Origin of the sequence: Flammeovirga sp. SubArs3 (assembly GCF_947387565.1) — a bacterium.
Lineage (GTDB): Bacteria > Bacteroidota > Bacteroidia > Cytophagales > Flammeovirgaceae > Flammeovirga > Flammeovirga agarivorans.
In genome coordinates, this window is record NZ_CANDOA010000001.1 from 1,095,759 (window position 1) to 1,211,101 (window position 115,343).

Annotated in this window: 91 protein-coding genes and 1 riboswitch (1 of these 92 only partly in view); of the genes, 49 read left to right on the forward strand and 42 right to left on the reverse strand. The window is 33.4% G+C overall.

Annotation, left to right across the window (positions count from 1 at the left end; translation table 11 throughout):
- The 8 genes from QL232_RS03875 to QL232_RS03910 form a co-directional block, all read left to right on the forward strand.
- On the forward strand, window positions 1-22 hold the 3' end of the coding sequence (locus QL232_RS03875) for an AAA family ATPase (RefSeq protein WP_281613173.1). The gene continues 938 nt to the left of window position 1, outside the view; the window shows 22 of its 960 coding nt (coding positions 939-960); the start codon falls outside the window, past its left edge; its stop codon occupies window positions 20-22.
- Between the two features lie 3 nt (window positions 23-25).
- Window positions 26-943, forward strand: a complete 918-nt coding sequence (locus QL232_RS03880) for a DUF58 domain-containing protein (protein ID WP_281613174.1) — start codon at window positions 26-28, stop codon at window positions 941-943.
- Complete coding sequence (locus QL232_RS03885) at window positions 924-1,394, forward strand: DUF4381 domain-containing protein (RefSeq protein WP_281613175.1); 471 nt, start codon at window positions 924-926, stop codon at window positions 1,392-1,394. Before QL232_RS03880 ends, QL232_RS03885 begins: the two co-directional genes overlap by 20 nt.
- Complete coding sequence (locus QL232_RS03890; protein WP_281613176.1) at window positions 1,360-2,367, forward strand: VWA domain-containing protein; 1,008 nt, start codon at window positions 1,360-1,362, stop codon at window positions 2,365-2,367. The genes QL232_RS03885 and QL232_RS03890 overlap by 35 nt, the downstream gene beginning before the upstream one ends.
- Entirely contained in the window at window positions 2,360-4,087 is a 1,728-nt protein-coding gene (locus QL232_RS03895; RefSeq protein WP_281613177.1) for a VWA domain-containing protein, read from the forward strand. The genes QL232_RS03890 and QL232_RS03895 overlap by 8 nt, the downstream gene beginning before the upstream one ends.
- Window positions 4,081-5,418, forward strand: a complete 1,338-nt coding sequence (locus QL232_RS03900) for a BatD family protein (protein WP_281613178.1) — start codon at window positions 4,081-4,083, stop codon at window positions 5,416-5,418. The genes QL232_RS03895 and QL232_RS03900 overlap by 7 nt, the downstream gene beginning before the upstream one ends.
- Before the next feature lie 277 nt (window positions 5,419-5,695).
- The gene (locus QL232_RS03905; protein ID WP_281613179.1) at window positions 5,696-6,958 is read left to right on the forward strand and encodes a T9SS type A sorting domain-containing protein; all 1,263 of its coding nucleotides are present in this window, start codon (window positions 5,696-5,698) and stop codon (window positions 6,956-6,958) included.
- A gap of 343 nt (window positions 6,959-7,301) precedes the next feature.
- Complete coding sequence (locus QL232_RS03910; protein ID WP_281613180.1) at window positions 7,302-8,789, forward strand: T9SS type A sorting domain-containing protein; 1,488 nt, start codon at window positions 7,302-7,304, stop codon at window positions 8,787-8,789.
- 63 nt (window positions 8,790-8,852) lie between these two features.
- On the opposite strand, the gene QL232_RS03915 is transcribed toward QL232_RS03910, so the two are convergent.
- The gene (locus tag QL232_RS03915; protein WP_281613181.1) at window positions 8,853-10,352 is read right to left on the reverse strand and encodes an NAD(P)H-hydrate dehydratase; all 1,500 of its coding nucleotides are present in this window, start codon (window positions 10,350-10,352) and stop codon (window positions 8,853-8,855) included.
- Window positions 10,353-10,604: 252 nt separating this feature from the next.
- On the opposite strand from QL232_RS03915, the gene QL232_RS03920 reads away from it, so the two are divergent.
- On the forward strand, window positions 10,605-11,300 hold the full coding sequence (locus QL232_RS03920; protein ID WP_281613182.1) for an HAD family hydrolase: 696 nt from the start codon (window positions 10,605-10,607) through the stop codon (window positions 11,298-11,300).
- A 40-nt stretch (window positions 11,301-11,340) separates the two neighbouring features.
- Here QL232_RS03920 and QL232_RS03925 read toward each other — a convergent pair whose 3' ends face one another.
- The 3 genes from QL232_RS03925 to QL232_RS03935 all read right to left on the reverse strand — a co-directional run bounded on the left by QL232_RS03925 (window position 11,341) and on the right by QL232_RS03935 (window position 15,255).
- Entirely contained in the window at window positions 11,341-12,588 is a 1,248-nt protein-coding gene (locus tag QL232_RS03925; protein WP_281613183.1) for an MFS transporter, read from the reverse strand.
- Between the two features lie 107 nt (window positions 12,589-12,695).
- A complete protein-coding gene (locus QL232_RS03930; protein WP_281613184.1) occupies window positions 12,696-14,240 on the reverse strand; it encodes a DUF1254 domain-containing protein in 1,545 nt (514 codons plus the stop codon).
- Between the two features lie 61 nt (window positions 14,241-14,301).
- Window positions 14,302-15,255 (reverse strand): DUF561 domain-containing protein, encoded by a 954-nt coding sequence (locus QL232_RS03935; protein ID WP_281613185.1) that lies wholly within the window; start codon window positions 15,253-15,255, stop codon window positions 14,302-14,304.
- 504 nt (window positions 15,256-15,759) lie between these two features.
- Between QL232_RS03935 and QL232_RS03940 the strand changes: the two genes are divergently transcribed.
- Together QL232_RS03940 and QL232_RS03945 are read left to right on the forward strand one after the other, a co-directional pair.
- On the forward strand, window positions 15,760-20,115 hold the full coding sequence (locus QL232_RS03940) for a di-heme oxidoredictase family protein (protein WP_281613186.1): 4,356 nt from the start codon (window positions 15,760-15,762) through the stop codon (window positions 20,113-20,115).
- Between the two features lie 10 nt (window positions 20,116-20,125).
- Window positions 20,126-20,587 carry a T9SS type A sorting domain-containing protein gene (locus QL232_RS03945; RefSeq protein ID WP_281613187.1) on the forward strand — a complete coding sequence of 154 codons (462 nt, stop codon included), beginning with the start codon at window positions 20,126-20,128 and terminating at the stop codon, window positions 20,585-20,587.
- Between the two features lie 119 nt (window positions 20,588-20,706).
- Here QL232_RS03945 and QL232_RS03950 read toward each other — a convergent pair whose 3' ends face one another.
- The 4 genes from QL232_RS03950 to QL232_RS03965 all read right to left on the reverse strand — a co-directional run bounded on the left by QL232_RS03950 (window position 20,707) and on the right by QL232_RS03965 (window position 26,002).
- On the reverse strand, window positions 20,707-21,792 hold the full coding sequence (locus QL232_RS03950; RefSeq protein ID WP_281613188.1) for a hypothetical protein: 1,086 nt from the start codon (window positions 21,790-21,792) through the stop codon (window positions 20,707-20,709).
- Between the two features lie 7 nt (window positions 21,793-21,799).
- On the reverse strand, window positions 21,800-23,668 hold the full coding sequence (locus tag QL232_RS03955) for a TonB-dependent receptor (RefSeq protein WP_281613189.1): 1,869 nt from the start codon (window positions 23,666-23,668) through the stop codon (window positions 21,800-21,802).
- A 2-nt stretch (window positions 23,669-23,670) separates the two neighbouring features.
- Window positions 23,671-24,831: an ABC transporter substrate-binding protein gene (locus QL232_RS03960; RefSeq protein ID WP_281613190.1), complete on the reverse strand. Its 1,161-nt coding sequence runs from the start codon at window positions 24,829-24,831 to the stop codon at window positions 23,671-23,673.
- A gap of 18 nt (window positions 24,832-24,849) precedes the next feature.
- Window positions 24,850-25,025: riboswitch (cobalamin riboswitch) on the reverse strand.
- Between the two features lie 110 nt (window positions 25,026-25,135).
- On the reverse strand, window positions 25,136-26,002 hold the full coding sequence (locus QL232_RS03965) for an N-acetylmuramoyl-L-alanine amidase-like domain-containing protein (RefSeq protein WP_281613191.1): 867 nt from the start codon (window positions 26,000-26,002) through the stop codon (window positions 25,136-25,138).
- 92 nt (window positions 26,003-26,094) lie between these two features.
- On the opposite strand from QL232_RS03965, the gene QL232_RS03970 reads away from it, so the two are divergent.
- The 8 genes from QL232_RS03970 (at window position 26,095) to QL232_RS04005 (ending at window position 37,600) form a co-directional block, all read left to right on the forward strand.
- A complete protein-coding gene (locus QL232_RS03970) occupies window positions 26,095-27,306 on the forward strand; it encodes a hypothetical protein (RefSeq protein WP_281613192.1) in 1,212 nt (403 codons plus the stop codon).
- Between the two features lie 96 nt (window positions 27,307-27,402).
- Window positions 27,403-27,777: a PH domain-containing protein gene (locus QL232_RS03975; RefSeq protein WP_281613193.1), complete on the forward strand. Its 375-nt coding sequence runs from the start codon at window positions 27,403-27,405 to the stop codon at window positions 27,775-27,777.
- Window positions 27,778-27,925: 148 nt separating this feature from the next.
- A complete protein-coding gene (locus QL232_RS03980; RefSeq protein WP_281613194.1) occupies window positions 27,926-28,516 on the forward strand; it encodes a GNAT family protein in 591 nt (196 codons plus the stop codon).
- Between the two features lie 186 nt (window positions 28,517-28,702).
- Complete coding sequence (locus tag QL232_RS03985) at window positions 28,703-30,868, forward strand: ABC transporter ATP-binding protein (RefSeq protein WP_168882675.1); 2,166 nt, start codon at window positions 28,703-28,705, stop codon at window positions 30,866-30,868.
- 11 nt (window positions 30,869-30,879) lie between these two features.
- A complete protein-coding gene (locus QL232_RS03990) occupies window positions 30,880-32,241 on the forward strand; it encodes an HlyD family efflux transporter periplasmic adaptor subunit (protein ID WP_168882676.1) in 1,362 nt (453 codons plus the stop codon).
- 1 nt (window position 32,242) lies between these two features.
- Window positions 32,243-33,637 (forward strand): TolC family protein, encoded by a 1,395-nt coding sequence (locus tag QL232_RS03995; RefSeq protein WP_168882677.1) that lies wholly within the window; start codon window positions 32,243-32,245, stop codon window positions 33,635-33,637.
- Between the two features lie 282 nt (window positions 33,638-33,919).
- Complete coding sequence (locus QL232_RS04000) at window positions 33,920-35,806, forward strand: transglutaminase domain-containing protein (RefSeq protein ID WP_281613195.1); 1,887 nt, start codon at window positions 33,920-33,922, stop codon at window positions 35,804-35,806.
- A gap of 192 nt (window positions 35,807-35,998) precedes the next feature.
- A complete protein-coding gene (locus tag QL232_RS04005) occupies window positions 35,999-37,600 on the forward strand; it encodes a kelch repeat-containing protein (protein ID WP_281613196.1) in 1,602 nt (533 codons plus the stop codon).
- A 68-nt stretch (window positions 37,601-37,668) separates the two neighbouring features.
- On the opposite strand, the gene QL232_RS04010 is transcribed toward QL232_RS04005, so the two are convergent.
- On the reverse strand, window positions 37,669-39,660 hold the full coding sequence (locus tag QL232_RS04010) for a beta-galactosidase (protein ID WP_281613197.1): 1,992 nt from the start codon (window positions 39,658-39,660) through the stop codon (window positions 37,669-37,671).
- A 561-nt stretch (window positions 39,661-40,221) separates the two neighbouring features.
- Between QL232_RS04010 and QL232_RS04015 the strand changes: the two genes are divergently transcribed.
- Complete coding sequence (locus tag QL232_RS04015) at window positions 40,222-43,860, forward strand: glycosyl hydrolase (protein WP_281613198.1); 3,639 nt, start codon at window positions 40,222-40,224, stop codon at window positions 43,858-43,860.
- 110 nt (window positions 43,861-43,970) lie between these two features.
- A complete protein-coding gene (locus QL232_RS04020; protein ID WP_281613199.1) occupies window positions 43,971-46,865 on the forward strand; it encodes a triple tyrosine motif-containing protein in 2,895 nt (964 codons plus the stop codon).
- Here QL232_RS04020 and QL232_RS04025 read toward each other — a convergent pair.
- Window positions 46,860-48,164 carry a hypothetical protein gene (locus QL232_RS04025; protein WP_281613200.1) on the reverse strand — a complete coding sequence of 435 codons (1,305 nt, stop codon included), beginning with the start codon at window positions 48,162-48,164 and terminating at the stop codon, window positions 46,860-46,862. The two genes, QL232_RS04020 and QL232_RS04025, sit on opposite strands and share 6 nt — an antisense overlap.
- Window positions 48,165-48,459: 295 nt before the next feature.
- On the opposite strand from QL232_RS04025, the gene QL232_RS04030 reads away from it, so the two are divergent.
- The 3 genes from QL232_RS04030 to QL232_RS04040 all read left to right on the forward strand — a co-directional run bounded on the left by QL232_RS04030 (window position 48,460) and on the right by QL232_RS04040 (window position 50,934).
- Window positions 48,460-49,413 carry a hypothetical protein gene (locus QL232_RS04030; RefSeq protein ID WP_281613201.1) on the forward strand — a complete coding sequence of 318 codons (954 nt, stop codon included), beginning with the start codon at window positions 48,460-48,462 and terminating at the stop codon, window positions 49,411-49,413.
- A gap of 227 nt (window positions 49,414-49,640) precedes the next feature.
- Window positions 49,641-50,222, forward strand: a complete 582-nt coding sequence (locus QL232_RS04035) for a Crp/Fnr family transcriptional regulator (RefSeq protein WP_281613202.1) — start codon at window positions 49,641-49,643, stop codon at window positions 50,220-50,222.
- 79 nt (window positions 50,223-50,301) lie between these two features.
- Window positions 50,302-50,934 (forward strand): NAD(P)H-dependent oxidoreductase, encoded by a 633-nt coding sequence (locus QL232_RS04040; RefSeq protein WP_281613203.1) that lies wholly within the window; start codon window positions 50,302-50,304, stop codon window positions 50,932-50,934.
- Window positions 50,935-51,031: 97 nt separating this feature from the next.
- Here the strand turns inward: QL232_RS04040 and QL232_RS04045 are convergent, their stop codons facing one another.
- Both QL232_RS04045 and QL232_RS04050 read right to left on the reverse strand, forming a co-directional pair.
- The gene (locus QL232_RS04045) at window positions 51,032-52,177 is read right to left on the reverse strand and encodes an MBL fold metallo-hydrolase (RefSeq protein ID WP_281613204.1); all 1,146 of its coding nucleotides are present in this window, start codon (window positions 52,175-52,177) and stop codon (window positions 51,032-51,034) included.
- An 83-nt stretch (window positions 52,178-52,260) separates the two neighbouring features.
- Complete coding sequence (locus QL232_RS04050) at window positions 52,261-53,229, reverse strand: helix-turn-helix domain-containing protein (protein ID WP_281613205.1); 969 nt, start codon at window positions 53,227-53,229, stop codon at window positions 52,261-52,263.
- 334 nt (window positions 53,230-53,563) lie between these two features.
- On the opposite strand from QL232_RS04050, the gene QL232_RS04055 reads away from it, so the two are divergent.
- Window positions 53,564-53,734 carry a hypothetical protein gene (locus QL232_RS04055; RefSeq protein WP_168882689.1) on the forward strand — a complete coding sequence of 57 codons (171 nt, stop codon included), beginning with the start codon at window positions 53,564-53,566 and terminating at the stop codon, window positions 53,732-53,734.
- A 37-nt stretch (window positions 53,735-53,771) separates the two neighbouring features.
- On the opposite strand, the gene QL232_RS04060 is transcribed toward QL232_RS04055, so the two are convergent.
- The 4 genes from QL232_RS04060 to pdxY form a co-directional block, all read right to left on the reverse strand.
- A complete protein-coding gene (locus tag QL232_RS04060) occupies window positions 53,772-58,187 on the reverse strand; it encodes an efflux RND transporter permease subunit (RefSeq protein ID WP_281613206.1) in 4,416 nt (1,471 codons plus the stop codon).
- Window positions 58,188-58,196: 9 nt separating this feature from the next.
- Window positions 58,197-59,222, reverse strand: coding sequence for an efflux RND transporter periplasmic adaptor subunit (locus QL232_RS04065; RefSeq protein WP_281613207.1), 1,026 nt, complete (start codon window positions 59,220-59,222; stop codon window positions 58,197-58,199).
- Window positions 59,223-59,633: 411 nt separating this feature from the next.
- Complete coding sequence (locus QL232_RS04070) at window positions 59,634-60,692, reverse strand: NAD-dependent epimerase/dehydratase family protein (protein WP_281613208.1); 1,059 nt, start codon at window positions 60,690-60,692, stop codon at window positions 59,634-59,636.
- Between the two features lie 8 nt (window positions 60,693-60,700).
- Window positions 60,701-61,555 carry a pyridoxal kinase PdxY gene (gene pdxY, locus QL232_RS04075; RefSeq protein WP_281613209.1) on the reverse strand — a complete coding sequence of 285 codons (855 nt, stop codon included), beginning with the start codon at window positions 61,553-61,555 and terminating at the stop codon, window positions 60,701-60,703.
- Window positions 61,556-61,673: 118 nt separating this feature from the next.
- On the opposite strand from pdxY, the gene QL232_RS04080 reads away from it, so the two are divergent.
- Window positions 61,674-62,237, forward strand: coding sequence for a sigma-70 family RNA polymerase sigma factor (locus tag QL232_RS04080; protein ID WP_168882694.1), 564 nt, complete (start codon window positions 61,674-61,676; stop codon window positions 62,235-62,237).
- Window positions 62,238-62,751: 514 nt separating this feature from the next.
- On the opposite strand, the gene QL232_RS04085 is transcribed toward QL232_RS04080, so the two are convergent.
- Together QL232_RS04085 and QL232_RS04090 are read right to left on the reverse strand one after the other, a co-directional pair.
- Window positions 62,752-62,934: a hypothetical protein gene (locus QL232_RS04085; RefSeq protein WP_281613210.1), complete on the reverse strand. Its 183-nt coding sequence runs from the start codon at window positions 62,932-62,934 to the stop codon at window positions 62,752-62,754.
- Window positions 62,935-62,955: 21 nt separating this feature from the next.
- Window positions 62,956-67,083: a T9SS type A sorting domain-containing protein gene (locus QL232_RS04090; protein ID WP_281613211.1), complete on the reverse strand. Its 4,128-nt coding sequence runs from the start codon at window positions 67,081-67,083 to the stop codon at window positions 62,956-62,958.
- A 229-nt stretch (window positions 67,084-67,312) separates the two neighbouring features.
- Here QL232_RS04090 and nrfH point away from each other — a divergent pair, with 229 nt between their 5' ends.
- The 5 genes from nrfH to QL232_RS04115 all read left to right on the forward strand — a co-directional run bounded on the left by nrfH (window position 67,313) and on the right by QL232_RS04115 (window position 74,048).
- Window positions 67,313-67,906 (forward strand): cytochrome c nitrite reductase small subunit, encoded by a 594-nt coding sequence (nrfH, locus tag QL232_RS04095; protein ID WP_168882868.1) that lies wholly within the window; start codon window positions 67,313-67,315, stop codon window positions 67,904-67,906.
- Between the two features lie 5 nt (window positions 67,907-67,911).
- On the forward strand, window positions 67,912-69,414 hold the full coding sequence (gene nrfA, locus QL232_RS04100) for an ammonia-forming cytochrome c nitrite reductase (RefSeq protein ID WP_168882697.1): 1,503 nt from the start codon (window positions 67,912-67,914) through the stop codon (window positions 69,412-69,414).
- A 151-nt stretch (window positions 69,415-69,565) separates the two neighbouring features.
- Window positions 69,566-72,718, forward strand: a complete 3,153-nt coding sequence (ccsA, locus tag QL232_RS04105; protein WP_281613212.1) for a cytochrome c biogenesis protein CcsA — start codon at window positions 69,566-69,568, stop codon at window positions 72,716-72,718.
- Window positions 72,719-72,843: 125 nt separating this feature from the next.
- A complete protein-coding gene (locus QL232_RS04110; protein ID WP_281613213.1) occupies window positions 72,844-73,449 on the forward strand; it encodes a hypothetical protein in 606 nt (201 codons plus the stop codon).
- 122 nt (window positions 73,450-73,571) lie between these two features.
- A complete protein-coding gene (locus QL232_RS04115) occupies window positions 73,572-74,048 on the forward strand; it encodes a thioredoxin family protein (RefSeq protein ID WP_281613214.1) in 477 nt (158 codons plus the stop codon).
- 39 nt (window positions 74,049-74,087) lie between these two features.
- Here QL232_RS04115 and QL232_RS04120 read toward each other — a convergent pair whose 3' ends face one another.
- The 4 genes from QL232_RS04120 to QL232_RS04135 form a co-directional block, all read right to left on the reverse strand.
- A complete protein-coding gene (locus tag QL232_RS04120) occupies window positions 74,088-74,927 on the reverse strand; it encodes an HAEPLYID family protein (RefSeq protein ID WP_281613215.1) in 840 nt (279 codons plus the stop codon).
- Window positions 74,928-75,083: 156 nt separating this feature from the next.
- Window positions 75,084-78,197 (reverse strand): efflux RND transporter permease subunit, encoded by a 3,114-nt coding sequence (locus QL232_RS04125; protein WP_281613216.1) that lies wholly within the window; start codon window positions 78,195-78,197, stop codon window positions 75,084-75,086.
- Between the two features lie 9 nt (window positions 78,198-78,206).
- Window positions 78,207-79,310: an efflux RND transporter periplasmic adaptor subunit gene (locus QL232_RS04130; protein WP_281613217.1), complete on the reverse strand. Its 1,104-nt coding sequence runs from the start codon at window positions 79,308-79,310 to the stop codon at window positions 78,207-78,209.
- Window positions 79,311-79,331: 21 nt separating this feature from the next.
- Window positions 79,332-81,737, reverse strand: coding sequence for a TolC family protein (locus QL232_RS04135; RefSeq protein WP_281613218.1), 2,406 nt, complete (start codon window positions 81,735-81,737; stop codon window positions 79,332-79,334).
- Window positions 81,738-82,702: 965 nt separating this feature from the next.
- On the opposite strand from QL232_RS04135, the gene QL232_RS04140 reads away from it, so the two are divergent.
- From QL232_RS04140 to QL232_RS04165, 6 genes are all read left to right on the forward strand, one after another.
- The gene (locus QL232_RS04140; RefSeq protein ID WP_168882705.1) at window positions 82,703-83,590 is read left to right on the forward strand and encodes a protoglobin domain-containing protein; all 888 of its coding nucleotides are present in this window, start codon (window positions 82,703-82,705) and stop codon (window positions 83,588-83,590) included.
- 1 nt (window position 83,591) lies between these two features.
- Window positions 83,592-83,975, forward strand: coding sequence for an STAS domain-containing protein (locus tag QL232_RS04145; protein WP_281613219.1), 384 nt, complete (start codon window positions 83,592-83,594; stop codon window positions 83,973-83,975).
- Window positions 83,972-84,364: an ATP-binding protein gene (locus QL232_RS04150; RefSeq protein ID WP_168882707.1), complete on the forward strand. Its 393-nt coding sequence runs from the start codon at window positions 83,972-83,974 to the stop codon at window positions 84,362-84,364. Before QL232_RS04145 ends, QL232_RS04150 begins: the two co-directional genes overlap by 4 nt.
- Window positions 84,349-84,936 (forward strand): SpoIIE family protein phosphatase, encoded by a 588-nt coding sequence (locus tag QL232_RS04155; protein WP_281613220.1) that lies wholly within the window; start codon window positions 84,349-84,351, stop codon window positions 84,934-84,936. The genes QL232_RS04150 and QL232_RS04155 overlap by 16 nt, the downstream gene beginning before the upstream one ends.
- A gap of 76 nt (window positions 84,937-85,012) precedes the next feature.
- Window positions 85,013-86,566 carry a SpoIIE family protein phosphatase gene (locus tag QL232_RS04160; RefSeq protein WP_281613221.1) on the forward strand — a complete coding sequence of 518 codons (1,554 nt, stop codon included), beginning with the start codon at window positions 85,013-85,015 and terminating at the stop codon, window positions 86,564-86,566.
- The gene (locus QL232_RS04165) at window positions 86,566-86,898 is read left to right on the forward strand and encodes an STAS domain-containing protein (protein WP_168882710.1); all 333 of its coding nucleotides are present in this window, start codon (window positions 86,566-86,568) and stop codon (window positions 86,896-86,898) included. The genes QL232_RS04160 and QL232_RS04165 overlap by 1 nt, the downstream gene beginning before the upstream one ends.
- Window positions 86,899-86,971: 73 nt before the next feature.
- Here the strand turns inward: QL232_RS04165 and QL232_RS04170 are convergent, their stop codons facing one another.
- The 14 genes from QL232_RS04170 to QL232_RS04235 all read right to left on the reverse strand — a co-directional run bounded on the left by QL232_RS04170 (window position 86,972) and on the right by QL232_RS04235 (window position 97,705).
- On the reverse strand, window positions 86,972-87,202 hold the full coding sequence (locus QL232_RS04170) for a hypothetical protein (RefSeq protein ID WP_281613222.1): 231 nt from the start codon (window positions 87,200-87,202) through the stop codon (window positions 86,972-86,974).
- A gap of 69 nt (window positions 87,203-87,271) precedes the next feature.
- Window positions 87,272-87,850: a 3'-5' exonuclease gene (locus QL232_RS04175; protein WP_168882712.1), complete on the reverse strand. Its 579-nt coding sequence runs from the start codon at window positions 87,848-87,850 to the stop codon at window positions 87,272-87,274.
- A 73-nt stretch (window positions 87,851-87,923) separates the two neighbouring features.
- Window positions 87,924-88,058 carry a hypothetical protein gene (locus QL232_RS04180; RefSeq protein ID WP_281613223.1) on the reverse strand — a complete coding sequence of 45 codons (135 nt, stop codon included), beginning with the start codon at window positions 88,056-88,058 and terminating at the stop codon, window positions 87,924-87,926.
- A gap of 1,203 nt (window positions 88,059-89,261) precedes the next feature.
- The gene (locus tag QL232_RS04185) at window positions 89,262-89,879 is read right to left on the reverse strand and encodes a hypothetical protein (RefSeq protein ID WP_281613224.1); all 618 of its coding nucleotides are present in this window, start codon (window positions 89,877-89,879) and stop codon (window positions 89,262-89,264) included.
- Complete coding sequence (locus QL232_RS04190) at window positions 89,872-90,450, reverse strand: hypothetical protein (RefSeq protein WP_281613225.1); 579 nt, start codon at window positions 90,448-90,450, stop codon at window positions 89,872-89,874. Before QL232_RS04190 ends, QL232_RS04185 begins: the two co-directional genes overlap by 8 nt.
- Before the next feature lie 128 nt (window positions 90,451-90,578).
- Window positions 90,579-91,058 carry a hypothetical protein gene (locus QL232_RS04195; RefSeq protein WP_281613226.1) on the reverse strand — a complete coding sequence of 160 codons (480 nt, stop codon included), beginning with the start codon at window positions 91,056-91,058 and terminating at the stop codon, window positions 90,579-90,581.
- A gap of 280 nt (window positions 91,059-91,338) precedes the next feature.
- Window positions 91,339-91,758, reverse strand: coding sequence for a hypothetical protein (locus QL232_RS04200; protein ID WP_281613227.1), 420 nt, complete (start codon window positions 91,756-91,758; stop codon window positions 91,339-91,341).
- Window positions 91,755-92,042, reverse strand: a complete 288-nt coding sequence (locus tag QL232_RS04205; RefSeq protein ID WP_281613228.1) for a hypothetical protein — start codon at window positions 92,040-92,042, stop codon at window positions 91,755-91,757. The genes QL232_RS04200 and QL232_RS04205 overlap by 4 nt, the downstream gene beginning before the upstream one ends.
- Before the next feature lie 227 nt (window positions 92,043-92,269).
- A complete protein-coding gene (locus QL232_RS04210) occupies window positions 92,270-92,779 on the reverse strand; it encodes a hypothetical protein (RefSeq protein ID WP_281613229.1) in 510 nt (169 codons plus the stop codon).
- A gap of 67 nt (window positions 92,780-92,846) precedes the next feature.
- Window positions 92,847-93,692 carry an RHS repeat-associated core domain-containing protein gene (locus QL232_RS04215; RefSeq protein WP_281613230.1) on the reverse strand — a complete coding sequence of 282 codons (846 nt, stop codon included), beginning with the start codon at window positions 93,690-93,692 and terminating at the stop codon, window positions 92,847-92,849.
- A gap of 121 nt (window positions 93,693-93,813) precedes the next feature.
- The gene (gene arsA, locus QL232_RS04220; RefSeq protein WP_281613231.1) at window positions 93,814-95,580 is read right to left on the reverse strand and encodes an arsenical pump-driving ATPase; all 1,767 of its coding nucleotides are present in this window, start codon (window positions 95,578-95,580) and stop codon (window positions 93,814-93,816) included.
- Between the two features lie 61 nt (window positions 95,581-95,641).
- Window positions 95,642-96,724, reverse strand: coding sequence for an ACR3 family arsenite efflux transporter (gene arsB / locus QL232_RS04225; protein WP_168882722.1), 1,083 nt, complete (start codon window positions 96,722-96,724; stop codon window positions 95,642-95,644).
- Between the two features lie 26 nt (window positions 96,725-96,750).
- Entirely contained in the window at window positions 96,751-97,356 is a 606-nt protein-coding gene (locus QL232_RS04230) for a protein-tyrosine-phosphatase (protein WP_281613232.1), read from the reverse strand.
- Between the two features lie 22 nt (window positions 97,357-97,378).
- Complete coding sequence (locus tag QL232_RS04235) at window positions 97,379-97,705, reverse strand: metalloregulator ArsR/SmtB family transcription factor (RefSeq protein ID WP_168882724.1); 327 nt, start codon at window positions 97,703-97,705, stop codon at window positions 97,379-97,381.
- Window positions 97,706-97,913: 208 nt separating this feature from the next.
- Here QL232_RS04235 and QL232_RS04240 point away from each other — a divergent pair, with 208 nt between their 5' ends.
- Window positions 97,914-98,915: a hypothetical protein gene (locus QL232_RS04240; protein WP_281613233.1), complete on the forward strand. Its 1,002-nt coding sequence runs from the start codon at window positions 97,914-97,916 to the stop codon at window positions 98,913-98,915.
- A 77-nt stretch (window positions 98,916-98,992) separates the two neighbouring features.
- Here QL232_RS04240 and QL232_RS04245 read toward each other — a convergent pair whose 3' ends face one another.
- Window positions 98,993-100,693, reverse strand: a complete 1,701-nt coding sequence (locus QL232_RS04245) for a fasciclin domain-containing protein (RefSeq protein ID WP_281613234.1) — start codon at window positions 100,691-100,693, stop codon at window positions 98,993-98,995.
- A 320-nt stretch (window positions 100,694-101,013) separates the two neighbouring features.
- Between QL232_RS04245 and QL232_RS04250 the strand changes: the two genes are divergently transcribed.
- The 3 genes from QL232_RS04250 (at window position 101,014) to QL232_RS04260 (ending at window position 102,766) form a co-directional block, all read left to right on the forward strand.
- Window positions 101,014-101,415: a DUF4625 domain-containing protein gene (locus QL232_RS04250; RefSeq protein WP_281613235.1), complete on the forward strand. Its 402-nt coding sequence runs from the start codon at window positions 101,014-101,016 to the stop codon at window positions 101,413-101,415.
- Between the two features lie 100 nt (window positions 101,416-101,515).
- Window positions 101,516-102,028: an adenine phosphoribosyltransferase gene (locus QL232_RS04255; protein WP_281613236.1), complete on the forward strand. Its 513-nt coding sequence runs from the start codon at window positions 101,516-101,518 to the stop codon at window positions 102,026-102,028.
- A 54-nt stretch (window positions 102,029-102,082) separates the two neighbouring features.
- The gene (locus tag QL232_RS04260) at window positions 102,083-102,766 is read left to right on the forward strand and encodes a hypothetical protein (RefSeq protein WP_281613237.1); all 684 of its coding nucleotides are present in this window, start codon (window positions 102,083-102,085) and stop codon (window positions 102,764-102,766) included.
- Here QL232_RS04260 and QL232_RS04265 read toward each other — a convergent pair.
- The 3 genes from QL232_RS04265 to QL232_RS04275 all read right to left on the reverse strand — a co-directional run bounded on the left by QL232_RS04265 (window position 102,756) and on the right by QL232_RS04275 (window position 105,351).
- Window positions 102,756-102,926 (reverse strand): hypothetical protein, encoded by a 171-nt coding sequence (locus QL232_RS04265; protein ID WP_281613238.1) that lies wholly within the window; start codon window positions 102,924-102,926, stop codon window positions 102,756-102,758. The two genes, QL232_RS04260 and QL232_RS04265, sit on opposite strands and share 11 nt — an antisense overlap.
- Before the next feature lie 336 nt (window positions 102,927-103,262).
- A complete protein-coding gene (locus tag QL232_RS04270; protein WP_281613239.1) occupies window positions 103,263-103,874 on the reverse strand; it encodes an RIO1 family regulatory kinase/ATPase in 612 nt (203 codons plus the stop codon).
- Between the two features lie 346 nt (window positions 103,875-104,220).
- Complete coding sequence (locus QL232_RS04275) at window positions 104,221-105,351, reverse strand: hypothetical protein (RefSeq protein ID WP_281613240.1); 1,131 nt, start codon at window positions 105,349-105,351, stop codon at window positions 104,221-104,223.
- Between the two features lie 316 nt (window positions 105,352-105,667).
- On the opposite strand from QL232_RS04275, the gene QL232_RS04280 reads away from it, so the two are divergent.
- The 3 genes from QL232_RS04280 (at window position 105,668) to QL232_RS04290 (ending at window position 107,746) form a co-directional block, all read left to right on the forward strand.
- Window positions 105,668-106,162 carry an NUDIX hydrolase gene (locus QL232_RS04280; protein ID WP_168882733.1) on the forward strand — a complete coding sequence of 165 codons (495 nt, stop codon included), beginning with the start codon at window positions 105,668-105,670 and terminating at the stop codon, window positions 106,160-106,162.
- Window positions 106,163-106,218: 56 nt separating this feature from the next.
- Window positions 106,219-106,758 (forward strand): bifunctional pyr operon transcriptional regulator/uracil phosphoribosyltransferase PyrR, encoded by a 540-nt coding sequence (gene pyrR, locus QL232_RS04285; RefSeq protein WP_168882734.1) that lies wholly within the window; start codon window positions 106,219-106,221, stop codon window positions 106,756-106,758.
- A 70-nt stretch (window positions 106,759-106,828) separates the two neighbouring features.
- Window positions 106,829-107,746, forward strand: coding sequence for an aspartate carbamoyltransferase catalytic subunit (locus QL232_RS04290; protein ID WP_168882735.1), 918 nt, complete (start codon window positions 106,829-106,831; stop codon window positions 107,744-107,746).
- A 20-nt stretch (window positions 107,747-107,766) separates the two neighbouring features.
- On the opposite strand, the gene QL232_RS04295 is transcribed toward QL232_RS04290, so the two are convergent.
- Entirely contained in the window at window positions 107,767-107,997 is a 231-nt protein-coding gene (locus tag QL232_RS04295; RefSeq protein ID WP_281613241.1) for a hypothetical protein, read from the reverse strand.
- On the opposite strand from QL232_RS04295, the gene QL232_RS04300 reads away from it, so the two are divergent.
- The 5 genes from QL232_RS04300 to QL232_RS04320 all read left to right on the forward strand — a co-directional run bounded on the left by QL232_RS04300 (window position 107,996) and on the right by QL232_RS04320 (window position 112,316).
- Window positions 107,996-108,724: a LytTR family DNA-binding domain-containing protein gene (locus QL232_RS04300; RefSeq protein ID WP_168882736.1), complete on the forward strand. Its 729-nt coding sequence runs from the start codon at window positions 107,996-107,998 to the stop codon at window positions 108,722-108,724. The two genes, QL232_RS04295 and QL232_RS04300, sit on opposite strands and share 2 nt — an antisense overlap.
- A 152-nt stretch (window positions 108,725-108,876) precedes the next feature.
- The gene (locus QL232_RS04305; RefSeq protein WP_281613242.1) at window positions 108,877-109,305 is read left to right on the forward strand and encodes a hypothetical protein; all 429 of its coding nucleotides are present in this window, start codon (window positions 108,877-108,879) and stop codon (window positions 109,303-109,305) included.
- 50 nt (window positions 109,306-109,355) lie between these two features.
- Window positions 109,356-110,378 carry a histidine kinase gene (locus QL232_RS04310; RefSeq protein ID WP_168882738.1) on the forward strand — a complete coding sequence of 341 codons (1,023 nt, stop codon included), beginning with the start codon at window positions 109,356-109,358 and terminating at the stop codon, window positions 110,376-110,378.
- Window positions 110,359-111,078, forward strand: a complete 720-nt coding sequence (locus tag QL232_RS04315; RefSeq protein ID WP_168882739.1) for a LytTR family DNA-binding domain-containing protein — start codon at window positions 110,359-110,361, stop codon at window positions 111,076-111,078. Before QL232_RS04310 ends, QL232_RS04315 begins: the two co-directional genes overlap by 20 nt.
- Before the next feature lie 23 nt (window positions 111,079-111,101).
- A complete protein-coding gene (locus QL232_RS04320) occupies window positions 111,102-112,316 on the forward strand; it encodes a hypothetical protein (RefSeq protein ID WP_281613243.1) in 1,215 nt (404 codons plus the stop codon).
- An 87-nt stretch (window positions 112,317-112,403) separates the two neighbouring features.
- Here the strand turns inward: QL232_RS04320 and QL232_RS04325 are convergent, their stop codons facing one another.
- Window positions 112,404-115,247, reverse strand: coding sequence for a carbohydrate-binding module family 20 domain-containing protein (locus QL232_RS04325; RefSeq protein WP_281613244.1), 2,844 nt, complete (start codon window positions 115,245-115,247; stop codon window positions 112,404-112,406).
- Window positions 115,248-115,343: the final 96 nt, after the last annotated feature.

Here is a 115,343-nt window from a genome sequence, read left to right on the forward strand (position 1 = left end):
ACTAAAAGCAGTACCTGTTTAAGCTTTGACAAAAATCAAATTAAACATACAAGATCTCTTAGAATTAGAAGGAATTACTGAGGGGACCGAATTTTTTAAAAATCAAAGAGTTACAGGATTACTCTCGGGTCGTCATGCTTCTATGTTAAGAGGACGAGGATTGGATTTTTCTGAAGTACGAAAATATGTTCTTGGAGATGATATTAGAAACATTGATTGGAAAGTAACTGCAAGAACAAGGGAAACACATACTAAGGTTTTTAGCGAAGAAAAAGAGAGGCCTCAGATGACTATCCTAGATCAAAGTTTATCCATGTTATTTGGAAGTACTGGCGATTTAAAAGCGAATATAGGTATTCAGCTAATGGCTATTCATGGGTTTCGAGCTTTGAAAATGGGTGATCGTTTCGGTGGAATTGTCTATAACGATCAGCAAAATCTTATTTTTAGACCTTCTCGAAGTAAAAACCTATTTCAAGCATTATTGGAACATGCTTTACAACTCAATCATAATTTAATAGAACAGAAAATCTCTAAAAATACATCATTTCATAAACTAGAAGAAGCATTATTTCAGATGCTGCAGATTGCCCATCATGACTTCATTATCAATGTTGTTACCGATATCACTTTGTTAACCGATCTTGGATTGGAGAGGCTAGGTACATTGGCACAAAGTAATAATGTGATAGTAACACACATCTATGATCCATTAGATGAGTTTTTGCCTGCTCAACGTATCCCGATGACAGACACGGCAGTACAGATTGATTGGGATATCACAAAAATGAAGCAGAAAGAGTTTTCCGAAAAGTATAAAGTAATGTATCATCAATTAGAAGAAAGATTGATGGATTATAGAATACCACTCATCAAATTTGATACAGTAAAGCCATTAAAAGTTCAAGTAAAAGAAGTTTTGAATGATCAATATCAAGGATAATATAGGAATAGTAATTCCACCTCCTTCCGTTCAATTTTCTTTTGATACGTTGGGGTGGAAAGTTGTAGGAGGAATAATATTGCTTTTGATAATACTTCTAATATGGAAGTTATGGAAACATCATACTAAGAATTTATATCGAAAAGAGGCCCTTCAACTTTTACATCAAATTGATCAAAATCAGGCGTCGCCAAATAATGTGTATGAGATCGACAAGTTATTAAGAATTACAGCCTATACAGCTTATAATGAAAATAGAATAAAGCAATTAGAAGGGAAAGAATGGAAACTTTTTTTAGACCAGAAAATAAAAAGAGATGTATTGAAAGATGATAAATTTTTGATGCTACAGCAATTCATCTTCTCAGAAAAACTTAATCCAGAAACGAAAGAAAATTTTAAAGACTATTATCAATATGCCGAATTTTGGATACGAAAACATGCACTTTGAATGGACTTATCCTTGGGTATTTACCTTTGTGATTATAGTTCCATTAGTGTATTGGATTTTACCTCCAATGCGGAAGAAAACTGCTGCTTTAGTTTTTCCGTCTTTCTCTAGAGCAGTTCAAGTTTCGGGTATTAACCCTAGAAAGAAATCGAAGGTCTCGAAAAAGAGTGTCTTCCAATGGTTTACTTTATTTCTTATCTATATCGGAATTTTAGTAGGTGCAGCTGGACCTAAGTTAGTCGGTCAACCTGAGAAGAAAATTAAGACTGCCAGAAGTTTTTTAATTACTGCTGACATGTCATTTAGTATGGACAATAAGGATTGGGTAGTAGAGAAACAACGACTTACCCGATGGCATGCCGTACAAAAACTGATGACTGAGTTTATTAAAGGTCGTAAATCTGATAGAATGGGATTAGTCCTTTTTGCAACTCATCCCTACTTACAAGCACCACTTACAGAAGATTTACACTCAGTCATGTTTATGCTCAATGATGCAGAAGTGGGAATGGCAGGACAAATGACTGGTATTGGTGATGCTATTGGATACAGTATGAAAGTTTTTGAGCAGGATACCACCAAAGAAAAAGTGATTTTATTACTGACCGATGGTGTTGATAGTGGAAGAGGCACAAACCCTTTAGATGCAGCTGCCGTAGCAAAAAATGATAGTATTAAGATATATACCCTAGGTATTGGTGATCCTACTGGAAGAGATAAAATAGACGAGAAGACGATGACTTATATTGCAGAGTCTACCGGAGGGCAATACTTTAGAGCGATGGATGAAAAAGAATTGAAAAAAGCCTACAAAGCTTTAGATGATCTTGAACCCATTAAGTACGAGACCTCTACTTTAAAACCCGAAGTATTACTTTATTTTTATCCAATAGCAGTATCAATTGCACTTTCTTTTCTTTTGATATTCTATCTAAACGTTGTCTCATTATTAAAATCGAATACTAATGGATAACGAACAACTCATTACATATATCAATGATTTCCATTTTTTAAGGCCAAAATTCTTATGGTGTTTTGCTCCCTTGCTTTTTGTTTTTGTCTTGTATCTGATCAACTATAAAAGATCACTTTCATGGCAAAAATTAATTCGAGAAGATTTGAGAAAAGTAATCATACTCGATCAACAATTGAGTAAGATCAACTTACCTGCATTTTTAATGTTCTTTAGCCTTTCATTACTTATTATTAGTGTTTCAGGACCAACTTTTAAAAAGAAAAAGCTACCTACAGTAATCAATAAAGCCGTTGTATGGGTTACTTTGGATTTGTCTCAAAGTATGATGACAAAAGATATTTCGCCAAATAGATTAGAGCGGGCAAAATTAAAAATCCGAGATTTATTTGCTGAAAAAATGAATACAAAAGTGGGATTAGTGGCCTACGCTGGTACGCCTCATGTCATTTTTCCACCTAGTTTGGATAAGGAAATTATGGTCCCCTATATGACGACAATTAAACCTCGAATTATGCCGGTGAAGGGAACAAACTATGAGTTGTTATTGTCATATATGGATACTTTAATTCAGAAGGAAATTGCTCCTCCAACGATAATTATTGTAACAGATGAAATCGATCAAAAGGTAAGTCGAGAAGTGGTCAAATTTGCTAATAAGACAAATTCTTGGGTACAAATATGGTTGGCGAGTTCATTTAATGGTGGTTTTGTACCTAATCCATACAATTCGAAAAAGCATTTAATTCATAATGGAAAAGAAGTTTTCTCAAAAGCTGATAGGAGTTTATTATCACAATTAGAGAAGAATGAAAGGATTTCAGTAGTTCCCATAACACTAGATAATAGTGATGTGGAAGTGCTAAAAAACCATATTGTGCAGCATCAAGTCATAAAAACTGAAGATGATAAGAAAGAGAGTGATTGGAGAGATGATGGGAAGTTATTGATTTATCCATTATTAATAATTACTCTTTTCTGGTTTAGGAAAGGATGGATGGTCAATTGGGGATTAATGCTACTCATTTTTTTAGGTGGTTGTAGTGAAAAATATGATGATTTATGGTATTCGAAAGATTATCAAGCCCAACAAAAAGAAAAAGAAGGTGACTATGAGAGTGCAGCAAAATTATATCAAGATCCTTCGCACAAAGCTTTTGCTTACTATAAAAGTGGAAACTATGAAACCGCAGCAGAAAATTATGAATTAGATTCTACAGCAATATCTCAATATAATCTAGGGTTAATGTATGTGGAATTGGGTAATTATGAAATGGCACAGGCCGCTTTTAGGATTGCTTTAAAGAAAGATTCTACTCTGGCGGTAGCTACTGTGTCTTTAAATAAAGTCGTTAAAATAATTGAAAGTAATGTTGCCGATAAATCGGCTTTTAAGAATACTCAAAAAGATGTTCAACAGGCAGTGAAAGCCCTAACAGAAAAGGAACGAAAGCTTTCAGATCATGACTACAATAAGAAGAAGGATAAAGATGCAGATAGAGAAAAAGAAAAAGTAGTAGATCCTAAAAAGAGAAAATACAAAGAACAAGACTGGCCGAATCAGAATAAGAAAAAAGAGAAGGACATGAACCAAGTGAGTGCCGCAAGTATGGTGATGGAAAAAACAAATGCGGACCCTTCAGAATTTTTAAGAAAGAAGTTTATTCTTCAAAAAAGAAAGTATTACCCACACATAAAGAATCCAGAAAAAAAATGGTGAAGAAAATCTTAGTTATAGCATTTTGGTTTTTGTTCATCCAAGAAGGATTTTGCCAGAAACCATTTGCAAAAGTATATTTAAATAAAAAATATGTTTTTGTTCAACAACCTATACAAGTAACTATCAAAGTGTATTCACCGACATGGTTTACTCAAGGTGTTGAATTTGGTGACCTAAAGGTCAAAGATGCTTTTATTATACCTTTTACTAATTCTGTTTCGGGTAACGAAGCTGTAGGAGGAAAGAACTATGCAGTGATCTCTCATTATTTCTTATTATTTCCATATAAAACAGGAACATTAGAATTCCCTTCATTAACCATGACCGCATATGTTCCTCCTCCGGGAGATTATGAAGGAAAACCAACTCCAGTGAAAACTAGGTCGATACAATTTAAAGCGAAAGCATTACCAAAATCAAAATATCCATCTTTTCTTGCGTCAAGGGTTTACTTACAAGATTATTGGAATAAAGACTTTAAAAAGCTAAAAGTAGGAGATGTTGTGGAAAGAACGGTAAAGGTAACCGCGGTAAAAACAATTGCTAATTTTATTCCTAATGTTACTATCGATTCTGTTACTTATGCTAAAAAGTATGCAAACAATAACCTAACGGATCAAAACATCAATTCTAAGAAGGAAACATTAATAAGCACACGTACAGAAACGTTCTCGTATCTATTTACAAAAGCAGGAGATTTTGAAATGCCGGGTGCAAGTATCTCCTACTTTAGTCCATATACAGGAGAGTATAAAACCATCAAGTCAGAACCCACCAAAATACATGTAGATACGACTTCAGATCTCGGAATAGTTGCTTCTATTGCCGATAGCCTTTCTATGTTAAATCAACCTTTGGAAATCAATAATGAACCTAAGAAGTCATTAAAAGAACAGGTGATTGAGTTCATTGTAACTTATAAATATCAATTAGGTATAGTTTTCCTTTTATTCATCACCTTTAGAAGAATCATTAAAGGTTTGCAAAATGTATTTAACTACTACAGAAAAAGAAGAGAACAATACCTGCTTTCTGAAAAATATGCTTTTAAATTAGCTTTAAAAGAAGGAGGGAAAGAGGATATACCATCAAAATTAGATGGAACATATAAATGGTTATTACATCCAAAGTTGAATAAGATTTCGATAACTCAAACAAGTAAAGAAATTAATGATGAGGTGTCGCACTCTTTTTTTATTCAATTATTTCATGATTTAAGTATTATTAATGGAAAATTGAAAATAACGAATTACAAAAAAAATATCCTTGAACTAAGAAAGAAATTGATGAGAAGAAGTAAGTCTAAACCTTCGCATTTGAAAAAATGGTAGACATTCTTATTAGATTGAAAAACAGTCAAATATATGAATGATTCAAGAGTGAAAATTGAACAGATTTTTTTTGTATAAAAGTTTCAAATATTTAGAATTAATTTCTATTTTTAGTGATAATTACGTATTGATATGCTTTTAAACTGTTGTATCTCATTAAAGCACTCCAAATTGTTACCTTTTAGAGCCACTAAATATTTTACTACTTAACTACATTATTTCTATTCATTCTAAAAGTGAAAACTATTTGAGGGCTTAATGACCAGAAATTGCCCAAATGAAAAATTTATTAGCGACTTTATTTCTTACCTGTTACTGTGTATTCAATAATTCTTATGCCCGATTTGTTGAACAAGACACAGTAATTAATAACATTGATAAGACGATTACCATTGTAAGGGATGTAACCTTTAATGCAAATCAAGATGAAGATGGAAATACAATTCCCAATAACACTGAAAACTATATTATTTTTAATGTACCTGATGGTTACACTCTTGTTGTAGGAGAAAATGTTGAATTTGACATCCAAAAAACAGATACTGAAAAGCAATATGTTGAAATTATAGGAGACATGAAATTGTTGTCGGGTGCATCATTTATTGTTCGGAGAGAAGCATATTTCACTTTATATGGGTCTTTAACTGTTGAAGGTACGGGTAGTACTATTAAGGTGGAAGATCCCGGGCATATTTCTAAATCGTCTTACTTTTTAGTAACAGGAGACTTTAATAATAACACAAGTCCTGGCGGTAACACAACGATAGATATTGATCATAAAGGATCATTATTTATTATGGGTGATGCAACGGGAGGCAACTCTACTCTTACTTTAGCGATCAGAAATGGGGATGAAACAGGCATAGGAGGAATACATGTTGATGGTGATGAAAATATTGATGACTTTCATGATTATAATAAAAAATCAGACGGTACTTTCCCTTCTGCACTAAACTCCAAAATCCAATCAGTCAATGATCTTCCTGTTGAGCTTATTGACTTTACAGCAAGTGTTATAGGCGATCAAGTGATTGTTTCTTGGTCTACAGCCACTGAGTTAAATGCAGATTATTTTGATTTACAAAAGTCAAATGATAAAGTGAATTGGGAATCACTAGAAAGAATATCCGCACAAGGTAATTCTACTCATGTGACTAATTATGAATATATAGATACCGACCCACTAAATGGAGATTTTTATTATCGTTTAATTCAATATGATTTTGATGGTAAAAACGAAACGTTTGGACCAATTCATATTAATAATAGAATAAATGCTGAACGTTTTAATGTTTCTGTTTATCCTAACCCTTCTACTTCAATCACTAGGCTGGATGTAAATAGGGTTGACCTAAATGCTATTATAAAGGTTAGCATCTATGATAGTAATGGTAAATTAGTTGGCGAGAAAGAACTTTCTGTTGGACAGTACAATTTTACTTTCAACCTCGATACAATGATAAAGTTGAACAAAGGAGTCTATTACCTTACTTTTCAACAAGGCAAATTTATCGAAAAGAAGAAAGTCATCAGATATTAAAGTTTTGATTATAACATAATGCAGTAAGGGTAATATTCTTGATAGAAGTATTACCCTTTTTCTTGTTTTCAAGAATATGATTTATATAACATTGTGTTGTTAAAATTGAATATTTTAAATATTTCTGAACCAATACTACAATTAACTCAGCCAATTAATTTTTTGTTAATCTATATTTAATGCCCGTTTTATAGTTTCGATGATAAAGTATGGTATAGGAATATATCAAGAATGTCATATCAGAATATTATGAAAGGGGAACTTTTAAATTGTTTTTTAACCAAGATCATAACATTATTTTACTTCTTGATTTAACCTCAAAAATTCTAAACACTACTTAACTATGATTGCTACTATATTGACAAGACTACTGACTTTGTGTATCATTTTGCTATCCTCAAACATTTTCGCTGCTAATATCTCATGGGATGGTGATGCCGGAGATGGATTATGGTCAACAGCTTCCAATTGGAGTGGAGATGCATTACCAGATAATGGTGATAATGTGACATTAGATTGTAATTGTACAATTACAGTAAATGGAGACATTGAATATAAAGAATTAGAACTCGAAGCAGGCACAACATTACATTTTACAGCAAATTCTACAATTGATAAAGCGAACAAGACAGAAATAGACGGTACAATGATTATTGATGCAGTTGTTACCTTTCCACAAGGAATTAAGGTAGAACTGACTGATGACGTTGCCATATTACGAGTCAATTCATCTGGAGAAATCACAGACACAGGATTAGGTTTAGCCGAAGATTCACGTATTGAAATAAAAGCTGAAGGATCTAATACAGGTGTAGATGCAGGTCCTTATGTATATAATTACGGTGAGATGACTCTGAAAAAGTTAGATATTGGCAAAGATGGAAATGGGGAGTTGTATAATTATTCTGATGGAATTATTAATATCAGTGACGAATTACACATAGATGGAGAAATGTGTAATCAAGGAACTTTTAATATTCATAATACAGATGGGGATGCTAAATTTAAAGTACATGGAGCAACTATCTCTTGTGGGGGCTTAGTTAATGTAGACCTTGTTGAATTAGATGATAAAGGTGACTCTCCAACTAGACAAGCAGTTCTATCAGATATTGTAATTAGTGATGGAAATGGTTGTGAAGGTGGCGATAGTAGTACACCTCAATATAAAGTAAAAGATGTAGATGGTATTCACACTTTTAATGAAGTTATTTTACTTGATGCAGGTAATAATACTTTCCAAGTAGATGAAGAAAACGTATATTCTTGTAATAGGAATGCTGCTAATGAAGATTTACCGGTAGAGTTAATTTATTTTGAAGTCTATGAATATGAAAGTGCAGTTGAATTAATTTGGGAAACAGCTGCTGAAATTAATAACTCACACTTTGTGTTAGAAAAATCACAAGATAAAGTAAACTGGTATGAGGTCACTCAGATTCAGGGAATGGGTAATTCTAATATTGCAATGAACTATAGTTTTATGGATGAAAATCCTTATCCTGGAGTATCCTATTATCGTTTAACGCAAGTTGATTTTGATGGAACATATGAAATGTTTGAACCAATTATGTACAAGAATGGTGAAGAAGTGATTACTAATATTCTTGCGTTTCCAATTCCATCAGAAAAAATTGTAACCATTACATCCACACAAGATATTTTAAAAGAAAGAATTCAAATCTTTAATTCTATAGGGGTATCAGTTCAGCATTTGGTTAATATTGAATCAATGGAAACAAAGCATATTCAGTTAAATATAGAAGAACTGAAGCAAGGGGTTTATTATTTTAAAACTCAAGAACAGATTATCCGATTTGTAAAAAATTAGACTTAATGTCGATAACAGAAAAGGAGTATAGACTTTATTGTTTATACTCCTTTTCTGTTTCTTTTATATACCTAGAAATACTTTTCCGATATTATCAATCAAATCTGAAGTGGTCATGGCTTCAACACTTTTATCTATTGCAGTATAATCTCCAGCTTTACCATGTATGTAAACACCGAGAATAGCAGCTTCTTGAGGAGTGTAAGGTTGTGCCAACAACCCGCTGATGATACCCAATAATGCGTCTCCACTACCACCTTTTGCCATACCTGGATTACCTGTAGAATTAAAGTGAATATGTCCATTAGGTAAGCATATAGCAGTATTCGCACCTTTCAATACGATAATTACTTTTCTTTCTTGTGCCATTTTTGAAGCAGCTTCCAAACGATCAAAAGAATTGATAAAATGTATATCAGTAAGCCTTTCAAACTCTCCCACATGAGGGGTTAAAATGGAATTTTCTGGTAAGAAATCCCACCATTCTTCGTTTTCAGCAAGCATATTTAAAGCATCTGCATCAATAACAACAGGCACTTTTGCATCTTCTAAAATCGAACGGATGGCTTTGGCAGTTTGTTCATGTTTTCCAATACCAGGACCAATTCCGATTGCACTAAATGGAGACAATAAGGTTGAGGCAACAATATGGTTTCTTGACGGATCAGCGATACACATAGCTTCCGGACAAGTTGCTTGCATTATTTCGTACCCACAGGCAGGGACAATCACAGTCGTTTTTCCGCTTCCTGATCGTAAGGCTGCTTTAGTGGAAAGCTGAACAGCACCAATCATTCCTTTAGATCCTCCAATAAGTAAAAGATGACCATATTTTCCTTTATGATCAAATCGTTTTCTTGGTTTGTATATCCCTTGAACGGTCTGAGAAGTGGTAAAGAAATAGGGAGTAGTGGTCGTACTATGATAACCTTTATGTAAACCAATAGGAACAATATGTAGCTCACCCACATTCTTTTCGTTCTCAGGGAAAAGCATTGATAGTTTAGGAATTTCAATACTTAACGTTATGTCAGCATTAATGATACTCTGGAAATGAGTAGAGTAATGATCTGTATATAGACCGGATGCTATATCAACAGAAATCACTGGATTATGAGAGGCATTGATCCGTTCAATTACTTGTAATGTAGTACCTTTTGGAGGCCTTGAAATACCGGAACCAAAGATACAATCAATAATGACTGTTTCGTCTGAAAAGTGGGGGATATCCTCAATTTCTCGTATGTCTTCACAAGAAATTTTCTTTGGTAATCGTTCTAGGTTTTCTTTGAAATCATCGGATGGGTGATCACCAAAATGTACAATATAACATTTCAAATTGTAGCCTTGTTGATGAAGAAGTCGGGCCATTACTAAACCGTCTCCACCATTATTTCCAATACCACAAACGATAGTAATATCTCTATAGCGATCTAGGTTTTCTTCGTACCATTCTGTGAGAGCAGTTGCGGCGCGTTCCATCAGGTCGATTCCTGCAATTGGCTCATTTTCAATAGTATATTTATCCCAATCTCTAATCTGCTGTGCCGTATATAGTTTCATGTGTTATTGCTTAATTTATTATTAAATAAGTTAACAAAATATCTATATAAAATCACTTAAATAGAAAGAGAAAATATATTTAAAATTGTATTTTTATCCATAGAATGATTTTATACTTACCCATTACTTATTATCCCAATGTTTGATATCAAAATGACCTTTTTTAGGTAGTTATTGGTCTTTTTGGGAAAATAAATATCACGTTGTGTGCGTATAAAAGATTATATATAAAATTTACTTACTAATCTTCTTATGAAACGAATTGCAGTATTACTATTATTATTTGTATCACAGTTTACATTTGCACAAGATAAAGTAGCCGTTTTTGATATGGATGGTACATTAATATCAGAAGAGCCTGCTTATGCTATGGCAATATTTGCTAAAGAATACGGACAAAACCAAATAGAAACAGTCAACGATTTAGTGAATGAACTAAAAGCATTGACGAAAAATCCAAGGTATGATAAAATGCTAAAAAGCTTTATGAAAACTGACCCGATTAAAGTTTATCCTCAAATGATGGATGTAGTGGACAGTTTAAAAGCTGAAGGATATAAATTAGTAATTTGTACTGGTTCCGAAGTTCGTTTCGCCAAAGCGGTTAATAAGAAATATTTTAACAATAAGTTTGATGTTGTTATTGGTTCTGAATTTAGAGCAGAGAAATTAAAACCTACAAATAGCAGTATCAATGATAAAGAAGGTAAAATAGATAACCTGAAGTCAAATGGAATAACACCAACAATCGTATATGGTAATTCTCATGGTGATTTCCCTATGATGAAATGGGTAGGAAATGGCGTCTTAGTTATTCATGATGATAAAGCTTCAGGAGAATATGATAAGCCTGAACAATACATTAAAGAATGTAATGAGCTAGGTTTTAAGACCATCAAAATTAGTGATTGGAATTTATCTGAAAATCCATCATGGAAGACTAAATAATATCAATATATATATTATGTAGCTAGAGAGCTATCACCAACTATTTTGCAGTTTGTGATAGCTCTTCTCTTTTTTTACTGAATTGAAAAAGTTGGAGGAGAACGATACATAGAAGTAAACCTGCAATCATAAACGTCCAAGTATAATTGTATCCAAATATATTTACGGATTGCATACCCAAATTATGTCCCACTAAATGTGAAATAGAGAAAGCAATGGTGTATAACGCCATATAATCTCCTTGGTATTTACCCGATGCTCTACTCATTGCCTCAGCATTTGAAAGAGGGAACATCAGCATTTCCCCTAATGTGAGTAACATCATACCAATGAATAATACCCACAAATCATGTCCAACGATCAATAAGATATAACTTAAAAGCACTAATACAATAGAGCTCATCATGATCTGCATCGTTGAGTATTTCTTCTGTTTTTCTACCCAATGTATTAGAGGCATCTCCAATAAGAAAATTACAAAACCATTACTCGATAGTAGTAATCCAATTACGGCTTCGTTCAGCTCATGGACCTCTTTGTAAAATAAAGGTACAGTACTGAAATATTGCATAAAGATTACCCCAAAAAATACCATTGAAAGGATAAATAGTAAGTAAGGAAAATCTCTGTAAGGTGACTGACTTTTCTTATTTTCCTCAAGTGAGTCATCATTCTCTTCAACCATCTTTTTCTTTGGTTGTATGGCTAAAACGAAAATAAGTAAAGCTAAGATACAGCTTACGCCATCAACCCAGAATAATGATGTATATCCCCAAGTCGCTATCAATAATCCTCCAGTGGCAGGACCAGCCGAAAAACCAAGATTAATGGCCAATCGGATCAATGTGATAGATTTAGTTCTATTCTTTTCGCTACTATATTGTCTTATAGCTACAAAAATTGGAGGCCTAAGAATATCAGTAAACAAAGTCACTAAAAAGAATCCTCCACATATCTCGTAAAAGGTATCTAATTCTTTTAGAAGGATTAACCCAATACCCGAAGTGAATAAACTGAAAATAATAATAGGGTAGAAACCAAATTTGTCAGTGAGTTTACCACCTAGCCATGAGCCAATTAATGACCCTACACCAAAAGAAGACATGACCCATCCAATTTCAGCCAGTGTAAATCCTTTTGCATCAGCTAAATAAATAGATAAAAAAGGGATCACCATGGCTCCAATTCTATTTATTAAAGAGACAACGGAAAGTACCCATATTTCTCGGCTTAAGCCTTGGTATATACTAATGAAGTTATTGAAAGCTAATCTGATGGAAGTGTTCATTTAGAAGTAAAGTTAGGTTTATGGAAGTGTTGCAAGTTAGTTATTAAATAATAAAAAAAGGTAACCTTTTGATGAAGTTACCTTTAATTTTGTATTATCTATTACATTTAATTTACTAGTTCAGCGTCAGAAGGATACCACTTGTTATCAAACCATGGTTCTAAAGGTCCATATAGTCTGAAAATAGTATTCCAGCCTTTAGAAGGATTAGTTTGAATCCAATTGTTCTCCATTCCTTTAGGTGCTTTTGGACCAATGAAAATATCCCAAGAGCCATCTTTATTTTGTACTAGACCTTTTTGGTTACTATCAATTCCAGGAAACTGTTGGTCTGTTTGTAACATAGATCTGGTCTGATTATCATAGATTGTGAATGACCAGAAATCTTTCATTGGAGGATTGGCAGGTACATGGAATTTATAGGTCTTACTTCCATCAAATACATTTCCATTTTTATCGCTGTAAGCAATAGAGTATTGAGAGCCTTTTCCAATAATTTTCATCGACATTGCAGGGGTTATACCTGTAGCATAAAAATGGAAAGCACTTCTGGCATCCAAAAGTCTTGCTCCATTATGTTCAAACAAATAACTTTTATAAGCCAAAGGATTTAACCATTGAGTATTTGGAAATTTATATAAGTATTCACTTCGAGGTTTTGCCATTTCAGTTCTTACAATAGCACTACCAATTTTAGAAGCTTCCTCTAAAATCTTTTTCATTCTTACATCAGGAGCAAATGTCTTCCCTTTTTCAATCCCGATTGCGGCAAGTGAACCTAAAAGTTCTGGATTTTCTGCAGCAGTAGGTTCAGATTGAACGACAGCGTTAATCTCTTCATAAATTTTTTCATCCATTCTATGAATGGTATTAAAGCTTTTTCCTGAAACATTCACAAAATTCATTTTAGGAGGATTTTTCTTTTGTGATAGTGGATAAACTTTATAGATTTCCTTTGTTGTATTTACGGCCGGCAATGGACTTCCATCTTTTTGAAAACCTCTCCATATTACCCAATGCCCATAAGTATTTGTCTTTACGACATGATAGCCTCTAGGTACTTTACCATTATAATTAGGAGGAAGTATTAAGAATTTACCTCCTTTTGATCTATCAGGACCTAAACGACCAAAGTCCGCTACATATTTAAAATAATGATCATCAATAATACCCAAAACGTCGGGTGGAGTTTCAATGACCATAGGTTCATCGCCTAATTCTAACCATGACATCATATACACTGATGTAGTGTTGGCTGTCAAGAACAAAGCTTTTGAATCCATTAATCCTTCGAACAAAAGAACAGTTTCATTGGCAGGGCCAAAAGATAAAATTCCTTGTTTCATGGCTTCCATAGAGGCGATTTGAATCCCTTTAGTGTAAGCATCAACTGCATTATGTAAGTCGATATAATCGTAAACTTTATCAACAGTTTCTGGTAAAGGAACGCCATCAAAGAATTTTAAGTCTCCAAGTTGTGATGAGTGAATGACGTTGGGGCTTTCAATTCCTTCAGGAATTGGTGTTGTCATTTTCATAGAAACGACTTCTTTTGCCTTAACTTCTTTTTCTTTTTCGGGTGATGTAGAAGTTTGGCAGGCACCGAATAAAGTGCCTGCTAAGAGTACTGTGAGTAATCTTTTAGCTTGCATGTAAAAATGATATAGATTGTTCAGTATATCTATACAATTTAAACAGAAATGCAGGAATAATCTAATTAAAAAGTTGGCTTATTCTATTCTTCTCTAATAAAAATGAAGACCACATATCATCTACCACTTCTTTTGCTGTTATAATATTATGTATCTGTGCTGAGATCTGTCCTATTTCTATCTCACCTTCTACTAAATCTCCCTCGAAAATACCTCTTTTTGATCTTCTTTTACCCAATATTTCAGATAGTTCCTCTTTATTTGCACCTCTTGCTTCAGCATCGGCTACTTTCTGATAGAATTCATTTTTTATTAATCGAACAGCAACTAAATCTTTTAAAGTAAGGATGGTATCTCCTTCTTGTGCGTCTACTATCTTATTCTTGAAATTATCATGAGCGGAAGATTCCTTTGTAATTGCAAAGCGAGAGCCTACTTGAACACCCTCGGCACCTAAAGCAAATGCGGCCAACATCGATTTACCAGAACCTATACCACCTGCGGCGATGACTGGGATGGATAATTTTTCAGCAATCGGAGGGATGAGGCAAAGCGTAGTTGTTTCTTCCTTACCATTATGTCCACCTGCTTCAAAGCCTTCCGCTACAATAGCATCAACACCCGCTTCCTGAGACTTCAATGCAAATTTTAAGGAGGAGACCACTTGAGCTACTTTAATTCCATTTTCCTTTAAAAATGCGGTATACTTCTTAGGGCTACCTGCTGAAGTAAAAACAATGGGAACTTTCTCATCAATAATAATTTCCATTAACCTGTCCACTTCAGGGTAAAATAAAGGGATATTGACACCAAAAGGTTTATCAGTTGCTGTTTTACATTTCTGAACATGTTCTAAAAAAGTTTCAGGGTGCATCGAACCTGCGCCAATAAGACCTAAGCCTCCAGCATTACTAACTGCTGATGCAAGTTTCCAACCACTGCACCATACCATTCCACCTGAGATAATAGGATATTTAATATCGAATAGTTGGCAAATTCTATTGTCTGTTGTCATAACTTTATGTGTTTATACGAGTAGTGAAGTTACTTATTACCTACTAAAAAACTATGAGCGACTGAAAAAAATGAAGTATAGTTTTTTAAGTATTTCTCAAAGACGAATGTTGAAATAGTATTTAAAATAACAAAGAATAATTATCAATAAATATGATGATTCCTAATTGTTTGGTGAGGGTTCATATGGCAGTAAAAACACTGATTATATCCATTTTCATCACTTTTAGCCACTATAAATGATGAAATTAAGTCTATTATCAAGTGAAAAAATAAACTACGCATCAACTTTTTATTTATGCGTCAGGATGTTAAAAAGAGTGAATTTATACTACTACTTTAATTGACGTCTATTAAAAGTGTGTGATTAATTTTGAAGTATATAAAAAGTAGAAAACAATGAGTAATTGCAGTAGATAATTCTTAGTAATCAGTCTAGGTTGATAATAAATTTCAAAAACAAGCCGATGAACGGTATAAATATTTTTTAAGACTGTAAAGTAAAATGAAAGAATTATCTACTATGAAAGAACGTAGCTCAAAAGAAAGAGGGTACCTGATATCCTATTGGGCAAACTTTCTGAAAAACAATCTAACTAACCTCTTTATTATGTGTTTATTGATGTATTCTCAAAACATCATAGCACAGAATTATGGTATTGAGGTTGATAATGGAAATGCAACGATCTATTTTGAAGATCAACCTGGTTGGACAGGGGGATGGAATTATATCTGTCTTGGAGCGAACTGTACTTCAGGAGAAAAAGTGGGGAATAGATGGGAGAGGCCAGTTACTGGAATTACTGTTGGTAATACTTACTCTATTCAAATAAAAATTGCTACCTCAAATGGACAATATATCTCTGATCTTCATGATGTAGTAGCAACATTAAAAGGAGATTCTCCTCAACCAGATCCAGACCCTGATCCATTGCCTACTTGTTCTGATGGAATCCAAAATGGAGAGGAAACAGGTATCGATTGTGGTGGCACTTGTGAACCATGTGAAGTGGTTTCTCCTCCACCAACCTCATCAAGATTTATTGAGGCTGAAGGTGGAGAATTAATTGGAAGTGCATCAAGATATACAGACGGTTCAGCGTCAAATGGCCAAGGAGTAGCCTATATTTCTGCTCAAGGAGCTGGTTTTAGATTACCCAATGTGCCATCAGCTTCAAGTGTTGAAATTATTTATGCTTCAGAACTTAGTGGTGAAATATCAATTTTCATCAATAATGAAGATGCAGGAAATATCGTCTTTAATTCAACAGGTGCTTGGGTGGGTACGTACCAATCTGTAAGCAAAACTATTGATATTCAAGAAGGTGATACTTTTGAAGTGAAGTTTCAATCGGGTGATGCCGCTTTAAATATTGATCAAGTTAAATTTATTGGGGAGCCATCACCTTGTAGTGGCTTAAACAACCCATTAAATGTTTATACAGGCGTTTCTACTATCAATGAAACGTCAAGTGGAGCATTGGATGGGTCGGTAACTTTCACTTTCAATAACGTCGAGAATGATTATGACTCACTTATGATCTTGTTTGATAATGACTCTTTTAGTGTTGCATTAACGGATCAATCTTTTACAATCAATAATAAAGCTGAAGGGAGTTATCCAGTAGCTCTAAAATGGTCCAATGGTGATTGTATTGAAGAAATAGGTACAGTGACAATAGGTTCTTGTGAAAATAACATCAAAGATGGAAATGAAATAGAAACAGATTGTGGCGGAGTTTGTCCTGCCTGCCCAGATCAACCAGTTCCAACATTTGAAGATTTGGTCATCTCAGTATCATCTTCTCCAACTGTTGGAGAATATTTAGTGGCAAAATATGGAGATCAACCAGCTAAAGCTATTTATACTTGGGATAATGATACCAACGAATTTAGTAGTTGTACTGGAGGTTGTATTCAAAGTTGGCCTGCAGTAGTAACAGATGCAAAAGTGAACTTAATTCTTCCACAAACTTTACCAAATGGTCTTGTAGGTGACTTTGGTTTAAGTGGTACTTGTGATGGAGAATTACAACTTACATTTAATAATAAACCTTTATATTATTTCTCTGGAGATAATAACACTAATGATATCAATGGTGAAGCATCAGGTGGTGTTTGGTGGCTTGTGAAAGAAGAACCACAAATTAATTTTTGTTCAGATGGTGTTCAAAATAATGGAGAATCAGGTATCGATTGTGGTGGTGATTGTACTCCATGTACACCTATAGTTGGAGGTGAAGGAACATGTGGTGACTTTGGTTTGACTATTATCGATGGACAAGGGTATTTATATTATAATGAAGAACTAGGTTCAGCACTTTATTTATGTTTAAACGGTGGATGTTATCCTCCTGATGTACAAGAAGACGGTTATTATAAAAGAGCAGTGAATGTACAACCTGGAGTTGATTATACGATAAAGGTGCAAGGAAGTAATGAGCAGGAAAAAGTAGTTCAAGTAGGTTTGTGTTATTTCGTACCTACTTGTAATGATGGCATCCAAAATGGTGATGAAACAGGTGTCGATTGCGGTGGTTCATCTTGTAATGCATGCCCAACTTGTGATGACGGAATCCAAAATGGAGAGGAAACAGGTGTTGATTGTGGCGGCCCTGATTGCCAATCTTGTGAAACCATTTGTAATGGAACACCAAATCCATTTGCAACGATTACTAAACAAAATGAGACATTTGAAAACGAAGCAGATGGTATCATTACGCTTTCTTTTGATGATGTTGAAGGAAGAGAAGTCATCGAAGTATCGTTAGATGGTGGTGTGACATATCCTTTTAGTGAGAATGATGATTTGAAATGGTTAACCATAACAGGTTTATCACCACAAGAATATCATGTTTTTGTGAGATGGGAAGGAGGTGATTGTCCGATGGATCTAGGCTATGTGACGATTCAAGAAGGAGGTCCACTTCCAACATGTTCTGATGGAATCAGAAACCAAGGAGAAACTAGAGTAGACTGTGGAGGTCCATGTGCTCCATGTGAAGAAGACCCTTGTGGCGAAGTACCATTAGTACTTTATCCAACACCTGCACTTCAAACTCCTATTCAAGGAAGCCCTGCTAAAGAACATGGTTGGTCATTTGATTTAAGTGAAGACTTAACGGAGGTTTCTGTTGCTATTGGAGGCGGAGTTGCTGACCAAATGCAGACGAATACGGGTACTTTTGAAATGCATTGTTCATGTAATCAAGTAACTTTCTATACTGCTGAACTAGGAGATAATCTTCAAGCTTCAGTACCTCAAGAATGTGTGGATGCAGGAGATTATTATTACTTCTTTAGATACAAACGTAATACAACTATGAATACATATGACCCAGCCGATATTTGGGTATACTCTGGTTTATTTACAACAAAAGGAGAAAGAATAGATCCTGACAACAGACCGACAATTGTAACAAAAGGAGCAAGCTGGATGAGATTTAGGCATCCTCACCCTCAAGATGGTATTACGGAAGCGATTTTTGATGCTTCTCATAATGGCTCTTTATTAAGAACGTTAGACCGTTATGAAACGGAAGTGACAGATGGATCGGATAATATTCGCTTTGAGCAGTTCTTGTACTCAACAAAAGATTATACAATTAGACATAAAGATCAGGAAAACCTTCCAGATAAAGATAAATTGATTTGGGAAGGAGGTAATAGAATACCTGTTCGTCGTATGGAATTCCTTGCAAAAGGTGGAGCATCTACACCTTCTTATGCAGCATACATTGCACCTGGAGGTGCTACCTATGATGAAGGCGGAGACTTATATCCATGGTCGGATATTGCAACTGTTAACTACGGTAATATTATTTCTTATGAGATTACTGCCGTAACAGCATTAGTAGATGGTGTACCTTGGAGTAAAGGAGCACAACATTATAACACTTTCCAAAATTATGTAGTAGGACAAGGGTTTAACACTTTTGGAGATCCCCGACTGGCAATGGCTGGTAGAGCATCAAGTAATATGATTCTTTCAGGATCAGGACAATTTACTAAAGAAGAGCAGGATGCAGTATTTACACAACACCTCATCACTTTAGAAGATGATGATGACGTAGATGATTTCCTTGAAGGCCATCATTTATTCCATGGTGTTAGACATAGAGGACAAGGAGACGGACAGCAAGACAATAGAGTATTAGGTGAAATTAATATTGGTTCGACTACTTGTGGTAGTTGTCACTTTAGAGATGGTAGAGGTTCAGAAGTAGTGAGTACACCGAAAGGTAACCTTTTACCTCCACCAGTTTATGGTGTTGGTCTGTTACAATGGATTGCTGGAGCTGAAGTTGGTTTAACTTGGGACGGTTCAGTACCTACTGTAGAAGAACAGACTGTAAATGCATTATTGAATGATCATGGTATTGATGCATCAGATGCTAATCAAATCACTCAAGAAGATGTAGACTTATTAGTAGCCTACACTAAATTCTTAACAGTACCAACTAGATCGAAGGGAGTATATGATGATCCACAAGTGGGAATTGGTCATGTGAAATTCTCGGAAATTGGTTGTGCTACTTGTCACTCTGAAACTCAGCGTACAAGAAATGATGCTCCAAAAGAGTTCAGAAATATTACGCTAAGACCTTACACTGATATGAAACTTCATGATATCGGTACTGGAAACAGCTATAGAACACCAGCACTTTGGGGATTGTATTACAATAAACAATTGTTAGATCGAAATGGCAAAGCACTATTATTTATGCACAACGGTTCTGCTACTTCGGTAGATCAGGCAATTATGCAACATGGTGGGGAGGCCGCTGGATCTAGAGCAGCATATGAAGAGTTGACTGCAGAAGAAAAAGAAGCAGTTATCAAATTTGTTGAATCTTTATAATAGCATCAAAATGAAAAAAATATTTTATATATCAATAGTATTAATTCTATCAGCATTTACATCAGCTTTGGCACAGCAAGATGTAGCGTCAATAACAGTAAAATGTCCACCTTGTAGGCCTATTGCAAGCTGTGACCAATGTTTTGAAAATCAAACTGCTGCAGATGAAGCCTGTGGTTCTTCTGCAAGAACAATAGGAACATCTCTTGAGAGTGAATTGTCTGATTATTCTATTAACGTATTTCCCAACCCAAGTAAACAAGGGAAGTTTACGGTTGAGTCAATAAATAATTTAGAGGGACATGTTCAATTATTCTCACCAGTAGGTGATCTTATTGAGGAATTTGATGTTAGTGATCAAAAAATGTTTAACGTCGGAACTACTCAAAGTCTACCTTCTGGAGTGTATATTATGACATATACCGATAAAGATGGGAATACAGTAACAAAGAAATTAGTCGTTAGTTTCTAATTTATTATATCAATTTAAAAGTCATCATAAATTCATTTTTATGGTGACTTTTTTAATAAAAAAAAGAGCCAGAAAGTAGGACCTTCTGACTCTTTACCACTTATTTTGACAAATTCTTTTTAGTAGAAAATGAAATGAACTGGGTTGACTCCTGCAGGGATTTCAGCTTTTTCATCACCACTTTCATTATATATTTTACATTTTCCTGGATTTTCATAATCAGGAGTTAATGCTACATAGATGTCGTTTGTTGAAGGATTTTGTGCAACGCCTGTAATTGCTGCTTCTTCGATTAATGTATCTACATTTTTACTTGCAGTATTGATTACTACAATTTCACCAGAACCAATAGCTAAGATTTCATCAGCATTAGTAGTTGGTTGAATATTACCTTCGTTTGTGATACCAGGGTAGTTGATGAAATTTGAATAAGAAAGACCGTTTACATCAATTTTTGCAATTCCTAATTTTGCTGTGTCAAAACTTGGAGACCAATCAGGGTTATAGCCATTACCTAAAGATACCCAGATCTCATTATTTTGATAAACAAAGTGTTGTGGATGAACTCCAACATCGATACTTCCTACTTTTTCAAAATCAGATGTATTGTAAACCTCCACTTCAGTAGTATTACTAGCAGCAACTAAGATCTTTCCATCTACCACTGCAATACCTTCTGGATTTGAACCTACTGAAAATGAATTTTCAATTGAACCTGTTGATAAGTTTACAACATGTACTTTTGGATCTATGTAACTGTAAACAAAATCAACAACTTTTTTTTCTCCCCATTGAGTAACATAAGCATAGTTGCCATCAAAAGCAGCGTATCTAGGAGTTTCTACTTCTGAGTTGATTACATGGATCTTCTTTAATGTTTTTGTATCGGCAATGATAATTTGCTCACTTAACGAAGTAGTGATCACCGTTAACTCACCATTTGAAGTAAATCCTTCAACATGTCCACCAATGATCTCACCGTTTTGATCTTTGTAAGCTTGTTGAGAAACAGTTACGCTATCATCACCAAAAATGGATGCACCCATGATTGAAGTAGTATTAGGCTTACCAAATTGACCATATGAGTTCAATTGGAAACCTTCTGAACCAGGAACATAAGGAGTTGACTCTTTATCTTCAACACATGATGAAAAAATTACTGCAATAAATGCAAAGATTAGCTGAAATTTGTAAAACTTTTTCATGTCGTTTTTAAAAATTGAAATTTGCTTTGAACATATAATTAATACCCGGCATAGGGTATTCTTCATAGTTCTGGTATTCTGAATTAGTTATATTATTCACTTTAGCAGTCAATAAAATTCTGCTATTGTTTATTTTGAACCATTTGCTTAATCCAACATTAAGTAGTTGGTAAGCGTCAAGGTTGTAGTAATCATTTGCTGTAGTTCTCTTGCCAACGAAATTACCATCAATATTAAGAGACCAAGTTGCTATACCTAAGTTGATGTAGGACCTAAAAAGGTTTTTAGGTACATACATAAGTTGTTTGTCTTTGTCTAAGTTCTGAGCATCAGTGAAAGAGTATGCTGCTCCAAACTTCCATTTTAATAGTTGTTTTGAATACTGATTTCCAATATCTGCACTTACTTCTACACCCCTAGAATATGTTTCTTTTACGTTGGCAGCATATGTAGGATTTCCTGGAATCCATAAGATTTTATTAAAAGTTCTAAGGTAAAATCCCGTTACTGATGTATTGAATGTTAGATGGTTGTTGCTTTTTGTATAGTCAAAGCCTAAATCAACATTATATCCATCTTCTGGTTTAATGTCTGGGTTAGCTTTTTCTCCCCAATACCTTTCGTTAAGGGTAGGGACTCTATAACTTCTTCCAGCCGAACTTTTAATTTTTAAGGATTGACTCCCATCTTCTAATGCGATATAAGATAAATTAAGTGAGGGTGTAAATGGAGCTGAGTATCCTGTAACGACTGTTTGACGTAATGTGGTAGATACATTAAAACGATTGGTGACATCCCATCTAACAGCAGCAAAAACGGATCCTCTAAATTCTTCTGTGTCGGCAGCGTAGGCATAAACATCTGGCCAAATGTTCATAAGGGTCAAACCAGTTTGTAATGTTAAACTGTTGGTTAATGATGTTTCACCTCTATAATCTCCTTGAACTCTTTGTGTGGCAATTTGGCTTCCACCGTTTAATAATTCATCTTGAATATAGGCGACACTTGCAGTATGTGTCCATTGATCATTCTTCACTTTGTAATTAACAACTCCTCTAAAATTTGTATTTTCAGTAGAGTCATAAGTACTGGGCTTCATGTTATTACCCATGATTGGTTGAATACCCCTTTGATCTTGTGTATACCATAAATTAACGGACCATTCTTCGTTTTCATTTGGTTTAAAATGAGTTTCATGAAGAATTCCTGCATGCCAAAAACCAGCATTTTGTTGTACCTGATCTTCTTTAGCATACTCATTATAAAATGTATAATCATTATCAGCCATCTGATAAAGGCCTACTGTCTTATGCTTCCATTTATTATTACCATATTGAGCTTTAAAACCATAAAATTGTTGATTGAAGCTTCCATATGCTGTTTGTATTTCAAAATGATTTTCACTCTCCCAATCCAATTGATCTTTAAGGATAATGGTGCCACCTACTGCACCAGAACCATATTGTGCAGAACTTGCTCCATACTGAAGGTCAATATTGTCAAAATAGAAAGTATTAATGGTAGACATATCTGTTTGACCTAACGTCAAAGAATTTAAGTTAATACCATTCCATACAATCGCAGTATTTTCTGGAGATGCACCACGAATAGAGATACTAGAAAGTTGCCCTGGAGCACCATATTCTCGAATATATACTGAAGCTTTATCTCTTAATAAAGTCGCTAGGGTACCTTCATTATAGAATTGCATTTCAGTACTGTCAAAGGTTTGAATATGTGCCCCTTGACTATAATACTTCATTGATTTGGCAGTGATCTCAACTTCTTTTAATTCTCGATCAGGAAGCTGATACTCTTGACCTACACAATAAGTGGAGATAAAGAATAAAACGGCCATTAGACCTTTTAATCTCATGATTAATTAATTTTTTGAAAGAAGTATAATTCGTGATCAGGAAGAAGTTCCGGATGGAAAATCTTAATAAGGTCAGCTAAAATGATTTCTGGGTGTAAAATTCCTGTACCCCAATAATCATTGGCTGCTTTATTCATTTTATTATTGTTGTTGTAGATTCCTCCGTTAGTAAATGCATCAAATTCAGCATATCTTTTGTCAATACCTTTTAACTCTTCTAAGGAATTGACCATGCCAACGTTAATCCAATATTTTGCATCTTTTCCTTTTGCATAAACGCCTTCTAAATCGAATTGTAAACTACCTTTTTGATCATTGTCGAACCAAGGATAATCTACATGAACATCATGAAAAGCTTTAGCCAAATATGAAGCTCCACCGGGTACAGACCAAAGGCCTTTGTACGGTAAACCACTAATCACTTTCGGAGAAGATTTTGCCTGAGTAGCTAGATGTTTATATTCGTTGTATTGCTTTGTAATGCTTTCAAACAAAGCATTTGCTTCGGCTTCCTTGTTAAGAAGAGCACCAAAAACCTTAATCCATTCGGCTCTTCCCAATAAGTCACTTTCTTGCCAGTCTGTATTGGCTAAGATGGGAATGCCTGCTTTTTGAATAACTGGGAAGGAAGTTGAAGATGTTGAACTGCTTCCTACAACCATAACCAAGTCAGCATCACTTAAGATTACTTTTTCAGCATTTCCTTCCATATCATAACCAACAGAAATAATACGACCTTCTTCCATACGGTCAATAATGTCTTGGCTATACATATAGGTTTTATCAACATACCCCCTTATGGCATCAATACTTCCAAGTTCTTCCATCATAGAAGTTTGTGCGGTGGTCGTTGTAATTACATTTTTTACTGGAATTGAAATAACTTGATGGCCTTTGTATTGATCAGGAAGAGAATTCCCTTTTGGTAATAATACAAATGTCTCTTGACCGTCGTTAAAAGGATTGATGAAGTGTATTAATTTAAGATTGTCCTTATATTCTAACTTAAAAGTTTTAGCATGTAACACTTCCGATTTTACTGAGCCAATATTTTGCTCTTGATTCTCTTTCTGAGACGTTTGTTTGTTTTCCTTCTGCTGACATCCAAAAAATAGGATGAGGAAAGAAAGGACTATAGTATATAGTGACTTGTTTAGCTGCATTCCTTTTTACTTTACACCCGAAGAATATTTCCAAACAAAAGATATCCTGACTTTCCTTTTAGATGAGCCTTCCCGAGTGTACTCAGTGGCATTTTCATCAACCCTTACAGGTAGGATTACAGTAGCGGGGACTGTTTTGGATTCTCACCAAATTCCCTTTTGTTTGATGCAAATATGATAGATGATTATTTACAATACAACTAAAAAGATTATTTATGAAGCATGACTGTGATCATTAAAAATCATTTACAAATCCATTATCAGTAGCAGTTTTGCCAAGAAATACTATTATTCAAAAGATAAACTAGTTGATTCTTGCAACTGTTATACCGGTGTTCAATTTGCTGTTTTTTAACCACTCTGCTAAAGGCTTCTTTGTGATTTCAACTTTTCCTCCAGATTGTGAGGCATGCAATAAATGTATACGGTTGTCTTCCAATCTTACTGCAAAGCCAACATGGGAGACATCTAAACCATCTACTTTACAAACCAAAGCAATGATATCTCCAGATTCTATTTTACTTTCTATCTCAGCTATTTCTTTAATATATATTTGAGAGAGTGGCTTTGTATTTATTTGATCTTCAATTTTCTTGATCTCTACTAAAGCGGAATCATTACCAACTAACTGTTTGTACGCAGTGATATGAGTACTCATAAAGTTGATTTTCTTATCGTACACTGTTCCTCCGATTTTCTCCGTAACGTCAGTAACAATACCTTTTTTCTGATTATTTCTTATCCATTCTGTAAAATAATGTAATCGTGAAGGGTACCCATTTCGTCTCCCGTCTCTATATCTTAAATATTCTAAGATACTTGCATAATGATTGAGATTTCTAAATTTTTCATTGTCCTCTCCAGAATACAATTTAGTTAAAGCAACTACAGATTCTACAAAGGTAGTACAATCAAAACCTAGATAATTAATGACTAAGTCTTCCCTCTTTTCATTTATTTCTAGGGTCTTTTCAAGATAGGGTTCACCTACAAATGTTTTGGCAATACTGATTGCCTTTTCATTCGAAGTAAGCCCTTGTAAAGGAAGTTGGTTTAATGTTGTGAGCTTATCTTCAAAAGCTTTTGTACTTGGAATTGTACAAACAAACTGTGCTTGGCAATAAAAAGTGATAAATAATAAGCTAATTATAGATAAGAATTGTCTTGACATATTTATTTTTTGCATTTTGCAGGAATGAAGCATTAACTTCAATAATGTTCTTGATATATAAACTTAGGCAATTCTTTGAAATTATCAGAACAATGGAACTTACCTTGCAATCAAACTATAAAAATATCAATAGAATGTTAAGAAAGTCTCTTGGATTTATGTTGTGTTTTTTACTGATAAATTTTACGTCAGTATTAGGACAAGAAATCAGTGAGCATCCTGAAAAAGATAAATATGTTGGTCAATTTAACGGGGATGGTCAACGTCATGGTATGGGAACATATACATGGGAAGATGGAACGGTTTATCAAGGAAAATGGAGAAATGACTTGATGGACGGTAGAGGAAGTTTAAAATTTGCGAATGGCAATAAGTACGAAGGGAACTTCTCTAAAGGACAACCATTTGGCGCCGGTGTATATAATTGGGCAAATGGTGATGTATTTCAAGGAGGTTTTCTTGATGGGAAAATGCATGGTCGTGGTATATTAATTACTCGTTCAGGTGAAAGACACGAAGGTACTTGGATGTATAATCAAGTCAATGGAGAAGGCCAACACTGGTATGCTAACGGAGCACAATATATTGGTGAATGGAAAAACGGTAAACGCCATGGAAAAGGTATAATGCTTTATCCAAATGGAGATACAGAACAAGGTGAGTGGAGAGATGATGAGTATGTGCCATGTGACTGTTATAGAGAATCTGTATCTGTTGCCGAAGCATATAACGAATCAGAGGCAGTATTTGTCGGGAAAGTTTTTGAAATTGAAACAACTGATGAAGGGTATGATAGAGTAGGGATTATCGTTTCAGAATATTGGAAAGGTGCCTTATATCCGAAAAGAAAAGTATACATGCGTGCCGAGTATGGCTCATGTGACTTCGTTTACTTTGAAGATGAGGAATACCTAATTTATGCTCAACCTTATCAATTTGACAAATCGTTATATTACCCTACAAAATGTACGCGTTCAATGCGTACGAGCTTACCTTTAGCTTCAAGAGATATTGAAGAATTAAGAAAAATGTCTTGTGAAATTAAAGAAAACGACGATCGTAAAGTAGCTTTTGATTTCACAGATGACCCTGTTTGTGGTTGTGATGGAGAGGATTACAAAAATCCATATCAAGCTTATAAAGCAGGGGTGGCACATTGGTACGCCGGAACCTGTGAGGAAAAGAAAAAGCGTGATGAAGAAATCAGAAGAGCCAAGTATAAAATCAAGGACGAAATAAAAGAAGAAAAGAAAGAAATTGAGAAAGAAACTCAGCAGATGTATAATTATGTTGAAGAGGATTAATTCCTTTCTGATTTATTTCTAAAAAAAGATGCTTATCTTACGGTAGGCATCTTTTTTTGCTTACAAATAATATCATTAACCAAAAAATCTAATTAAATGGGCCTGTTTAATACTTTAATGGGTAATGTTTCCAATGCTAATATTGAAGACGTTCAAGAAAAGTTTAGTTTCGTTTTATCATCAGACGAACAATTTGTAAAAGCTTATCAATTAGTTAGAGATCAATGGATCTTTACCAACAAAAGACTTTTAATTGTCGATAAGCAAGGTATCACAGGAAAGAAAGCGGAACTTCTAACTATTCCTTACAAACAAATAGAGCAGTTCTCTATGGAGACAAAAGGAAATTTTGATGCTGATTCTGAGTTGAAAATCTGGGTTAAAAGAATTCCAGAACCTATAGAAACTAAGTTTGGAAGTGATCAGGATGTAAAAGAAGTATATCAATTACTTTCTGAAGGAGTATTATAATAACTAAAGGCTACTTGAGGGGATCAACTTAAGTAGCCTTTATTTTTCTATTGATATATCTAAACAAAACTTTCAATAATTTTCTGTATCACAAAATTAGGTCTAACTTTAATCAACTTTTGGACACACCCAACTAAATCAACCTACAATGCAAAAGTGGTTAAATAAAATAGAGTTAGAAGGTGCATTAGTGAAACTAATCCCTTTAAAACTAGATCATAAAGAAGAGTTACTAAATGCTGCAAGTGATGGAGAATTATGGAAATTATGGTTTACCTCGGTTCCGTCTATCAATACAATAGATAAATACCTTGAAAAGGCATTAGAGGATTATCAGTTAGAAAAGTCTTTACCTTTTGTCGTTATCGATAAAAAGACAAATAAAGTCATTGGATCTACGCGTTTTACTAATGCCGTTACTCATCATAAAAGGGTAGAGATTGGGTATACTTGGTATGCAAAAAGTTATCAAAAAACAGGGGTAAATACAGAATGTAAATTTCTTCTCTTAAGACATGCTTTTGAAACTCTACATTGTATTGCCGTTGAATTTAGAACACATTGGCATAATCAAGCTTCTAGAAAAGCAATTGCAAGGTTAGGAGCTAAGCAAGATGGGGTTTTAAGAAATCATCAAATTGGTGAAGATGGTACACTTAGAGACACTGTAGTTTTCTCTATTGTTCGCGATGAGTGGGCTGTCACAAAAAAATCTTTATTATTTAAATTGAATCAATAAGATTTCTTGTATTCTTTGTTAATTTTGTTCCAAACAAATTTCACAAATTATAATACTGAATTTATAATATTTTAATTCTCATATTTCGAACATTCGATAACGTTTGAAGTTATTTGTAAAATCAAATAGATATTAAGTATAAATTTGTATTGAAATCTTAACACTACGAGAATCAACTTCAGTTTTATGACTAACAAAGGATATAAGAAACTTAGTTTAATTCTTTCATCTCTTATTCGTCACAATATTGACGAAAGCATAACCGAGCCAATTGTCGACTTACAATTATCCAATGATTTTTGGGAGGTCTTTATACGATATGCCGATGAAATCAATTTAGCGATTGTAAAAAGTAAGGGTACTATAAATCAGCTGACTACTCATCTTGAAAAAAGTATCACTCCTTTTATCGCTCAGTGTAATATAGACGACAATATTGTTCCAGTAATTTTCCACTTAAATAAAAAGGGAAAAGTAGTGGCTCAATCTGTTGATGTATTAGGTCAGGAGGAAGAAATAAACTTAAACTTGGCATTAAGCCAATTAGTAAGGGAAGATAATGGTGAAATTATCTACGCTATCCCTATTTCTAATAATCCATTAATTTCTGACAGTAAATCGAAGAAGAAAAACACGTCTTCTAATCGTTTATATAGATTATTAGCAGCAGAGAAAAAGGATATTGGTTATATCTATATCTATGCTCTACTTATATCTTTATTTGGTTTAGTGTTGCCTTTAGGTGTACAGACTGTCATAGAATTAATCGCCGGAGGTGTTGTTATCGATTCCATCACCGTCATGATTGGTTTGGTGGTAGTGTTTACCATGTTTACTGGAGGGTTACAAATCATGCAGTTGAAAGTGGTGGAGACCTTGCAACGAAGGGTGTTTGTAAAAGCGGCCTTCGAATTTGCCTTTAGACTTCCAAAGATAAAGTTGGAAGCACTAATGGGAAATTATGCACCAGAATTAATGAACCGTTTCTTTGATGTATTAACGATACAAAAAAGTTTACCTAAATTTTTAATTGATTTATCAGGAGCAGTTCTTCAAATACTTTTTGGAATGATTCTATTATCATTCTACCACCCATTATTTATTGTATTTGGTGTAGTTCTGATCTCAATGCTAGTAATACTATTTTACTTCACTGGACCAAAGGCTTTGGAAGCCAATATGGTGGAGTCGAAATATAAATACAAAGTTGTACACTGGTTGGAAGAAATGGCGAGAACTCTTTCTTCATTCAAGATCGTTGGTAGAACTTTATTGCCATTAGACAGAACGGAAAACCTAACAAACCATTACCTACACTACAGAGAGAAACAATTCAACGTTGTTATCAATCAGTTTATCTTTGTATATATCTTTAAAACATTAGTTACAGGTGGACTTTTAATTATAGGTTCATGGTTAGTAATTAATCGTCAAATGAATTTAGGTCAATTCGTAGCTTCGGAAATCGTTATTGTATTAGTGCTTTCTGCCTCAGAAAAGTTAGTGCTTTCGATGGAAGTTGCCTATGATATGCTAACAGCAGTAGATAAAATTGCTCATGTAACAGACCTTCCTTTAGAAAGAAAAGGTGGTGTGTTTATGAATAACGAAGATAGAAAAGGTTTTGCCATCAAAATGAAAGATGTAAAGTTTGCTTATTCTGATGGATACAGAGCGTTAAATGGCATTACAATCAATATTAAATCTGGAGAACGTATCTGTTTATCAGGATATAATAACTCAGGAAAAGATACAATGATCTTGGCGCTATCTAGTTTCCTAGATAACTACAAAGGTGCAATTAGCTACGATGATTATAATTTAAGAGACCTTGATCTCATAAACCTTAGAAGTGATATTTCTAAAAACGTTTCTGAAGAAGAGCTTTTCGATGGAACGTTATACGAGAATATTACCATGGGTAGAGAAAGTGTTACTTATGAAGATATTATCTGGGCGCTAAAGAGTGTTGAATTACTTGAGTTTGTAGAAAAACAACCAAATGGTCTTCAAACGGTAATTACAGCAGGTGGCCGCGTATTCTCTGAAAGCGTTGCTATTCGCTTTATTTTAGCTAGATGTATTGTAGATAGACCAAAATTATTGATTTTAAACAAGACATTCCAAGAGCTTGAAAGTAATGTGAGATTAAAGATTCTTTCTTTCATTATTGATAAATCTAATCCATGGACTGTGATTTTTGTCGGTAACGATCCTATATTATCAACGTTGAGTGACCGAGTGGCAATTTTGTCGAATGGTAAAGTTGAAACGATTGGTACTATTAATGAAATCAAAGATCATGAAGGTTACAAGCAGTGTTTCCTTACTACTAAAACTTTCAACGCTTAACTCTTTTAATAATGCTGAATATAACAGAAAAGAAATCTTCTGAACAACATGAATTTGAAAGAAGATTTGGCACATTAAATACATTAAACTCTCCTAGTCAAGCAAGAAAAGTGGCTAGAGTACTGATGGTACTTCTTGCTCTTTTTATTATCATAATGTTTCTACCTTGGCAGCAAAACATTAGAGCTAGAGGTGAAATTACAGCACTGACACCACAAGATCGTCCTCAAAAAATTCAATGTCCAATTGATGGTACAATTGCTCAATGGAATGTACAGGAAGGACAACATGTAGATTCTGGCCAAGTATTATTGACAATTGCAGAAGTTAAAGATAAATACATTGACCCTGATATGATCTTACGTTTGGAAGAAGGTATCCAAGCAAAAGGAGAAGCAATCATTGCAAAACAAGATAAAGTTGAAGCAAAGAAACGTCAATTAGAAGCATTAGAAGCAGGTTTATTAATCAAGTTAAAGCAATTTGATAATAAAATTGAGCAGTCGATTTTAAAGATTGAAGGAGATAGTATTGCATGGGAGGCATCAAAAGTAGATTTAAAGAACGCCGACCGTCAATATAAAGCGAATCAAGAACTTCATGAGAAAGGACTAATTTCTTTAACAAAATTAGAAACTGTAAGAAGTAAATACCAACAATCAGTAGCCAAGGAAGTTTCTGCAAGAACGAAACTTGAAATGGCAAGAAATGAATACCAGAATGCCGTATTAGGTAAAAATGCAGCGAGAAACGAAGTATTAGATAAAATTGCTAAAACGGATTCTGAACTGAGCACTACTTTATCTGATATTGCAGATAGTGATGCAGCACTTGCTAAAGCTAGAAACGAACTTTCTAGTATGGAAATTAGAGCAGGTATGAGAGTAATTAGAGCACCACAAAAAGGTGTTGTTGTACAAGCTCTTAATAGTGGTATTGGTGAAAACGTAAAAAGTGGACAAGCATTATTAACTCTTGTTCCTGATGAACCACACCTTGCAGCAGCAATTTATATCAAAACAATGGATGTTCCTTTGATTGAAGAAGGCAGACATGTGAGATTAAGATTTGATGGTTGGCCATCAATACAATTCTCTGGTTGGCCTAGTGTAAGTGTAGGTACATTTGGTGGTCAGGTTCAAGTTGTAGACTTTATGAATCAACCGGATGGTACTTTTAGAGTATTGATCACACAAGATTCAAAAGAAAAAGATGAGCCATGGCCTGCTGAGTTAAGAATGGGTACAGGTGTATTTGGTTGGGTAATGTTAGAGGAAGTGCCAATTTGGTACGAACTATGGCGTCAAATCAATGGTTTCCCACCAAGCTTAAAAGATTATAAAGGAGGATCCGACCAGGGTAAAAAGAAATAATATGAAGAAACTACTTGTTATCTTATTCTCATTATCTTTCCACTTTTCATTTGCTCAGGAAAAAGATTCTACTGAAAACGTTCTTACTTTAGAAGACCTTTACAGTATGGTGATGTTAAATCACCCTGTTGCTAAACAGGCAGGACTTCTTACAGAACAAGGGCAAATGCAAATACGATTGGGTAGAGGATCTTTTGACCCTAAACTTGAATCAAAATATGATCAAAAGGTATTCAAAGACAAAGAGTACTACCAAAAGTGGAACTCTTATGCTAAAGTACCACTTTGGGCAGGTTCATTGAATGTTGGTTATGAACGCAATGATGGTTATAATCTTAACCCAGAAAATGATACGGATTCAGGAAATGGATTAATGTACATCGGGGTAGAGTTACCTGTATTGAAAGGTTTATTGATGGATGAAAGGAGAGCTGCTCTTCGTAAAGGTTTTGAATTACAAAAAGTTACAGAAGCAGAACAAATTAAACTCATCAACAAATTAATTCTTCAGATTGCGAAGGATTATTGGAACTGGTATTATCGCTACCATCAGTACAGATTAGCTCAAGAAGGGTATGCATTAGCAACTTTCCGTATGGAAGCGGTGGATGAACGTATCAAACAAGGTGATCTTGCTACTGTAGATGGTGTAGAAGCAAAAATTACTATTCAGCAGAGAGAAATCAATGTGAGAATGGCTGCGATGGACCTTCAGAAAGCTAGATTAGTTTTATCTAATCATTTATGGTCAGAAGATGGTCAACCCTTGGAACTTCTAGAGGATATTTTACCTGAAAATACTCAGGTGGAAACGTTACCTCAATTGGAGCAACTCTTGAAAGAAGCAGATATTGCCCATCCAGAAATTGTAAGTTTAGTCGCGAAGAACTCTATACTTGCAATTGATCAGAAACTGGCAAAAGAATCGATTAAGCCTGAGTTGAATTTAAAATATAACTACTTGGGAACTACTGCTAGCAGTTGGGATTATGGTCTTTCTGAGAATTATAAATTCGGAGCCACTTTCTCAATGCCTTTATTCTTAAGAAAAGAAAGGGCAAAACTTCAAATGTCAAAATTAAAGGTTCAGAGTAATGAACTTTCTTTGATCATGAAAAGAAGAGAAATTGGTAACAATATTAGAAGAGCATTTATTACTGTAGAAAATTACGTTGAGTTAACGGAAATGCAACAGGAAATGTCATCTAATTATCAAATTCTATTACAAGGTGAGTCAGATAAATTCGAAGCTGGTGAAAGTTCAGTATTCTATATGAACGTCCGAGAAGGTAAGCTAATAGAAGCAGAAACGAAGTTATTTAAAATGAGAGCTGAATACGCTAAGTCCGTTGCTGAGCTAAATTGGACTGCAGGTGTATCACCTGTGATGAAATAAGCATCTCGTTAATCATAAAATAGAAAAAACTCTTGGCCACTTTATAAAAAGATGATCAAGAGTTTTTTTTTGTATTAATACTAACGGTTTCTTTATCCCCCAAAAGGGTGATTTTGTGTTAATACCCTAACTTTAGATGGTATTATTTCAAGAATAAACAGCCGAACGTACAAATTGTTATAATTATTGTACAATAATTTACTAGCTTATCGTTATAAATATGAATGATTACTACATTACTATAACTACTGTAAATTTTTATCAATTCGGTGAACTTCTAAAATGAAGAAAACTACTTTTTTAATTATCGCAACTGTTTGTTTAACTTTTTGTACTACTGGACGAATACTAGCTCAAAATAATGTAAAAGAATATGCAAAATATTCTCCAAATTCGGCGAGCAAGTCTATAGAGCGATTGGCGAACTACTTGACTAAAAATGAGTCCTCTGACATTCAAAAAGCAATGAATATATATACTTGGGTGGTACATAATATATCACTTGATATAAAAGTATATAATGAGAAAAAAATTAGAATCCTTACTCCAGAGCAAGTGCTCAAAAGGAAGAAAGGAACAAGCCTTGATTATTCAGCTTTATTTTCTGCATTGTGCGAGGAAGTAAACATTCCATCAAGGATAATAGTCGGTTATGTCTTTACGGATAATAAAAGCATAACGACCAATCTTTATAAGGCAAACCACACTTGGAATGCAATTAATATTGACTCAGCATGGTATCTTGTAGATACAATGTGGGGGAGTGGTATTGTTGTTAAAGAAAAGAGTGGTAAAAATTCAAAGTCTAGTTTCCACGCGCCAACTTTTATCAAAAAGGTGGATTATACTTTCTTTAAGCCTTCACCACATGTATTAATAGAATCGCATCTACCATCTAACCCTAATTGGCAACTTTTAGAGAAGGAAGTAGATATTAAAGATTTTATTACGAATACATTTCCAGAGAAAAATAGAACAAAGAATAGATCTGAAGTTCTTGACTCATACCTAGAAATGAATCAAGCAGAGTATCTATATGCTGATGCTAAGTCTGCGTTATCATACAACAAGAAAAATTTCTCAACAATGGGTTATGCTTCTTTGTTGATGGCTAAGGACAAAAATGATTCAGAATTAAAGACAAGAGATCGACTTCAATATTTAGAAGAGGCAAAGACTTCTGCTTATTCATACATTAGATTTATTGATCTTTATTCTTCCATTGAATCTGAAGCATTAAAATTGTGGATCAGACATTATCTTGAAACACCAATTGCTAAGCGTCAGAAGTTCATTGACAGACATTGGATTAATAAAGACCAAATCAAGCAGAAAAAGATTCAAGTTCAGAATCATGAGCAGTCATTAAATACTTTTAAGCATAAACTTGAGGATAAAAAGTATCCGGCATTAAATAAGCCTCGCCGTCAGGTGGAATATGATGAGTTTTATGTGAACGTTCAAGAAGCAAGATTATATGGTGTGGATTCAGCTCTACAAGTGGCTATTGTAAGCGTAGATACACTTGAAAAAAGAAGAGTAGACTTGATTAAAAAAATTGATAAATCAAGTAGAGATTTAAGAAACCTTAGTGCAAGACAGATTCGTTTTTTAAGTAGATTAGACTATCTCTTACAAGCTAATGTAAGTTTAAAAATCTTAGAGCACCAAGCAAATCAAGTGATGCAGGTTGAGCACAATATCAATGTGTTAACAAGACAAGTGAAGGACCTAGAGGAAGAAAGATATTACAATCATAAAACCTTATCTAAACAGATTTCAACGATTAAAAGGCTTTATGTAGATAAGCAAAACATTCTTAGAGGATTATATATTAAGTCTCAGGCACAACCTCAATACAAAGAAATGTACGATAAAGTGACAATTGAATTAAAGGTTATCTTTAATCAGCAGTTACATGAAAAAGAAGAGGCTTATAATAAGTTGAAAGAACATGTATTTACTTTAGAAAAAGTAAACGTAAATCTTACTGAACAAAAAGAAATGATCGCTCATTTAAATAAAGTGATTGATGATTATAAATCTTTAAAAATTGGTGAAGTTAAAAGAGAGGCAGACGAAACAAAGCTTTTCTGTGATTTTATTATCCAAGAAAGTCTTCAAAAAGGAACTGCTTTAAAAGGAGGAAGGCCTCAAAGAGCATTATAAGAAGGAAAATAAACCCAGAGATAAACTGGGTTTATTTTTATATGTTCTATTTAACATAAGGTAAATTATATTAAATATGTTATTTATTCATTAATACTGATATCAAATCAATAAATTTTATAATTTTGATGCTATTAAATATAAAGGCAAACAATATTATTTAAGCAAACTTATATCAACGACTAAATCAATATGCAATTATTTAGATCATTACTTTTATCAGTAACTATCTTGATCATCATTTCTTGTCAGAAAGAAGCAACAAACATTCCTGGAGATGGTATTGAAGAAGAAGAAATTTTAAACCAACCTCCTTATTCTTTTCAACTTGTGGAGATTCAAGATTCAGCTACAAATGTTACCATAAACCCCAGATTTATATGGCAACAATCTACAGACCCTGATCAAGATCCCGTATCCTATTCATTTTATATCGAAGAAGGATCTGATAATCCAAGTAATCTTTATCATGAAAACTTCGATTCTACAACTTTTACTATAGTCGATCCTTTAAAGAGAGATACGCAATACTCATGGAAAGTGGTGGCGTCAGATATTCATGGTGCATCAACGGAGAGTTCAATATTTAGTTTTACGACATATAGAAACTATCAGCCTGAGAAATTTAATCTAATTTCTCCTTATAATAACGAAGATGAAATTCCTTTTCTACCCTTGTTAAAATGGGAATCAGCTATTGATCCTGATGGAGATGCTATTTCTTACCAATTGAAAGTGACTAATACGGAGACCAATGAAGTTGTAGTAGATATTGATAACTATATGGATACTACATTCCAAATATCAGATGAATTAGTGATGTACACTAAATACGATTGGCAAGTCATCGCAAAAGATAGTTATAACGATACCACTCATAGTGCAAACCATACCTTTTATTCAAAGAGGATTAGTGAAAACATGGTATTAAGGGTAGGCACGGCACCTTTTATAAGAAGAGATGGTCATTCTTCAGTAGTTTTTAATGGGAAGATATATATTTTTGGAGGATCCAATACAAGTGGGGTGAACAATGGAATTCAAAATGATGTTTGGTCATCAAATGATGGAAAAAATTGGACAGAAGTCGAGCATGTCAACTCCCCTACTTCATTTACTTCAAGACATCAACATACCACTGTTGCATTTAAAAATAAATTATGGACTATTGGAGGAGGCACTGCAGATGGTATAAAGAATGATGTTTGGTCATCATCTGATGGAAAAAATTGGACTTTAGAGGTTGAAAATGCCCCATTTGATCCTAGATATACGCATACTTGTTTAGTATATAATGACAAGATTTGGATTATTGGAGGACGATTAGAAAATAGCCATTATCTCAATGATATCTGGTCATCGGTAGATGGAATTAATTGGGTTTGTGAGACAAAAAATGCAGATTTTGACCCTAGAGGCTACCATACTTCAGTGGTATTTAAAGATAAGATGTGGGTTATGGGTGGATACAAAAGTGGCCTAGGATCAGGATCAAATAATGAAGTTTGGTCATCGGTTGATGGAAAAAATTGGATAAAAGAAACCCAAAATGCCGAATGGTCTAAACGAACAGGATTATCTTCTGTTGTATTTGATGGTAAGATGTGGGTTACTTCCGGAGGTTATAATAACGACTTATGGTCTACAGAAGACGGAATAAAATGGAAACAACAAAGATCTTATGGTGAAATGCACAAAAGATCTAATCAAACAGCCGTTACTTTTGACAATAAAATCTTCATTATTGGTGGATGGAGAGGCGATTTACTAAATGATGTTTGGTGTTTTTATTAATCAAAAGTTAGGAACACATCAAAAAAAGGAGTTCAGCTAAATGGACTCCTTTTTTTGACAAAATCATATTACTCAAATTGATTTTCATATATCCAACTGGATACTTCTTTAATTGCGTCAGTGAGATGAGTAAATTCTTGATCTGTAACATCTACTATACCTATTCGATAATTTTCACCATCTTTTCTACCTAATACAGGTTGATCAGACCATTGGAACCAATGTGCTCCAACTAAATTGGGATGCTCAATAACCCCTTTCATATAAGCTTTATATAAGTCAGCCTGATGCTTCTCTGATGTAGCATACTTTAAACCATCTCCCCAGACACCATGTGATGAGAAACCAAAATGAAATTCACCGATGATTATTGGTTTATCTACTAAGTATAGCGGCTTAAAATCACTAACATCATACCTGTAGATATTAAAACTGACTACATCACAATACTTTGCTGCAGCCAGTTGTATTGCCTCATTTTTTTCCATGACTTTACCATGAATCCTACTTCCTAAATAAAGATGTCCAGGTAGTATTTCATGAATAACCTCAGCACATAATTTATAATATACTTCTGCGTGATGCTGTGTGTAGGCTTTCATATCTTCTTTAAAAGCCTCATTTAAATCATTAACTTTCTGTACCTGAATACTATCAAAATCATTAAATGAAGAATTCCATTGCTGATTTAACTTCTTTATTGTTGAGTATTTTCCTTCTAAGAATTTTGACATTTCTTTTCTAGCAGGAATTTCAAGTTTTTCATTGAGTACCCCAAATGCTAAAGCATAACTATCATTTCCCCAATGAATCTCATTGTTGACAAAAATGCCTAAATTCCATGCATCTCCTTTATGTCCTCTACTAATTACCCCTTGAATTCTTGATCTTAATCCTTTTTCAAAGTCAGGGTCGAATGGGTCGGGAACTTTATCCACTTTACCAAAATGAGTAAGTTTTGGATGAATGATTAAAGTATATGGTACTTTTTGCTTAGGTTTTACATTAGACCAAGCTCCACAAGTATTCAGATTCCAAGATTGTAAACGCCCTACTGTAACTTCATGATGGATATTTTTCCATTCTTTTCCGTACTTATAAACTAAGTTTCTATCGTAATAATTGATAAATCCTTTTTTATCCGAATAGACATCTTCAAGAGCATGATCTAATGAAAAGAGTTGTTCTCTATTCTTAGTTGGAGTACCAGAACCTTGTCCAACTCCTGTTACTCCCAATGAGAAAAATAGATGACCAAGAGGATCAACTAAATGCCACTTCCCCTTGTACTTTTTTGTATAAAATTGACCAGTTGCTTCTAGTTGAGGACCATTTTTCCAACCTCCAAACTGATCGTATTCAATATTCGAGAATTCAGATTGAGTATATTGTTTCTGGTCTTTGTTACCTTGTTTTTTTAGTTCTGATATTGATTCTACTTTTCCTTCCCAATTTTCAGACTTTAACTGACCCATTTTATCTACTGTAGGAATCGGAAGATCAAAAGTAGGATGTTGATGAAATTCGAATTCCCCTACTCCTTGAGGTTGTTTTAGTCTTACCTTTATTGGATGGTCGTATTTGTTATTTATTACAACTTCTACCCTCAATGTATTTTTGAGGTCAAAAGCAGACCATTTTGGATGCATATCGTAGGGTAAAACAAAGGTACTTCCAAGTGTTTTCTTCCAGTCATTCTCTTTAGATAGATTTGGTCTTGGGAGTATTACTTTTGTTAGTAATGTATCCTTAGCAGGAATAATATATCTACAAAATTGCTCCTTATATTTTTCTTTTCCTCTAACAAAGACCGTAACATCTAATGGATACTTGTTTTTGTTATCAAAAGTAACTCCTAGGTTTTTATAGGTCGAAAGGTCTAAAGGTTGGCTATTATAGTTAAATACAATTTTAGATTTTGTATTTGCTTTGATAGTCTGTTCTAACCAATTTTCTTGTTTTAAGTTTTTTGGTGTATACGTTTTAATCGTTTGCTGTGCCACAACATCAAGTTGTATAAAAAGTACACAGAAAGTCAATATAGTGTGTAATCTCATCATCGTCATTTCATTTATCCAAACATACTTGATTTGAACATAATATGCATTTTAGGTATTTCACTTAAAGCAATACTATTTTGATTTTTTTGTTGTAAAGAACTTATATACCATTGTTTAGATTTGGTTAGTAGAAAATGAAAAACTATATGAGTTTGTATTAAGGTTAACTAAGAGAATGAGTGATGAATCGAAGTAATAAAGTACACGTCAATATTGATTGCAACTATTATTTGATAGATTTTACTACTTCAGGTTATCGATAGTCAACACACCTTTGGTACTTCATTGGCCTTTTATTTTCCTATTCTTTTTCCACTTGATTTTAGAAATATTCTTTGGCAAACACGTATACAGACCCTGTTTTTTGATATTAACGGGTCAATTTTACGTCATTTGATCGTCACGTCATAGCTAAACCCAAAAGTTATTGTAGTAGAGGAAAGCTGTTTAATTGTATATATCACACTTAGATTTGTTTTCATAGTCCATGAGGCAGCTATGAGCCTCTTTTATTAAATATGCAGCACATCTTTTCTGCATTAAATGAAATGAATAACTAAAATGAAAAAACTAACTTTACTATTACTATGGTCATTAATATCATTTGGTATTAATGCACAGAATTGTCCTCCTTCCCATCCTTTTGAGGCTTGTGGAAGATGTTGGGAAAGTGCTGAGCAAGCAGCATCAGGTGGTTGTAATGAAACTCAAGATCCACCAGAAGACACTCCTCCTATTGCTCCAACAAACTTATCAACATCAAATGTTACTACGAACAGTGTAACATTGAGCTGGAATGACAACAGCAATGATGAAACAGGTTTTGAGATTTATAGAGATAATAGCTTGATCTCAACAACTAATGCGAATAGCACATCTTTTACGGAGTCAACTTTAACTTCTAATACAACTTACAGCTATTATGTAATTGCAGTGAATGGAAGTTTAAGTTCAACACAAAGTAATTCTGTTTCAGTTACTACCGACCAAGAGGTTGTTGAGAACCCTAATGATTTAGGTACTATAACTTTTACTTCTAGTGATACTGGAAATGGTTGGATTGTAGAATGGAATTCAGTGACAAATGCAACACAATATGTTTTGAATATTGTAACGCTTGATGGAAGTGCCGAAATAGGTAATCAAAATATTGTAGTTACAAGCTTTAACTACACTGAAGCTAATCCTGTAGAGGATATTACTTACAAGTATACACTTACTGTTAGTAATTCAAGTGATTCAAAAGTTTCGAATACGATAACTAAAATAAGAACTAGCTGTGCAGGTGGTTCACAGAATGCTGAAAATGGTAAAGTTTCAGGGAAATTCACTCCTAAAAATGGTAAAGCTTTATTGTTCTTAGGCCAAGATAATAATTCGGTTGATGGTTACACCGACAGTAATTTATTCCCTAGCATTGGAGGATTTACAAACTACACCAATATTTATGATTTTGCAGGGTTGGAATCTGTAAATAACTATGGTAGTGGTGATATGTGTATTCAATGTGGGATTGATAAGCATCCAAGTGCAGCGGTAGCTATTGGCTTATACATGGTGGAAGATAATGATGGTGTTGGTGAAGATCACCCGAACGGTCTAACAGACGTAGTTAATGGACTTTATGATGCTTCTATTGATAAGTTTGCCAACTTCGCAAAAGCCAATCCAACAACTCCATTCTTTTTACGTGTCGGTTATGAGTTTGACGGGCAATGGAACCATTATGAGCCTACAAAATATATCAATGCTTATAGATATTTAGTAGATCGTTTAAATGCTGCAGGAGTTGAAAATGTGGCATATGTATGGCAGTCTGCAGCTTACGGATTTACTTATAATAGTTTACCAATTGATGCATGGTACCCTGGAGATGAGTATGTAGATTATATTGGTTTATCTTTTTTCTTCTATGATGAAGGGTTTAATGGACCAAATCTCCAATTCTTATTGGATATGGCTAGAACTAAGCAAAAGCCAGTGATGATGGCAGAAGTTTCAGCACAATATTATGATTTTGATGAAAACACTTTTGCTAACTTTGCCGATCCATCACAAAAGACTTCATTGACAGGTCAGGAAATGTGGGAACAATATTTTGAAGGTCAATTATTACCTTTCATTCAAGGCAACGAAGATGTAATTAGAGCAATAGCTTACATTAATGCAGATTGGCAATCACAAGAACAATGGCAATGGCCTGAAGCAGGAAATGGTTATTGGGGAGACACAAGAGTAGAAAGAAATACTTATGTAGCTCAAAAGTGGAATGAAGAAATTTCTTCAGGCTTTTATCAAAATGGAGATCCTAATTTATATGCTATCCTAACAACAGGTTGTGATAATTCAGAAACACCGATTGATCCTCCAGTTGAAACAAAACCTTCAGTGCCAACTAATTTAGTTTCATCAAGTCAAACTACGTCAAGTATTTCATTAGGTTGGGATGCAGTATCGAATGCTTCAAACTATTGGGTGCTATATGGTACAAATAGTGGTACGTATGTGGATAGTGTACAAACTTCTTCTTCATCTGCAACTATTAATAACTTGGCAGCAGATCAGAATTATTACGTTACTATGTATGCGACAAACTCTGAAGGAAGTAGTGACCTAACAAATGAAATTCAAGTAAAAACTAAGCAAGAATCGACAACTCCACCTCCTGTTGGAAACAAAATTGAAGGGAAGTTTACTCCTAAAGATGGTAAAACATTATTAGCAATAGGTCAAGATTTATCGGCAATGTCGGGTTACAGAAATGGTAATATGCCAGAGCCAGGTGCTGCTGTTGCATATGTAGCATTCTATATGTTAACTCAAGATAACTATGGAATTAATTATGGTGCTACAGGTATGGATAACCAAGGTAACTTTACTGATATTGATACAGATTGGGGTTCTGGACCGTTGAATGCTTCATCTACTGCATTAGGCTGGGGTGAATCTGCACTAATTGTTGCCATGTCAATTACAGAAAACTGGAACCTAAATGGTTTACAAGGAATTGCCAATGGACAATATGAGCAGCACATAGATAAACTTGCCTTATTCTGTAATAAATTCCCTGAGAAAAAAATCTATTTAAGAATTGGTTATGAGTTTGATGGTAGATGGAACTCTCAAGAAACTGCGGGTGGAGATTATCCTGGTGGTTACCATAAACAAGAAGAATATAAGGCAGCTTGGAGACACATTGTAGATGGAATGGATGCTAGAGGCGTGAATAATGTTGCTTATGTATGGCAATCGTCTACTTCTCCAGTTGATGATGTATTGGATGGATACTTTGGAAACGGAGGAGACTTGGTAGCTGCAAAAGAAGACATTGCAGGTTGGTACCCAGGTGATGATTACGTAGACTGGTGTGGTATTTCATGGTTTATTTCACCAACTGAGGCCTCACAATATTTCGGGTTTGATGATGTGCCTAATTTGCCAAATCAAAATGATCTTGCGGACGAGATGCTTGCTTTTGCAAGAGAACATAACAAACCTGTGATGATTGCTGAAGCAACACCTCAAGGCTATGACCTTGAAATCTCAGAGTATGATACTACACCTAGTAAAGTTTCTCGAGCAATAACAGGTTATACGTATGAAGGTGCAAAAACACTATTAACAGAAGGTTTAGCTACAGCTGAAGAAAACTATACTCCAGGTACTTGGATCGCAAATTTAGATGCTCAAGAAGCTTGGGATAGATGGTTCACTCCTTTCCTAGATTATATCCATACAAATGCAGATGTGATTAGAGCAGTTACTTATATCAACGCCAATTGGAATACACAAGCGAAATGGGCTTCACCGTATGCTGAAGGTTATTGGGGTGATACTAGAATTGAGGAGAACCCTGCTATTAAAGCATTATGGTTAGAAGAAACAAATTCAGAATTTTGGTTATTAGGTAGTCCATCTATCAGCGATCAATTATTTGATGATGCAAGTAACCAAAGACAGATTCAATTAGCAGAAGAGTTAAAAGAAACAATTAAGGACATTACGGTATATCCAAACCCTGCGAGATCTATCATTAATATTGGTGGATTAGAGGAAAAACCAGTGTTCCAACTTATCAATATTCAAGGACAATTAATGAAAACGGGTATTGGTCAGCAGATAAAAATTACTGATTTACCAAAAGGTTTATACCTTCTGAAAATCAATGATAACATTACTCAAAAGATTCTTATCAACTAGTCATTTATAAAATTAACTCCCTGTACTTTTGTATGGGGAGTTATTTCTTTATATTTTAATATTTCAACGAGCTATAGGTCTACTTTATTTATAACACTACAATTAACTATATGAGATTAACGGTACTACTTTTTTGTTTACTTTTCATATTACAACTACCGGCATTTTCAAAAATTACTGACACTATAAAAGGAGTTCCTATTACTACTAATATTCCGTCTTCAGTATATAATGCAGGTTCACAAAATTGGTCAATTACTCAAGACTTTAGGGGGTATATGTATTTCGCGAACAACTTTGGGTTACTAGAGTTTAATGGTAGAAATTGGAATACATACAAACTAAATAAGGCCAACTCCAATCTGTTGTCTGTAAAAGCAATTGATAAAAGGATTTACGTTGGCGGCCAAAAAGAATTTGGTTACTTTCAATTGGATAGTGCAAACCAACTTTTTTATACATCACTTTCGGATGAATTACCTAAGGATATCGAATTTGATGAGGTTTGGAATATTCAAGAAGGGAAAAGTAATGAGATTTATTTCATTGCGCATGATTTTATTTTCAGGTATAATAACGAGTACGTTACGGCGATTCAAACCGTCGAAAAAACAAGGTACTCCTACTATATGGATGGATATATTTTTTCCTCTAATAATGAATTAGGGATCGAAAAGTATATACCATTAACCCAAGAGCGAAAGAAGATTCAAAATTCATATTTTCTGAAAGGTAAAAACATACGTCAGATTTTAAGAATTTCTAAAAATGAACATATGATTTTTACTCTTGAGGGAGAAATTTACCTTGAGAAAAACAATGTCCTTTTACCTGTTGCTCAGTCACTTTGGTCAAAGTTTAATGATGCGATGATCAATACTGCAACTCTTTTGACAAACAATAGAATTGCAATAGGTACTCAAAACGCTGGGATATTTATTCTATCTGAAAATTATCAACTGATCGATCATATCGATACGACAAAAGGACTTACAGATATTATTGTTTATTCGTTATTTCTTGATAAACAGGATAATTTATGGGTGGCCCATAGAAATGGGCTGTCATACATAGAGTTAGAATCGCCATTTAAACTGATTAATAAAAATGCAGGTGTTGAAGGCGGAGGTTATGCAGCTTGTATATCAAATGATCGATTATATCTTGGTACATCCAATGGACTATTTGTTGAAGATGTAGATAATGTAACGGGCGAAAAATTTGCTTTTAAAAGTATTACTGAAGCTAGAGGACATACCTATTTTATTGAAGAAGTAAATGGTAAATTATTTCATGCCCAACATCTTGGGTTATATGAAATACAAAAAGATAAAAGCTTACAAATCAATAAGGAAATAGGTGCATGGAACACAATTGCTTTGAACGATACTCATTTTCTTCAAGGGGGATATAACGGTTTATATCTACTTGAGAAAACAAAAAATAGCAAGTGGAAAACAAAAAAAATTCCAGGTTTTAAAGAGTCTAGCCGATTGATTTATATAGAGCCTGGTCAAAAGACTATTTGGGTTTCACATGGTTTTAAAGGTGTCTACAAAATAAGCTTTGATCCTGAAAACTATAAAATCCTTAAGGTAAGGCATTATGGAGAAAACGATGGGTTCTTTAGTAATGTATTAATCAATTTATTTTATGTAAGAAACGAATTGATTTTTTGTGGAGAAAGAGGTGTTTTTATTTATGATGAGCCAACAGATAAATTTAAACTTCACCCCTTGTATACCAAGCTTTTAGGGACTGAGACAAGAATATCTTCAATGGCTAGTGATTATGATGACAATGTATTCTTTATACAAGACGGAAAGTTGGGAATGATAAAGAATATCAACGCAAAAAGTCCATTTATAGAAAGAAACATTTTTGGTAGAATTAATCACTTAGTCAGTGATGACCTAGAGACCATCATTCCTATTAATAAACAACATGTCTTATTTACTGCTAAGGAAGGTTTTATTGATTATAATCCCCGTTTTCAAAGGGCTATTCATAAACAGGTACCTGTATCTTTAGTGAGTTTTAATAGTTCTGATGGACTCGAAAGTAAGAATGAATTGAATAATAATTCAGAAGAAAATATAACGATACCTTACGATAGAAATAATATTGATTTCGAATTTGTAGCTTCCTATTATGATGGTATGCAGTTCAATAAATATGAAACCTATCTTATTGGTTTTGATAAACAACCGAATCCTTGGAGTATTCAGAACTCAGTTAAATACACCAATTTAAAAGAAGGTAATTACCAATTGAGAATTAAGGGTAAAAACATATATGGAGAAGAAAGTGCTCCTATCTTTGTTAATTTCACCATCTCTCCACCTTGGAGTCGAAGTATCTATGCTTATGTTTTATATCTCTTTATAGGAATTCTGTTAACAATTGGTGTCGTCTTGGCATCTAGATGGTCATTCTTACATAGAGTAAAAAGCTTATTAGGCGAAAAACAAATACAACTTGAAAATAAAGACATTGAAATTCAGCGTTTAAAGGAGAAGCAACTAGAGCAAGACCTTGATCATAAGAACAAAGAATTAGCCTTAAGCACTGTGCACCTAACACAGCGCAATGAGCTTTTAAATAGTTTGAAATCTGACCTTCAAAGGATATTAGAAAAGATCAATAAGGGGAATTTTTCTAAGGTAAGAACTTACGATGCTTTAGAATTGATTATTAACAGAATCGGAAAAGATATTAATGATGAAAAGGAATGGTCTAGGTTTGAAGATCACTTTAATTTACTTCATTCGGATTTCTTTAAAATACTAAAGAAAAGACATCCTGATTTAAACACACAAGAATTAAAAATTTGTGCATATATCAGAATGAATCTATCCTCTAAGGAAATGGCTTCAGCCATGAATATCTCATTGAGAGGAGTAGAAACATCCCGATATAGATTAAGGAAAAAACTCGGCCTTGACCGTCATGAAAGTTTAACCGAGTTTATTGAAAACATCACACACATGAACGAAATATCATAAAGTCTGCTCCATAACATATAGGTGTTGCAACTTCTGATAGATGGGTTTTAAAATGGATAGGTAAACTTCATCATCATCTAAAGGCAAATATTCTTCGGCAATATTTGCCTTTCCTTTGCCCGAAAGTAGATACATATATTGCATTTTATGGTGTACTAATTCAAGTAAATTATTGATAGTATGATCTTTTGATACGCAATGCACCTCAGTTTTTGTTGAATTTAGAAGTTGATATATTTGTTTGTCTTCATTACTTAGATCATACAATAGTTGTAATGCAATTTGTTCGTAGATGTTCCCCTTCCCTAGTCGCCAAAATTTATCAGTAGTACTATTCTCTTTACTGTCTTTTATAGAAAAATCAAAGGAAGGCTCAATCCCTAATTTTGAATATAATGCATCAATTTCAAGACCTGTATTCTGTTTTAATTTTGATTGTGTGATACTACCTAAAGAAATGGAATCATGTTGTTGCGCAGTTAGTAATAGCAATGGAATACTTAGTTCTTTTAATAATTCTTGGTCCTTATTCTTCATCCTCTGATAAATACCAAGAGAAACAGAACTACCAATAAATTGATTTGAAACAATAAGTTCTGCTCCGAATCTGTTGTTTTTAATTTTTCTAACACCACCTGATCTAAGTTGTTGAAGTGTATCCCATTCTAGTGAAAGCAAGCGTTTATTCGTAACTTTTTTATCTTTAATTTCATTCATTTTATTTAAATGCCTTAATGATAAAGCCTCTCCATTAGGTCCTTTGGCTTCATTATCACCAAATACTCCTGGCCATTCATTACTAGATCCCCATAAGGGTTTAGGATGTTTTTCCCCGTGGCATCTAAAACATTCTTGAGGTGATCGTCTTACTTCTATATTTTTATTAGTGAAGTCTAATTGAAATAATTCCCAGTCTCCAGACTTTTTATCCAATATCATTCCATCAACCTTGTCATAAGTGACAGCTTTTTCCATGGTACTGATATTGAAAAGTAGATGACCATCTTCTCCAAATAGAATAATTCTGGGTGAATTTAAATCCGATTGCCCCAATGCTTTTGTATGTTCAACTAAAGAAAAATTTCTTCTGTAAACATCGGGAAGTGCAAACATTAATTCTTCAACAGTTTGAACTCGTTTTGTATTGACCCATTCTTGAAGGTCTTCTAATTGAATTGTGGAAGTATCTTGAAACCTTAATTCTTCAAGCTTACAGTTGTTGATAGTTTCTGTACCTTTTTCCTGTATCTGACAAGACATAAGTGTACATAAAAAAGTAATAATTCTAATTGTTTTCATTCGTACAATATACAGCTTCATTGTTAAGGTTTCGTACCACTTTATAAAGCAGAAAAGGATGAAGTATTTTTATTTTTTCAGATATCAAAAAATACGACTTTATCAATTTTAAAGTGGTGTTGAAGTTTATAAAAATGTCGTTTTTATAGTTGAAATCAATGATATTATTTGATATTGACGTGATATAAAAGTACTTAAATTTTGAGTCACAAAAACTCTTGTAGTAGTGAAATAATAGATTTTCAGGAGAATCACTTCTTTATTTGTGCATCTCAAATTTTAAATATTGTATGAAATGAAATTATTAAAATCAACACTCTTACTTCTAACTATTATTCTATCATCTTGTCAATTCGACGCACAAGATGAGATTGCTCAAGAGGCATCAAACTATAGAATCAATTGTCCGTCGTCGCATCCTTATATAGCATGTGACCAATGTTGGGAAAATGAAGCCCAAGCTACTTCAGCTGGGTGTACAGAAACAGGTAGTAGTGATGAAGGTACTACAGAAGAGGAAGGTACTAATGATACAGCGGCCTCTCCAAACTGTCCTTCTTCTCACCCATTTGAAGCTTGTGGACAATGTTGGACTGATGCAGTTCAAGCATCAAGTGCAGGGTGTACTGATACATCAACAGGAAATGAGGGAGATAATACAGACAACGGTAGTGGGAACTTTAACCCGAACAATACTACTTGTGTAACCCCAGTGGGTAATGGTAATGATGGTTGCCTGAATTCAGATGGTTACTTTGTAAGCCGCGATGGTGTTGTTTCAGATCCTGAAAATGCTCGTTTAGCAATTCTAGATATCGAAATCAACTTAGGTATCGACATCGATGATGAATTTATCGATAAATGTGGATACCAAGGAACAGTTCCATCAATTAACCCTTCGATTACAGCGGTAGATGCTAAAGTATATTTCGAGGCATTAATTGGTGAACAAAAGGCACAATGGTTAATTGAAGATTTAGATACGAATAAGGACGGTATACTAACTCGTAATGAAGCTTCTCAAGCAAAAGGAAGCGATCCAAGACAAGTACTAAGAACTGGTTTCGGACAGGAAAATGGATTAGCTACTGATGATATTTTGGCATATATAGGTTTATACCTAGGCGATGGTGCGATTGATAAGTACGCTGGAGATTTACTTCCAGAAGTACAAGAAAACCTAGCTACTTTCACAAGAACATGGCAACCAGAAGTAATGAATTCTAATGGTCGCTATATTGGAAACTAGCAGACTATCTTTTACGAAGTAAAATTCATTTTAAAGTAGATCAAAGTAAAAACGCAGGCTTTATTAGCTTGCGTTTTTTTATTTTATCTTTTTTTCTCATAACAAATAACCTGTAAAAAGAATAGCGAAAACTTCTGATTATAATTATTCTACTGTATGATAAATCAATTATTATCTTTCAAAAACACCTATATTGATGTGAAATTATGAACCTAAAATGAATCAGCTTGGAACACAATATATTAATCGATAAAATCAAAAGAAGTAATAGCCTACCGGAGGATGCTTTAACGTATTTATCTAGTATTGGAAAAGTTATTAAAATAAGAAAAGGAGAAGATTTAATAATTCCAGGTAAACCAATAAGTAAATCATACTTTGTAACAGAAGGTTGTATGAGAGCTTATTGTATGAACAAAGATGCTAAAGAACATACCCTTCAATTTGCTATAAAAGAATGGTGGATTAGTGATTTTATAGCTTTATATAACCATGAACCTTCTTCTTTAACTGTTGAAAGTATAACGGATGCTACTTTAATTGAGTTTGATTTTAAAGATTTAGAGAAAGGCTTTAAGCTATTTCCTGAATTTGAATCCTTTCAAAGAAAAAACTTAGAGAGGCATGTGGTCAGTGTTCATAAAAGGATTCTCAATCAATTACAGTTATCCGCCGCTGAGCGTTATGAGTTGTTTTTAAAGGAATACCCTGATATTGAAAAAATGATTTCTAATTATCATATCGCTTCTTATTTAGGTATCACACAACAGAGTTTAAGCAGAATTCGTGTAGAAAACTCGAAAAAGTAGATTTCTTACCATATGGTTAATTATTTCCATTTTCAGTCTTGTACTTTTGAACCATCCAATAATAAAAATAAAACAAACAATGGAGTTATTAGATAAATTACAATGGCGTTATGCTGCTAAGGCTATGAACGGCCAAAAAGTACCACAAGAAAAAATTGATAATATTATAGAGGCTATTTCTTTAGCACCTACATCAAGTGGACTACAACCTTTTGAAGTTTTGGTGATCACTAACCAGGAAATCAAAGAAAAAATCAAACCCGTTTCTTGGGATCAATCAGTAATTACAGACTGTTCCCACCTTTTTGTTTTTGCTGCTTGGGATACCTATACAGCTGACCGTATCAATAAAATGTTTGATTTGGTTAATGAAGTAAGAGGTTTTGAAAACGAAGGATGGGAAAATTACAGAAAGATGTTGTTGAACATCTACCCAAATAGAGATGCTGAAGAAAACTTCAATCATGCTGCAAAACAAGCTTATATTGCTTTTTCTCAAGCGATTGCTGCATGTGCTTTTGAAGGAGTAGATGCCACTCCTCTAGAAGGATTTTCTCCTGAAAAAGTAGATGAGATTCTTGGCCTAAGAGAAAAAGGATTAAGAAGTTGTGTTATGCTTCCTGTTGGTTATAGAGATGCTGAAAATGACTGGCTAGTGAACTTGAAGAAAGTACGTAAAAGCAAAGAAGATTTAGTTACAGTAATTGACTAATTCTTTTATAAAGAAAAAGCTAAAGCCCTTTTCATCAAGTGATACTATTGATGAAAAGGGCTTTTATATTTAAAAAAAACACCTTTTTGGTAAAGAGTTAATATATGTCCCCATCTTCAGCCATAAGTATGTTTTGAATTCCCTCATCGATCATTTCGTGAAGTACATCAAGGCGGTTGAATTTGTCTGGGTCATTGTAATTTTGAACATGAACTAATACGATATTCTTTACTTTCGATTCATTATAGACCCTCTTCAATAAATTAGGGAACATATGATATTCACCGATTGTTTTTACTTTTTCTTCTTCAGTTTCACCTCCCCATGTAGCATATTTGATGTTCTTTCTAGTAATACCCTCCACAACTAATAAATCTGCATCTTTTGAAGCATTCACTAATCCTTCTGAATAAGTACCATCACCTCCAAAAACAACAATTCTACCATCAGGTTTACATGTAAAACGATATGCATAAGTATGTTTCAATGCTCCATGTTTAGTTGGGAAAGCTTCCACTATTACATTTTCATCTTCAAATATTTTTCTACCATTATTGTCTAAATTTTCACTTAATGGGATACCTACTGCAGTTGCTCCATCAGCACCTCTTTTACTATCTGCTTGCGTCACATCATGTCTATCTATTTTCCAAGCTGCATTTATATGACTGATCATTTCATCTACTCCCTCAGGTCCATAAACTTTTTTATCTGCTCCATCATGGAATTTATATGGATTATTGATAAATGAAGGTAATCCAACAGTATGATCTTCATGTAGATGTGTTAAAAACATATACTTAAGATTCTTAAACTTAAATGTATTTATCAAGTCAATATCTTTTTGAGCTTGCACTGCTTTTGTAAGACCTCGCCACCAGCCTTCACCACAGTCCACAAAATATGGATAACCATTTACTACCAAGGCATGGGCTGCACCATTTCGAAAAGGGTTAGGTGTTGGAGTTCCAGTACCTAATGTGATTACTTTTGATGAGAATTCTTTTGGTGAACGATCCAATGGAGCTCTATTTCCTTTTGTTGGCCAATTTTCTGGAGCAGTAAAAGGTGTATTTGGGTTGGATGGTTCATGGAAAGGTACATTTAAATAATTCTGCTTCGTAGTCATTTTTCCTAATTCTAAATTCTTTTCCCAACTGGATAATATTGTTTTGAAAGAATATAAACCAAATGGGACAATAACGATTAAAAGGACGAATTGGATGTAATATTGCTTTTTCATTTTTCTATTTTTTTAATGATAAAGCAAAGGTATCTCATCGTATTCTGAGGTAGTTGTATTTTTAATTTTGTCAGTTGTAGTTTTTATTTTATTCCATTGTTTTTCAAAAAATCGTTAGGTGAAACACCAAACTCTTTTTTAAATATTTTAGAAAAATAAGCCATATCTGTATACCCTAAATGATAAGTTACCTCCTTAATTCCCATTTTATTAGTGATTAATAACTCTCGACTATAATATACTCGGTAATGATTATAGAATTTCAGAATAGTTTGCCCAAAGACTTTTTTGAAGAGTTGATTGCATTCCAATTCACTCATTGATAGTTGATTTGAAAGAGATTTTATATTAGGTTTTTCTTCTAAGTTATTCAATATGGCATCTCTTATTATATAAGCTGCCTTAATATGATCATCTGTATTAGTTTCATTATTTGACTTTGTATTTATTCGTCGATAAAAATATTCAAAAGCCATAGAGAATAGACTTTGCAATAATTGTTTTTGGACGACTTCTTTTTCTTTACTTTGATAATTATAAGTGGTTGAAATAGCAGCTCTAAGAATATTGATATCATCAAATGTTTCAAATAGAGAAAAATCGTTCTTATCTAGATATTGAATGTACTCTCCCATTCCTTTTTCTTTCAATTCCTCTTTTGAAAACAGCAATAACACGTGATGAACACTTTTTATTTCATTAAAATCAAAGATGAATTTATTCTCCTTCTCCATCAACATCATTGTCATTTTTTCTAATTGATGTTGCTCTTGATCTATATTGCTTTCGACCTTCATGTCTTTCATCAAAAATGAAAGAACATAGTCCACATTTTCATAATTAGAGAAATCTAAAATAAAATCATTAGATAGTGTGGAGTGAACCTTATCCACATTAAAAACAATGCTATATAAACCTTCTGATAGAGTATAATAATAGAACTCCCCTCCTTTCAACTGTCTGTAATTAGAGGTGTTTTGATTGGGTAATTCTGATAAAACTTTTCCGATTAACTGAGTGTGTTCTTCAAAAGAGGAGATATGAGTGACCATAAATCAATAATAAAAAGGGTAGTGATTAATTACAAAATGCAGTAGAACTAAATAGAATTTTTCATTTGATCTTAACCTTTAATTCAGTTTATACTATGATTTATGCAAAATATCTAAGCAAATAATCTAGCTTCCGATTTTTGTAGAAATAATTCAACGTAGCAGAAACAACAATAATATCAATTGTATTTATTGGTTATTTAATTTCTCTACTTATTTCAAATAAACAAGTACGATAATCCCTTATTTTTTGAGATTGTTATCACTATATAAGTGTTAGATTTTCACTATATTATAGATATCACCTAAACACACATATAAATAACTAAACACTATGATTGCTAAAGTTAAATATGAGATAAAACACCATAACGGTATTATCTCTATTGTTTGTAAACCAACAGATACTCAACAAACAATATTAAAAAAAGCCAAATCTACATTACGAAGATCAGGCTTTTCTGAAACAGATATTCAATCGCTCACCATTCAAAGTAGAGCATAATTCTGGAGTCAAGTTTTACTGTTGTAAGACTTGACTTTTACTCGTATACTCCCATAAGATTTCTTAATTCGTTCTCTTTTACAATAACATTAGATTTAGCCTTTAGGATCAATGTTTTTGTTTCAAGGTTTTTCTCTTGTGTATCAGCAAAATCTTTGAAACTTATTAAACCATTTTCAAAAGCATCAGACTTTATTTTTAATTCTCTATTTCTAAATTCCATGGCTTTTTGTGCCGTTTGTAGTACAACTAAAGCATTTTTGAGTTCTTGTAACTTAGTAGTCACTTCTTGGTTGGCTTTTCTTTTGTTTTCATCCAACTGAACCCTCGCTTGTTGTAATTGAATTTTTGAAATTTCAACGTCTTTTGATTTTTGTCCCCATTGTAAAATTGGCCAACTAAAAGTTGCTCCAACAAATACATTGGTTTGTGGAACCAAAGGAAGGTTATTAAAGTAAAACCCTTGAGCTGTCAGAGTGATATCAGGAATATGTTGCTTTTTGTAATAGTTTAATCCCGCTTCTGCCTTATTGATCATTAAATTAGACTCTTTCACTTTGTAATTCTCTTCAATCAGAGTTGAGTCTAATTCTGCTCTTTGAATCAATGACATAATTTCAATGGAATCATAATTTACATCCATCACCGACCACAAAGAGTCTTCAGGGAAATTTAAAACACCATTTAATTGCATGCGATATTTATCAGCATCAATTTCAGCTTGTTTTAACTTTGATTCATGATCTAATAAATCTGCATTTAAACCAAGAGCATATACGTCTAAGATTTCTCCAGCGTCTACTCCCGAATCTACTTGTTTCAACTTCTTTTGTATCAAAACTACTTGTTTTTCATAGGCTTCAAACTTGGCTTCTTCAATAGCAATTCCGACGTAAAGTTTTGAAACTCCTTCTCTAATCTCAGATTCTATCTCTGAGTATTTATTGATAATTAATTGCTTATCAATGGACTTTACTTCACTCCCAGATTTTATTTTAAATATTTGAGATATCGGTTGATATATACCCAAGTTAGCAACACCAAAGAAGGTGTTGTTTTCAGGTAATGTAAACTGAGTACCAAGATTTAAAGGAGGAATCCCACCGATTAGCGGTAGGTCAGTTAAACTGATGTTCACATCTGTAGTTTTTTCCGTATGATAATACCAAAATACCCCACCATCTAACATTACTTTAGGAAGATAATTGGCAGTTACTTTATCTACTTCCATTTCCTTCTTTTGAACCTCCAATTGAATCAATTGTAGCGATTGGTTGTTTTGCTTAGCGATTTCGACACATTCATTTAAAGTAATTTGATCTTGTGCCTCTAAAGATGGATTAGGGAGGAAAAAGAAAATTAGTAGAATACTCGCTCCTGTAGTGTTCTTTAAGATGTGACCTTTCAATTCTTCCGTTTCACCATACTTCCAGTATAAAACAGGGATGGTCAATAAGGTCATAAACATAGAAAATATTAAGCCTACAGCTAATACTGTAGCAAGTGGAGCCCACATCGGTGAACCAGAAATAATCATTGGGGTAACACCTATTGCTGCGGCCATAGTAGTAAGGAAAATTGGGCGAATTCTTCTTTTTCCAGCACCTATTGCTGCTTCTTTTATCGTGTGTCCTTCTTTTTCAACAAGGTCATTGGCAAAGTCTACAAGTATAATTGAATTTCTAACAGAGACACCCACTAAACTTGCTAGACCAACAAAAGCAGTAAATCCAAAAGGATATCCTGAAACCAAAAGACCAAAGAAAGCTCCAAAAACACTAAGTGGAATAGCAGCTAGAACAATTCCAACTTGATTTAATGTTTTAAACTGCATTAAAATAACGACAAAGATGATAAGTACACAATAAACGATTACCTTATTCATTTCTTCAAAGGTCTCCCTTTGACTCTCATCTTCACCTCCAATTTCTAGTTCATACCCTTTTGGTAAAGGATAAGCTTCAATCTGTTCTCTTACAGTTTTTAAGATTTCAGAAGGTAAAACATCGCTCTTAGCTTGAGATTGAACTGTAATTGTTTTTACTCCATTTCTATGTTTAATATTAGATGGAAGCCATGTAGGGCTCACCTCCGCTATTTGCATTATTGGTACACTAGCTCCTGTAATACTACTCGTTACATAGTAACTTTCAATGGCTTCAAGATTTTTAGATTGAACAGATTTATCCTGTAAGATGATAGGAAGAGCAGTGTTCCCTTCCCATAAGCTACCTACAGTTAACCCGTTGTAAGCCACCGCTAGTTCTCTCATGATCGTTGATTCTGTAATCCCAAGTTGATTGGCGACATTCTTATTGGCATCAATCTTTAAACTCATCTGGTTTTCAAAAACATCTGTAGTAACATTGTAAGAAAGAGCAGAGGTTCTCAAAATACTATCCATATCTGAAGCAATAGATTGTAAAGTATGGTAATCTCTACCCATGATTCTTAATTCAATCGGAGCTTCATATGGAGTACCCTGTTGCATCTTTTTGACCAATATTAATGCTTGTGGGAATTTTTCAGGTAATATATTTTCTAACTCTTTCACCCATTCATCAGTGGCATCATTTGAGATAGTATTGATAAGAATCTGCGAAAGATTCTCTTGAGGAAATTTTGGAGCGTAGTTATAATAAAACCTAGGAGATGATGTTCCAACAAAAGAAGCATAATTCACTAATTTATCATTGCCTTTTATTGTTTTCTCTATGGCGAATGTGATACTATCCGTAACGCTTAAAGATGTACCCGCTTTGGTACGAATCTCAATAACAAATTGATTTCTCTCCGCAGCAGGAAATAGTTTCTGTTTCTGTAAGAAATATAAAGATCCTCCTACTACAAATGTGATAAAAGAGAAGAACATTAACGTCTTTGGGTATTGAAAACAGAAATCAATAGCATGATCAAAAAATAACTCCAAATAATCTAATAAAGACTTCTTACCACCTTCTTTCTTTTCGAATTTCTTCTTGATAAAAGTATAGCATAAATATGGAGTTAAGAACATGGCAACGAGGTAGCTTGCATTAATAGCAATGGCAACGGTTAAAGGCAGAGAATGTATAAACTCTCCTACTGCACCCGATAATGCAATTAATGGGAAGAACGCTCCTGCTATAGTCAAGCCTGCAGTGAATACTGGGATTTTTAATTCGTCAGCAGATTTCCAAGCAGCATCGTAAGCAGGTAAACCTTCTTCTAGTTTCTCAACATAGTTATCTGCAATCACAATGGCATCATCTACCAACATGCCTAATACCACAATTAAAGAAGCTAAAGAAACTTGTTGAAGTTGTATTCCAATTCCATCTAAAATACCAAATGTAAAGGCAACTGTAACAGGAATTGCTAATGTTGCAATGAGTGCTACTCTAAAAGGTAACAATAAAAGAATTACAATGATTACAGAGACAATTGCAATGAAAAACTCTCTAATAAAATCATTGATACTTTCTTTTACATTTTCGGGCTGGTTGACTACGAAATCTATTCGAATATCGGATGGGATTTCAGATTGATATTCTGATATCATTTCTTCTACTTCAGTACCAAAATCTACAATATTGTAGCCATTCTGCATCTCCATAGAGATCATGATAGATTCTGTGCCATTAACTCTTACTTTTTGAGTTTCTTTGGTCATGCCTCTTTCAACATCGGCAATATCTTTAATGCGAATGACATTACCCAATGCATCTTTCGCAATCACTTGGTTTTCTATATCCTCTTTTGACTTGAATAAATCGCGGTTTACAAAGCCTACTTTTTGTCCATTCACATCTACACTACCACCTGGAACAATAATATTCTCGGATCGTAAAGCTGCAAATATTTGTGGCGTATAGATTTTATATTGACTTAGCCTTCTAAAATCTATGTTTACATAGTAACACTCTTGCTTGGAGCCTAATTTTTTGATCTTAGATAATGATTCTATAGAGCGAAGTTTATCGCATAGTTGATCTACATAACTTTGTATTTCTCGACTGTCTCTATCATCACTTTGAAAGGAAAGTAATAAGGCAACAGTATCACCAAAATCAGATTGAACAATTGGTCCTATTACTCCAGCAGGTAACTCAGATAACTTTAATAAAGTAAGTCTATGTTGAAGCTTTGACCAGAAAATATCGGCATCTGTCACAAAGTCTTGAAGTTCAACAACTATATAGAGTACTCCTTCTCTTGAATTTGAATACGTCTTTTCTTTGTTTACCTCTTCATAACTGAAAAGAAGATCTTCTATTTTATCGGTGACTTCTGTTTCGACATCAGTAGAAGTAGCACCTGGATAGGCTGCAACAACTAATCCTTCTCGAATATTAAATTTGGGATCTTCCCTTCTTGGCATATGTTGCAGAGAGAAAACACCGTACATCACAATCATAAATGTGATGGTCAATATAATCTGCTTATGATCTAACGCGGCTTTGACTATCGACATAATGTATGATTAGTAAGTGATTTTTGAACCGTCCATTAACTTTAATGGAGGATTAGTAATAATAATATCGTTGTTATAGACCCCTTTAGTAATCTGTATGTTATTACCGAAGATCTTACCCGTTATTACTCTTTGTTTGTATGCAATATTTTTCCTTGCTAGGTAGACATAATCTAAACCATCAATATCATGTACTACTAATTCCATAGGAACTTGCACCATTTCTATTACTTCTTTTTCTTTAATATGAACGGTGCAAAGCATACCTTCTCTTAATTCCTTAGAAGGATTATTCAATAGAATATCAAGAGTAAATGATCTAGTTAATTTTGATGCGGAGGGGTATATTTTATTGATTGTTCCTTCAAGTAGTTCTCCTGTTGCTTCAACTTTTACATTTACCTTATGTTGATCATCTATTAAGTTGATTTTATTTTCAGGTACACCAACACTTGCATAAACTGAAGAATTATCAATTACACTTACAATAGGTTCTCCTTGTGATACACCACCACCACTTCTTACCCAAATTCTACCAGCCTTACCATTTACAGGTGAATATAATGTGGTATATTTTAATTTATTTTTATAAAGGTTGTAGCCTGATTCCGCTTGTTTTTGTAACGAAACAATTTTTTGATAATCGGCTTCTGCTAAACTTCCAGCATTGTACATTTTAGTCAGCCTCGAAAGTTGATCATTGGCTTCGTCTAGTTTGGCCTGATATATTTCTAAAGCTTGTTGATAATCACTTTTATCTAATTGTGCGATCTTCTGCCCTTTCTTAATATTCTGTCCTTCTTTGACATATACTTTAATCAGTTTACCATCTACTAAGAAAGAGAGTTCATGTTTACCTTCAGACTTTAACTCACCTAATAAGTCAATTTCATCTTGAGTAGTTATTGAATTGATCTTCTGTGTTTTTACAGAATAAGTCACTTCTTTTTTAGGTTTTTGCTCTTCTTTACATCCAAATAAAGAAGACAGGATCGATAATATAAAAATAGATCGAAGTAGTGATTGGGTCCTCATTTTAAATAGTTTTTGTGGTATGATGAATTTAACCTATTCTTTCGATAAATCATTAAATGATAGGAAAAATTTATAACACAAAATAAATATCATGAAAATTAATTGATTTCAGTTATTCAAATGATTAATGTAATATTATATGGATAGTTGTTATATCAAATGTTCGTTTTTATTAAGTGGATATTCGAATATATGTAATCAATATATCATTCTATAATATGTTTACTTCTATATATTTTCAAAAAAAATAACCCCATTTGAATCCATATGAGGTTATCTAGATATTACTAATGTTATTAAGATATTAAATAGTATTAGCTTATTTTTTTATACTCTAATACTATCAATACGGTATGATGAAATGATATATCGCAAAGTAAATAAAATAATATTATATTATTGAACGTTTATTCACTTTTTAACAAACACATTGGTGTCTACCATTTGCTGAAAGAAGTCATTCAATGTTTCCTTTGCTGGTCTATAATTCATTTCTAATTCTTTAATACTTTTAGAATTATCTACAAGCCATTTATAACCAAAGTTTTTGCTGACCATTTTTCTACTTAATCCTTGTAGCGGTCCTAGTAACCAAACCATAAACTTAGGTAGCTCTTTCTTTGGTAGTGGATATTCGTTACCAAACTTTTCTCTGAGTAAATTGGCCATCTCAAGAACAGTTAAGCTAACATTGGAAATAATATTTCTACCATTGGCATTTGGCAAGAAACCAGCATTGAAATGAGCCTCTGCTAAATCTCTTACATCCACCATACCAATATGTAAACCAGGAGCCCCCATTTTCATAGACCCATCCCCCATTTGTTTTATAATTTGGAAACTTTCTGATGTACTTCTTGGATTGATACCAGGGCCTAAAACAAAAGAAGGATTGATAGTTACTAAATCCCATCTATCTTGTTTTCTATTTATTTCCCAAGCTTCTTGTTCAGCCACAGTCTTTGAATAATTGTAAGGTTGGTGAGTAACTGAGGAAGTTGTATTCCAAATGGATTCATCTGCTGTATGATTAGGTAAATGAAGATTGTCTTTAGCATCACCAATAATAGCAACACAACTACTCGTCAATACGACTCTTTTTACTGACTCCGTTTCATTGACTGTATTAAGAACATTCATCGTACCTTTTAATGCAGGATCAACCAAATCTCTTTGAGCATCTTTTACATTCATAATAAATGGTGATGCTGTATGGAAAACCAATTCACAGCCTTCCATAGCTTCTTTGTAAGAACTCTGTTCCAAAAGGTCTGCTTTGAAATATTTTATGGTGCCAGGAGCATTTGCCGCCAGATCATTTAAGTATTTCAATTTCTCAGGATTGTTAGGATTTCTCACAGGAGCATGTACAGTTAATCCTTCATCAAGTAGTTTCTTTACAATCCACCCAGCTACATACCCAGTGGCACCTGAAATCATTACCGGTTTTGTCTTATCAATCAAAGTCATACGATGGTTTATATATTTATTGCTTTAAATAGAATTTCTTGTTTACTAAATACTTCCCTACTTCCAATCAAATCTAACTCAAATTGTTTTAATTTATTGGTGTTTTCAAGTAAGGTATACATACTGCTTACCGTTCTTTCCATGCCTGAAACAGGGTTTTGTCCTTGTAATGTATGAGCAAGAGTTAATGCAGCAAACACATCTCCTGTACCGCACACATCCCCCATATCGATCAAAGGATTATTAATAATATAGTATTCACTACCATCAAATAATAATATAGTAAAATGATTGGCTGGCGTTTCTTCTACTATTAAAGAGGTGATAAATACAAGGTTTGGTCCCTTGTCATATAATGTTTTTGCTGCAGTTTTCGCTTCATCCAATGTAGATATTTTCCCATTTACTAAGTATTCGGTTTCAAAATGGTTTGGAGTGATAATATCGGCAATTGTTAATATTTTTTCTTTATATAAAGGTGGGACATCCTCACTAATGTAGAACCCAGAATCGACATCACCCATTACGGGATCACAACAGAAAATTGCATTAGGGTTTTCCTTTTTAATCGCATTCACTGTATCGTAAACAACATCACCTGTTGATTTACTACCTAAATAACCCGCTAGTATGGCATCACATGTCTTCATGGAAACATGAGAAAATACTCCTTTTATTACTTTTCGTAAATGTTCTTCTGAAAATACATCTCCATCCCAATAAGGGTATTGAGTCTGTCCAGAAAACTGAACCGTATGAAGGGGCCATACTTCATTCCCTAAATATTGTAAAGGGAAAACAGCAGCAGAATTCCCCACATGTCCATAAGTTACATGAGATTGGATGGATAAAATGTGTTTCACTATATAGTTATTTTAGAAATAATGTGTCTTTTTTATGGATATCGACACTACATAGTGAAACATTATGTTTAATATGTAGTGTACCACAATTAAGTTATACAAAAATTAATAAATATAGATGAAGACCTGTAATAATATGAATGAAATTGTGCATGAGTACTACGATTATATTCATGCATTTATAAATAAAAAAGTAGGTGATCAGCAAGATGTTGAAGACCTTACTCAAGAAGTGATGTTCCGTCTGACGACTTCGTGTTTAAAAGCTGAGGACATTAAAAACCTTAAAGCTTGGTTGTTTCAGGTCGCAAGAAATGTGATCTATAATTATTATCAATCTAAAAAATTGGATACAAGTTCAGTACTAGATGATAATGCATTTACAGCGGAAGAAGAAACGGAACTTGAAGCATCTGATTACATCATTTCAATGATCAACCTGCTTCCGGAAGAATACGCCAAGCCATTAAAAATGGCAGATATTGATCAAATACCTCAGAAAAAAATTGCTGAAGAATTAGACTTAGGACTGTCTGCTGTAAAAATGAGAGTACAAAGAGGTAGGAAAAAACTGCTAGAGCTATTCCATAGCTGTTGTAATATTGAATATGATAATATGGGAAACTTTGTAGGATGTACTGTTAAAGATTCTTGTGATGATAAAGATCAAATATCGCTATAAAAAGGTGTAGGACCACAATATAATTGTGGTCCTACTTCATCTACTTTATTCTTTTTTTATTTAACGATTGCTTGCTAGTTCGTAAACTAGAGGTACGGTTAAACTAATTTGTATAGTTATAGGGTCATAAGTCTTTTATTGTTTTTGTTCACATGATAAAAGTACTTCAACCTAATTTTTTATTCAATACCTAAAAAGGGTGATTTTTATATAAAAACCGTTGGGATTGTATTGTTGAGTGTTAAATGACTATTTACTGAGGTAGTGTTGTAAAGAGTGTATGCTATTCTTATAAGATTGAGAAAAGGAATAGTTTAAAAAGCTGGTACAAAACAAATTTAACCTGCTATACCTCAGAAAAATACTACTCAACATAAGTTGATATTACCAGAATGATAATACATTTCTTTGATGCCACAAAGGAGGTGAATTTTAATTGAAAATTAAATCATTTTGCATTATTTAAATCTGATTTATAATTATTTAGGTTAACATTAACTTACAAGCAAAACATTTATTCTGCAGTATCTTTTTTATGCTGATTTATCTTAATAATTAAATAGATCACTGACCCTAATGAAGTACCTATAGGTACCAACTGTTTAAAGCTAGTGAAATAAGCAAAAATCTGTAAAGGTATTAATGTGATAATAGCCCCAGTGACTATCCATTTTAAGTAAGGTGGCCTTTTTTCCATTTTTTTATGATCATTATGGTATCATTCTTTTTGAAATTTAATTGAAGTCTTTACTCCATTAAAATCCAATATTTCTCCAATATACATGCCGTTTACCAAAGATGTTACATCAATAGTCAAAGTTTGAAATAAGTGATCTTGCATGAGTACTGTTCTTCCATAAATATCAAAAACAGTGATTTGTTTAATTTGTTGAGCACTTTCTAAAGTAATAGTGTTAGAGGTTGGATTTGGATAGACTTTTATGCTAGCTATGTAGTTAGCTGTAACTGAAGTCACCTGATCGTTGTCAGTTATTGACAATATGCTCGAACTCTTTTCACAGCCATTAGAATCTACTGCAATTACAGTGTATTCTCCCAATGCATGTGGATAGATAACCTGCGATGTATCATTAAACATCTGATCTTCATGATACCAAATGTATGAATTTAATGTGTCGAGGTTAGCGATCTGAATTTTTCTATCACTAAATGAAATCTGTGGAGTAGCAATACTGTCGTTCTTCAGAACAGTAAAGCTATTAGAGTAAGATGAACAGCCTTCGTTATTTATCACTTTTACTTTATAAGTCCCTTCCTCAAATGCTGTATAGGCATAATTTTCTGAATCATCAATCAGTACGTTGTCTTTGTACCATGAGTAAGTGTAGGTAGTGTCATGTGGGTTGGCCAATAGTTGAATACTAATATCTTCATCATTACAAAACCATGAATGTCTTGAACTACTAATTTCAAAGTTTTCATCAATCGAACAGTTCATACTTAAGGTTAATGTTAGTACATCAAATTCTAAATTATCCCAGTCAGAGTGTGTAGCCTTACACTGGTAGGTTCCAATATCATCTAATTGAAAATTTGAGATACTCAATGATGTTCCCATTAGTTGATCTTCTTTATACCACTGGTACACTACTCCCTCAATAGTATTTTCTAAATTATAAGTATAATCATTGCCCTTCACCACTTTCTGATCGACAAAAGAAGTGATACTACTTTGAGAAGCATAATTCATATCACTACTAGTTAGTTTCTCTAACTCATCAAAGAAAAGTCGGTTATAAGAAACATTGATTTGACTTTCATTAGGCAAGCTAACAATAGTAGCTAAGCGATTATTTGATAGGTCAATTGTCTGAAGTTGATCGGGAATATTAATAGCCCAACCATCAAGTGTATTATGACTTAGATTAAGGTGATTTAATTCTGATTTACCTGTAATAAAATCATCAATTTCACTGATATTATTATAACTTAAATCTAATATTCTAAGGGCATTACAATTGTCTAATTGGTTAGTAAGGGATTGTATATTATTGTGGCTTCCTAAGACATGCATCAAGTTATTTAATCCAGCTAGATTGGGTACTTGGTCTAAATCGTTATGATGAAAAAAGAAGGTACGCAAACTATCAAGTTCATTCACTCTTTGTAAATCTTCATCTCTTAAACGGTTATTGGATACATCCAGGAACCAAAGATTAGGTAAAGTCCAAATGGAATCACTTAATGTCTCCAAGTCACTATTATATGCTTTAATGATCTCTAAATCTCTTAATTGATTGATTTCATCAGGAAGTTCCCTTAAGTTATTTATACCGTATAATAATAGTTCAGTCACTCTTCCGTCTTCATTACTACTATAATAAGGCCAAGTCTGTATAGCTGTACTTGCATCATATGTGATATTTAATTCATCATATAAATTCTTTAAAGCAATTGAATCTTCATCAACAATTGGAATGAAAACTGGAGGAGGGTCAGTCACAACAATCACTAAATTCTTTGCTATTTCACAGTAGCTACTTCCAGTAAACCTGCCTTCAAAATTATATGTACCGTTGCCTTCGTTTCTAGGTAAAAACACATATTCGGCATTACCAACAATACTGTTGTTTTGTAGGATTGTAGCAGTATTATCATTTTCACCATTAACTCTAAGTTCTAGATGAAATTCATCGGTATCATTAGTAACAAAAACGGTATCTAAATCAGGTGAAAAACTTAAAACACTTTCTTTGTAAACGGTTGTTTGATAGACAATACTATCTATAATTGTGGTATTCGGATAAGTGAAGTGTGCTTTGATAACAACATCGGTGCTACTTTCATAAGGCAAATCGGAAGAGATATAATTCGCAGGTGTAAAACTATTGGTTTCAATATCATTGACAGTGAAATTTTGGAAAGTATATTGACTAAATGGTAAAGGGAGTTCATCAACCAAGGTTATATCTTGAGCAGACTCACTACTACAATAAGAACCATTTAATAATACTAAGCTACTCGTGGAGCGTTCTACAATTTCAATCTGTTTATTGATTTGAATGACACAGTCATTATCGGTGATGTAGTCATAACGAATCGTATGTTCACCTAATTCTAAGGTACTAGGGTCGATAGTATATGACCCAGAACTTATATAGGTATCATCTAAAAAATAATATCCATCGCTTAGATCTTCATTATCTATTATGGCTGTTACCAAAAAACTTACATCATCGGAATAAAAATACCTTTTTACAGAAGGTAAATTCAGTTCTACGTTGGCAGTTTTCACAACATAAAAATTATGCTTGACAGAATCTACAACTGTTCCACTCGCATCTTCAAAAAATGCAGTGATAGTAATATTCTTTTGTGTTCCTGATGTAATGTCATCACTAAATATTGATGAAGGAACAAAGCTTAGACCATCAGAGGATAAACCCGTTCCCTCATAACGGTCGATAGTGTAGTCTTCAAAACCGGTCAAGCTAGAGTGAGTCGATAATACTACATCATCAGAATTGGAACATTTGCTTGAGCCTAAATTTAATGTATTTCCTTCATCATAAACATGAAAAACTTTAGTGTATTCTTTTGAACAATTTTCATCTTCTAATCTATACGTAACTGTATGTTGACCTACCCCTGCTTCATTAGGAAAGAATTGATTTTCTCTGACTGATGATCCACTACAGGTTAACGTAACTTCATCGCTTTCTACATCAGTAGATAAATCGATAGGTGTAGATAAAGATGTTGGGTAAGTGGCATCAGATGGAAATAGATTTACGACATAGTTTTCTACATTCTGAACTGTAATATCAACTTCATTGGAATGAAAATCTTCTCCATCAGCATTTACCTTTCTCCTGAATTCATAATCCCCGTCATCATCTAATGTATTGATATAATAATCTTTAGAAGTGGCTCCACTAATATCGCTCCAGCCATTGTTGTTGTGGTTACTTTCCCATTGATAGGTAACAGAAGTAACTTCAGGAGAAATATCGGAAGGATCGACCTCACTTCCCACTAAATTGATCTCTATAGAATTACTACAAAAATGCTCTGTAGAAGGTGCAGAAATTGTATTATCAAATGTGATAACACTCATTTCAGAATCGGCATAATACACTCTTGAATTATTGGTAGTGGCTGAAGTGATAGCATAATTTCCTGCTTGGTCATTAATGTTAATCTCAAAAGTGGCCTCAGCTCCTGAAAGGTCATTAGGAATTGGTGATATTTGAATGGTAATATTATAACTTCCGTCATCTTGTCCAGCAACAGACATATCTTGTCCATCTAATGTTGCTGTAATGCTCGAAATACTTTCAGAAAAGGTAGCATTAATAAGTACAATATTACCATCTTCAATTTGAGTTCCATCAGAATCATTATCCGTTGAAATGACTACCGTACTAAATGTTGGAGGTTCACTATCGATTTTATAATTATTGGTAGCTATATAGGTGTTTTCATTAATATTTGCTCTCAGCTTATAGGAATCGCCATGGACTAATTCTGATGAGATGGTGACATCAATTGTAAATTCAGTGCCTGTGGATACAGTGTTAACTGAAATCGTTACATCTGAGGTTTGAGTATCATTTTTTAATACCTGAAAGTCATCTTCCGAAACATCCAGACCATTCCCTTCTAATGACCAAGATAATGTAGAATTGTTGATATATGTATTGTTATTATGAGACAAATTAGTAACAGTTTGACCCATGGATTTTGCACCATTTATAACAATAAAAACGATAATAAATTTAAACGAGAGTGAGATGAATTGACTAAAATCATCTTTTGTAGAAAGTAGCATTTTTGGGTAATAAATTAAAGATAGTACTAGGTTTAACTTGAGTAAGTCACTCATATTTAATAACTTACACAATATACAAATAAATAATCCAAAAATAATTTAAATATTCCATGAAGAAATTGTGTAATTCGAAAAATCTAGAATTTGTTTAGAAGTTTTCTAAACTAGAAAAGGTGACGAAAAGCACTAATTAAATGAATTTGCCCTCACTATCTTTGAAGAAGAATTATTAAATCTAGCTGTAAAAAAAGTAAATCACATTTGTGAATTATTACGCCTTATGATGTTCAAAAAACTCATACCTCCAAAACAGTGGCAACCCGTTGTTTTTGCGTTAATGGGAGCGATCGTCGGGCTTACGGTTTACATTGCATATAATGCTAGAGTCACTTCGTATTTGTCAGATGATCCAGAAACCTGCGTTAACTGCCACGTTATGACTCCTCAATTTGAGAGCTGGAAACACAGTTCCCACAGGGAAGTAGCTACTTGTAATGATTGCCATGTACCCCACGACAACTTTGTATCAAAGTATGCCTTTAAAGCAAAAGATGGACTATACCACGCATCCATGTATACATTACACATGGAACCACAGGTAATTAAGATGCATCAGCCAGGACGAGAAACTGTTCAGGCTAACTGTGTTCGTTGCCATGGTGATCAAGTAATGGATCCTAAGGATGAATCTTTGGTTACTTCTTATGTACACAATCGTACTGATCGTGCATGTTGGGAGTGTCATAGAGAAATCCCACACGGAAGAGTTAAATCTTTATCTTCTGTAGGATACCAAATTCAAACTTTACCTGTACAAGGTGAGAAAAAAGATGTTATACCTTCTTGGCTCGAAGCAGCCCTTAAAAATAAGAATTAATAAACATGAGTTCTAAAGTTACAAATTGGCTTTTATTTTTAGCTACCGTTGCGGTAGTAGTGCTTCTTGCGATGTTAGGAAGCAACATTTCAGACCGTAAATCTGAATCTCAATTCGCTTACCAGCCACAAGTGAAAATTCAAAACCTTGATCCTCGTAATCAAGTTTGGGGTGAAAACTTCCCTCGTCAATACCAATCTTTCTTAGAAACTAAAGAACAAGATTTCTCTTCTAAGTATAATGGTAACCAACTTCGTGATGCATTAGAAGAGTCTCCAGAACTAGTAGTTCTTTGGGCTGGATATGGTTTCTCAAAAGACTATAACCAACCAAGAGGCCACGGTTATGCTATGGATGACATCACTAATACATTAAGAACAGGTGGTCCTACTGAACCAGGTACAGGTCCTATGCCTGCTACTTGTTGGACTTGTAAGTCTCCAGATGTACCTCGTTTAATGAACGAAATTGGTATCGCTGAATTCTACAAAGGAAAATGGTTTGACAAAGGTGCTGAAATCCATAACCCAATTGGTTGTGCAGACTGTCATGATAACAAAACAATGGCGTTGAAAATTACTCGTCCAGCGTTAATCGAGGCATTCGAATCAATGGGTAAAGATATTAACGATGCATCTCACCAAGAGATGAGATCATTAGTTTGTGCACAATGTCACGTTGAATACTACTTTAATAAGAAAACACCAGTTGAAGGTGTTCCTTACTTAACTTTCCCTTGGAAAGACGGTTTAACTGTTGATGACGCTGAGAAATACTATGATGATATCAACTTCTCAGACTGGACTCACAGTTTATCAAAAACTCCAATGTTGAAAGCTCAACACCCAGGTTATGAGATCTTCCAACAAGGTATTCACGCGAAAAGAGGTGTTTCTTGTGCAGACTGTCACATGCCTTACAAAACTGAAGGTGGACAAAAATTCACAGATCACCATATCCAGTCTCCTTTAGCAAACCCTGCTAACTCTTGTCAGGTTTGTCACCGTGAGGAAGAGAAAGAGCTTATCGCTAACGTATATTCTAACCAAGACAAAATCAAAGAAGGTGCTAAACGTTTAGAGAAATTGTTAGTTAGAGCTCACGTTGAAGCGAAAAAAGCATGGGATTTAGGTGCTACTGAAAAGCAAATGGAGCCTATCTTAAAGAACATTCGTCACGCTCAATGGAGATGGGATTATGCTGTAGCATCTCATGGTGGTTCTTTCCACGCTCCTGTTGAGGTAGGTAGAATTGTAAACACTGGTACTGATAGAGCACAAGAAGCTCGTATCAAACTAGCTCGTTTATTAGCTGACCTTGGTTATGATAAAGAAGTTCCTTATCCAGATATCGATACTAAAGCTAAAGCGCAAAAGTATATCGGTTTAGATATGGATAAGTTAGAAGCTGAAAAAGCTAACTTCAAGAAGACTATCGTTCCTGAATGGTTAGAAGCTGCTAAAAAACGTGAAGCGGCTATGGGTATCCAGACGATCTCAAGTAAATAAGAAATTTACATACTATATTTGAAGCTGTTGTACTACTACTCTATTTCTAAATTTTAGATTTAGTGTATGTGCAACAGCTTTTCTTAATTTAATACAAAGGGATTATAAATTATTTTCAAATCCTTTTAGTAAGCTAGGATATATCAGAATTATGAAGAAGATCTTCAAATTTATATTTTCAAACGAACTAACTCTTGTAAGTTTGTTTCTCTATGCCATCAGTATGGCGGTGGCAACTTTCGTAGAAAATGACTTCGGAACACCTGCTGCAAGAGAACTTGTTTACAATGCTACATGGTTCGAAATATTACAAGTAATATTAGGACTAAACTTCATTGGTAACATTAAAAAATACAAGCTTTTCAGAAAAGAAAAAGCTGCTGTATTTACCTTTCATGCTGCTTTCATTATCATCTTATTTGGTGCATTCGTTACTCGTTACTTTGGATACGAAGGTAACATGCATATTAGAGAGGGACAAAGTAGTAATAAACTTGTCTCTTTAGATCGCTATTTCCAGGCACACATTCATGGAAACGGCGAAAATAAAGAATTTTCAAAGAAAAGCACTTTCACACAGATCCATCAACCTAATTTTGATTGGGAAGAAGATATTAAAGGAGATAATATTATTATCACACCTAGAGAGTTTATTCCTGATGCGGTACAATCTGTTGTTGAAGGTGAAGCGAACGACGCCATTATTGAAATTGTAACGGCAACGGATCAAGGTAGAAAATCTATCTTTCTTGAAAGAGGTAAGAGTATGTTCTTAAACGGACAAGAAGTTACTTTTGATAATCCTGTTCCAGGAGCTATCAATATTCAGGAGAAAGGAGTTGATTATACCATCAATGCTCCAGCACATTTAAGTTATTTCATCATGGCTCAGCAGGTAAGTGGATCTACTGATGCTAACAAGGAAGATAAATTACAACAACAAGCTTTATACACTATGGGTGAATTAAAGTTTGTGATTAAAGATATACATCAAGGTGTAAAAATTGGGTACTCTCCAGCAACTACAAAGAAAATGAAGCAACAAGCGGCTGATTTATTATTTGTAGATGTTGAAGTTAATGGAGAGAAAAAAGAAGTGACTTTAGCTAGCTTAAGTGGTGTTGTTACTCCTTTTAAAGAAGTGAATCTTGGAGGATATAAAATTGATGTCTCATTTGGACCTGTGATTACTGAGCTTCCATTTAGCTTGTTCTTAAATCACTTTGAAATGGAAAAATACCCAGGTTCTGAAAACCCTTCTGCTTACTCATCAGAAGTTATCGTTCAAGATGGAGAAACATCATATCCTTACACCATCTTTATGAATAATGTATTAGATCATGCCGGTTACCGTTTCTTCCAAGCTTCTTTTGATCAGGATGAAAAAGGTACTATTCTTTCTGTGAATCAAGATAGACCGGGTACAATCATCACATACATCGGTTACTTATTAATGACTTTAGCCATGATATTGAGCTTATTCGAAAAGAAATCAAGGTTCAGATTAGTAAGTGGAAAACTTTCCAAGTTAAAAGCACAATCAGTTACACTTCTTATTGGTTTACTTGCCATTGGATATAGTAACTCAGCAAAAGCACAACTTGTAGAAGAAGATGTGGCAATTGAGGTAACTAAAGAGGCAGAAGCTCCAGCAGTTGTTGAGAGATCACAACATGTAGCTTTGGAACACTCAAAGTTATTTGGTAGTCTGTTAGTTCAAGATATGGACGGACGTTTAAAACCGATCAATACTTTGAGCTCAGAATTCCTTCGTAAACTTACAAGAAAAACAACTTATAAATTAGAAAAGCAAGACGGTACTATTGAAAAGATGAACTCTGATCAATTATTTCTTGCTTTACAGATGGACCCTAACTACTGGCAAGCAATGCCAATAATTAAGGTCGATAAAGATGCAGGCACTCCTGTCTTCGAAATCTTGGGAATTGAAAAGAAGCCAATGGTTTCATTCAATGACTTAATCGACGAGGCAGGCGATTATCTATTAAGAGATGCCGTAGATCAAGCTCAAAAGAAGAAACCTTCTGAGAGAGGAGAATTTGATAAGGAGCTGATTAAAATAGATGAGCGTTTCAATATCTTATTTCAAGGTCTTACAGGTAATTATTTAAAGATTTTCCCTGTACCAAACGATCCTGATAACAATTGGTTTAATTCCAATTTTATGGGTACTCCATATACATCTGAGGATTCTACGTTTGTTCGTAATATCACAAAGATGTATTTCATGGAAATCTATAAAGCTCGTCAGTCGAATGAGTGGCAAGATGCAAATCAAACATTAGAATATATCCGCCTTTTCCAAAAGAAGATGGGTGAAGAGATTTATTTATCGGATACAGCAATCAAAATGGAAATGTTGTATAACAAGATGAATATTTTCAATAACCTCTTCCCTATTTATTGGATGTTGGGTATTTACTTATTAGCTGTTGCTTTATGGAGAGTATTTACTATAAATAAGCTAAGTGATAGAGCGTATACTACAGGTGTCGTTTTAGAAATGATTGCTTTTGTCTTCTTTACAGGTAACTTACTGTTAAGATGGTATATCGCACAATATCCACCATGGACAAATGGTTATGAGATGTTGATTCTTGTTGCTTGGGCCTTATTCTTATTTGGTTTTATCTTCTATAAAAAATCAGATTTTATTTTACCGCTTGTTTCATTATTTGGTGGTACATTATTATTTGTAAGTTTCTTAGATTGGTTGAACCCTGAGATTACCAATTTAGTTCCTGTATTGAAATCATATTGGTTAAAAATACATGTAGCTATTATTGTAAGTTCATATGCACCTTTAGCACTATCAGCATTACTTGGTTTTATCAATTTGATATTCATTGCCATTAGAAATGATAAATTTAAGAAGCCAATTCTTGAATTAACTTATGTAAGTGAGTTGTCGATGACAATTGGTTTATATATGTTAGCGATAGGTACTTTCTTAGGCGGTGTTTGGGCGAACGAATCATGGGGACGTTATTGGGGTTGGGATCCTAAGGAAACTTGGGCACTTATCTCAGTAATTATTTACGCCGTAGTATTGCACTTACGATTAGTTCCTTCTTTAAAAGGTAACTATACTTTTAACTTAGCAAGTTTATTAGCTTTCTCAAGTATCGTAATGACATCATTTGGTGTAAACTATTATTTAACTGGTTTACACTCGTATGCTACAGGTGACCCTGTACCTGTTCCTACCTTTGTTTATTGGGTAGTGTCATTTGTATTTATATTGGCTGTTACCGCTTATTATAGAGATAAGAAGAAAATATAATCAATAGATTACCAGAGATATAAATGGTCATTTTTCATTTTTTTGAAAAGTGACCATTTTTTTTGGTGACATTTTTAAAGCATCGATATAAGAAGGTGAATCAAAAAACAAAACAAAATTACATTATGAAAAAGTTTCTCTCAATCGCCTTATCAATGCTTATGTCATTATTCGTTTTTGCTGAAGATGATAAAAATAAAAATACTGAAGAAGCCATTGTCAATTCATCAGAAAGTACAGAGAAAGTAGAAATATTTAAAGGCATGTACTTAAATATGACTGATGAGGACACATACAATTATATTATTAAAGAGTTAGATGGTGAAGTAGAAAGCCATGGTGAATATCTAGTTGATTTTCTTGGGCAGGAAGTATTTATGCGTCCTATTTTTGAAAATGATAGATTAAGTAAAGTAGAGATTGTTTTCAGATCTGAAGATGTAGGGTTAGTTGAATCTAACTTAATCATGCTGGAAAAGGTCTTAAATGGCATGGAAGGATGGACAGAGTTCAAAGCAACGACAGATCAATGGTTGTTTGAAAAAGATATGGACAATACTATCCAACAGATGAATCAGTTGACGGTATATACCTATGGTATTCATAGAGATGAAATCGGTCATGGTTGGCATGCACAAGTCCAGTTTGCTCCTCGTTTTGATTCAGGTATTGAATTAACAGAGGAAGAAATGAATGAAAAAAGAGAAGAAGTTAACCAGATCATCAACTAATTCGTTATTTCTTATTAAACTTTTCTTAGGTCATACATCACTGTATGGCCTTTTTAATTTTGTCAATTTTAAATAACTATAATAATGATTACCTTTATAAATAGATATTATTCAAAATAGATATGAAAAAGACGATCATCACTTTATTCTTATTATTAACCGTATCAATTACTTTATTTGCACAAGAAAAAAAAGAAATACCACCAATTGAAGATCCTGTAACGAAGGAAGGGTGGATTAATGATGCAAATATCGCTTTTAAATCAGCAAAAGAAGAGAACAGGCCTATGATCATGGACTTCACAGGAAGTGATTGGTGTGGTTGGTGTAAGAAAATTGACAAAGAAATTTTTGATACACCTGAATTCAAAAAATGGGTAAAAGAAAACGATATTATTTTACTTGAACTTGACTTCCCAAAGAGCTTTAAACAATCAGAACAGTTAAGAGCTCAAAATTATTTCCTCTCACAACAGTATAAAATACAGGGCTACCCTACTATTTTAGTGGTAAAAGATGGAAAAGGAATTCAGATGGGATATCAAAAAGGTGGAGCTGAAGCATGGATTAAATCAGTAGAAGCTCAAATGGAAATTTAAATAAAAAGGATCAAGTAAATTAATTACTTGATCCTTTTTTTAGTGGTTATTTCCTGGTTCCCAGATTAATCTACAGAATGCACTCATACGTTCATTTTCTCTGTAAATAGGTATACCGGCTACGATACCTACTAATAGATTATCTGCCAATGCGACTCTCATTTGTGGTCTTATTGTCATATCAAAATCACCACTTTCTATAGTTTGGTTGAATTCCACACCAACAAAATTGGTGGTACCTGGAATCATATAGTGAAAGGAAGGGTTGATTTCATAAGAAAAATCAAAAGTCTTGCTTTTATATACTTGCTCAATACTTGGCCCTGTATAAATTAAGGAGTGCCAGTTTCTTCCCCATCTTTTTGCAACAACAAAGAATGGATTATAAATATTTCCTTTGACTAATGGATCTCCCCAATCTCTAAAGTCTGAAAAAGTGATTTCGTTGATGTATCCTAATGCCATAGACATGTTCATCTTTTCAGAAACAAGAAAAGTCCATTGTGTCGCTAATTTTAAACTTTCTAATTTATCAGAGGGGATAGAATCTCTCTCTACACCTTCTTGTGGTGCATAAAAGACAAATGGCAATTCGACTTCAAAACCTAATCTATTGATGGGAGCCCATTCGTATTCTACTAAAGTTTCGTATTTATCATATTTGAGATTATCTACTAGTTCCATTCCGACGTTCCATTCTTTTTCGCCTTTTCTTGCACCTAGGTCTCGGATAAGGTCTATATATAGAGGCTCTGCATGGAGAATTTTTACAGGTAATTGATCATCTTCATAATGGTGAATATAAATACTATCTTCTTGTGTTTTGGAATAAACAATGTCATCATCATTCTGGGAAAAACTGTAAAATGATAAGAACATAAGTAGTATTACGAACAAATTAGATTTCATAAATTAGGTCAAATGAAAATTAGAGAAGTTTTATATACTACAAATATAGAAGAAGAATATTATTGTGTTGTTTGTTGAAAATAAAAAAACCTACCTCAAAAGAGATAGGTTCTATTTTTATACTTTTTAGATCTCAAAATCACCAGTGTAATCCTTGTATTTTACTCTGTAGAACAAACTATAGAATACTGGAACTAAGACCAGCGTGAGTACTGTAGCAAACAGTAAACCGAACAATAAACTGACTGCTAACGGTTCGAACATTACTCCACCTCCTAACCAAAGTGGAATTAAACCACAGACAGTGGTTGCTGTTGTCAATAAGATAGGTCTAAACCTTTCCAGTGCTGCAGCTACTACAGCATCTTGTGGGGTACGTTGGTTTTCAGTTAACTCAATTTCAATTCTATCAATAAGAACAATACCATTATTAACCACAATACCAGCGAGTGAAACCAAGCCTAAGAAACCAAAGAAGCCCATATACGAATTACCAATAAATAATCCATAGTATACACCAATTGCTCCCATTGGGATTGTCAATAATATAATCGCTGCTTTCTTAAGCGAGTTAAACTGTCCTACAAGGAGCAGCACAATAATACAGAATGCTAAAGGTAAAAATTCGATCACTGAGCCTATACCTTTTCTTGTTTGTTCGATATCACCACCAAAATCGAAGAAATATCCTGTTTCCCATTCCTTTTGATCTTCTTCTAACCACGGTCTCATAGACGCCATTACTTCATTTGAAGTTGTATTTTTATCTACATTGGCAGTTACTGTGATTGTCTTGAACAGGTCATACCTTTTAATTTTTGTATACTGCCACCTTGGGATAATATCAGCTACTTGTTTTAGAGGTACGTTTTGACCATTCATTTGAGAGTAGATATTGATCGATTCTAACTGATTTAGAGTATAATTTCCATTATGAGCATCTTTCATCATGATAGGAATCGATTCGTCATCTTCTCTATATTTATCCAATTCAACACCTGTAATGGAAGTCAGCATGGATAAGGCAATATCTTGATTGGTCACACCAGCTAACTCAGCCCGATCAGGATCAATTTTAATGATGAACTTTTTCGTTTTCATCCCCCAGTCATCCCCGATATTTTTAGCACCCGGAATGGTAGCTAACTTCTCTTTCGTTCTGTCTACCAATTCATAAAGAACTAAAGGATCTCTACCAGAAATACGTATTTCGATAGGATTATCCGCTCCACCTGCACTTCCTAACCTTTTGATTCTAGGCTGAACATCAGGGAAGTGATTGAAAATAAACCAATCCAAACTATCTATTACAGTCTGATTAAAATTATCGGAAGTGGTGTTGATCAAAATATGTGCTGTGTAAGAGGATTTCTCTGGAGCTTTATAACCCAAATCATATTTTGGAGCACCTTCTCCTATGTAAGTGGTGAAATCTACAACTCCTTCAGCATCTTCTTCATGCTCAGGTTTTAAAAGGAACCTTTGTAGATAATCATCGACTTGCTGTACCACATCTTCAGTAACTGTAATATCAGAAGTCATTGGTAATTCTAAGTTTACTGTTACTAAAGCTCTATCAGAGTCAGGCATAAAGATAAATGGAACATAAGGAGCAATCTTTGTCATCGATAGGAAACATAAAAGAATCACCATGATAAAAAGAATTGGCCTTTTTAAATTCCATATCAAAAAAGGTTTATACAAACCTACCAATTTATCAAAATTGGACTCAGAGTGCTTGTTGTTCTCTGATTTTGGCTCCTTCTTCTTTACTCTAATGAGGTATGTTGCAAGCAATGGAATCAAAGTAATCGACATCACCCATGAACTAACAAGAGCAATCGTAATTACTACGAAAATTGGACCTACTACCTCTCCCATTGTAGATTTGGCAAGGTAGAATGCTAAGAACGCTGCAGACGTTGTTAAGGTCGAAATTAATAAAGGAACAGTAAGTTCTTTTGCCGAACTAATAGCTGCATCATATACTTTATCTCCCCTTTCCATTTTTACCATAATGGATTCAGAAACTACAATAGCGTTATCTACTAACATACCCAATGCCATGATCAAGGCAGCTAATGAGATCTGATTTAAACCTACATCTAATAATCCCATGATAACAAATGAAATTACAATTGTAGAAGGGATTAAAGCTGCTACAACAAGCCCTGTTCTCAGCCCTAAGAAAAGTAGCATTACTGCTAATACAGTTGCTACAGATTGGATTAAGTTACTAACGAAAGCGTCTACCGAAGATTCTACATATAAATCCGCAGAGGCACTTCTAGTAAATTCAATACCCCATGGATATTGTGATTGGTAGTATTTTATTTTTTCATCAATCTCTTGCCCAAGATCCACAATATTACCACCATCCTTTAATTTGACACCAATAGAAATGGCAGGCTTTCCGGAAACCTTTACAATACTAGACGCAGGATCCTTGTACCCTCTCCTAATTTTTGCAATGTCTCCTAAGTGTACCGATTTACCATCTTTTAGTGGAATCACAACGTTTGAGATATCTTTTACTGACTCAAAACTACCCGTAGGCTCTAGAATAATTCTTTCATTACCATATTTAATATCTCCTCCAGGGAAGATGATATTGGTATTGGCAATGGCACTTTTAATCATATTTGTAGTCAACTGATATTGAGAAACAGCTGCATTATCAAACTCTACAAATACATTTTCTACCTGTTCACCTACAATCTCTACTCTTGCCGCATTGGGTAGTTTAATTAAACCATCTTTTACGTCTTTGGCGATATCATAAAGCTCTTTGTACGAATAGCCATCTCCCGTAATAGAATAGATGACACCGAACATATCGACAATATCTTCGTCTTTAATTTGAATAGAGCAACCGTCTGGTAAATCTGGTTTCACCTCATCGACTCTTCTTCGAATCTTATCATAGATAGGTTGCATCTCCTTGTACATCTCTTTAATCTCTAAAGTGATGATGGATACATTATTTCTAGATTCAGATTTGATATAGCTTAATTCAGAAACTTGTTGAAGCTGCTTCTCAATTTTATCTGTAACAAGCATTTCAACACGTTCAGGGGAACCACCGGGGTATGTCGTCACTACAGAAACAAAACGTACTGTAAATGGAGGCATACTGTCTCTTGGCATCTGTTCATACGTCTGAAAGCCAAGTACACCCAACACAACTATTAATGTAAATGTGAGGATGTTATATTTTATCGAAAATTCAGTAATATTCATCCTACTTTTTTATTTCTGTTGGTATTTTGGTAAGAACTTTACTTTAAGTCCATCTGTAATTTTTGTGACTCCAGATGTGACAACACTATCACCTTCTTTTAAACCAGACAGTACTATAAATCCATTATTTCTTAGCTCTCCGATTTTAATTTTGGTCATATGTACCGTTCCTGTTTTGTCATCATTTTTCTTTACCACGAAAACAAACTTTTCACCTTGCACATCTTCATTGACAGCCTCAACGGGAACCATCATAAATGGCTCAGTAGATTTTTTCTGAACTTGGAAAGTGACATTAGCCGACATGCCTGGTCGAACTAGATTTGATTTTGTATCAAGTAAAACGGTGACAGGGAAAGTGGATGAAACATCAGAAACATAAGACATTTTTGTTACTCGTCCGGTAAACTTCTTTCCTTTTACGGAAGTAAATGAAACGCTTACTTTATCTCCATTTGATATCTTAGAAATATATTTTTCAGGAATGCCAACTTTAATTTCTAAATCATTGCCAGAAGCAAATTTGACTACAGCATTACCAGCTTTTATATTTTCATTTTTCGAAGCAATTTTCTCAGCGATAATACCATTCATAGGTACATAAAGTTTGTAGTACCCCAATTCTCTTCTTTTTAAGTCTTCTGTTTGTTGACTGGTTTCAAAAGAAGCTTTTGATGATGAAAAAGCATTTTTAGCTTGTTCGTATTCTGAAAGCGATACATTGTTCGCCTCATATAACTTCTTAGTACGATCAAGGTTGGCCTTAGCTGTTTCTAGTTGTACTCTTGCACTTTGTGTTTGAGCAACAACTTGCTGGAAGGCGATTTTCGCATCAGAATCGTCAATTGTCGCAATAAGTTGTCCTTTCTTGACAACATCACCTTCAACGACTCTGATGCTCGTTAGTACACCATTAACTCTAAAACTTAAATCAGATTCTGTTCCAGCTTTGGAAACACCAGCAAACGTCTGGAATGCTTCACCACCGGAATAAAATACTTGTTTATATCGTACAGGTCTAATGATCTCTTCTTTAGTTTCCTCTTCTTTTTGACAAGAAAAGAAGGATATACTCAACCAAATTGAAAGTGTTATCTTGATAAGATTTTTCATGGATCTATATTTTGCTAATTTCTATTTTCTGATTTGATTCTGATATAACTCAGTGATTTCTTGATTGATCTGTTCTCTTTCTTCATCTGTTTGTAATAAAGAGAAATTACCTACCGAGCGTTGAATTGACATTGATGCTTCTAAAAATTGATAAACAGCATTTGAGGCCTGTTGTTCCGATTCAAAAGCATTGTTCTGTGCATCAATCAACTCAATAATAGACACTCTTCCTTTAGAATAGTTGTCTCGAACAATCTCATAGTTTTTCTGAGCGGCCTCCATGGCTTCTCGTGAATTAGTGATATTAGTTGAGGTGGATGCTAAATCCAATACCGCACTTCTGACTTCTCTTTCTACATCCACTTTGGTCTGATCAAGTAAAGATTGCGTCTGAAGTTGATCATATCTTGCTTTTTGGTAGGTACGTTGCTTCTCAAAACCAGAGAATAATGGAATACGAGCCACTACAGATATATTCCAGTTTTGGTCTAAAGGATCAATTTCTACTCCATTTAAAGATTGAGATTCAGAACCGATTCCTCCTCTTGCGAGTACTCGATTGTATCCACCACTCAATGCTACTTCAGGAATAAAACGATTTCTACTATCCGCTTTTCTTTGACGTTCCAAAGCTAAAAGTTGAGCACTATATTGTTGTACAACAGGTCGCTGTATAAGGGCTTTGTCCACAATATATTCTGAAACGATTAAAAGTGAGATCGGATCTTCAACTAAATATGCCATACCATCGGTAGCTAGTCCTCCATAGATACCATCTGTTAAATCAACATCTTTTACCATAATACTCTCTTTCATTTCTCTGTTGAGTATTGAATTCATAACGAGCATTTGTTGGCGTTCAAAAATATTGGCATCAATCAACTGTTGTTCTGCTTTTGCAAGATTTGATTTCCAACGATAAACGTCTGAGCTACCAGAGTAACCCACATTCTCTCTCATCTCAGCGATCTCAAGGTTTCGCTTGGTAGACTCTAAATATTTCTTTGTGATATTTACCTGAGTTCTAGCAAATAATAAATTGTAATACGCTATTGCCGTTTGATAAACCACATCATATAAAACTTGCTCATTTCCAGCTACCCTTGCGTCTTGTAAAAAACGTTGCACTTTTGCATTTGCAAATACACGTTCAGAATAGATGATTTGTTGTAACTCAGCATTGGCAAAAGCTTGTCTTTCAGCTCTTGTACCAAATGATCTTGATGCTGTAGGTTGGTCAATTAACGTTGCACCGACACTCGCTTCAATAGAAGGCATTAGTGCCGAATTGGCCAACCTTCTTATTTCATCTCCTGAAAGCGTACCGTATGTAGAAGCTTGGTAACTTAAATTATTCTCAATGGCTTCTTCAATTACATGTTCTAAAGATACTGTGGTCTGCTTTTCTGATTGATCATAGACCCAATCTGCATTAAAGATTGTTTCCCACTTTGGAAGGTAATCAAGTTTTTGTGATACAGAAGCATTTAATACAATCTTACTTTCATAGTTAATGATGACTGGAAGGTCTTTCGCGTTGGCATCTCCATCAAAAATGGATTCAAAATTTAAAGCAAAACGCCTAGCTATAATATTGTAACGGTCTTCGGTGATCGTTCCGATTAAAGCGCCATTTTCTACGCCTTTTTTACCATCTGTAGAATAGACCAATAATCCTCTATTTACTAATGAATCATTTAAGACCTTGATTTGCTCATCCTTAAGTTTGAAGAGGTGTGATAGATAAACAGCATCGAAGGACGTATCGATTTCTGCTAGAATTTCGGATACACTATCTTTTCCTTTAATTACTTTTCCTTTTAAACCTGCTTCTTTAATAATAGGATCGATAGGCTTACGCTCTTGGTATACATTAAAAATATACTCATCAATTACAATGGCGACATTCGAAATATTACAAGCCTCTTTAAAAGTATTTAAATCATACTTTAGGTTGGAACTGGTTTGTACGAAAGTAAAGTTTGAAATATTAGTTGTCCCTTCTGGTGTCATGTGTATACCTTGTGTGATCGGATCAACCACTCCCCAAGCCATTGTTGGCTTTGGAAAATTTTTCGCCTCAGTTACAGTCAATGTACTAAGTACACCCAAGGTAATAATCGCATCTACTTCTTTAGCTTGAATTAATTTCTCATAAGCTACTTTACCTTTTTCTGCATCCCAATCTATACTGATCATATATTCATCGGGAAATGAAACTTCATAACTAGCTCCTAAGACAGCAGTGACTTCCTCTTTAAGAATCTCAACAAATGGAGAGGTACGGTATTCTTCCCCATCAATTAGTATTCCTATGCCTATTTTTTTCGTATCTGACTGAGAATAAGCCTGACTACTTATTACAGCAAATAGGCAACTCCATAATATTAGTGTTATTAAGGATGATGTTCTTTTTGTTTGATTCATTGTAGAATAAATGACTTGTTGATAAGTTAAGTCCTGTGTAAAGTGTATATAAATTAAAATGACTTCTCGAAGAACAGTCAAAATAACGACGTTACTTTTCGTATTCTAAAAAAAGGATTAATTGTTAATGATAAAAGTATAAAATCATTTTTACTGTAACGATGTTTCCTAAAATCGAATTACCATTTTAATGACAAATAATCGTTAATCTTGTGATATTTTATCAGTTTTTGCCCGAATAATAATGTGTACCACATTAAAAGAATATCATTGTCTGACAGAATAAATATTAGCTTACAGAAAATGGGTCTGTTCTGATTAACAATAATAGATTGTTATATACCGCTCTTTCAATCAAATACTATCAAAAAATAGTAGTTTATTATTATACATTTAATCTATTGTAACGAAGAGCTGACTTTGCTGTTTTGAGTATTGAAGTTAGATTGATTAAAAAAATTAGGGCAAAAAAATAAACCTCTTCTCAATGAGAAGGAGGTTTACTGTAATGCTTAACGATTCATTATTCAATGATATATACAAATATTATTATTTCAAAATAGTGCAAAATGTTAAGTGATTTATTCTTTGTTATCCATCAATATTTGTCATTTTATGAATGAATTATATTGATGATTAAAAATATCGTAAATGGGAATTTTGGGGAAATCAAAAAAGTTGAGACAAAAAAATAACTTCAAGAAAATGTTTCTTGAAGCTATCCCAATCTTTTCCTAATTTTTATTCAAATCATTATTTCCTTAATATGAATAAGTATATATACTGTTATGAAAATATTTTGTTTAAGTCTAATCATTAATAAGTGGTAATACCAATAAATTTAACAATCAGAATTTGAAACAATTGTAAATAACTTGAACGGAAAATTTTGATAAATTCTGATCTATAAAGTATCTTCAAACTATTACTCAATATCATAAAACAGAAGATTTCTATTCTTTCTAATGGACGATTTTACTAGAAATGCACAGCAACTCTGTGAGCTATACGGCATTACAGAGCAAGACACAAATTATATTCATCAGCTTAAAGATACTGCACTTAAGGCTTTACCTGGAATGATAGAAAGTTGGTATAATTGGTTGAAGTCTACCCCAGAATTTTTTGAATACTTTGCAGATACTAATACTCTTGAAAGAGTACAAAGGATGCAGTTGGGCTTTTGGGAACAATTTTTTGATGCAGATATTGATGGTGATTATGTGAAATCTAGAAGGAAAGTAGGCGAAGTACATGCCCGTATTGGCCTATCACAAGAAATTTATCTTGCTGGAGTAGATCATTTCCTTAGTCTTTTTGTTGAGATGTTAGGTACATTAGATTGGTCACATTCTGATTTAAACTTGGCAAGGAGAGCACTGAATAAAATGGTACACATGGATATGACTATCATTGTTCAGAGTTATGAGAATATTGTCAATCAAAAAATTACAGCACAGAGTAAAACTTTAATGGCGATGTCGACTCCAGTAACACAAATCTGGGATGGCATTCTTTTACTGCCTGTAGTTGGCTTAATTGATTCAAGAAGAGCTCAAGACATTATGGATAATACATTGGATCAGATTTCCAATCATAATGCTCAGAGCTTTATTTTAGATATTTCGGGTGTTGCTGTAGTGGATACAGCTGTTGCTAATCACTTAATTAAAATTACTAAGGCAACCCGTTTAATGGGTTGTGAATGTATTATTTCTGGTTTATCGCCAGCAGTAGCACAGACTATTGTTGAGTTGGGTATTGATGTTGGAACTATAAAAACGACATCAAACCTTAAAGCAGCCATTCAGATTGCATTCAATAAGTTGAATATGAAAATTGTAAAGCAATAATATGGATCAGTGGGTGAAATCTAGTATCCCTCTTCAAATGCATAGAGGTTGTATCATCGCTTCCTTTCAATTAGATCTGGATGAAAAAAATTTAAAGTTATTCCGTCAAGAACTGTTGAACTCAATTGTTGAACATAATAACTTAAAAGGAATCATCTTCGATTTATCTGGATTGGAAATTATAGACCTTGTAGATTTTCAAGGGATTAAAAGCATTATTTCAATGATCAAATTAACTGGTTTTGAAACGGTTATTTCTGGCTTAAAACCTGCTGTAGTTTCATCATTGATTTTAATGGATGCAGATGTTGATGATCTCAATGCAGCACTTAATTTAGATGAAGCTTATGTTATCTTGGACAATATTAATCGTCTGAAATTATGACTATTAGTATCCAATCCGAAAATGACATACACTATGCACAGCATGAGGTGATTAGCTTTGCTAAATCATTAGGCTTTGCTACTTTAGATTGTACCAAAATCTCTATTATTATTTCTGAGTTAGCACAAAATATTCTGAAATATGTGGGTAAAGGTTTTGTACGTTTTTCCAAAAGAAGAATGCTACATCGAGAAGGAATTCTTATTGAAGCTATTGACAAAGGAAAGGGTATATCCAATGTAAATGTGGCATTAAAAGACAGTTTTTCTACTGGCGGAACTCTTGGTCTAGGGCTTCCAGGAATTAAACGTATTGCAGATATTTTAGAAATAGAATCTTCAGAAGAAGACGGGACTCATATAAAAGTAACATATTGGATAAAGAAATAACTATAGAAGTGGGCGCCTACTCCCTTCCGATTGTTGGGGAAAAGGCAAATGGAGATTGTGTGTTCCATCATACCACTCCTGATTTTACTTTTTTATGTGTAATTGATGGCATTGGCCATGGTTATAGAGCTTCTGTTATATCAAAGAAACTTTGTGAGTATATAAAAACTCATATCCAAAGAGATATTCAATCGTTAATTGCTAATGCCCACGAATATATGTTGGGAGAAGAAGGTGCTGTAATTGGTATTGGCATTATTGAAAATCAAGAACTTACCTATGGATCATTAGGCAATATCTCATGTAGAGTAATTAATGAAGAAGGCAACGCTACATTGTTAACCACAGATGGTTTATTGGGAGTAAGGAAACGAACGATTAAAATTGATAAAAAGACTTTATCCAAAGGAGATCTAATATTGATACATAGTGATGGTGTAAACGGAAGTTTATCCTATCAAGAAAATATTAATTACCACCTTTTTTCAAGTGAAATTCTATCGAAGAAAATCATTAAACAATGGGGATCCTTGTATGATGATGCCTCTGTGATTTGTGTAAAAGTGAAGTGATATGAAGAATAGTTTTGAAACAAAAATTATTGGCAAAGAGCGGGAAGTGATTCACTTGAGAAAAAAGGTGTATCAGATGTCTCGAATACTGGGAAATGACCATGTACATGCTGTAAAAATTGCAACAATTATCTCCTCTTACCTAAGATCTTTACTGAATAACCACGATTTACTTATGCTAAAGAGTAGTTATTCGATGAACAATAATCATGGTAGAGCTTTTCATATAGAAATTACAGATCCTTCTACTCCGATTACTACGATGCCTCCTCCAATTGATGTGCATTTCTTTAGAATTGCCATGAATTCAGGAAGGATTATTATGAACATCGTTCGGGAGTTTCCACTTGGGGCATTAAATAGCATAGCAGAAATTTTTAATGAGAAATCTAGAGATGAACTTTTAGATGAACTAAAAGTAAAAAATCAGGATCTAGAAATGTCTTATCATAACCTTAAAAAAGCAAAGGATGATAATGCAAGGATGGAAAGTGAACTCTCTGTTGGACGTAATATTCAGATGAGTATGCTTCCTAAGAATTTCTTGAAAAACGACTATGTCTCTTTATTCGCTGATCTAATCCCGGCTCGAGAAGTGGGTGGCGATTTTTACGATTTTCAGTTGATTAACGGCAACTATTTGTACATCGTTGTTGGTGATGTATCTGACAAGGGGGTTCCTGCTGCTTTACTAATGGCGATGACTAAATCATTATTAAAGAGTGCAGCCATGACCGAATTATCTACCGCCAAGATTATTACACATGTGAATAATCAGATAGTCTCGGAGAACAAAAATAATATGTTTGTGACGATTTTCTTAGGCATGTTGGATCTGAAAAGTGGTGAGTTGACATACACCAATGCAGGACATAACCCATCAATTGTTATTAAAGAAAATGGTATTACAAAATTAACAGAACGACATGGCCCTATTGTTGGTGCGATCAGAGGATTATCATATAAAGAGAAAACTATACAATTGTCTCCTAATGATGTTATCTTTGCATATACCGACGGGGTGACAGAAGCTAGAAATGGCCATAAAGAGTTTTATACAGACGAAAAGCTCGATGATTTTTGTAGAAATGTAGAGATTGATTCTGTAAAGGGATTAGTCGAAAAAACAATCGAGTCTGTACGAGAATTTGAAGATGGTCATGAACAAGCGGATGATATTACGGTAATGTGTGTGAAATATAAGGACACAATGCCTCCTACCTTCGAAAAGAGAATTGGAAAATCTTTAAATGATAAGATACTCATCACCAATGAACTGAATCAGTTTATTGAGCAAAATAATATACCTGAAAATGTTGGGCAAAAAGTCCAAATCATTTTAGATGAATTATTAAGTAATATGGTGAAATATGCCTTTGATAAAGTCAGGCAACCCGATATAAAAATTAAAATTATCCAGGAAGATAACCAGCTTAGGATAAAAATAAGTGACAATGGAATAGAGTTCAATCCATTTATACTGGAAACTCCAAATACTCAATTGCCACTTGAAGAAAGAGAACAAGGCGGACTTGGTGTTCATATCGTTAAGAGTTTAGCGAATGAATATGTTTATGAACGTTCTCAGGACAGAAACGAAATAACATTGATAAAAACATTTACAGACTGATGGATATTACTCAAGAAAAAATTAAAGATATGGAGGTGCTAACACCTCAAGGATTTATTGATGCAAGTAACTCCCCTATCCTTGAAGAAAAGATTGTAAAAATGATCAATGATGAAGGAAAGGATAAAATTATTCTGGATCTTAAAAACGTGTCGTATATGAGTAGCTCAGGTTTACGAGTATTTCTTTCGGCATCAAAAAATATGCAGGCCAAAGACGGTATCTTTAGAGTGTGTAATGCCAATGATGTTGTCTCTGAAATTCTTACAGTTTCAGGATTTGATATGATTGTTGATATTAGAAAAACAATTGAAGAAGCACTAGAAGGCTAAAAAATTACAGAATAAAATAGAATCCTCATCAATACAAGTTATTCGTTTGTTTGATGAGGATTTTTTTATCTCCCTAATTATCGAATAAGATAATAGAAGAGTTTTCTTCCCTATTTTCTAAGTATATTTTATCGTCAAAGGTAGAGTCTATATCCATAAGCATTTGTACATCTGGCGTGATATAGTTTTCATTGATATCGAGAACTCCAGTATTAATAACATTGTAATAATAGATAGCGACTAAAGAGACCCAAAAAGCGATAACAGAATACATTGAAAGTATAAACTTCCGTTTTCGATTCATAAAGCAAGCTAAAGTTTAATGTTTGAGTTTGGTAAGGTAAAAGATAAAGTATTTTGAAGTATTAATCTACTATATGTTGCTAGTTAAAAGATAGTTCTTTCCTCTTTCATAACCCATTTCCATTAGTTTTTGCCACACAAAAAGGGTCATAAAACTATCAGACAACGAGTCATGCGCGTTGTCGATTAGAACTTTATCTTCAATTGACTGTAAATCACTAAAGTGATTGAATGCGGTGGCTAATCGTTGCCAGCGATAATCATTGTACTTATCATGCCATTCTTTTATCACTTCGGTAGAAAATACTTTCATGGCACAGTAAACCCCTTTTGCATACGATAAATCGACGAAAGAAAGGTCAAAATCTGCATTATATAGAATGACATTTTTTCCTTCAACAATTTCATTGATCAGGTCTTGCATACCAAAGTCATAGATCGGTGCATCTTCTACCATTTCAGGTGTTATATGATTCACCTCCATGGCTTCTGGCCAAGATTTACGGTATTTTGGTTTGATATAAGTATTCAATAAAACCTCCTTTTGGTCATTAATAATACTTATCTGAAGGGCCTCATCGACACCTGCATCAAGCCCGGTGGTTTCAGTATCCAGCACCAAAAAATCTGAAGTGATTTGTCTATCCATTTAAAAAAATAGCCTGATTGTATTAGATAATTACAACACAAGATATTAAAAAATGATGAAATGGAAAGGGAAATTATTCGAGAATCTTCTGAGTTTTAAGTTTCTTCTCTAGTTCTGCATTTTTTTCCTTTAGTTCTTTCACCTCTTTATTGATCTCTATAACATATAAAGTGAGTTCTTCGACTTTTTGAAGCAGCTTAGCATTCATTTCTCCGAGTTGAATTCCATTTTCTGAAAATTTCCTCCATTCGTATTGTTAATACGATAATGTCACTACGAATTTGTTTACGGCATAAGTTTGTAACTTAGTTCAAAAAATAAAGTTGTCTGTTATTGAACTCAAAGGCTCTTTTTGTCCATGATTGAAATCGAGGTCTTTTGATATACCTATTTTATAATCTACTAAAGATTCCAACTGAGGTAGCTCTCCCATTTGCAATAAACTCTCTTCTAACCGTTGTTTTTGAAGTTCAACTTGTTACTGTTTTAATTGATAGAAAGAACGTAGGTTTCTACATGTAAAATCTCCACTGTGAAAATAATAACAAGAAGAGAGTCTATCTCATTATTTGATGTTTGCTTTTTAGCATTGTGTTAAAATTTAAGGCTTAATCAATTGGGAAGTTTGGAGTGACACTGCGTTTAACACTCAGAGCAGTGGAATCTTTTTTAAAAAACTTCTTTCACTAAATATAGTTAAAGGGTTTATTTACTAGCACTTATCTTAACATAAGAAGTCAAATAAATAAAAAATGATATAACACAATTTTTTTCTTCTTGTAAACTCAAAGTTTCATAAAAAAAGAAGAGTATTAATATTATAAATAAGTACATGGGTAAAAACCCTTTAGGGAAAGATAGTTTCAAGTAAAAACTATTATAATTAATTACTTTAAAATTATTATAAATAACTCCTTTATTAATACCATTGAGAAATATCAACCTAAATAAATTTAAAAAAATTATAAAGACGCTGAGATAAAATATAACTGTTTCAGGTAAAAACAGTATTATTCTATTGAATAGTATTATTATCAATATTGATATATATAATATTTCAAATTTGGATTTCATATATACATATAATTTGTTGATTTTGTTACCTTAGTATATAACGTTAGTCTTTCATTAAACTGTGATTTCAATAAGACTTTTGATCCTGAAAAATCAATGATATTTTAATATAGTTTGCGGTAGCATCTACTCCACCTATTCCAATTAAAACACTTTGAATCATTGGTGGGAAAGCCCCTTTACCTATACAAAAATTAAACAAGAAGAGAGTGTATATCATTTTTAGATGTTAGCTTTTTTGACGTTATGTTATAAGTCAAAGACTTAATCTATTGGTAAGTTCGGAGTGACACAACGTTTAATACTCCGAACAGTGAGGGATTACAGTGAAGTTAGATCAAAAAAATAAACTTGTTGACTTTTGTTCAATTTCTAAACCTGTTAGATTGTGTTTTATTATTTCATCTTTAAGGTAATTGCTAATGAACATCTCAGTAAAATGGAAATAATCGTAATCAAATTTAGACGATAATTTGATCTTCTTTGGAAAAATGGCTAATTGACCATAAGAATCATGATAATACTTATCTGAGAGTATAAGTTCATTTGATTTGCTTATTAATTCTTTTTTATTAAGAAAATAACATTCATCTATTGTATGAATTGAATTAAGAGACTTCAAATACCCAAGGTAGAATTCTGATTTCTCATATTCTATAGAATTCAACATTAAACCATAAATATCTTTAAAATTGATTATTACAAATTCCTCCTGTGAACTTTTTATTTTTACTTTTTCTACTGAATGAGGTGGTAAATTCATTTGTTTAAATGAATAATAACATCTATTTGATATTAATAATTTATTCTTTCTAAAATTTGAAGCCAATATAAAATCAGTTAATGGACATAGTTCATTAACTTCTATAAAGTTTATTTTTTCTAGTTTCCTTATTTTTTTAGGAATTTTTCTAAACTTATCTTGAATAGAATAATAATTCATAGTTTTATTCATTATATAAAGTTCTAAAAACTGAATTTAAATTTTGAAATGGTTCATCTACAATATCTTTATCTAAAACTGATACTCCCGCGGATATATGAACTAACTTTAAATTATTACTAACTGCTACAGGAGCTTTTGTACCTACAGCTACACCAAAAGAAACTTCTGTAGTTTTAGAACCAAATTTATAAGAAGTTTCTGTCTGAACTCCAGGGATATTAGTTGAAGTTGTAATAGCTCCTTCTGCACTTGTACCCCCCTCAGGTTCAATAGAATATTTATATTTTGCACCATTACCCCCTACTTGTCCTGTTACTTCAAAAGTAGAATATATATCTTCAGATGTATTAAAATTTGAAGTAATTTCCCCATCTTTTAAACCTAAATTTAACTCCGACGTAATACTTGCCTCACCAGTAGTAAGTGATAAACCAGCCCCTCCAATACCTTTTAATTCAAATTGTGCACCAACCTTTTCTGTAACTTTAATTTCACCTTTAGCTTGAAAAGAAGAATGTTCAAGAACATTATTAATCCCTTCTTTAATTGATTTCACTGCATTTATTGCAGTATTTTTCAAAATCTCTCCTGCTTTTTGAGAGTGTATCTCATATTTTTGATGTTATGTTATAAGTCAAAGACTTAATCTATTGGTAAATTCGGAGTGACATTGTTTTTAATAATCTGAACAGTAGTGTATAAATTCATTTATTGTTTTAAATCACAAATTGGTATCAAAACTCTTAAGTAAAAATTTTTCACATATTTCTCTTTAAACAAAATTTCAGAATATATATCTCCATCCATATCAATTATTTCTTGGTGGTAATCTTCTATTCTCATAAAGATCAATTTGAATTTTTTGGTCTCTAACTTCTGTATCATAATTTTATTATTTAACCTTATAATTGGATTAAAATCATCATAAAATTCACAGGAAGTACTTTCAATATAGTAACCATCCAAATATATATATTTATCCATTAGTATATTTGAGTATGAATATTTCTTTAAATTATTAACACTATCAACTATACAAACTAAATTTGCTTCCCTCTTCTTGTGAATGAATACTTTATATGGATTAATTAATTCAACTGTATCCACTGAATAATATTTTATGTTTTTTTGAGCAAAGCCATAAAAAGTACAACTCATGAAAATGATTAATAATATTATATTTTTCATATTATTCGTTCTTTTTTACTTTACCTACTTTAAGTCTGTTTACAACATTTCGGTCAACTGATATAAGACCATTAGTAGGAATAAAATATGCAGCTCTTCTCTCCGCATTAGATTTAACAACATCTGAATTAGTTCACTAGGTGGTTTACCACTAAGAAGAGAGTGTTTCTCATTTTTTTGATGTTTGCTTTTTGTCATCTTGTTATAAATAAACTTATTTGATGAATAAGTTTATTTATAACAAAAGTGTTTTACACTCGGAACAGTGAGGAGAACACACTTATTGATAATACTCTTTTATATTTTCCTTAATTTTATTTGATAATTCTACCGGGTCAGAAAACAAATATTTTAAAGAATATCTTTTAGGTAGAATAAATAGAACACTTCTTTCATTGAATTGAATTTTATAAATGAATAAAAAGAAAGGAGACACATCACAAAAATCATTATACGAATATGTTTTCTTTAAAAATAACCTCTTAACCACAATACCTTTAGGTTTTAAATGAATCTCATAGAACTGAAAATTAACAAAATTCATTAAAAACAAACCTCCTACATAACAAGAAAGAAATATCACACCTTCAAGACTAGGATTCTTAATAGTAAAAAAAAATGGAATAACTAAAAAAAATGACATAATTAAAAAAATAATTTGGCTTAAAACCGAGCAATAACTTAAACTTAAATATCTCATAATCTATCAATTGTAATTCTAAAACCTAATTCAATATTTATTTCTGGTACTATCACGAGCCCAACTTCTTTCATCGATTTCACCGTATTTACAACAACTTTTACTGCTGTCTCTGCAGTTTTTTGAACCACATAGTCTGTTGTTTGTTTTGCTAACTCAGTAAGAGGGTTACCGACCTCTGGAGCCATCCCGTCAGGATCAATAAATTTAATTGGATTATCAAAAGCATAGTTATAAACAGAATGTGTATTCATCTTCTCTGCCAAAGGAGGTGACAATCTCAACCGGATAGAGAATCGTGAAATTCCCTGATAACTTGGACTCACAAAAACAACTTTCTACATAAGAGTAGATAAAGGTCAATTTTGAATATATAGTTATCAAAAATTGACCTTTATGTTTTAACCTATTCTCCTTTTTTATTTGAAATTATAAGTTGGAAACTTATTCAATAGCCAAGTTCCGAGTGACTTTGCACTTGAGGCTCATATTAGCATGAGAGGGGCGTTAATTACTCCATAAAAAAAAGAGAAACAAATAATTTATTTACTGGTTTATAATTAGACAATTCTCTAATATTTCCCTCTAAGTTTTTAATTTTAGAGATTGAATTAATTAATACTATTGAATCACCGCACGTAAAACTCTCTTTATCAATACAATAATTCGAATCGATATAGAATTTATTCTTATGATTTTCAATCTCTCTTTTTTCATCTTGATTTAATATAACAATTTGTAAATCTCCTGTTAATTTAAAAAAAAGGTAAAGATCATCAGAACCCTCATCTTTTAATTCGTAGAATGTACCAGATTTAAAAACTCTTCTACCATTTAAAATTGGCATCAATGCCACTTTATTTAAAATCAAGTAATTAAAAATTTCGAGCCTGCCAAAATTTGTCTTTTTACCTGAATTGTTAGAAGGTATCATTATCTTATTTTCTCCATACATAACATAGAAATCATCAAAAAAATAGAGAGATTCTTCATCCACTTTGTTGCATTTTTTAAATTTCATTAATAGTATTTCCTCATTATTCTCAGAAAAAACATTGTTATCTAAGATAAACAAAAAAATAAACACACTAATCAATTTCAAAAAGTTGTGATTGTACTTCATTTTCTTTATTCTCATTACTAATTACGTCTACCTTTAAATGATATTTATTAATCATTTTCTTAGAAGATTTACTTCTTATTATTGCATCAATAATTATATTTTCTTTCTCATATGTTTGGACATTTCTATCTCTACTATTATAAGACATAATAGGATAATTTTCTGTAGGTTTAAAGAAATTATGTTCATGATTTAATCCCATACTATGTCCTGCTTCATGAACAATTGTACTTCGCTGAGATTTCAAAGGATCAATTTTTAATAATCTTGAAGAATATTTACCAGCACTCTCTAAATTTTGAAAGGTTAACAAGTTACTAAATTGATTTGAATTCATGGCTTCATCTGTTTCAAAAGATTTAAATTCGAACATAAATGATACTTCATAATCTTCACCTTCAATAGAAATATTTTCAGAAGAAAATTGGTTATTTAATTCACTTATTAATTCTTCAATTGAAAACCTTTTATCAAATGAATCATAAGAAGACGCACAACCTGTGTTCGTTTGAAAATTCTCAATTGAATAATAAAACGTTTGTGTAACTGTCACCTTTTTACCTTCAATCAAAATTACTGCATCTTCACCATCAGGATCAATAACATTAATTGGATTATTTAATGCATAATTAAAAGGAGATAAATGATTAAACTTCTCCGCCAACGGATCCACCACAAACCACCTCCTCAAACTAGCATCATAATGCCTTCCACCATAATCATAAAATCCAATCTCCTCCTGCTTCTCCTTCCCATTATACTGAAACTTATGATCTGGCGTTCGCTCCTTCTCAATACCCACCATATTCATACCAATTAGAGGCTTTTATTCAGTAGATTCAATGACAATTTACCAAGTTTACTGGTTTATCATTTTTTAGTTCTTACATAAAAAAAGTGCTTTGCATTTTCACACAAAGCACTTTCAAATATTATTTCACTACCGATTGGTTCTGATGTAATTCAGCCAATACCTTTTCATTAAGTATATAAGGTATTGTATAAATTGGTTTATCTTCGGTCGTTTTAAAATTCGAGAACAACGTATACTGACTTTCTTTACGCTGAAGTAGAATTGGGTCAGTAATAGTATTATTTGTCATTAGTTCCTGATTCATAATCCAAGCATAAGGAGTAATTCCTGCTCTTTCTAAATCACTTTGTAGACTTTGTGCTTCTCGAATTGGAGTGGTTTCTGGTAGCGTTACAAGAATCACCTTAGTCAATGATTTATTCTGGATCATCTTGTAAGGTGTCGATAACTTAGAAACATCAATATTACTATGTTTTACAACTTCATTATGGTAAGCACCAGTTGTATCAAGCAATAATAATGTATGTCCTGTTGGTGCAGTATCCATCACAACATATTGGCGTTTTGCACCCATTATTGCTTTAGAAAATGCATGAAAAACGGCTACTTCTTCAGTACATGGAGAGTTAAGGTCTTCTCGGATTAACTTTTTCTGTTCTTCCGTTTTACCCACTCCTTTTTGAAGCATTACTTTTTCAATATAAGCCTCAGTTTCCACCTTTGGATCTATTCTTTCAACCGTTAAAGTATCAGGTAACTTATCGATTTGTGAAGTAAAGTCTGTGAGGTGTGCTGCAGGATCTGTAGTAGTAAGTAAGACCTTATGCCCTCTTTCTGCTAACATTAGAGCGATCGCACTTGCAGATACTGTTTTACCTACACCACCTTTACCCATGGTCATAATTAGTCCTTTCCCATCTTTTTCAAGATCGTTGATAAGTTCTTCTAAATGATGGTTTTCAAGATCAGTAGTTGTAATTGTATTACTCGAATTGGTAGCGATAGAAGCTCTTTTCTCTACAGAAAATACTGAACGTAATTTATCCAAACCTAATACATTATAGGATAATAATGGAAAAGTAAAATGCACTAACTTTTGTAAAGTTGCTGGCAACTGTGCGATCGAAGCGTTTGCTTTTTCTTGTAGCTGATTGGCAAAAGTATCGGTCGAAGCAACCGCCTCAAAAACACCATTGATATATAATAATTGATTTTCAAGTTGGAGTTCCATTAACTCTTCTGAGGTCCTATTGGCTTCTTTTAGTGAAGTCACCTCAGGTCTTGCAACAAGGATAAAGGTTGTTTGTTCTTTGTCCTTTAAAGTTTCTACAACTTGTTTATATCTTAAATGATTTGTTTTTAGAGAAGAAGATGGACCTATACAAGAAGCTCCTTCACTATGATCCAAGAAAGAACTCCAGGCTTCTGGTAATTCTAATAATCTTAATGTGTGCCCTGTTGGTGCGGTATCAAAAACGATATGATCATAGTTCTCAGGGTTAGCCTCACCTGAAATAAACCTTGTAAATTCATCGAACGAGGCAATTTCTACAGTACAAGCACCAGACAGTTGTTCACGTACTTTTGCTTTATACTCTGCTGTGGCAAGCATGCCCAATGAAGAAACTGCTCTATTTTTATATTCTTCACCTGCTGATTCAGGATCGATATTAATAGCAGAAAGTTGTTCTAATTCAGGGTGTTTTAGAATTCGTTCTCCTACATTCATTTCCAAAACATCTGAGAGATTAGATGCTGGGTCTGTGCTAATCAATAAAACTTTTTTTCCTTCATCTGCTAACTTCACAGCGGTTGCTGATGCTAGAGATGTTTTCCCTACTCCACCTTTACCGGTAAAGAAAAGAAATTTTGTATATGTGTTCATATCGTATAAAATTTAATCAAAAAAGCCTGATACTATGTTGTTAGTTCAGGCTTTTTGATGGTTATTTTTCTGAAGTATAGTATTTTTTTCTAAACCAGAAAGCGAGGTTCACCAATCCAATAAGTGCTGGTACTTCTACCAATGGACCAATCACACCTGTAAACGCCTGACCTGAATTAATACCGAATACACCAATAGCTACAGCAATTGCCAATTCAAAGTTGTTACCTGTTGCAGTAAATGCAATAGAAACATCTTTTTGGTAATCTGCACCAAAATATCTACCTAAATACATACTTACAACAAACATCAATGTAAAATAGATCACTAATGGAATCGCTATTCTTACTACGTCCATTGGTATCTCAACAATCATCTGACCTTTTAAACTAAACATCAAGACAATAGTTGACAACAATGCTACTAATGTAATTGGTGAAATTCTTGGTACAAATTCATTTTCATACCAATCTTTACCTTTTACTTTCACAAGGATTTTTCTGCTTAAGAAACCTGCTATAAATGGAATACCTAAGTATATAAATACAGATTCAGCAATTTGTCCCATTGTGATATCTACATCTAACCCTGTATAACCAAATAATGGAGGCAATACAGTAATAAAGATATAAGCATATACACTGTAGAATAAAACTTGGAAAATACTGTTAAGTGCAATTAAACCTGCAGCATATTCACTAGATCCATCAGCAAGGTCGTTCCAAACTACAACCATAGCGATACATCTAGCAAGACCTATCAAGATTAAACCTGTCATATATTCAGGATAATCATGAAGGAAAATAAGAGCCAAAGCAAACATTAATACCGGACCAACGATCCAATTTAGTACTAATGAAAGAGATAAAACTTTTACGTTTTTAAATACCTTTCCCATTTCCTCATATTTCACTTTTGCAAGTGGAGGATACATCATTAAGATAAGACCAACAGCCAAAGGAATGTTTGTCGTACCTACAGACATATCGTTAATACTATCTGCTACATTAGGAAAGAAATAACCTACTCCTACCCCGATTGCCATTGCAAGGAAAATCCAAAGTGTTAAGTAAGTATCTAAAAAAGATAACTTCTTTGGTTGTTTTTGAGGACATAAAGGGTCCTGATCTAATACCTTTTCCATGTTATATATGAATTAAACAGTGTTCCTTAAACTAATGAAAATGCGTATAATAATTCTCTAGCTACTTGACGACATCTCTCATCATATTTTTCTTCTTGTTGAGGTGTTCCATCAAATGCTTTTGGATCTTCGAATGGTAATGATATCCTTTTTGCTCCTGGGATAACTGGGCAATTTTGATCTGCATGTGTACATGTCATAACAGCACCAAAATTTGATTGTGGGTTAAAAGGATGATCAAATGTTTTAGAAAAAGCAATAACTGCAGGTTGATTTTCATCAAACTTAATTGCATAAACAGGATTCTTCTCTTCAGATAATTTTAAAATATCTAAACCAGCTCTTTCCAATGCATTACCAGCAGATGGGAACATTGCTGTAGCCTCAGTACCACCAGAATAGGCAAAAACATTTGTAATGCCGTAATAATGAGCAGCCACCTGTGTCCATACTTGTGATAAATGACTTCTTCTAGAATTATGTGTACAGATTAAAATTAAGTTGGCTACTCCATTAGTTGCTAAACTTTCTTTTACATATTCTGTAATTACTTCTAATTGTGCTTTTCTTTCTTCTGAGATTTGATCAAATTCTTGAATTGCTGATGAAATGTAATCGTTGATTTTTGACATAATTAGTTGAGATATTTTTTAATTAACAACACTTTTTTGGAGATAATAAATCAGAAGTTGCTGCAAAGAAGCTCTTCACTTTTTCCCAAGTTTCTTCATCGACACAGTAACTGATGTTATTCCCAGAAATTGTCCCTCTAACCAATCCTACTCTTTTTAATTCAGACAAGTGTCTTGAAATTGTCGACTGTGCTAGCGGTAATTCATCCACCAAATCACTATTAATACATTGTGGTGAATTTGCCAGGTGCATCATTATACTTAATCTTGCCGGGTGTCCTAATACTTTTAGAATATCCGCCATTGAGGTTATTTCCTCTGAAAATCCTTGTGTTTTTGTTATTCCCATATCGCAATATTACGATATAGCGATGGGAAAGTGAAAGTTATTTAAAATTATTTATGAAAAAAATAGATTATAGAATAAAATAGGGTGTTGTATTCTCTGTCTATTTATAACAAATAGTTATAGAGTATTCGATAATAAATGAATCACCATTGAATTGATAGTCGTTTATACTATTACAACAATAGATAAATAATAAAATATTATAGATATGAAATTCTTAACATCAGAAAAATTAGTTATCTGCGGAGCTGCAGGAATGATCGGGTCAAATATGTTACAAACTGCAATGATGTTAAGGTTAACTCCTAATATTGTGCTTTATGATCCTTACATTAAAGGTTTAGAAGGGACTTATGAAGAAATGTTGCATTGTGGTTTTGATGGTTTCAATTTACAATATACAGACGATATTAGTGTTGCTTTTCAAGGTGCTGATTATATAGTCTCTTCAGGTGGTGCTGCAAGAAAAGCAGGAATGACTAGAGAGGATTTATTAAAAGGCAATGCCGAAATCGCCGCAAAGTTAGGTCGTGACATTAGAAATTACGCTCCTGATGTTAAACATGTTGTAGTTGTATTTAATCCAGCAGATATTACTGGTCTAGTGACGTTACTTCATTCTGGTTTACAACCTCATCAGGTAAGTACATTGGCGGCTTTAGATTCAACACGATTACGATCAGAGTTAGCAAAGTATTTTAAATTGCCTTTGGATAAGGTGAAAAATACTAATACTTATGGCGGACATGGTGAGCAAATGGCTGTGTTTTCTTCTTCAACAACCATTGATAATTTGCCATTAAATAAAATAATTGGTACTGATGCATTTCCAGAAGAGGATTGGCATGCTTTACAACAAAGAGTTATTCAGGGAGGAAAAAATATTATTGAGTTAAGAGGAAGATCTTCATTTCAAAGTCCAGCTTATTTATCCATTAAAATGATAGAAGCCATTATGGGTGGTGAAGCATTTATTTGGCCAGTTGGAGCCTATTCTAATATTCTAGGCTACCAAAACATTATGATGGCAATGGATACTCAGCTATCAAAAGAAGGTGTAAAAGTTCATTTGCCTAAAGGAAATAGTAATGAGTTGGAAGTGCTAAAAAGAAGTTACAAACATCTCTGTAGTTTGAGAGACGAAGTGATAAACATGGGTATTATTCCTCCAATAAATCAATGGAGTGAATTGAACCCACATATCTTATAGAAGCATAATCTAAATTAAAACAAAAGTCCACCTCATATGAAGTGGACTTTTCTCTATTCATTCAATTAATTTACATACTAGGGCAATAAGACCGTATCAATTATATGGATTACTCCATTTGAGGCCTCAACATTCGCCGTACTTACAGTCGCATTACCTATCATAACAGTATTGTTATCTGAGATACTTACTGTTAGTGTTGTTCCTGCTAGTGTAGTTACCATTTGACCATCAGAAAGGGCAGTTGATAATACTTTAGAAGATACAACATGGTGCTTTAAAACGTTTGCCAATTCTTCGATAGTAAGTGTGGATACATCTACATTACTGAAAGCGTCATCAGTTGGTGCAAATACAGTGTATTCCATATCACCATCCATATTAAAAGTTGAAGCTAAATCTGTCGCTTCTAATGCTCCTAATAAACTAGTGAAACTACCTGCTCTCATAGCAACATCATAAATAGTGTTTGGTAGAAGTACTTCATCGACCACGTGAATTACACCATTTGAAGCTACTAAATCAGCCTGTACAACATTGACTCTACCAACTTGTACACCCTCACTTTTGCTGATCTCTAGCTTAGTACCTGCTAACGTAGTTACCATCTGACCATTTTCTAATGAACCTGAAAGGTTAGTATTTTCTACTACGTGATGTGCTAAAATTCTTGCGATATATTCTGTAGATAGACCCGTTAAGTCTACCATTTCGAAAGCATCATCTGTTGGAGCGAAAACTGTGTAATCAGTTGTTCCATCCATATCTACTAAAGAAGTTAGTTCAGTGGCATCCAAAGCACCTAATAGTGATGAGAAACTACCAGCTTCTTTAGCAAGGTCATAAATAGTTGTTGGTTTTAATACTCCATCAATTACGTGGATTACACCATTAATTGTTTTGATATCAGCTGCCGTTACATTTGCCTCATCAATCATTACACCTGAAGCTGAAACAGCAACATTTAAATCTGTACTAATTAGTGTAGCCACTTCCATTCCATCTGATAATGATGTAGATAATGTTGTACCTTCTGCAACATGGTGCATTAATAATCTCTGAAGATCCATTTTCTCTACTTCAGATAATGAAACTTCTGCAGCGGTAAATGCTTCGTTTGTTGGTGCAAATACTGTATAATCGGCATCAGCATTTGAGAAAGTAGCCACTAATTCTGCTTGTGATAATGCAGATACTAAAGTTGTGAAACTAGGATTACTGATAGCCACCTGAGCGATAGTTAACGCTTCTGTGGTTACCATCACATCCGAGATAACATGGATTACACCATTACTTGCTTCTACATCAACAGCGGTAACTTGAGCACCACCAACAGTGACAACACCATCAGTGATATCGACTTCTAGCATTGTACCTGCTAGTGTTTCAACCATTTGTCCATCAGAAAGATCTGATGAAAAAACACTCCCTTGTACTACGTGGTGCTTCAAGAGCTTATCTAGAGCTTCATCTGATAAATCATCAAATGAAGAAATACCATTTTCAGCGGCAAGTAATTTGTTAAATGCATCGTTGGTTGGAGCAAATACTGTATAGTCTCCTCCTAAGTCTGCAAAAACTGACACTAACTGCGCATCTGTAAGTGCAGAAGTTAATGTAGAAAAATCATCAGTTGATGATGCAATTCCTGCAATAGTTTGTACTTCTTCAACAGCAGGAAGATTTGTTGGATTGTCATTGTCGTCATCTGAACAAGACGTGAATAGACCGAACAGGCCTATTGTTAGCATGATTTTAAAAAGATTAATAGTTCTCATTCAATTACAGTTTTTATTGGTTGAAAATTCAGTCTGTTGAAGGATTTGTAAGATTCAATTGTTTAAACAATTTTTGTCTAAACCTAAATAAAAATGAGAGTTATATTAGAATAGTTATATTTTTGACTTTGAATTTAAACGTAATTTTGACATATAAACTCCTTAAAGTGAAAGTTGAAAAAAAATGAAAAAAAATATTTTTGTTTATTCTTTTCATTTCAATAGTTAAACAAAATGACGTTTTTCGTTGATTTCTTAACATTTGGACCACCAACCATTTCAATATTTCCACTGTCTATTAATGATGTAAACCAGATATTATGAAAAAACACCTACTAAAAAATTATCTTTTTCTCATTATAGTATTATTTGGATCAGTCGGTTGTCAGGACAATGATGAGTTTCAAAAAGAACTTGTTCAGATATATGAAATAGAGACAGATCATATTATTGAAGAAGACACTACGGAGTACTTAGGATTAAATGCCTCGTTTAGTTATATAGATTTTGCTTATCTAAGAGTAGATATTAAACCTACGGATGAAGTTACTCAGCATTGGAATTCAACTTTTATTTATGATGATCTTACAGAATATGAATTTCATGGTCAATACAGTATTCCAAAGGATGCTTCTGGCGAATATGAAATAATTTTGTATTTATCAGATAAGAATGGATATCAGACCCAATTATCACAAACATTTCGTCTAGAGGAACATTAGACTATTTCGATTGGAATAAATGTTCCTAACAAATGCTTAGTTTGTACTCACGCTCTAATAACTTTATTATATTGTCCTTTACAAACAATAAAAAAGAAGAATGGATTTAAAAAAATACATTAGAGACGTACAAGATTTTCCAAAACCAGGAATCGGTTTTAAAGATATTACAACTTTACTTATTGCTCCTGAGGCAGTAAAAGAAGCACTTCAACAGTTTGTAGCATTAGCTAAAGGCAAAGGGATTACTAAAGTAGTTTCAATGGAATCTAGAGGTTTCTTTTTTGGCCCAATGATCGCCAATGAAATTAACGCTGGATTTGTACCCGTTCGTAAACCGGGAAAACTTCCATATCAGACCGTTAAACAAGAATATGCATTAGAATACGGAACAGACACTTTAGAAATGCATTTAGGAGCGATAGAAAAGGGAGATAAAGTCTTAATCCATGATGATGTATTAGCTACAGGAGGAACTGCAGAAGCAGTAGTTAAAATGGTGGAAAGCCAAGGAGCTGAAGTTGTTCAATTAGATTTTCTCATTGACCTAACCTTCCTCAACGGAAAAGATAAATTAAAAGGGCATCACATAAATGCTCTTATTGAATATTAAATTAAATAGGCTATCTTTTATGGTAGTCTATTTTTTTACTCTCTTAAATTCTATATGGCCAATTTATTTCTCTCAAGTACCGATACATCTCAGCTTAATACGGCAGCTTATTATATTGATCTTGGTTTTGAAATCATTAAAGAAAAGGATAGAATCTGGGCAGCTTCAAAAGAAGTTCAGATTGCTCTAAGCTCTATTCCAACAGATCGTAAAGGTCTTTTATACTTTAATTCAGAAGCAATCGATTTGATTAAAAAGAACAATGTGTTCTATAATGAAAGTGAGAATGGAGAAATTACAGTGATGACTCCTGCTGGAATATTAATGACTATTGTAAATCAAGAATCACCCAAATTAATATCAGAGAAAACTAGTATACTTGGTAACTATATGGGTATTAGTATTGAAACGATCAATATGAATGCTTCTGTTGGGTTCTGGGATAATTTAGGTTTTACGATAGGAATGGGAAATGTGGACCAAGGATGGGTAAGCATGACCAACAACAATGGAGATATTATTAGCTTAATGAAATACGGAATGTGTCCCCATCAATTCTTTAATCCATCAATGACATTTTTCAATGGTAAAGAAAAGAACCCCATCGTTATCAATAATATTCGAGAAAGCAATACTCCTATTGCTGAGGAAATCACTCATTTCAATGAGGAAGGTATTGTTGATAATATTGTACTTAAAGATCCTGCCGGTGTAGGTTGTTTTGTCTTTAACGATTAAATATTTTATCTAAAAGGTGAGGTACCTCTAAGTGTTTATGTACATCATTTTTTAGGTAGTTTGAAGTAGTTCTTGGAGAAGCTACCATATTTAAACTGATACAGAAGAAACCTATTATTATTATTAATCCTATCCAAAAGGCTTTAAAGTGATTGATCATGATTTATAATTTTTAAATACATAATCGAAATCTCCCCTCTTTCAGTTATACATATTTTGTTTATCGAGTTTATTAAAAAGATTATTAATGGTTATTAGTTGCAACTTGCAACCTAAAGATATAAAAATTATAGCATCATTGGTGTATGATGCTATAATTTGGTTTAGAAGAAAAGTCTCAAAACCATCATGCGGATTTTATATTTAAGTACTTTATTTTTCTTCAATTGAGAAGCAAAAATAAGTAAGGCCGCAATACATGGAAGTGTAAATAAGTTGAGTAAAATTTGTTGCATTTAAAAAAATTAGGTTTTCAGTGTTAGAGTCCTGAGGCTCATTATCTAGATACTAATTTAGTATCCTGATTATAATAAATATATTTTGTCATAAAGCTTGAGATGCTTTTACGATAAATATCTTTATGTGCTTTGAAATGATTTTGCTGTTGTACAGTACAGTTTGCATTAATCGTTTCAAATTTACGATCTGCAATCATAGTACTTACTTCCAAATACTCTTGGCTATTTATTGCATATGCTTGCTTAGCATTCATCAATAAAGTATTAAAATTAGAAAAATCAGTATGGATGACGTTAAACTGATTGTTGTCTAATGAAAGAATACTTTTTAATTCTTCTGTTTCTTTCTCTGTGATCTCTTTCGCATTGATAGCTACCCTTTGTTCTCTCTCAAGAATATTTTCTCTTTTCTGTAAAAACAAGATTAGAAGTTGGTTTTTCTTGTCAAGATCTACTGAACCTAATGCAAGAAGATCCTTTTCATATTTTGTTCTCAAAGTAGAAATTTCTTGCTTTTGAACAGTTGTTAAGGTAGAGATTTGATTTAATTGATTTACATAAGAACTTACATCTTCAGCAACGCTTTGACCAAACACAGTTGTTAGTTGGAAACAAAAAGCTAGAGCGAAAGATAATACATAAGATTTCATAGGAGTATTTGATTAGTTTAATTATACAGTAATAGACTTGTTATTAAAAAATTTATTGAACACACTTTAATCGACTGAAACCAAAGTAGCTTATATCGATATATTCACATTTTTTCTTTAAATAATTATAGTAATACAAAATTACTAAAAATTTCTATTACTTGCAATTACACATAACAATATACACAGACTCATTTGTGGTCACATAACACTTTTGGTTAACGGATTAATTATAGGTTATCATAAATAAGACACCATTCAAAAAAAGATATAATCACCTTTAACTATATTTATAGTGATCCTAAAAAAACAAAAAGGCCCTCAAATTTCTTGAGAGCCTTTTTACTTAGTTGATTATAATGTCTTTGTATCTATTTTTAATATCTACGTATTCTTTTCTTTGTTGAATATATTCTTCTGCTGATCTTGGTCTTGGATTCCAATTTGGGTCTGGAATCTCAGGATAGATCTCCGAGGCATAGTCTTTTCCTTCATAAAAGTAGTCATCAAAAGTACATCCTTCCATTTCAGAAAAAGGAGCTAAGAAAATATACCCGTCAAAGAAATCTTGCAATTTAAAGGTATCATGACAACTGCTATAAAAACTATGATCACTGAACTCTCCAACGGTTCCCGTAAGATCAAAGCCTACTGGTTTATAATTATTTTGCTTCATTAAAGCTTCAATTTTTCCATCGGCTGGAGAGATTAATTTATAATCACTTGCTTCAGTTCCATAAAACCCTTGGTGTAGTAAGATGGTACAAATATCATCTTCTAAAAGATCATATAATCGATTCCCGAGGAATACACTTTGGCAGGGACAATCTTTCTTTAAAGTAACAGGCAACTTCTTATTGAGAAACTTGGTAAAAGCATGTGGTGTTCCCACTAATAATAATGCTTTTTCTTTAGGCTCCACAATTTCTCTTTTTACCAACTCATATCGGAAAGAATCAATTTCTCCTCTATAGAAAACATCTCCCATGCATTCTTTATCATCCATATTGAACTTAGTCCAATCGAAATGGTAACTTAAATTGACAATCCGAAATTTTCTCTGATCAGGCTGTAAGGTTTGATTAAATTCCCAAGCACTTTTATAAATATCTCTATAATCTTTATACGCCCAGCCCACATTGTAGAAATACATCATTTCCTTGGCTAGTGCATCATGATATTCTGGAGCTGCAAGTAAAGAGTCCAAAAGATCTTGAACTTCAAAAGCGCCAAACTCCATCCCTATCTGATAAATACCATTTTCATATAAGGTGGGAATCATATTTCTTACAAAATCAAGATTTTGTTTTATTCCATGATCTTCTCCTAATAAAACTATAGAATGATCTTCAAATTTATCAATTACATAATCCTCTGGTGATGGGCTACTTTTAATCTCTTCTATAGGTTTATTTTTGATTGAGCAAGAAACGTTGATAATTAATGTTAGTAGTAGAATAGAACATCGTTTTAACATATCATTTTTAATTTAATTCCATATCAATATACAAATCCTATCTCTTTTAATACCAACTTTTTTGTTACTTATTGTCTTAACAAAATAAACTCTTAATAGTATTATAAATTATTAATAATTAGTGCTATAATTTAAGATTTCCCAACTATAATTCTATTGAAAAGTATAGGATGATAAATATGATTTTACCAATATAATAATTGGGATTTTTACTGAGTATTAAATGTTATATGACGTGATTTAAAATTAGGCGTATTAATAAAATTAAAATGTATTTACTTCTATTGTTACATTTGTGATAGATAAATTAAACACAATGAAGAATTCAAAAGAAGTAGAAAATACGTTTGGGCATCGCTTAAGAGTAAGAGTTTGCGGTATACTTATAGAGAACAATAAAATTCTCATGGCAGTTCACAAAGGGATTGGTCCTAGAGGAATTTTTTGGGCTCCTCCAGGTGGTGGACTAGAATATGGCGAAACAGTTCAGGATGCTCTGAAGCGAGAATTTTTAGAAGAAACTGGATTAGACATTACCATTAAAAAACATCTTTTTACTCATGAGTTCTTTGATTTGCCCTTACATGGTATAGAATTATTTTTTCTTGTTGAAAAAACGGGAGGTACTTTAAAATTGGGTTATGACCCTGAAATGGAGCAACAAGTACTTGAAAATATGGTTTTTATTGATTTTGATGAGCTCCAAGAAAAGCACCAAGATGAAAAGCATCATTTATTCCGTCATTGTAATTCGTTAAAAGACCTTATCAAAATGGAAGGATTTTACAGCAATTTGACAGAAAATTTGTAAACTTGTAAGTTAGAATCAAACAGGTATTAAGAACCTGTATAACTTCTAAAACAATAATGGCGAAAGTTAGCATTTTACAAAGTCAATTACTTGACATCACAATTAGTAGATTAAGTCAGCAACTTATTGAGAATCATGGAGATTTCTCAAATACAGTGATCATTGGACTTCAACAAGGCGGAATTATTCTTTCTGAGCGTATCAAAAAACGTATCATGGAGCTAGAGAATATTGAGGTGCCTTGTGGTCAGTTGGATATTACTTTCCACAGAGATGATTACCGTAGAAGAGAAAATATTCTTACACCTAGTAAGACGGAGATTCCTTTCTTAATTGAAAATATGAATGTAATCTTAATTGATGATGTGATTTTCACAGGACGTTCTATCCGATCAGCATTAGATGCAATGATGGCATTTGGTCGTCCTAAGAAAGTTGAGTTATTGTGTTTGATTGACCGTAAATACAGCAGAGATTTACCTATCGAACCTACTTACGTGGGTAAGGTAGTTAACTCAATTCAATCTCAATATATCACAGCAGAATGGAAAGAGGAAGGCCATGCGGAGGATACGCTTTGGCTTATTAATCAATAAATTATTTAACGGCTTTCGTTTTGATCGCCGTTTTTTTATGAGAAAAAATACTGATAGAATTTAAGATATAATGTTAAGTACGAAACACCTTCTCGGAATCAAAGACCTGACCAAAGAAGATTTGGAACTAATTTTTCAAACTGCTGATCAATTTAAAGAAGTAATCAACAGACCTATTAAGAAAGTTCCTTCGTTGAGAGATATTACTATTGCGAATATCTTTTTTGAAAACTCAACACGTACAAAATTATCATTTGAACTGGCTGAAAAGCGTTTGTCTGCCGATGTTATCAATTTCTCATCGAGTGGAAGTTCAGTAAAAAAGGGTGAAACACTTCTAGATACTGTCAATAATATCCTATCAATGAAAGTGGATATTATAGTGATGCGTCACTCTAGCCCGGGTGCCCCCCACTTCTTATCTAAGCATATTGATGCCACAATCCTTAATGCAGGTGATGGTACTCATGAGCATCCTACTCAGGCTATTCTTGATACTTATTCAATTCGAGAAAGACTAGGAACAGTAGAAGGCAAAAAAGTGGTTATCGTTGGTGATATTCTACATTCTAGAGTGGCTTTATCTAATATCTTCGCTCTGCAAAAATTAGGTGCTGAAGTAATGGTCTGTGGACCTCACACCCTTATTCCTAAATATATTGACCAACTTGGAGTAAGAGTAGAACATGACCTAAGAAAAGCATTAGAATGGTGCGACGTTGCCAATATGCTGAGAATTCAGATGGAACGTCAATTGGTGAAAAACTTCCCTTCTATCCGCGAGTATTCGCAACACTTTGGTCTAAATAAAGAGTTATTGGATTCTTTAGACAAAGAAATCGTAGTAATGCATCCGGGTCCAATCAATAGAGGTGTAGAAATCACTTCAGATGTTGCTGATTGTGAAAACGCGATTATACTTGATCAAGTTGAAAATGGAGTAGCAACAAGAATGGCTGCACTATATCTATTAGCTGGAAAAAAATAGTAGCTAATAAAAAAATAATCTTAAGCGTAATCTAATTGAATTAGGTTACGCTTTTTTATTTCTTCAAAAAACATCACTTTAATTCTTAGATATTCATCAATTACAGAATTTATTTCTACTTTTACGCTTACTAAACAATTCTTCATTAGTGCGATTATAAAATTAACATTGCTATTACCTCTCATCTCTTCATGAGAATCTGAAAGATTACAATGTTTACCCGAACCAAAAATTACAAAATTGATTATCATGTCTAATAGTACTAAAACCGTTATTACCTGCGGTCTATTAACGGACGATGAACATTTTAGGTGTCAAATTGAGCAACTTTTTAATGAAACTGATATTCTTTCGCTTTTGGAAGTACATCAGTCACCATTGGAAGCAGATATGTCTAAGACGATTAAGACATTAGATGTATTATTTATTGATGTAGACCTCCCCTATATCTCTGGTTTTGATTGGTTTGAAAGCCTTCGAACAGAACAGTTATGCGTTTTCATTTCGGATGATGCAAGTCATGCTGTCAAAGCATTTGATTATAACTCTATCGATTTTTTTCTGAAACCTCTCACCATGAAAAAATTCTATAAGAGTGTTTTAAAAATTAGGGAACGATACAGAGCGACTTATTTTTCAAAATCACAAAGAAAGCAACGTACTTCTTTATTTATCCGAAGTGATAACCGTATCTATAAGATCAACTATGATGATATTCTATATATAGAATCCCAAAACAACTATATACAGATTGTGACACAAGACAATAAATATTCTACGTTGATGAAGTTGAAAGATGTTCAGCAAGTTTTGCCAAAATCTGATTTCATCAAAATTCAGAAGTCTTTTATCATAAATATGAATTATGTTACTGCAATAGAAGGTAATTCTGTGATTATCAACAATGTACTTATCAACATTAGTAGATCATTAAAAAAAGATGTTATTGATTCTTTTACACAGGGCCATTTAATGTAAATCGGTAACTATTGAAATTTTGAAAAACAGATTATTGCGCATTTCACCATCATGTAGATGCATCTCACCAAAATTAATTCAATAAAAAAGAGTGTTCAAAGATATTTGAGTCATCGAAAGCAAAGTATTACTCAAATTAAAATGTCAATATTATGAACACGCTATCAAAATTTATTATCGTATCTATTTTCTCTTTATTTGCTGTATCATGTGCATCTGAAGGCAATATCATTCCAGAGTTAAATCCTGCAAACAATGCAAGCGATGCACCTGCTGCTTTGTTAGATGTGGAAGCTTTTTTACAAATCAACATGCAACCGGTTGAAGGTAGCTGTGAAGAGCCATTGTCGGTCAATCTTTTAAACTCAAACGGTTTAGATTTTATGACAACTGTAAGTCCAATTGATGGTGTCTATCACTTGTCTTACGATGAAGAGTTATCTTATGGTCCTTATTCTGTAAAATTCTATCACCCTCAAACAGGGGAAGTAGTAGGTTCTACTTCATTTTATATCACTAGTGAAGACCTCGACCAAGAGAATTATATTAAAGATTTCACTTATGACGCTTGCCCCCAATAGGCATGAATAAGGAATGAAATTTGTATTCAAAAGAAAGAAGATTTAAACACATGAACTTATCACGCACTTACTTCATATCTATTCTCGGATATTTCATGGCCTTCTTTCTTTTGTATATTTTCGAAGACTATTTTTCTCTTCAATTTCAATGGTTAGGCCTAAAGCATTTTGTATTACTTGATTTTGCGTCTGCTTTGTTAAAGTGTGGACTCACAATCCTTGGTATGAAACTGTGCTTCTATTTTATTGAAATAAAGAAAATTACTTTAGGAATCGTCTCTATTCTCCTCTGCTTTATCATTATACTCTATCTCAATACGGAGCTTATGTGGTTCTTTAAATGGAACTATTATATTTCTTCCAATTTTAGATCAACGATCTCAGTAGAAGACTTTTCCGAAGTGTTTTTTCCTTTTGGTATTGGAGCAGGTATAGAAATAGTATTCGAGTATTTAAAACAATTAAAGATTAGACAGGCCCTAATCCTTGAAAAGACAAAAGCTGAACTAAATTTCTTGAAAGGACAACTAAGCCCCCATTTTTTATTTAATACTATAAATACTATTTTTTGGTTGATTGTAAAAGACCCAAAAAATGCTCAGGATTTATTGCTAACATTAAGTGATATGTTAAGATATCAGCTCTATGAATGTGAACAGGACTTTGTTCCATTAAAGAAGGAAGTTGATTATCTTAATCATTTAATAAAGATTCAAAATTTCAGAAAGAGAGAAAATGTTAAGGTAGATGTTATCATCAATTTTGAAAACGATAACTATCAAATTCCACCTCTCTTATTTCTGCCTCTCGTTGAAAATGCGTTAAAATATGTTTCTCAAAGGGAAGATGAAGAGAATTTTATTTATGTCAATTTGCAACAAAATGGAAATTCTTGTGTCTTTAAGATAAGAAACTCCACAGATGATAGTGTAATACAGCTATCTGATGACAAAAAATATAGCGGAATTGGTCTCTCTAATATTAAAAAGCGTCTGAACTTATTGTACGGAGACAATTTTGAATTCTCTACTTATCAACTCAACAATATCTATCATGCCAGTGTCAAAATCTAACTTAAAATGCTTAATCATTGATGATGAAGAACTAGCTCGAGAAGGTCTAGCAAGTTATGTAGAACAAGTTCCTTTTTTAGATTTAAAAGGGACCGTGAGTTCAGCTATGAAAGCACAAGAAATCATTGATGAACAACAGATAGATTTATGTTTCTGTGATATTAACATGCCCTACTTATCGGGTATTGATTGGGTAAAGTCTTTGAATAACCCTCCAATGGTAGTATTTACTACAGCATATTCTGAATATGCAATTCAAAGCTATGAGGTAAATACTTTAGATTATTTACTTAAGCCCATATCGTTTGATCGATTCTACAAAAGTTGTATTAAAGCAAGAGACTCATTTTCCGCAAATGAAAAAGAGGATCATTTTCTTTTTATCAAAGTAGAACAACAAATCAAGAAAATTTGGTGTAAAGAGATTCAATATATAGAATCCAAAAACAACTATATCAATATTGTCACTTCCGATAGTGAACATCTCACTCATCTTACTTTAAAAGAAATCCAAGATAAATTGCCTTCTACCTTTATAAAGGTTCAGAAATCGTTTATTGTAAATATGGATGCCGTAGAAGCCATTGAAGGAAATTGTGTTATTGTAAAAAATCAAATGATAAGTATGAGTCGTTCTCAGAAACAGGAAATTACTGATCAACTAACACAAGGGAATTTAATTATTAAAGGATTGAAGTAATGAGGTATTTCCTTTTTTCCATAATGTCTCTTTTTCTTTTTTCATGTAACTATGGGAATGAAGAAACAATGTCGAATCGAGGCGGAGAAATTTTAGGGTATGAATTAAAAGATGATTCAGTCTATTTTATCCTAAAAGAATCTGAGATCATGAACTTTATTGATCTTAAAAATACCGATTTTTTTGAGACAGCTCATGCTCCAAACTTTCATGAAGACTCATCTTATTTCCATAAGGCAAAGGATATCAAAATAAAGAAAGTACATGTATTAGGTGCTTTCAATGAGTATTCTTTAACAGATGAACTAATATTTAATGGAAATTATTGGGTTATTCCTAAAGCTAAAAACCATATTCAACCTGTAGGTGGAGACTTTTTATTCATTATTAATGAAAGGTATGCAGTCACTCTCCCTTTTTTCTTTGGTAAAAATATTCATACACCTAGATTTACAAACCCTCATAACTGGGATTTTTCCTTGTTGAGAATGTACCTTGTTTGGCAACTATATATTCTAGATTCAGAATATGAAATGGCATATCAACTTAAAGATGATTCAATTCAGTTTATTTTTGATCCAAATATCTATGCTTTAGTCAATGACGGTTATGGTATACAAGAAAATTATCATCCAGATATGATTGATTATGTAGAAGTTGCAGGGAGCTTTAATGCTTGGTCTCAATATTTTAAAATGAATAAAGTCGGAGATAAATACTATAAGTCTTTGGCTTTGAAAGATGTAAATACTTGGGGAGAATTTAAGTTTATCATAAATGGTAGAGTTTGGGTAAACCCTCCTTTTTATGCAAGTAATAAATTAGGACATTTTACGGGTACAAGAGAATATAATTTCACTTATAAAAACCCTAACATTGATAATATTCAAGGGTATACAATTCAAGGTAATGAAATTGTATTTTCTTGGCATTTAAACGATTCTGACCTACTGACTTTTTGGGAGCGAACTTATTCCAATCGATTTGAAATTAAGAATATGTACTTATATGCTTCTTTTTTAGAAACGCCTGGTCAAAAAGTATTGATGGAAGATTTGGGAGATCGCCATTATGAAATCCGTTTTCCACTTTCAGAAATACCTAAGAATAAGCAAATTCAATTTAATTATCATGCAAATGGAATGTTATTGCTTACTCCTCCCTATTATACATCTAATGTTGTACAAACGGATATATGGGATGATAATCAATGGGTGAACTTCGAATTTAGTTTATAAAAAATATGCAGTAAGCAAGCGCCTACTGCATATCTAGCATTGAATCTACATTTTAGAATATTTAATTGTTTGTATCACAACTGTCTGTTATTTCAGGAGAACTTTTGAACTCTTGTTCCATCCTTCCCCAATTATTTTGATGATATAAAGCCCTTTTGATAAAGACTGAATATTCACCACAGTATTATTTATCGAAGCATTGCCAAAATTGACTTCTTGGATCAATTTACCTTGAGCATCTAAAATATTTATACCTAATACATTTTGCTCCGAAGCAATATGAATTCGTTCCGTTGCGGGATTCGGGTAAACTTTTACCGCAGCCTTCAATTCACTCTCTAATGAGTTAATGGTATGTCCTGAGATATTAATTTCTTTTGTTCCTTTCACTGTCGAGCCATCTTCAGTTGAAGTAGCAGTAACAATCACTTGACCATCGGCAATTGCATTTACCAAGCCATTAGCATCAATAGTAGCTATATCTGTATTATCTACTGACCAAGTCACCGTTTGAACATCAGCGTTAATAGGGAATATTGAAGCTATCATTTGAGAAGTACCTCCTTTTTCAGTAATGTCATCTCCGCTGACCGTAATACTAACTACAGGGAAATAACATTCGCTACAAGTATTAAAACATACGGTTGGTAATACGATGTCTGATGTTTCTACAGTAATACTTCTATTTTTTGTATCCTCAACTTCACAGCCTGTATCTGTCATATCCTCAGTGTTCTCCCAATTTTGCCCTATAGTAAATTGGTATTCATAAGTCATACCTTGAAGTAGCTCTAACGTCACTTCCCAGATTCCATCACCATCTTCATCACTCATAGCATCAAAAGAATTTGGATCCCAATCATTGCTAGGCCAAGACCCTGCAATAAATACACCTTCATCTGAAGGTTTTTCTTTTGAAAGGTTGACACTAAAAGTAACTTGAACCGTATTCACTGATGGTTCATTCTCACTTTCATCACAAGAGTTAAAAATTACTGTTGTTAAAGTAAGTTCTTCTTCCATGACTGCCACTGTCCTCTTTTTTGATTCACTCAAACATTCTCCTTCAAAATCTTCTCCTTCTTCATTTGCCATAAAAGAATATTCATAGATAGCGTTTGCTCTAAGGTATACCGCTTTTGAAAAAATATTATTGCCAAGATCATTCATAGTAATTGCATCATTAGACCATTCACCTTGAAGAGTAACTGCCTCTTTTGCTTCTAGATCGCTAACATCTACCATAAAAGAAACCTTTATCCATTCGGGTACATCTGAAGTACATGAATTAAACCTGACAGCGTCTAAAATAACGGCATCTTCTGTCTCATCTAAAGTGATATACCTATTATTGGTTCCTTCTTTTTCACAACCTGATTTCAGCATATCCTCAATATCTGACCAATCATTACCTAAAGTGAACTTGTACTCATGGGTAGTATTTCCTTCTAAAGTGACAGTAGCTTCCCAGATTCCATCTTCATCTTCGTCGCTCATCATGGTGAAGTTTTCAGGTTCCCAAGAGTTCCAACTAGCAGCGATGTACATCCCTTTGGAAAGGTCTTCAAATTCTGATGCATCTACCTTAAATGTCACCTCTTTTTGCACTTTTTCCTTAGGTGTCGATGTACAAGAGTTAAAAGCAATAACTGGAATTGTCATCGTTGGTGTTTCTGAACCATCATTTACAATTTCAACAAATCTATTTTTTACACCTTCTCCTGCGCATTCTTCCCCTGAAAGGTCTTCGTCATTCCAACTACTACCATTATTAAATCTATAGAACTGATCACCCGGAAGTAAATCTACGGTTGCCGTATAGATGCCATCTTCATTCTCATCAGACATTTCTATCCAATCTTTAGGTTCCCATTTTCCATTTAATTCAACAATGAAAACTTTTTCATCTACAAGTTCTTCGGAAGACATATCAACTTGGAAAGTAGTGCTTACATACACCAACTCTTTATTACATTTTCCAAATGCCACAGTAGGTACTACTAAATGATCTTCTAAAACCTCTACCGTTCTGTTTTTCCCTTCTGGACAAATATCTCTAGCATCTTCCCAATTGCCATTGATAAAATTGTAGCTGTGTGTAGAGTTTTTATCCAAGGCAACTTGAGTCTCCCAGATATTGTCTTCATCTAAGTCATAAAGTTTTATTTCATTGTGATTCCATGAGTTGTTTAACCCAGTCATGTAAACACCATCACCTCCAACTTCTTCTTCAGACATATCGACAGAAAAAGTTACTATTACTTGATCATCGCATGCTCCAAATATGGCAGTAGGTACTGATATATCATCATTATAAATCTTGAGCTTTCTATTTTTCCCTTCTGAACAGTTTTCTCTAGCATCTTCCCAATTGCCATTAATAAAATTATAGCTATGTTCAGAACCAATTTCTAAATATTGCTCTCTAGTATATATTTGGTCATTATCATCATCTACTAATTCTAGGTCATTATGATTCCATGATCCATATAAACCTGTCATAAAAACACCATCATCCCCAACAGTCTCATTGCTCATGTCCACACTAAACGTTACTTTAACGTATTTTGGTGTTGAACAAATATTGAATGTTTCTGTTGGTAAAATGACGGCGTCAGTTGAATTAATAGATAGTTTTCGATTGTTATTATCAGAGCAGCCGTTCCCTGTCATATCCTCTTCTAATTCCCAGTTTCCGATCACAAATTTATAATCGTGATTTCCTACGGCTACGTCTATTGTAATTTCATAAATATTAGTATTGCTTTCATTAGCTGTCATCTGTTGAAGTCCCCATCCTGAGAAGCCTCCTGCGATATAGACGTCTTTACCGTCCAAGCTTTCATTAGATACATCTACACTAAAAGTCACATCTGTAGAGAAAGCAGTAAAATTGATACATAATAAAAAAAGTAATAATTGATATTTCATTCCTTTAGTATTAAGAGTTAAAACAAGAGAAGTTAGAGGGAAGGTATTGGTTGCGAGTAGTTAGAGATATCCAATACCCTCCTTTTTATTTTAGCA

Coding starts and splice junctions, on each gene's coding strand:
- QL232_RS03885 (WP_281613175.1), top strand. CDS start 924: ATGATCAATATCAAGGATAATATAGGAATAGTAATTCCACCTCCTTCC.
- QL232_RS03890 (WP_281613176.1), top strand. CDS start 1,360: ATGCCGAATTTTGGATACGAAAACATGCACTTTGAATGGACTTATCCT.
- QL232_RS03895 (WP_281613177.1), top strand. CDS start 2,360: ATGGATAACGAACAACTCATTACATATATCAATGATTTCCATTTTTTA.
- QL232_RS03900 (WP_281613178.1), top strand. CDS start 4,081: ATGGTGAAGAAAATCTTAGTTATAGCATTTTGGTTTTTGTTCATCCAA.
- QL232_RS03905 (WP_281613179.1), top strand. CDS start 5,696: ATGAAAAATTTATTAGCGACTTTATTTCTTACCTGTTACTGTGTATTC.
- QL232_RS03910 (WP_281613180.1), top strand. CDS start 7,302: ATGATTGCTACTATATTGACAAGACTACTGACTTTGTGTATCATTTTG.
- QL232_RS03915 (WP_281613181.1), bottom strand. CDS start 10,352: ATGAAACTATATACGGCACAGCAGATTAGAGATTGGGATAAATATACT.
- QL232_RS03920 (WP_281613182.1), top strand. CDS start 10,605: ATGAAACGAATTGCAGTATTACTATTATTATTTGTATCACAGTTTACA.
- QL232_RS03925 (WP_281613183.1), bottom strand. CDS start 12,588: ATGAACACTTCCATCAGATTAGCTTTCAATAACTTCATTAGTATATAC.
- QL232_RS03930 (WP_281613184.1), bottom strand. CDS start 14,240: ATGCAAGCTAAAAGATTACTCACAGTACTCTTAGCAGGCACTTTATTC.
- QL232_RS03935 (WP_281613185.1), bottom strand. CDS start 15,255: ATGACAACAGACAATAGAATTTGCCAACTATTCGATATTAAATATCCT.
- QL232_RS03940 (WP_281613186.1), top strand. CDS start 15,760: ATGAAAGAATTATCTACTATGAAAGAACGTAGCTCAAAAGAAAGAGGG.
- QL232_RS03945 (WP_281613187.1), top strand. CDS start 20,126: ATGAAAAAAATATTTTATATATCAATAGTATTAATTCTATCAGCATTT.
- QL232_RS03950 (WP_281613188.1), bottom strand. CDS start 21,792: ATGAAAAAGTTTTACAAATTTCAGCTAATCTTTGCATTTATTGCAGTA.
- QL232_RS03955 (WP_281613189.1), bottom strand. CDS start 23,668: ATGAGATTAAAAGGTCTAATGGCCGTTTTATTCTTTATCTCCACTTAT.
- QL232_RS03960 (WP_281613190.1), bottom strand. CDS start 24,831: ATGCAGCTAAACAAGTCACTATATACTATAGTCCTTTCTTTCCTCATC.
- QL232_RS03965 (WP_281613191.1), bottom strand. CDS start 26,002: ATGTCAAGACAATTCTTATCTATAATTAGCTTATTATTTATCACTTTT.
- QL232_RS03970 (WP_281613192.1), top strand. CDS start 26,095: ATGGAACTTACCTTGCAATCAAACTATAAAAATATCAATAGAATGTTA.
- QL232_RS03975 (WP_281613193.1), top strand. CDS start 27,403: ATGGGCCTGTTTAATACTTTAATGGGTAATGTTTCCAATGCTAATATT.
- QL232_RS03980 (WP_281613194.1), top strand. CDS start 27,926: ATGCAAAAGTGGTTAAATAAAATAGAGTTAGAAGGTGCATTAGTGAAA.
- QL232_RS03985 (WP_168882675.1), top strand. CDS start 28,703: ATGACTAACAAAGGATATAAGAAACTTAGTTTAATTCTTTCATCTCTT.
- QL232_RS03990 (WP_168882676.1), top strand. CDS start 30,880: ATGCTGAATATAACAGAAAAGAAATCTTCTGAACAACATGAATTTGAA.
- QL232_RS03995 (WP_168882677.1), top strand. CDS start 32,243: ATGAAGAAACTACTTGTTATCTTATTCTCATTATCTTTCCACTTTTCA.
- QL232_RS04000 (WP_281613195.1), top strand. CDS start 33,920: ATGAAGAAAACTACTTTTTTAATTATCGCAACTGTTTGTTTAACTTTT.
- QL232_RS04005 (WP_281613196.1), top strand. CDS start 35,999: ATGCAATTATTTAGATCATTACTTTTATCAGTAACTATCTTGATCATC.
- QL232_RS04010 (WP_281613197.1), bottom strand. CDS start 39,660: ATGATGAGATTACACACTATATTGACTTTCTGTGTACTTTTTATACAA.
- QL232_RS04015 (WP_281613198.1), top strand. CDS start 40,222: ATGAAAAAACTAACTTTACTATTACTATGGTCATTAATATCATTTGGT.
- QL232_RS04020 (WP_281613199.1), top strand. CDS start 43,971: ATGAGATTAACGGTACTACTTTTTTGTTTACTTTTCATATTACAACTA.
- QL232_RS04025 (WP_281613200.1), bottom strand. CDS start 48,164: ATGAAAACAATTAGAATTATTACTTTTTTATGTACACTTATGTCTTGT.
- QL232_RS04030 (WP_281613201.1), top strand. CDS start 48,460: ATGAAATTATTAAAATCAACACTCTTACTTCTAACTATTATTCTATCA.
- QL232_RS04040 (WP_281613203.1), top strand. CDS start 50,302: ATGGAGTTATTAGATAAATTACAATGGCGTTATGCTGCTAAGGCTATG.
- QL232_RS04045 (WP_281613204.1), bottom strand. CDS start 52,177: ATGAAAAAGCAATATTACATCCAATTCGTCCTTTTAATCGTTATTGTC.
- QL232_RS04050 (WP_281613205.1), bottom strand. CDS start 53,229: ATGGTCACTCATATCTCCTCTTTTGAAGAACACACTCAGTTAATCGGA.
- QL232_RS04055 (WP_168882689.1), top strand. CDS start 53,564: ATGATTGCTAAAGTTAAATATGAGATAAAACACCATAACGGTATTATC.
- QL232_RS04060 (WP_281613206.1), bottom strand. CDS start 58,187: ATGTCGATAGTCAAAGCCGCGTTAGATCATAAGCAGATTATATTGACC.
- QL232_RS04065 (WP_281613207.1), bottom strand. CDS start 59,222: ATGAGGACCCAATCACTACTTCGATCTATTTTTATATTATCGATCCTG.
- QL232_RS04070 (WP_281613208.1), bottom strand. CDS start 60,692: ATGACTTTGATTGATAAGACAAAACCGGTAATGATTTCAGGTGCCACT.
- QL232_RS04080 (WP_168882694.1), top strand. CDS start 61,674: ATGAAGACCTGTAATAATATGAATGAAATTGTGCATGAGTACTACGAT.
- QL232_RS04085 (WP_281613210.1), bottom strand. CDS start 62,934: ATGGAAAAAAGGCCACCTTACTTAAAATGGATAGTCACTGGGGCTATT.
- QL232_RS04090 (WP_281613211.1), bottom strand. CDS start 67,083: ATGAGTGACTTACTCAAGTTAAACCTAGTACTATCTTTAATTTATTAC.
- nrfH (WP_168882868.1), top strand. CDS start 67,313: ATGTTCAAAAAACTCATACCTCCAAAACAGTGGCAACCCGTTGTTTTT.
- nrfA (WP_168882697.1), top strand. CDS start 67,912: ATGAGTTCTAAAGTTACAAATTGGCTTTTATTTTTAGCTACCGTTGCG.
- ccsA (WP_281613212.1), top strand. CDS start 69,566: ATGAAGAAGATCTTCAAATTTATATTTTCAAACGAACTAACTCTTGTA.
- QL232_RS04110 (WP_281613213.1), top strand. CDS start 72,844: ATGAAAAAGTTTCTCTCAATCGCCTTATCAATGCTTATGTCATTATTC.
- QL232_RS04115 (WP_281613214.1), top strand. CDS start 73,572: ATGAAAAAGACGATCATCACTTTATTCTTATTATTAACCGTATCAATT.
- QL232_RS04120 (WP_281613215.1), bottom strand. CDS start 74,927: ATGTTCTTATCATTTTACAGTTTTTCCCAGAATGATGATGACATTGTT.
- QL232_RS04125 (WP_281613216.1), bottom strand. CDS start 78,197: ATGAATATTACTGAATTTTCGATAAAATATAACATCCTCACATTTACA.
- QL232_RS04130 (WP_281613217.1), bottom strand. CDS start 79,310: ATGAAAAATCTTATCAAGATAACACTTTCAATTTGGTTGAGTATATCC.
- QL232_RS04135 (WP_281613218.1), bottom strand. CDS start 81,737: ATGAATCAAACAAAAAGAACATCATCCTTAATAACACTAATATTATGG.
- QL232_RS04140 (WP_168882705.1), top strand. CDS start 82,703: ATGGACGATTTTACTAGAAATGCACAGCAACTCTGTGAGCTATACGGC.
- QL232_RS04145 (WP_281613219.1), top strand. CDS start 83,592: ATGGATCAGTGGGTGAAATCTAGTATCCCTCTTCAAATGCATAGAGGT.
- QL232_RS04150 (WP_168882707.1), top strand. CDS start 83,972: ATGACTATTAGTATCCAATCCGAAAATGACATACACTATGCACAGCAT.
- QL232_RS04160 (WP_281613221.1), top strand. CDS start 85,013: ATGTCTCGAATACTGGGAAATGACCATGTACATGCTGTAAAAATTGCA.
- QL232_RS04165 (WP_168882710.1), top strand. CDS start 86,566: ATGGATATTACTCAAGAAAAAATTAAAGATATGGAGGTGCTAACACCT.
- QL232_RS04170 (WP_281613222.1), bottom strand. CDS start 87,202: ATGAATCGAAAACGGAAGTTTATACTTTCAATGTATTCTGTTATCGCT.
- QL232_RS04175 (WP_168882712.1), bottom strand. CDS start 87,850: ATGGATAGACAAATCACTTCAGATTTTTTGGTGCTGGATACTGAAACC.
- QL232_RS04180 (WP_281613223.1), bottom strand. CDS start 88,058: ATGAATGCTAAGCTGCTTCAAAAAGTCGAAGAACTCACTTTATATGTT.
- QL232_RS04185 (WP_281613224.1), bottom strand. CDS start 89,879: ATGAATAAAACTATGAATTATTATTCTATTCAAGATAAGTTTAGAAAA.
- QL232_RS04195 (WP_281613226.1), bottom strand. CDS start 91,058: ATGAAAAATATAATATTATTAATCATTTTCATGAGTTGTACTTTTTAT.
- QL232_RS04200 (WP_281613227.1), bottom strand. CDS start 91,758: ATGAGATATTTAAGTTTAAGTTATTGCTCGGTTTTAAGCCAAATTATT.
- QL232_RS04210 (WP_281613229.1), bottom strand. CDS start 92,779: ATGAAATTTAAAAAATGCAACAAAGTGGATGAAGAATCTCTCTATTTT.
- QL232_RS04215 (WP_281613230.1), bottom strand. CDS start 93,692: ATGAATATGGTGGGTATTGAGAAGGAGCGAACGCCAGATCATAAGTTT.
- arsA (WP_281613231.1), bottom strand. CDS start 95,580: ATGAACACATATACAAAATTTCTTTTCTTTACCGGTAAAGGTGGAGTA.
- arsB (WP_168882722.1), bottom strand. CDS start 96,724: ATGGAAAAGGTATTAGATCAGGACCCTTTATGTCCTCAAAAACAACCA.
- QL232_RS04230 (WP_281613232.1), bottom strand. CDS start 97,356: ATGTCAAAAATCAACGATTACATTTCATCAGCAATTCAAGAATTTGAT.
- QL232_RS04235 (WP_168882724.1), bottom strand. CDS start 97,705: ATGGGAATAACAAAAACACAAGGATTTTCAGAGGAAATAACCTCAATG.
- QL232_RS04240 (WP_281613233.1), top strand. CDS start 97,914: ATGAAATTCTTAACATCAGAAAAATTAGTTATCTGCGGAGCTGCAGGA.
- QL232_RS04245 (WP_281613234.1), bottom strand. CDS start 100,693: ATGAGAACTATTAATCTTTTTAAAATCATGCTAACAATAGGCCTGTTC.
- QL232_RS04250 (WP_281613235.1), top strand. CDS start 101,014: ATGAAAAAACACCTACTAAAAAATTATCTTTTTCTCATTATAGTATTA.
- QL232_RS04255 (WP_281613236.1), top strand. CDS start 101,516: ATGGATTTAAAAAAATACATTAGAGACGTACAAGATTTTCCAAAACCA.
- QL232_RS04260 (WP_281613237.1), top strand. CDS start 102,083: ATGGCCAATTTATTTCTCTCAAGTACCGATACATCTCAGCTTAATACG.
- QL232_RS04265 (WP_281613238.1), bottom strand. CDS start 102,926: ATGATCAATCACTTTAAAGCCTTTTGGATAGGATTAATAATAATAATA.
- QL232_RS04270 (WP_281613239.1), bottom strand. CDS start 103,874: ATGAAATCTTATGTATTATCTTTCGCTCTAGCTTTTTGTTTCCAACTA.
- QL232_RS04275 (WP_281613240.1), bottom strand. CDS start 105,351: ATGTTAAAACGATGTTCTATTCTACTACTAACATTAATTATCAACGTT.
- QL232_RS04280 (WP_168882733.1), top strand. CDS start 105,668: ATGAAGAATTCAAAAGAAGTAGAAAATACGTTTGGGCATCGCTTAAGA.
- pyrR (WP_168882734.1), top strand. CDS start 106,219: ATGGCGAAAGTTAGCATTTTACAAAGTCAATTACTTGACATCACAATT.
- QL232_RS04290 (WP_168882735.1), top strand. CDS start 106,829: ATGTTAAGTACGAAACACCTTCTCGGAATCAAAGACCTGACCAAAGAA.
- QL232_RS04300 (WP_168882736.1), top strand. CDS start 107,996: ATGTCTAATAGTACTAAAACCGTTATTACCTGCGGTCTATTAACGGAC.
- QL232_RS04295 (WP_281613241.1), bottom strand. CDS start 107,997: ATGATAATCAATTTTGTAATTTTTGGTTCGGGTAAACATTGTAATCTT.
- QL232_RS04305 (WP_281613242.1), top strand. CDS start 108,877: ATGAACACGCTATCAAAATTTATTATCGTATCTATTTTCTCTTTATTT.
- QL232_RS04310 (WP_168882738.1), top strand. CDS start 109,356: ATGAACTTATCACGCACTTACTTCATATCTATTCTCGGATATTTCATG.
- QL232_RS04315 (WP_168882739.1), top strand. CDS start 110,359: ATGCCAGTGTCAAAATCTAACTTAAAATGCTTAATCATTGATGATGAA.
- QL232_RS04320 (WP_281613243.1), top strand. CDS start 111,102: ATGTCTCTTTTTCTTTTTTCATGTAACTATGGGAATGAAGAAACAATG.
- QL232_RS04325 (WP_281613244.1), bottom strand. CDS start 115,247: ATGAAATATCAATTATTACTTTTTTTATTATGTATCAATTTTACTGCT.